101 protein-coding genes, 1 tRNA gene and 2 pseudogenes (2 of these 104 running past the window's edge) are annotated in these 111,338 nt (G+C 65.2%); 45 read left to right on the forward strand and 59 right to left on the reverse strand.

Annotated elements, in window-relative coordinates; translation table 11 throughout:
- The 13 genes and pseudogenes from ACKI1H_RS07075 to ubiE form a co-directional block, all read right to left on the reverse strand.
- Window positions 1–269, reverse strand: partial view of a methyl-accepting chemotaxis protein gene (locus ACKI1H_RS07075; protein ID WP_425049180.1) — the start only. Its footprint begins 604 nt before the window's first position; 269 of the gene's 873 nt are visible here — the first part of the coding sequence; the start codon lies at window positions 267–269; the stop codon falls past the left edge of the window.
- A pseudogene (locus ACKI1H_RS07080) lies at window positions 255–1,610 on the reverse strand (methyl-accepting chemotaxis protein); the annotation flags it as partial. The gene ACKI1H_RS07075 and the pseudogene ACKI1H_RS07080, both read right to left, overlap by 15 nt.
- A 99-nt stretch (window positions 1,611–1,709) precedes the next feature.
- Window positions 1,710–2,582, reverse strand: coding sequence for a methyl-accepting chemotaxis protein (locus tag ACKI1H_RS07085; protein WP_419146531.1), 873 nt, complete (start codon window positions 2,580–2,582; stop codon window positions 1,710–1,712).
- Window positions 2,583–3,662 (reverse strand): annotated as a pseudogene (locus ACKI1H_RS07090) (methyl-accepting chemotaxis protein); the annotation flags it as partial.
- 145 nt (window positions 3,663–3,807) lie between these two features.
- A complete protein-coding gene (locus ACKI1H_RS07095; RefSeq protein WP_440467998.1) occupies window positions 3,808–4,515 on the reverse strand; it encodes a 16S rRNA (uracil(1498)-N(3))-methyltransferase in 708 nt (235 codons plus the stop codon).
- Window positions 4,512–5,306 carry a twin-arginine translocase subunit TatC gene (gene tatC / locus ACKI1H_RS07100; RefSeq protein ID WP_440467999.1) on the reverse strand — a complete coding sequence of 265 codons (795 nt, stop codon included), beginning with the start codon at window positions 5,304–5,306 and terminating at the stop codon, window positions 4,512–4,514. The genes ACKI1H_RS07095 and tatC overlap by 4 nt, the downstream gene beginning before the upstream one ends.
- Window positions 5,303–5,824 (reverse strand): Sec-independent protein translocase protein TatB, encoded by a 522-nt coding sequence (gene tatB, locus ACKI1H_RS07105; protein WP_440468000.1) that lies wholly within the window; start codon window positions 5,822–5,824, stop codon window positions 5,303–5,305. Before tatB ends, tatC begins: the two co-directional genes overlap by 4 nt.
- Window positions 5,825–5,827: 3 nt before the next feature.
- Complete coding sequence (locus ACKI1H_RS07110; RefSeq protein ID WP_024766217.1) at window positions 5,828–6,076, reverse strand: twin-arginine translocase TatA/TatE family subunit; 249 nt, start codon at window positions 6,074–6,076, stop codon at window positions 5,828–5,830.
- Window positions 6,077–6,103: 27 nt separating this feature from the next.
- A complete protein-coding gene (locus ACKI1H_RS07115; protein ID WP_065086256.1) occupies window positions 6,104–6,442 on the reverse strand; it encodes a phosphoribosyl-ATP diphosphatase in 339 nt (112 codons plus the stop codon).
- Window positions 6,432–6,845 carry a phosphoribosyl-AMP cyclohydrolase gene (gene hisI / locus ACKI1H_RS07120; protein WP_045212898.1) on the reverse strand — a complete coding sequence of 138 codons (414 nt, stop codon included), beginning with the start codon at window positions 6,843–6,845 and terminating at the stop codon, window positions 6,432–6,434. The genes ACKI1H_RS07115 and hisI overlap by 11 nt, the downstream gene beginning before the upstream one ends.
- A gap of 83 nt (window positions 6,846–6,928) precedes the next feature.
- Entirely contained in the window at window positions 6,929–8,536 is a 1,608-nt protein-coding gene (gene ubiB, locus ACKI1H_RS07125; protein WP_440468001.1) for a ubiquinone biosynthesis regulatory protein kinase UbiB, read from the reverse strand.
- Complete coding sequence (locus ACKI1H_RS07130; RefSeq protein ID WP_440468833.1) at window positions 8,533–9,159, reverse strand: ubiquinone biosynthesis accessory factor UbiJ; 627 nt, start codon at window positions 9,157–9,159, stop codon at window positions 8,533–8,535. Before ACKI1H_RS07130 ends, ubiB begins: the two co-directional genes overlap by 4 nt.
- Entirely contained in the window at window positions 9,156–9,938 is a 783-nt protein-coding gene (ubiE, locus tag ACKI1H_RS07135) for a bifunctional demethylmenaquinone methyltransferase/2-methoxy-6-polyprenyl-1,4-benzoquinol methylase UbiE (RefSeq protein WP_045212891.1), read from the reverse strand. The genes ACKI1H_RS07130 and ubiE overlap by 4 nt, the downstream gene beginning before the upstream one ends.
- Before the next feature lie 141 nt (window positions 9,939–10,079).
- On the opposite strand from ubiE, the gene ACKI1H_RS07140 reads away from it, so the two are divergent.
- The 3 genes from ACKI1H_RS07140 (at window position 10,080) to ACKI1H_RS07150 (ending at window position 11,877) form a co-directional block, all read left to right on the forward strand.
- A complete protein-coding gene (locus ACKI1H_RS07140) occupies window positions 10,080–10,355 on the forward strand; it encodes a polyhydroxyalkanoic acid system family protein (protein ID WP_138213081.1) in 276 nt (91 codons plus the stop codon).
- A 168-nt stretch (window positions 10,356–10,523) separates the two neighbouring features.
- Window positions 10,524–10,934, forward strand: a complete 411-nt coding sequence (locus ACKI1H_RS07145) for a phasin family protein (protein ID WP_054907855.1) — start codon at window positions 10,524–10,526, stop codon at window positions 10,932–10,934.
- Between the two features lie 10 nt (window positions 10,935–10,944).
- Complete coding sequence (locus ACKI1H_RS07150; RefSeq protein WP_138525374.1) at window positions 10,945–11,877, forward strand: phasin family protein; 933 nt, start codon at window positions 10,945–10,947, stop codon at window positions 11,875–11,877.
- A 79-nt stretch (window positions 11,878–11,956) separates the two neighbouring features.
- On the opposite strand, the gene ACKI1H_RS07155 is transcribed toward ACKI1H_RS07150, so the two are convergent.
- From ACKI1H_RS07155 to ACKI1H_RS07200, 10 genes are all read right to left on the reverse strand, one after another.
- Entirely contained in the window at window positions 11,957–12,571 is a 615-nt protein-coding gene (locus ACKI1H_RS07155; RefSeq protein WP_440468002.1) for a TetR/AcrR family transcriptional regulator, read from the reverse strand.
- 274 nt (window positions 12,572–12,845) lie between these two features.
- The gene (gene phaC / locus ACKI1H_RS07160; RefSeq protein WP_138525372.1) at window positions 12,846–14,528 is read right to left on the reverse strand and encodes a class II poly(R)-hydroxyalkanoic acid synthase; all 1,683 of its coding nucleotides are present in this window, start codon (window positions 14,526–14,528) and stop codon (window positions 12,846–12,848) included.
- 333 nt (window positions 14,529–14,861) lie between these two features.
- Window positions 14,862–15,866 (reverse strand): poly(3-hydroxyalkanoate) depolymerase, encoded by a 1,005-nt coding sequence (gene phaZ / locus ACKI1H_RS07165; protein ID WP_246084911.1) that lies wholly within the window; start codon window positions 15,864–15,866, stop codon window positions 14,862–14,864.
- The gene (gene phaC, locus ACKI1H_RS07170) at window positions 15,863–17,542 is read right to left on the reverse strand and encodes a class II poly(R)-hydroxyalkanoic acid synthase (RefSeq protein ID WP_138525371.1); all 1,680 of its coding nucleotides are present in this window, start codon (window positions 17,540–17,542) and stop codon (window positions 15,863–15,865) included. The genes phaZ and phaC (ACKI1H_RS07170) overlap by 4 nt, the downstream gene beginning before the upstream one ends.
- A gap of 526 nt (window positions 17,543–18,068) precedes the next feature.
- Window positions 18,069–18,440, reverse strand: a complete 372-nt coding sequence (locus ACKI1H_RS07175) for a gamma-butyrobetaine hydroxylase-like domain-containing protein (RefSeq protein ID WP_054907859.1) — start codon at window positions 18,438–18,440, stop codon at window positions 18,069–18,071.
- A gap of 93 nt (window positions 18,441–18,533) precedes the next feature.
- Window positions 18,534–19,874 (reverse strand): ATP-dependent protease ATPase subunit HslU, encoded by a 1,341-nt coding sequence (hslU, locus tag ACKI1H_RS07180; RefSeq protein ID WP_236172702.1) that lies wholly within the window; start codon window positions 19,872–19,874, stop codon window positions 18,534–18,536.
- Window positions 19,875–19,902: 28 nt separating this feature from the next.
- The gene (gene hslV / locus ACKI1H_RS07185; RefSeq protein WP_017520170.1) at window positions 19,903–20,439 is read right to left on the reverse strand and encodes an ATP-dependent protease subunit HslV; all 537 of its coding nucleotides are present in this window, start codon (window positions 20,437–20,439) and stop codon (window positions 19,903–19,905) included.
- A gap of 144 nt (window positions 20,440–20,583) precedes the next feature.
- The gene (locus ACKI1H_RS07190) at window positions 20,584–21,396 is read right to left on the reverse strand and encodes an SPOR domain-containing protein (RefSeq protein WP_138525369.1); all 813 of its coding nucleotides are present in this window, start codon (window positions 21,394–21,396) and stop codon (window positions 20,584–20,586) included.
- A gap of 6 nt (window positions 21,397–21,402) precedes the next feature.
- Window positions 21,403–23,166 (reverse strand): arginine--tRNA ligase, encoded by a 1,764-nt coding sequence (gene argS, locus ACKI1H_RS07195; RefSeq protein ID WP_440468003.1) that lies wholly within the window; start codon window positions 23,164–23,166, stop codon window positions 21,403–21,405.
- Window positions 23,167–23,371: 205 nt separating this feature from the next.
- A complete protein-coding gene (locus ACKI1H_RS07200) occupies window positions 23,372–25,633 on the reverse strand; it encodes a primosomal protein N' (protein ID WP_440468004.1) in 2,262 nt (753 codons plus the stop codon).
- A 175-nt stretch (window positions 25,634–25,808) separates the two neighbouring features.
- Between ACKI1H_RS07200 and rpmE the strand changes: the two genes are divergently transcribed.
- The 6 genes from rpmE to ACKI1H_RS07230 all read left to right on the forward strand — a co-directional run bounded on the left by rpmE (window position 25,809) and on the right by ACKI1H_RS07230 (window position 31,424).
- Window positions 25,809–26,024 carry a 50S ribosomal protein L31 gene (rpmE, locus tag ACKI1H_RS07205; RefSeq protein WP_024766509.1) on the forward strand — a complete coding sequence of 72 codons (216 nt, stop codon included), beginning with the start codon at window positions 25,809–25,811 and terminating at the stop codon, window positions 26,022–26,024.
- Window positions 26,025–26,049: 25 nt separating this feature from the next.
- Window positions 26,050–26,853 carry a thermonuclease family protein gene (locus tag ACKI1H_RS07210; RefSeq protein WP_440468005.1) on the forward strand — a complete coding sequence of 268 codons (804 nt, stop codon included), beginning with the start codon at window positions 26,050–26,052 and terminating at the stop codon, window positions 26,851–26,853.
- A gap of 2 nt (window positions 26,854–26,855) precedes the next feature.
- On the forward strand, window positions 26,856–28,301 hold the full coding sequence (locus tag ACKI1H_RS07215; RefSeq protein ID WP_138525404.1) for a M48 family metalloprotease: 1,446 nt from the start codon (window positions 26,856–26,858) through the stop codon (window positions 28,299–28,301).
- Window positions 28,302–28,404: 103 nt separating this feature from the next.
- Entirely contained in the window at window positions 28,405–29,673 is a 1,269-nt protein-coding gene (locus ACKI1H_RS07220; protein WP_138525365.1) for a malic enzyme-like NAD(P)-binding protein, read from the forward strand.
- A 180-nt stretch (window positions 29,674–29,853) separates the two neighbouring features.
- Window positions 29,854–30,627, forward strand: coding sequence for a phosphatase PAP2 family protein (locus ACKI1H_RS07225; protein ID WP_440468006.1), 774 nt, complete (start codon window positions 29,854–29,856; stop codon window positions 30,625–30,627).
- Window positions 30,628–30,689: 62 nt separating this feature from the next.
- Window positions 30,690–31,424, forward strand: coding sequence for a substrate-binding periplasmic protein (locus ACKI1H_RS07230; protein WP_440468007.1), 735 nt, complete (start codon window positions 30,690–30,692; stop codon window positions 31,422–31,424).
- A gap of 26 nt (window positions 31,425–31,450) precedes the next feature.
- Here the strand turns inward: ACKI1H_RS07230 and yccS are convergent, their stop codons facing one another.
- Together yccS and dbpA are read right to left on the reverse strand one after the other, a co-directional pair.
- Window positions 31,451–33,646 carry a YccS family putative transporter gene (gene yccS / locus ACKI1H_RS07235; RefSeq protein ID WP_440468008.1) on the reverse strand — a complete coding sequence of 732 codons (2,196 nt, stop codon included), beginning with the start codon at window positions 33,644–33,646 and terminating at the stop codon, window positions 31,451–31,453.
- Between the two features lie 151 nt (window positions 33,647–33,797).
- A complete protein-coding gene (gene dbpA / locus ACKI1H_RS07240; protein WP_138525362.1) occupies window positions 33,798–35,174 on the reverse strand; it encodes an ATP-dependent RNA helicase DbpA in 1,377 nt (458 codons plus the stop codon).
- A 324-nt stretch (window positions 35,175–35,498) separates the two neighbouring features.
- On the opposite strand from dbpA, the gene ACKI1H_RS07245 reads away from it, so the two are divergent.
- Both ACKI1H_RS07245 and rloA3 read left to right on the forward strand, forming a co-directional pair.
- Window positions 35,499–35,708 (forward strand): cold-shock protein, encoded by a 210-nt coding sequence (locus ACKI1H_RS07245; protein ID WP_133860530.1) that lies wholly within the window; start codon window positions 35,499–35,501, stop codon window positions 35,706–35,708.
- A 109-nt stretch (window positions 35,709–35,817) separates the two neighbouring features.
- Complete coding sequence (gene rloA3 / locus ACKI1H_RS07250) at window positions 35,818–36,330, forward strand: retropepsin-like aspartic peptidase RloA3 (RefSeq protein ID WP_440468009.1); 513 nt, start codon at window positions 35,818–35,820, stop codon at window positions 36,328–36,330.
- On the opposite strand, the gene mdtD is transcribed toward rloA3, so the two are convergent.
- Complete coding sequence (gene mdtD, locus ACKI1H_RS07255) at window positions 36,331–37,767, reverse strand: multidrug transporter subunit MdtD (protein ID WP_138525360.1); 1,437 nt, start codon at window positions 37,765–37,767, stop codon at window positions 36,331–36,333.
- Between the two features lie 287 nt (window positions 37,768–38,054).
- Between mdtD and ACKI1H_RS07260 the strand changes: the two genes are divergently transcribed.
- Complete coding sequence (locus ACKI1H_RS07260) at window positions 38,055–38,597, forward strand: DUF2780 domain-containing protein (protein WP_138525359.1); 543 nt, start codon at window positions 38,055–38,057, stop codon at window positions 38,595–38,597.
- 97 nt (window positions 38,598–38,694) lie between these two features.
- Window positions 38,695–39,258, forward strand: a complete 564-nt coding sequence (locus tag ACKI1H_RS07265) for a DUF2780 domain-containing protein (RefSeq protein WP_138525358.1) — start codon at window positions 38,695–38,697, stop codon at window positions 39,256–39,258.
- Between the two features lie 6 nt (window positions 39,259–39,264).
- Here ACKI1H_RS07265 and ACKI1H_RS07270 read toward each other — a convergent pair whose 3' ends face one another.
- The gene (locus ACKI1H_RS07270) at window positions 39,265–40,149 is read right to left on the reverse strand and encodes an acyltransferase (protein ID WP_440468010.1); all 885 of its coding nucleotides are present in this window, start codon (window positions 40,147–40,149) and stop codon (window positions 39,265–39,267) included.
- 134 nt (window positions 40,150–40,283) lie between these two features.
- On the opposite strand from ACKI1H_RS07270, the gene rloA2 reads away from it, so the two are divergent.
- The 5 genes from rloA2 to ACKI1H_RS07295 all read left to right on the forward strand — a co-directional run bounded on the left by rloA2 (window position 40,284) and on the right by ACKI1H_RS07295 (window position 44,854).
- Entirely contained in the window at window positions 40,284–40,805 is a 522-nt protein-coding gene (gene rloA2, locus ACKI1H_RS07275; RefSeq protein WP_017520188.1) for a retropepsin-like aspartic peptidase RloA2, read from the forward strand.
- A gap of 65 nt (window positions 40,806–40,870) precedes the next feature.
- Complete coding sequence (gene creB / locus ACKI1H_RS07280) at window positions 40,871–41,560, forward strand: two-component system response regulator CreB (protein ID WP_138525356.1); 690 nt, start codon at window positions 40,871–40,873, stop codon at window positions 41,558–41,560.
- On the forward strand, window positions 41,560–42,978 hold the full coding sequence (gene creC, locus ACKI1H_RS07285) for a two-component system sensor histidine kinase CreC (RefSeq protein ID WP_440468011.1): 1,419 nt from the start codon (window positions 41,560–41,562) through the stop codon (window positions 42,976–42,978). The genes creB and creC overlap by 1 nt, the downstream gene beginning before the upstream one ends.
- A gap of 122 nt (window positions 42,979–43,100) precedes the next feature.
- Window positions 43,101–44,543, forward strand: coding sequence for a cell envelope integrity protein CreD (creD, locus tag ACKI1H_RS07290; RefSeq protein WP_440468012.1), 1,443 nt, complete (start codon window positions 43,101–43,103; stop codon window positions 44,541–44,543).
- Between the two features lie 11 nt (window positions 44,544–44,554).
- Window positions 44,555–44,854, forward strand: a complete 300-nt coding sequence (locus ACKI1H_RS07295; RefSeq protein ID WP_138525353.1) for a hypothetical protein — start codon at window positions 44,555–44,557, stop codon at window positions 44,852–44,854.
- A 302-nt stretch (window positions 44,855–45,156) separates the two neighbouring features.
- Here ACKI1H_RS07295 and ACKI1H_RS07300 read toward each other — a convergent pair whose 3' ends face one another.
- On the reverse strand, window positions 45,157–45,780 hold the full coding sequence (locus ACKI1H_RS07300; protein WP_440468834.1) for a glutathione S-transferase family protein: 624 nt from the start codon (window positions 45,778–45,780) through the stop codon (window positions 45,157–45,159).
- Window positions 45,781–45,811: 31 nt separating this feature from the next.
- Window positions 45,812–46,777, reverse strand: a complete 966-nt coding sequence (locus ACKI1H_RS07305) for a Vgb family protein (RefSeq protein ID WP_138525351.1) — start codon at window positions 46,775–46,777, stop codon at window positions 45,812–45,814.
- An 80-nt stretch (window positions 46,778–46,857) separates the two neighbouring features.
- Here ACKI1H_RS07305 and ACKI1H_RS07310 point away from each other — a divergent pair, with 80 nt between their 5' ends.
- Entirely contained in the window at window positions 46,858–47,715 is an 858-nt protein-coding gene (locus ACKI1H_RS07310) for a protein phosphatase 2C domain-containing protein (protein ID WP_440468013.1), read from the forward strand.
- A 123-nt stretch (window positions 47,716–47,838) separates the two neighbouring features.
- Here the strand turns inward: ACKI1H_RS07310 and ACKI1H_RS07315 are convergent, their stop codons facing one another.
- From ACKI1H_RS07315 to ACKI1H_RS07325, 3 genes are all read right to left on the reverse strand, one after another.
- Window positions 47,839–50,247, reverse strand: a complete 2,409-nt coding sequence (locus ACKI1H_RS07315) for a TonB-dependent siderophore receptor (protein WP_440468014.1) — start codon at window positions 50,245–50,247, stop codon at window positions 47,839–47,841.
- 202 nt (window positions 50,248–50,449) lie between these two features.
- A complete protein-coding gene (locus ACKI1H_RS07320; protein WP_440468015.1) occupies window positions 50,450–51,412 on the reverse strand; it encodes a FecR domain-containing protein in 963 nt (320 codons plus the stop codon).
- Complete coding sequence (locus ACKI1H_RS07325; RefSeq protein WP_440468835.1) at window positions 51,409–51,912, reverse strand: RNA polymerase sigma factor; 504 nt, start codon at window positions 51,910–51,912, stop codon at window positions 51,409–51,411. Before ACKI1H_RS07325 ends, ACKI1H_RS07320 begins: the two co-directional genes overlap by 4 nt.
- A 178-nt stretch (window positions 51,913–52,090) precedes the next feature.
- On the opposite strand from ACKI1H_RS07325, the gene ACKI1H_RS07330 reads away from it, so the two are divergent.
- Window positions 52,091–52,843, forward strand: coding sequence for a glutathione S-transferase family protein (locus ACKI1H_RS07330; protein ID WP_440468016.1), 753 nt, complete (start codon window positions 52,091–52,093; stop codon window positions 52,841–52,843).
- Here ACKI1H_RS07330 and ACKI1H_RS07335 read toward each other — a convergent pair whose 3' ends face one another.
- A complete protein-coding gene (locus tag ACKI1H_RS07335; RefSeq protein ID WP_440468017.1) occupies window positions 52,844–53,719 on the reverse strand; it encodes a LysR family transcriptional regulator in 876 nt (291 codons plus the stop codon).
- Window positions 53,720–53,816: 97 nt separating this feature from the next.
- On the opposite strand from ACKI1H_RS07335, the gene pcaD reads away from it, so the two are divergent.
- Window positions 53,817–54,614, forward strand: coding sequence for a 3-oxoadipate enol-lactonase (gene pcaD / locus ACKI1H_RS07340; RefSeq protein ID WP_440468018.1), 798 nt, complete (start codon window positions 53,817–53,819; stop codon window positions 54,612–54,614).
- A gap of 60 nt (window positions 54,615–54,674) precedes the next feature.
- Here pcaD and ACKI1H_RS07345 read toward each other — a convergent pair whose 3' ends face one another.
- Both ACKI1H_RS07345 and ACKI1H_RS07350 read right to left on the reverse strand, forming a co-directional pair.
- Window positions 54,675–56,204, reverse strand: coding sequence for an NCS1 family nucleobase:cation symporter-1 (locus ACKI1H_RS07345; protein ID WP_440468019.1), 1,530 nt, complete (start codon window positions 56,202–56,204; stop codon window positions 54,675–54,677).
- Between the two features lie 409 nt (window positions 56,205–56,613).
- On the reverse strand, window positions 56,614–58,791 hold the full coding sequence (locus tag ACKI1H_RS07350) for a malate synthase G (protein WP_138525342.1): 2,178 nt from the start codon (window positions 58,789–58,791) through the stop codon (window positions 56,614–56,616).
- 294 nt (window positions 58,792–59,085) lie between these two features.
- On the opposite strand from ACKI1H_RS07350, the gene ACKI1H_RS07355 reads away from it, so the two are divergent.
- Window positions 59,086–59,535 carry an N-acetyltransferase family protein gene (locus tag ACKI1H_RS07355; protein ID WP_440468020.1) on the forward strand — a complete coding sequence of 150 codons (450 nt, stop codon included), beginning with the start codon at window positions 59,086–59,088 and terminating at the stop codon, window positions 59,533–59,535.
- 19 nt (window positions 59,536–59,554) lie between these two features.
- On the forward strand, window positions 59,555–60,073 hold the full coding sequence (locus ACKI1H_RS07360; protein ID WP_045212798.1) for a glycine cleavage system protein R: 519 nt from the start codon (window positions 59,555–59,557) through the stop codon (window positions 60,071–60,073).
- A 647-nt stretch (window positions 60,074–60,720) separates the two neighbouring features.
- Here the strand turns inward: ACKI1H_RS07360 and rarD are convergent.
- The 7 genes from rarD to ACKI1H_RS07395 all read right to left on the reverse strand — a co-directional run bounded on the left by rarD (window position 60,721) and on the right by ACKI1H_RS07395 (window position 66,236).
- A complete protein-coding gene (gene rarD, locus ACKI1H_RS07365; RefSeq protein WP_138525340.1) occupies window positions 60,721–61,608 on the reverse strand; it encodes an EamA family transporter RarD in 888 nt (295 codons plus the stop codon).
- Between the two features lie 131 nt (window positions 61,609–61,739).
- Entirely contained in the window at window positions 61,740–62,735 is a 996-nt protein-coding gene (locus ACKI1H_RS07370) for a lysozyme inhibitor LprI family protein (protein WP_440468021.1), read from the reverse strand.
- 57 nt (window positions 62,736–62,792) lie between these two features.
- Window positions 62,793–63,767, reverse strand: coding sequence for a serine/threonine protein kinase (locus ACKI1H_RS07375; RefSeq protein WP_440468022.1), 975 nt, complete (start codon window positions 63,765–63,767; stop codon window positions 62,793–62,795).
- Window positions 63,768–63,835: 68 nt separating this feature from the next.
- Window positions 63,836–64,204 (reverse strand): hypothetical protein, encoded by a 369-nt coding sequence (locus tag ACKI1H_RS07380; protein WP_440468023.1) that lies wholly within the window; start codon window positions 64,202–64,204, stop codon window positions 63,836–63,838.
- Window positions 64,205–64,321: 117 nt separating this feature from the next.
- A complete protein-coding gene (locus ACKI1H_RS07385; RefSeq protein WP_138525336.1) occupies window positions 64,322–65,086 on the reverse strand; it encodes a TOBE domain-containing protein in 765 nt (254 codons plus the stop codon).
- 93 nt (window positions 65,087–65,179) lie between these two features.
- Window positions 65,180–65,902: a ComF family protein gene (locus ACKI1H_RS07390; protein ID WP_440468024.1), complete on the reverse strand. Its 723-nt coding sequence runs from the start codon at window positions 65,900–65,902 to the stop codon at window positions 65,180–65,182.
- 40 nt (window positions 65,903–65,942) lie between these two features.
- The gene (locus ACKI1H_RS07395) at window positions 65,943–66,236 is read right to left on the reverse strand and encodes a hypothetical protein (protein WP_440468025.1); all 294 of its coding nucleotides are present in this window, start codon (window positions 66,234–66,236) and stop codon (window positions 65,943–65,945) included.
- A gap of 241 nt (window positions 66,237–66,477) precedes the next feature.
- Here ACKI1H_RS07395 and bioB point away from each other — a divergent pair, with 241 nt between their 5' ends.
- The 10 genes from bioB (at window position 66,478) to ACKI1H_RS07445 (ending at window position 78,964) form a co-directional block, all read left to right on the forward strand.
- Window positions 66,478–67,536 (forward strand): biotin synthase BioB, encoded by a 1,059-nt coding sequence (gene bioB / locus ACKI1H_RS07400; protein ID WP_440468026.1) that lies wholly within the window; start codon window positions 66,478–66,480, stop codon window positions 67,534–67,536.
- 152 nt (window positions 67,537–67,688) lie between these two features.
- Complete coding sequence (gene bioF, locus ACKI1H_RS07405; RefSeq protein ID WP_440468027.1) at window positions 67,689–68,894, forward strand: 8-amino-7-oxononanoate synthase; 1,206 nt, start codon at window positions 67,689–67,691, stop codon at window positions 68,892–68,894.
- Window positions 68,887–69,612 carry an alpha/beta fold hydrolase gene (locus ACKI1H_RS07410; protein ID WP_440468028.1) on the forward strand — a complete coding sequence of 242 codons (726 nt, stop codon included), beginning with the start codon at window positions 68,887–68,889 and terminating at the stop codon, window positions 69,610–69,612. The genes bioF and ACKI1H_RS07410 overlap by 8 nt, the downstream gene beginning before the upstream one ends.
- Window positions 69,605–70,402: a malonyl-ACP O-methyltransferase BioC gene (gene bioC / locus ACKI1H_RS07415; protein ID WP_440468029.1), complete on the forward strand. Its 798-nt coding sequence runs from the start codon at window positions 69,605–69,607 to the stop codon at window positions 70,400–70,402. Before ACKI1H_RS07410 ends, bioC begins: the two co-directional genes overlap by 8 nt.
- Window positions 70,403–70,507: 105 nt before the next feature.
- Window positions 70,508–71,191 (forward strand): dethiobiotin synthase, encoded by a 684-nt coding sequence (gene bioD, locus ACKI1H_RS07420; protein ID WP_440468030.1) that lies wholly within the window; start codon window positions 70,508–70,510, stop codon window positions 71,189–71,191.
- 74 nt (window positions 71,192–71,265) lie between these two features.
- Window positions 71,266–71,496: a hypothetical protein gene (locus ACKI1H_RS07425; protein ID WP_081519677.1), complete on the forward strand. Its 231-nt coding sequence runs from the start codon at window positions 71,266–71,268 to the stop codon at window positions 71,494–71,496.
- 308 nt (window positions 71,497–71,804) lie between these two features.
- A complete protein-coding gene (locus ACKI1H_RS07430; protein WP_138525329.1) occupies window positions 71,805–73,610 on the forward strand; it encodes a phenylacyl-CoA dehydrogenase in 1,806 nt (601 codons plus the stop codon).
- 171 nt (window positions 73,611–73,781) lie between these two features.
- Entirely contained in the window at window positions 73,782–75,062 is a 1,281-nt protein-coding gene (locus ACKI1H_RS07435; protein WP_440468031.1) for a diguanylate cyclase, read from the forward strand.
- A gap of 119 nt (window positions 75,063–75,181) precedes the next feature.
- The gene (locus ACKI1H_RS07440) at window positions 75,182–76,978 is read left to right on the forward strand and encodes an acyl-CoA dehydrogenase C-terminal domain-containing protein (RefSeq protein WP_138525327.1); all 1,797 of its coding nucleotides are present in this window, start codon (window positions 75,182–75,184) and stop codon (window positions 76,976–76,978) included.
- Between the two features lie 207 nt (window positions 76,979–77,185).
- Entirely contained in the window at window positions 77,186–78,964 is a 1,779-nt protein-coding gene (locus tag ACKI1H_RS07445) for an acyl-CoA dehydrogenase C-terminal domain-containing protein (RefSeq protein ID WP_138525326.1), read from the forward strand.
- 539 nt (window positions 78,965–79,503) lie between these two features.
- Here ACKI1H_RS07445 and ACKI1H_RS07450 read toward each other — a convergent pair.
- A complete protein-coding gene (locus ACKI1H_RS07450; protein WP_138525325.1) occupies window positions 79,504–80,382 on the reverse strand; it encodes a LysR family transcriptional regulator in 879 nt (292 codons plus the stop codon).
- A gap of 100 nt (window positions 80,383–80,482) precedes the next feature.
- On the opposite strand from ACKI1H_RS07450, the gene ACKI1H_RS07455 reads away from it, so the two are divergent.
- Both ACKI1H_RS07455 and ACKI1H_RS07460 read left to right on the forward strand, forming a co-directional pair.
- Complete coding sequence (locus ACKI1H_RS07455; protein ID WP_138525324.1) at window positions 80,483–81,190, forward strand: MOSC domain-containing protein; 708 nt, start codon at window positions 80,483–80,485, stop codon at window positions 81,188–81,190.
- Window positions 81,191–81,396: 206 nt separating this feature from the next.
- Window positions 81,397–83,370, forward strand: a complete 1,974-nt coding sequence (locus ACKI1H_RS07460) for a PhoX family protein (RefSeq protein WP_440468032.1) — start codon at window positions 81,397–81,399, stop codon at window positions 83,368–83,370.
- 162 nt (window positions 83,371–83,532) lie between these two features.
- Here ACKI1H_RS07460 and fnr read toward each other — a convergent pair whose 3' ends face one another.
- Window positions 83,533–84,234, reverse strand: coding sequence for a fumarate/nitrate reduction transcriptional regulator Fnr (gene fnr / locus ACKI1H_RS07465; RefSeq protein WP_138525573.1), 702 nt, complete (start codon window positions 84,232–84,234; stop codon window positions 83,533–83,535).
- 299 nt (window positions 84,235–84,533) lie between these two features.
- On the opposite strand from fnr, the gene ACKI1H_RS07470 reads away from it, so the two are divergent.
- The 5 genes from ACKI1H_RS07470 (at window position 84,534) to ACKI1H_RS07490 (ending at window position 89,092) form a co-directional block, all read left to right on the forward strand.
- Window positions 84,534–85,292, forward strand: coding sequence for a COG4705 family protein (locus ACKI1H_RS07470; protein ID WP_138525574.1), 759 nt, complete (start codon window positions 84,534–84,536; stop codon window positions 85,290–85,292).
- A 106-nt stretch (window positions 85,293–85,398) separates the two neighbouring features.
- Entirely contained in the window at window positions 85,399–86,688 is a 1,290-nt protein-coding gene (locus ACKI1H_RS07475; RefSeq protein ID WP_440468033.1) for an NAD(P)/FAD-dependent oxidoreductase, read from the forward strand.
- A 13-nt stretch (window positions 86,689–86,701) separates the two neighbouring features.
- Window positions 86,702–87,253: a helix-turn-helix domain-containing protein gene (locus tag ACKI1H_RS07480; RefSeq protein WP_017516587.1), complete on the forward strand. Its 552-nt coding sequence runs from the start codon at window positions 86,702–86,704 to the stop codon at window positions 87,251–87,253.
- Between the two features lie 77 nt (window positions 87,254–87,330).
- Window positions 87,331–88,680 (forward strand): glutamine synthetase family protein, encoded by a 1,350-nt coding sequence (locus ACKI1H_RS07485; protein ID WP_440468034.1) that lies wholly within the window; start codon window positions 87,331–87,333, stop codon window positions 88,678–88,680.
- A 253-nt stretch (window positions 88,681–88,933) separates the two neighbouring features.
- Complete coding sequence (locus ACKI1H_RS07490) at window positions 88,934–89,092, forward strand: YqaE/Pmp3 family membrane protein (protein WP_017516589.1); 159 nt, start codon at window positions 88,934–88,936, stop codon at window positions 89,090–89,092.
- A 9-nt stretch (window positions 89,093–89,101) separates the two neighbouring features.
- Here ACKI1H_RS07490 and ACKI1H_RS07495 read toward each other — a convergent pair whose 3' ends face one another.
- The 5 genes from ACKI1H_RS07495 to ACKI1H_RS07515 all read right to left on the reverse strand — a co-directional run bounded on the left by ACKI1H_RS07495 (window position 89,102) and on the right by ACKI1H_RS07515 (window position 94,749).
- The gene (locus ACKI1H_RS07495) at window positions 89,102–89,572 is read right to left on the reverse strand and encodes a hypothetical protein (RefSeq protein WP_138525577.1); all 471 of its coding nucleotides are present in this window, start codon (window positions 89,570–89,572) and stop codon (window positions 89,102–89,104) included.
- 123 nt (window positions 89,573–89,695) lie between these two features.
- Window positions 89,696–91,264 carry a methyl-accepting chemotaxis protein gene (locus tag ACKI1H_RS07500; RefSeq protein WP_440468035.1) on the reverse strand — a complete coding sequence of 523 codons (1,569 nt, stop codon included), beginning with the start codon at window positions 91,262–91,264 and terminating at the stop codon, window positions 89,696–89,698.
- Window positions 91,261–93,441, reverse strand: a complete 2,181-nt coding sequence (locus ACKI1H_RS07505; RefSeq protein WP_138525579.1) for a putative bifunctional diguanylate cyclase/phosphodiesterase — start codon at window positions 93,439–93,441, stop codon at window positions 91,261–91,263. Before ACKI1H_RS07505 ends, ACKI1H_RS07500 begins: the two co-directional genes overlap by 4 nt.
- A gap of 165 nt (window positions 93,442–93,606) precedes the next feature.
- Window positions 93,607–93,930, reverse strand: a complete 324-nt coding sequence (locus ACKI1H_RS07510; protein WP_138525580.1) for a hypothetical protein — start codon at window positions 93,928–93,930, stop codon at window positions 93,607–93,609.
- A gap of 333 nt (window positions 93,931–94,263) precedes the next feature.
- A complete protein-coding gene (locus tag ACKI1H_RS07515; RefSeq protein ID WP_440468036.1) occupies window positions 94,264–94,749 on the reverse strand; it encodes a BRO-N domain-containing protein in 486 nt (161 codons plus the stop codon).
- A 433-nt stretch (window positions 94,750–95,182) separates the two neighbouring features.
- Between ACKI1H_RS07515 and ACKI1H_RS07520 the strand changes: the two genes are divergently transcribed.
- A complete protein-coding gene (locus ACKI1H_RS07520) occupies window positions 95,183–95,389 on the forward strand; it encodes a type II toxin-antitoxin system HicA family toxin (protein ID WP_138525581.1) in 207 nt (68 codons plus the stop codon).
- A gap of 29 nt (window positions 95,390–95,418) precedes the next feature.
- Entirely contained in the window at window positions 95,419–95,823 is a 405-nt protein-coding gene (locus ACKI1H_RS07525; RefSeq protein ID WP_138525582.1) for a type II toxin-antitoxin system HicB family antitoxin, read from the forward strand.
- A 56-nt stretch (window positions 95,824–95,879) separates the two neighbouring features.
- Here the strand turns inward: ACKI1H_RS07525 and ACKI1H_RS07530 are convergent.
- From ACKI1H_RS07530 to rpsU, 5 genes are all read right to left on the reverse strand, one after another.
- A tRNA-Ile gene (locus ACKI1H_RS07530) sits at window positions 95,880–95,956 on the reverse strand.
- A 16-nt stretch (window positions 95,957–95,972) separates the two neighbouring features.
- Window positions 95,973–99,707: a bifunctional diguanylate cyclase/phosphodiesterase gene (locus ACKI1H_RS07535; RefSeq protein ID WP_280056179.1), complete on the reverse strand. Its 3,735-nt coding sequence runs from the start codon at window positions 99,705–99,707 to the stop codon at window positions 95,973–95,975.
- Between the two features lie 105 nt (window positions 99,708–99,812).
- Complete coding sequence (gene rpoD, locus ACKI1H_RS07540; RefSeq protein ID WP_138525584.1) at window positions 99,813–101,666, reverse strand: RNA polymerase sigma factor RpoD; 1,854 nt, start codon at window positions 101,664–101,666, stop codon at window positions 99,813–99,815.
- 78 nt (window positions 101,667–101,744) lie between these two features.
- A complete protein-coding gene (dnaG, locus tag ACKI1H_RS07545; RefSeq protein ID WP_440468037.1) occupies window positions 101,745–103,778 on the reverse strand; it encodes a DNA primase in 2,034 nt (677 codons plus the stop codon).
- A 200-nt stretch (window positions 103,779–103,978) separates the two neighbouring features.
- On the reverse strand, window positions 103,979–104,194 hold the full coding sequence (rpsU, locus tag ACKI1H_RS07550) for a 30S ribosomal protein S21 (protein ID WP_003085057.1): 216 nt from the start codon (window positions 104,192–104,194) through the stop codon (window positions 103,979–103,981).
- 200 nt (window positions 104,195–104,394) lie between these two features.
- Between rpsU and tsaD the strand changes: the two genes are divergently transcribed.
- A complete protein-coding gene (tsaD, locus tag ACKI1H_RS07555; RefSeq protein WP_440468038.1) occupies window positions 104,395–105,420 on the forward strand; it encodes a tRNA (adenosine(37)-N6)-threonylcarbamoyltransferase complex transferase subunit TsaD in 1,026 nt (341 codons plus the stop codon).
- Between the two features lie 94 nt (window positions 105,421–105,514).
- Here the strand turns inward: tsaD and plsY are convergent, their stop codons facing one another.
- Window positions 105,515–106,084 (reverse strand): glycerol-3-phosphate 1-O-acyltransferase PlsY, encoded by a 570-nt coding sequence (plsY, locus tag ACKI1H_RS07560; protein ID WP_138525587.1) that lies wholly within the window; start codon window positions 106,082–106,084, stop codon window positions 105,515–105,517.
- An 80-nt stretch (window positions 106,085–106,164) separates the two neighbouring features.
- Here plsY and folB point away from each other — a divergent pair, with 80 nt between their 5' ends.
- Both folB and folK read left to right on the forward strand, forming a co-directional pair.
- On the forward strand, window positions 106,165–106,518 hold the full coding sequence (gene folB, locus ACKI1H_RS07565) for a dihydroneopterin aldolase (protein WP_138525588.1): 354 nt from the start codon (window positions 106,165–106,167) through the stop codon (window positions 106,516–106,518).
- Entirely contained in the window at window positions 106,509–107,045 is a 537-nt protein-coding gene (folK, locus tag ACKI1H_RS07570; protein WP_138525589.1) for a 2-amino-4-hydroxy-6-hydroxymethyldihydropteridine diphosphokinase, read from the forward strand. The genes folB and folK overlap by 10 nt, the downstream gene beginning before the upstream one ends.
- 51 nt (window positions 107,046–107,096) lie before the next feature.
- Here the strand turns inward: folK and ACKI1H_RS07575 are convergent, their stop codons facing one another.
- From ACKI1H_RS07575 to ACKI1H_RS07590, 4 genes are all read right to left on the reverse strand, one after another.
- Window positions 107,097–108,326, reverse strand: a complete 1,230-nt coding sequence (locus ACKI1H_RS07575; protein WP_440468039.1) for a multifunctional CCA addition/repair protein — start codon at window positions 108,324–108,326, stop codon at window positions 107,097–107,099.
- Between the two features lie 128 nt (window positions 108,327–108,454).
- Window positions 108,455–108,964 (reverse strand): DUF4136 domain-containing protein, encoded by a 510-nt coding sequence (locus ACKI1H_RS07580; RefSeq protein WP_440468836.1) that lies wholly within the window; start codon window positions 108,962–108,964, stop codon window positions 108,455–108,457.
- A gap of 58 nt (window positions 108,965–109,022) precedes the next feature.
- Entirely contained in the window at window positions 109,023–110,576 is a 1,554-nt protein-coding gene (locus ACKI1H_RS07585; protein ID WP_440468040.1) for a SpoVR family protein, read from the reverse strand.
- Window positions 110,573–111,338, reverse strand: partial view of a YeaH/YhbH family protein gene (locus ACKI1H_RS07590; protein WP_045212721.1) — the 3' portion only. Its footprint extends 506 nt past the window's final position; only the last 766 of its 1,272 coding nucleotides appear in the window; the start codon falls outside the window, past its right edge; it ends in the stop codon at window positions 110,573–110,575. The genes ACKI1H_RS07585 and ACKI1H_RS07590 overlap by 4 nt, the downstream gene beginning before the upstream one ends.

Here is a 111,338-nt window from a genome sequence, read left to right on the forward strand (position 1 = left end):
TGCACCACCTGGTCGCCCTGGCGGGCCTGCTGGTCGGCCTGCTGGGCAGCGGCGGACGCCTGCTCGGCGTTGCGCGCGACCTCCTGCACGGTAGCGGCCATTTCATGGATGGCGCTGGCGACCTGCTCGGTTTCCACGCGCTGGCTGTTCACCCCGGCGCGGGTCTGCTCGGTGACGGCGGAGAGTTCGTCGGCAGCGGTGGCCAGCTGGCTGACGCTGCCGCCGATGTGGCCGAGCAGCTGCGACAGGCTCTCGCGCATGCGCAGCATCACCCGCTGCAACTGGCCCAGCTCGTCGCTGCGCTGCACGTTGAGGTCGCGCGACAGGCCCTGGGAGAGGTCACCCTGGGCGATGCGCTCGGCCAGCTCCAGGGCCTCATGCAGCGGGCGGACGATCTGCCGGTTGATGGCCCAGCCGGAGAGGAAGCCAAAGGCCAGGGCGAGCACGGCAATGAGAATCTGCCGGGTCTTGGCGGCAGCCGTTTCCGCCTCATTGCGCTTCAGGGTGTCGTCGTACAGACGGTCGCTGGCCGACAGCAGTGCTTCGCTGGCGCCGTTCAGACCCTGGCGCGCCTGGACGGTGGCGTTCACGCCACCACGGAAGTGCTCGATGCCGCTGCGGTAGTTCTGCAGGTCCTTGAGCGCAGCGCCCAGGCCGTCGGCGGCGATGGCCGGCAACTGGCTCTGCAAGGCGGTGCCGGTGTCGCGCAACTGGTCGAAGGCAGCGAAGGCGGCCTGCTCGGCGCTGGCGGATTGTTCGAAGACATAGCCGCGTACCTGGTAGCGCACCAGCAGCAATTGCTGATGCAGCTGGCCAACGGCCTGGGCGCTGTGCAGCAGCTGGGGATCGCCGGGTTGTTCGGCGAGCAGGTCGAAGAGTTGCTTGTCCAGTGCCTCGAAGGCCTGCAGGGCGCTCTGCGCGCTGCCGACCAGAGTGCTGCGGGCCTGAGTGCGTTGGTCCACCGCGCGGGTGAGGGCGCTGAAAGCTTCGCGGTATTGACTGACTGCCTGGTGCGCGGCTTCCAGCTGGTGGGCATCGATGTCGCTTCCCTTCAGGCGTTGTTCGATCAGCTCCAGCATCTTCGTGCTGTGCTGTTCGACGCGCTCGGCCTGGCTGCGATCACCGCCCAGCTCGAATTGCAGGCGCGCGAGATTGGCCTGCTGGCTGAGGTCGTTGAGTTCGGTGATGGTCGCCATCTGCTCGCCGCGTCCGGCCTGGTTGTCCAGGCTGTGCAGGCCGCTGAGCAGCACCAGCAGGGTGAGGAAGAGGAGGATGCCGAAGCCCACCACCAGCTTCAGGCTGACGTTCAGGCGTCCCAGCTGTACTACTAGCCAATCGTACATGTCGAATACTCCAGGCAGGCGTCGCCACGGGATCGACGGCCCGTGGCTGGCAAGAACAAGTGTGCAGAGGCGAGGTGGAATTGTCGGGACGCATCTTCGTGCGTCAGAGGCTATCGGCGGGCGATTGAGAAACTGTAGGCGGGAATTCGTCTCGGCATGTCCGACGCGTTGGCGCCCCGGGCGAGCTTTCGTAGGATGGCGTGGAGCGCAGCGATACCCATCGCAGACCACGCCAATGGGATGATGGGTATCGCAAGCTCCACCCATCCTACGGTCAGGTCCTGCGCAAGGGTCTGGCAGGCGCAGCTGTATCGACTGTCCATGAAAAGGCCCGCATTGCGCGGGCCTTTTTCGTTGCGGGACGAATCAGACGCGGAAGCGGCTGACCAGCACCTGCAATTCGTTGCCCAGTCGCGCCAGCTCGACGCTGGAGGCGGCGGTTTCCTCGCTGGCGGCAGCAGTCTGCTCGGAGATGTCGCGCACGTTCATCACGCTGCGGTTGATCTCCTCGGCCACGGCGCTCTGTTGTTCGGAAGCGGCGGCGATCTGCTGGTTCATCGACTGGATGGTCGACACGGTGCGAGTAATGGCACCCAGGCGCTCGCCGGCGCGGCGGGTCAGGTCGACGGTGCTGACGGTCAGGTCGCGGCTGGTTTCCATCATCTGCACGGCCTGCTGGGTGCCGCTCTGCAGGCCGGCGATCAGCTCCTCGATCTCTTCGGTGGAGGACTGGGTGCGCTGCGCCAAGCCGCGTACTTCGTCGGCCACCACGGCGAAACCACGGCCGGCGTCACCCGCGCGGGCGGCTTCGATGGCGGCGTTGAGGGCCAGCAGATTGGTCTGCTCGGCGACCGCCTTGATCACATCCAGCACGCTGCCGATCTTCTCGCTTTCACGCTTGAGCTTGAGCACCGATTCGTTGGTGCGGCCGACTTCGCCGGCCAGACGGTCCATCTGGGTCACGGCTTCGTTCACCGCGCCTTCGCCATCGCGAGCCTGACGGTCGGCAGCGGAGGCGGCCTCGGAGGCCTCTTCGGCGTTGCGCGCGACTTCCTGCACGGTGGCCGCCATCTCGTTCATGGCGGTGGCGACCTGGTCGGTCTCGGTCTTCTGGTTGTTCACCCCGGCGCTGGTCTGCTCGGTCACCGCGGACAGCTCCTCGGCGGCACTGGCGATTTGGGTCACGCCGTCGTGGATGCGGCCGATCAGCTCGCGCAGGGACAGGTTCATGCGCTGCATGCTCTTCTGCAGCTGGCCCAGCTCGTCGTGGCGGTTAGTGGGGATGTCACGGCTGAGGTCGCCGTCGGCGATGCGCTCGGCATGGCCCAGCACTTCGCGCAGCGGGTTGACGATCTGCCCGGTGATGATCCAGGCGGCGATGCTGCCCATTACCAGGGCGATCAGGGCGGCGAGGCCCAACAGGGTCTTGGCCTGGGCGACGCCGGCGTCGCGCTTGGCGGTCTGGGTGGTGGTCAGCTCGTTGCTGAGTTTTTCGATCTGCTGGCCGCTGTCGCGCATGCGGTCGCGGGCAGCCTGGCTGTCGTTGACCTCGTTGCGGTAGTTGGTCAGCGCGTTGCGGTAGGTTTCCAGCGCATCGAGGGTGGCGCGGAATTCGCCATTCAGCTCGGCCGGCGAGGTGCTCATGTCGCTCTTCACGCCGTCGATCAGCTGCTGCAAGGCGGCGAAGGCGGGTTGCTCCAGGTTCTGCGCGTCGGTGCTGGTGTAGGCCATGACCTGCAGGCGCGCCTGCATGACGGAGCGGCCAATGCCGGCGAGGTCTTGCAGGTGCTGCAGGCTCTCGGCGCTGCCACCGGTGACCAGCTTCTGCTCGGCCTTCTGCAGCCCCTCGCTGACTGCGCCAGCAGACTTGATCAGGACCTGCTTGGCGGCGTCTCGCTCTTCGAAGGACTTCAGCAGCTGAGCATACAGCTTGCGGTACTCGACGCTCAGTTCATGCTGCTGATCGATGACGCGGCGGTCCTCCGCTTCGGTGAACCGTTCGTTCAGTGCGCGGTGACGCTGGTCCAGCTTGTCCAGGGTGTCGAGTACCAGCTTGGCGTCTTCCGGTGCGCGTGTGGACTGGAATTTCAGGCGGGCGATGCGCAGGTCCTTGGCAATGGCGACCAGCTCGGAAATCTCGCCGAGCTTGTCGCCCCGGCTGATCACGTTGCCCAGGTTGATCCAGCCGGTGAGGGCGATCAGCAGGGTGAGCAGCAGCACCAGGCCGAAGCCCGAGGCGAGTTTGAGTTTGACAGTCAGGTTGTTGAACCAACGAAACATGAAGGCGGCGCTCCAGCGATGAACAGGGCCGGTACGCATGGCTGAGCAGGAAATGCGCAGAGTGGGGACGACCGGTACCGCTGATATCGGCTTCGCTGCGTGGAACTGAAGTGTTCTGCGGTAATTTTCTGACTGGTGGTTCACGCTGGAGGCCGCGTGGTTACTGGCCTCTAGCCATTTCCAGTTAGAACAGTCGTGCCAAAAGTGCGGTCACGGCAGTCTCGACGCGCAGGATGCGCTCGCCCAGCTGAACAGGGTTCAGGCCGGCCTCGCGCAGCTTGTCGACCTCGTAGGGAATCCAGCCGCCTTCAGGGCCGATGGCCAGGGTCACCGGCTCGCTCAGCGCGCGCGGGCACTCGGGCCAGGGGCCGGGATGGCCGATCAGGCCGAGGCTGCCGGCGGCCAGCGCGGGCAGGCGGTCTTCGACGAAGGGCTTGAAGCGCTTCTCGATGATCACTTCGGGCAGCACGGTATCGCGGGCCTGTTCCAGGCCCAGGATCAGTTGCTCGCGCACAGCCTCGGGTTCGAGGAAGGGCGTCTGCCAGAAGCTCTTTTCCACCCGGTAGCTGTTGAGCAGCACCAGACGCGGCACGCCCATGGCGGCGACGGTCTGCAGCACGCGGCGGAGCATCTTCGGACGGGGCAGGGCTAGCAGCAGGGTCAGCGGCAGTTTCGCCGGCGGGGCCTGGTCGAAGCTGACCTGCAACTCGGCCTCGTTGGCTTCCAGGCGCAGCAGGCGGCCTTCGCCCATCTGTCCGCCAAGGCGACCGACGCGCAGGCGGTCGCCACTTTCGGCGCGGTGGACTTCCTGCAGGTGGGTCAGGCGGCGGTCGCGCAGGATCACGCGATCCGCCGCCACGAAGTCGGCGTCGTCGAGCAGCAGCAGGTTCACGGGCGGGTGGCCGGTGGCTGGTCGCCCTTGGACTCTTCTTCCTCTTCCGGGCCGCGCTTGCGGATCAGGTGGCTGAACAGCACGCCTGCTTCGAACAGGAGCCACATCGGCACGGCGAGCAGGGTCTGCGACAGCGGGTCCGGCGGGGTAAGGATCATGCCGACGACGAAGCAGCCGATGATCACGTAGGGGCGGATCTTCTTCAGGTAGGCCACGTTGACCACCCCGATCCACACCAGCAGCACGGTGGCGACGGGAATCTCGAAGGCCACGCCGAAGGCGAACAGCAGGGTGAGGAAGTCCAGGTAACTGTTGATGTCGGTCATCGGTGTCACCCCTTCCGGGGCCTGGCCGAGGAAGAAGTGGAACATCAACGGGAATACCAGGAAGTAGGCGAAGGCCATACCCGCGTAGAACAGCACGATGCTGGAAGCCAGCAGCGGCAGGGCGACGCGCTTCTCGTGCTTGTACAGGCCCGGTGCGATGAAGCCCCAGACCTGGGCGAGGATCACCGGCATGGCAAAGAGCACGGCGACGATCATGGTCAGCTTCAGCGGCGCGAGGAAGGCCGACGCCGGGTCGATGGCGATCATCGTCGCGCCTTCGGGCAGGAAGCGGCGCAGCGGCTCGGAAGCCAGTGCGTAGATCTTCTGCGAGAAGTACAGCAGGCCGATGAAGATCACGAAGATCGCGACCACGCAGCGCAGCAGGCGCGTGCGCAGCTCGGTCAGGTGCGAGACCAGGGGCATTTCCTGGTCGTGTTCGGGCTGGTCGGGTTTTTCGGCGCTCATGGGGTACGCGGCGTCTCGGGCGAAGCGGGCGGCTGGCTCGGCTGCTCGAACAGGTCCGGTTGAGGGGCCTGGGGCGCAGCAGTGGGTTCGGCCGGTGCGGCGGGGGCCGCTTGCGGGGTGGCAGGCGCAAGGCCGGCGCCCGGCAGGCTGTTCAGACGGCTATTGGGCGCGATGCTCGGCGCCGCGGGCGGCTCGGCGGGTGCGCTCTGGCCATCGGGCTGTGCGGGCTGCTGCGGATTGAAGGTTTCACGAGCCTGGTCTTGCAGGTCGGTCAGCGGTGCCATCAGCTTCTTGGCTTCCTGTTCCATCTGCAGGATGTGCTCGTTGTGCAGCTGGCGGCGGATTTCATCCGCGCCCAGCTCGCGCTCCACTTCCGTCTTGATGGCGTTGAAGCTGCGCTTGAGCCGGCCGATCCACAGGCCTGCCGTGCGCGCGGCACCCGGCAGGCGGTCGGGGCCGAGCACCAGCAGGGCGACGAGGCCCACCAGCAGCAGTTCGCTGAAGCTGATACCGAACATGAATCAGTCCTTGCGCGCCGGCTCTTCGACCTTGTGCGCCTGGGCGTCGATGGTGTGCGGCTGGTTCAGCGGCGGGGTGCCGGCAGCGGCGTTCGGGTCCTTCTTCTCGTCTTCCTCGGTGTTCATCGCCTTCTTGAAGCCCTTGATGGCTTCACCGACGTCCGAACCGAGGTTCTTCAGGCGCTTGGTGCCGAAGACCAGGACTACGACGATCAGGATGACGACCCAGTGTTTCCAGTCAAAGATGCCCATCTTGTTTTCCTCGCAAAGTTGTCGGGTTCAGGCAGACGGTTGGCGCGCGGCTTTCTCGTCGTGCCCGGAAAGGCCGAAGCGGCGGTCCAGCTCGTCCAGTACCGCCTGTGGGTGCTGGCCGAGGGCGGCGAGCATCACCAGGGAGTGGAACCAGAGGTCGGCCGTTTCGTAGATCAGGTCCGTGCAGTCACCGCTGGTGGCGGCGTCCTTGGCGGCGAGAATGGTTTCCACCGACTCCTCGCCAACCTTCTCCAGGATCTTGTTCAGGCCCTTGTGATACAGGCTGGCCACGTAGGAGCTGTCCGGTGCGGCATTCTTGCGCGCTTCGAGGACTTCCGCCAGACGGGCGAGGGTATCAGTGCTCATGGGGTTTTCCTGTACCTACGTGGGAGTAGATGGCATCCGGGTCCTTGAGGACCGGGTCGACGGTCTGCCAGGCGCCGTTCTCGAATACCCGGTAGAAGCAGCTCTCACGGCCAGTGTGGCAGGCGATGCCGCCCAGTTGCTCGACCATCAGGATTACCACGTCGGCGTCGCAGTCCAGGCGCAGCTCGTGCAGCTTCTGCACATGGCCGGAGTCCTCGCCCTTGCGCCAGAGCTTGCCACGCGAGCGCGACCAGTAGATGGCGCGGTTCTCGGCGGCGGTGAGGGTCAGGGCCTCGCGGTTCATCCAGGCCATCATCAGCACGCGGCCGGTGCGATGGTCCTGGGCGATCGCTGGCACCAGTCCATCGGCATTCCACTTGATTTCGTCCAGCCAGTCTTTCATCTCGGGTTCCGTACAGCGAGCACGCGTGGTGCCCAGAGCCACTTTGTATAGCGGTTAAGTGTGCCAGCCACCGGAGCGACTGGCTATCGGCGCAGAATCAGATACAGACCACCGGCCAGCATCGCCCAGGCCGGCCAGGCGGCGAGGGAATGAGTGGCCAGCCCCGTCTCGGCGGCGCCAGCGACCAGCACCGCGCCAATCAGCCGCGCCGGCCAGGCGTTGGCCATTCCGGGTTGAGTGACGGTCAGGCGTGCCTCGGGTTGCGGCTCGCGGGACAGGCGCTCCAGGGTGTCGCGGGTCATCTGCGCCAGGTGCGGCAGCTGTTCGATGTGTTGCTGGGCGTTGCGCAGCAGGGTGCCGGGGCTGACGCGTTCACGCATCCAACGTTCCAGGAAGGGCTGCGCGGTGGCCCACAGGTCCAGTTCCGGGTAGAGCTGGCGGCCCAGGCCTTCGATGTTCAGCAGGGTCTTCTGCAGCAGCACCAGTTGCGGCTGCACTTCCATGTTGAAGCGTCGCGCGGTCTGGAACAGGCGCAGCAGCACCTGGCCGAAGGAGATGTCCTTGAGCGGCTTCTCGAAGATCGGCTCGCACACGGTGCGGATCGCCGCCTCGAAATCGTTGACCTTGGTTTGGGCCGGTACCCAGCCCGAGTCGATGTGCAGCTGGGCGACCTTGCGGTAGTCACGCTTGAAGAAGGCGATCAGGTTGCGCGCCAGGTAGTCCTGGTCCTCGTCGGTGAGGCTGCCGACGATGCCGCAATCCACCGCGATGTACTGCGGGCTCCAGGGCGTGCGGGTGCTGACGAAGATGTTGCCGGGGTGCATGTCGGCGTGGAAGAAGCTGTCGCGGAACACCTGGGTGAAGAAGATCTCGACGCCACGCTCGGCCAGCGCCTTGAAGTCGGTGCGCTGGTCGCGCAGGGTGTCCAGGTCGGTCACCGGGATGCCGTAGATGCGCTCCATCACCAGTACCTTGGGGCGGCACCAGTCCCAGTAGACCTGGGGCACGTAGAGCAGCGGCGAGTCTTCGAAGTTGCGCCGCAGCTGCGAGGAGTTGGCCGCTTCACGGAGCAGGTCGAGCTCGTCGTAAATGGTTTTCTCGTAATCGCTGACCACTTCGGCCGGGTGCAGGCGGCGGGCGTCCGCGGAGATGCGCTCGGCGGTACGGGCGAGAATGTGCAGCCAGGCGATGTCAGAGCGGATCACCGGCTCCAGGTTCGGGCGGATGACCTTCACCACCACCTCTTCGCCGCTCTTGAGCTGCGCGGTGTGGACCTGTGCCACCGAGGCGGAGGCCAACGGCTCGCGCTCGAAGCGCGAGAACACCTGCTCGATCTTCGCGCCGAGCTGCTGCTCGATGAGCGCCACGGCCTGTTCCGGCGGGAAGGGCGGCACCTTGTCCTGCAGGAAGGCCAGCTCCAGGGCGATGTCGTCGGGCAGCAGGTCGCGGCGGGTGGAGAGTATCTGGCCGAACTTGATGAAGATCGGCCCGAGGTCTTCCAGCGCCAGGCGGATACGTGCACCTCGGCTGAGGTCCAGCGGCTTGCGCGGCAGCCAGCGCCAGGGCAGCAGCCCGCCGAGCAGTCGCAACCACCAGGGCAGGAAGGGCAGTTCGAGGACCATGTCGTCCAGGCGGTAGCGGATGGCTACGCGCTGGATGCGCAGCAGGCGGCGGAAGGCGAGCAGCTTCATGCGTCAGGCTTGATCTTCTGGGTCAGGCGGTTGATCCGCGCGTCGAGGCGGTCGAGGGACATCTTCAACTGGTCCAGCTCGGCGAAGCGGGCTTCGGCTTCATGCTGGCCGACCAGGGTGCGGCTTTCCTCGGCGAGATAATCGGCGAGGCTCAGGCGCAGGCTTTCCAGGCTGTCGCCGGCCCAGGCCATGCCGCCGCGCAGGCGCGCGCCGAGCAGGTGCGCAGGCACCGGGCCGAGCCAGCGGGAGACTTCGTACTCCCAGTCCAGCTCCAGGCTCTGGAGGATGTCGGCCAGCTCCAGCAGCATCGCGCTGTCGCCGCCCATGGTCACTTCAGGGCTGTGCAGGACACGGGTCTTGTCCTTGGCCAGCGCCAGTTGCAGCAGGCTGCCGGCTGGCGCGACGAGGGTACAGTCGGCCGCCGCCTCGTGGTGCGCGGCCAGGTGCAGGCCGTCGGCGTCGGGCAGGATGAACAGCCGCAGCGCGGGCGCCTGGCAGTCCATTTCCAGCACCTTGCCGGCGAGTCGGCCGAGACGCCGCAGCGCCACGCCGTCGAGCCGCAGCACGCGGTTGACGGTGGCTTCGGCGCTGGCCAGCGTGGCCTGCAGGAGCAGGGCCATCAGGGCTTGATGCCGCGGTGCAGGGCGACCACGCCACCGGTCATGTTGTGGTAGGTGACGCGGTCGAAGCCGGCCTCCACCATCATCGACTTCAGCGTTTCCTGGTCGGGGTGCATGCGGATCGACTCGGCGAGGTAGCGGTAGCTCTCGGAGTCGTTGGTCACCAGCTTGCCCATCAGCGGCAGCAGGGTGAAGGAGTAGGCGTCGTAGGCCTTGGACAGCAGGCTGCTGGTGGGCTTGGAGAATTCCAGCACGAGCAGGCGGCCGCCGGGCTTGAGCACCCGCAGCATGGAGCGGATGGCTTCATCCTTGTGGGTGACGTTGCGCAGACCGAAAGCGATGGTCACCGCGTCGAAGTAGTTGTCGGGGAACGGCAGCTTCTCGGCGTCGGCCTGGACGAAGTTGACGTTGCCGGCGACGCCGCTGTCGAGCAGCTTGTCGCGGCCGACCTTGAGCATCGAGGCGTTGATGTCGGCCAGTACCACTTCGCCGGTCGGGCCGACCAGGCGGGAGAACTGGCGGGTCAGGTCGCCGGTGCCGCCGGCGATGTCCAGTACCCGATTGCCGGCGCGCACGCCGGACAGTTCGATGGTGAAGCGCTTCCACAGACGGTGGATGCCGCCGGACATCAAGTCGTTCATCAGGTCGTACTTGGCGGCGACCGAGTGGAATACCTCGGCGACCTTCTCGGCCTTCTCGCTCTCGCGCACGGTCTTGTAGCCGAAGTGCGTGGTGGGATCGGCGCCGTCCTGGCCGGCTTGGGGCTTGCGCGGTTCGCTCATGGCATTTCTACCCTGGAAGTCAGTGGCGGGCATTCTAACAGGAAGCACGGAAAACGCCGCCCCGCTGAGCGTGGCCGCGGGGTGCGGCGATACGGCGCGGCGCGTATGATCGGCAGGGTCAGTCAATCGCGGAGTTCCAGCATGTCCCGTATCCACGTCGAACGTTCCCACTCCCTCGGCCTCGAGGCCGCCCGCGCCAAGGCAGAGAAGCTCGCCGACAAGCTCACCCGCGAGCACGGTGTGAGCAGCGAGTGGCAGGGCGATACCCTGTTGTTCAAGCGCAGCGGCGTAGACGGGCGCATCGAAGTGGGCGCGGACAAGGTCGCGGTGGACGTCAAGCTGGGCCTGATGCTCTCGGCCATGGGTGGCCTGCTCAAGGGCGAGATCGAGCGCGCGCTGGACAAAGCGCTGGCCTGATTCCTCCCGGCCCCGTTCCTGGCGGGGCCATGCCGTTCTCGGGCGGCGCCGGCTTTCCTACAAAGCCTGGTATGTGTTTTCTAATTTTCCCCGATACCTTGGCTCACAGTCCCGCCTGATGCGGGCAGCTTTCGACATCATCGAATCTGAATCCTGTGAGGTGCCACCATGGCCAAGGCTGTCAGCAAGAAGAAAGTCGTAGAACTCGAGTCGTCCCTCTACTCCGATGCCAAGCACTACGCGCGGCAGATCTGGCTCGCGGGCCTGGGCACCTACGCCAAGGTCGGTCAGGAAGGCAGCGAGTACTTCAAGGAACTGGTCAAGTCCGGCGAGTCCGTCGAGAAGAAAGGCCGTGACCTGGTGAGCACCCAGATCGACGCCGCCAATGACAGCGTCAAGGGCCGTCTGCACAGCGTCAAGGCCAAGCTGAACTTCGACAGGATCGAAGAGGCGTTCGACGCGCGCGTTGCTTCCGCCCTCAATCGCATCGGGATTCCCTCCAGGCGTGATGTGGAGGCGCTCTCTGCTAAGCTGGATGAGCTGAGCGCAGTGCTCGAGCGTGTCGCGAGAACCCAATAAGGAGAGCAGGATGGCTGGCAAAAAAACTACCGATAAAAAAGAGTCCAGTTGGATCGGCGAGATCGAGAAATACTCGCGGCAGATCTGGCTGGCTGGCTTGGGGGCCTACTCGAAGGTCAGCAAGGACGGCAGCAAGGTGTTCGAGACCCTGGTCAAGGACGGCGAGAAGGCTGAGAAACTGGCCAAGACCGAAGTCGAGGGTGCGGTGAAAACCTCCACCCGTTCCGCGAAGGCGCGCGTCGATGCCGTCAAGGGCGCCGCGATCGGCAAGTGGGGCGAGCTGGAAGAGGCCTTCGACAAGCGCCTGAACAGCGCGATCTCGCGCCTGGGCGTTCCGAGCAGCCGTGAAGTGAAAGACCTGCACAGCAAGGTCGACAGCCTCACCAAGCAGATCGAGAAGCTCACCGGCGTCAGTGTCGCCAAACCGGCCGCCAAGGCCGCCGCTAAACCCGCAGCGAAAGCCGCCGCCAAACCGGCTGCGAAACCTGCTGTGAAGACTGCGGCTTCCAAGCCGGCTGCCAAGGCTGCTGCGAAGCCGGCCGCCAAGCCCGCCGCTAAAGCCGCCGCCAAACCGACCGCCAAGGCTGCGGCGAAACCCGCTGCCAAGCCTGCTGCGAAGCCGGTTGCCAAGGCTGCGGCCAAGCCTGCCGCGAAACCGGCTGCCAAGCCCGCTGCTGCGAAAGCCGCTGCGAAGCCTGCCGCCAAGCCCGCTGCAAAACCGGCTGCTGCCGCCAAGCCTGCTGCTGCGAAACCTGCAGCCAAGCCGGCCGCGGCGAAGAAGCCTGCCGTGAAGAAGCCCGCTGCACCCAAGGCTGCCGCCAAGCCGGCCGCTGCGAAACCGGCAGCCGCTCCGGCCGCCACCCCGGCACCGTCGGCTCCCGCCGCCGCGCCGGCCGTGACGCCGTCCGCCGCTGCTCCTGCAACGCCGCCGTCCCAGGCCTGATCGGTCTGCTGCAACACCCACGCCCGGCCTCGCGCCGGGCGTTTTCATTTTCTCAAGGGAAAAGCATGCGCGGAGCGGATCAGGGCGTGAGGTAGCGCCTGGCGAGGCGTTCGGCGACCAGCTGCGAGTCCGGGCGCAGGTGCGGCGCCACCAGCATCATCACTTGGAACACTACCTGGCGGACGTCGCCCTCGTGGCCGAGGATGCGCTGGTAGTCGAGGGAGAACAGCAGCGTCAGGGTGATCTGCTCCACCAGTTGGCCGAGGGCTTCGGTGTCGCTGACCAGCTCGTCCTGCGCCTTGAGCTGCGCCAGCAGGGTGGCCAGTGTGCGCTTGAGCTGGTTGAGCCAGACGCGCACCCCGCGGGCCAGCTTGGGCAACTTGCCAGCGAGGTTGGAGAGGTCCTGGAAGAGGAAGCGGTAGTGCGCCAGTCGCTCGACGATCAGGTGCAGGAACAGCCAGTAGTCCTCGGCGCCCAGTCGCACGTCTTCCGGCGGGTCGAGCAGCGGCGCCAGTTCGTCCTGGAAGCGCTCGAACAGCGCCAGCACCAGCGGTTCCTTGCCGTGGAAGTGGTAGTAGAGATTGCCGGGGCTGATACCCAGTTCGGTGGCGATCTCCAGGGTTGAAACGTTGGGCTCGCCCTGTTCGTTGAACAGCTGCAGGGCGCATTCGAGAATCCGGTCGCGCGTTTTCATCCGTGTTCTTGTTCCAGCCGCAGTGGGCCGACGATAGCCGCGGGGAAGGGTGGATGCCAATGGCCTCGCGGCAAACTTCTGCATGGAGCGCTCTTTGCGCTCCGCTCCAACGGACACCGGGAGAACTTTTCGTAGGATGGCGTGGAGCGCAGCGATACCCATCAGTTCGACGCGCCGATGGCATGGGTATCGCTGCGCTCCACCCATCCTATCAACAGCGTTTGCGGCGCCAGCTGTGGAGGTGGGCGGGCAAATTCGTATCGGGTTGTCGCGCTCAACGTACGTGCACGTAGGTTCCCGGCGCCGCTTCCTTGGCCGGGTATTCGGCGTTGCCCAGCTCGAAATTCACCGCGCGGCGTTCGCCCGAGCGTTCCTGGATCCACGCCAGCCACAGCGGCCACCAGCTGCCTTCCTGGCGCTTGGTGTCGTAGTACCAGGCACGCGGATCGGAACTGATCTTGCCGTTCTCGAAGTAGCAGGCCTTGGGGTTGCCCGGTGGGTTGAGGATGCTCTGGATGTGCCCGCTGTTGGACAGCACGAAGCGCGTCTCGCCGCCCAGCAGTTGGGCCGAACGGTACACCGCGTCCCACGGAGTGATGTGGTCGGTGATGCCGGCAACGTGGAAGTTGTCGACCGCGACCTTCTTCAGGTCGATGGCGGTGCCGTTGACCTCCATGGCGCCAGGGCGGGCCAGCGGGTTGTGCTTGAAGAAGTCGAGGAAGTCGCCGTGCAGCGCGGCGGGCAGCCGCGTGTTGTCGTTGTTCCAGTAGAGGATGTCGAAGGCCGGCGGCTGCTTGCCCAGCAGGTAGTTGTTGACCCAGTAGTTCCAGATCAGGTCGTTGGGCCGCATCCAGGCAAATACCTTGGCCATGTCGCGGCCGTCCAGGACGCCGTGCTGGTAGGAGCGGCGCTTGCTGGTCTCCAGGGTCTGTTCGTCGGCAAACAGCGCGGCCGGGGTTTCCACCTGGCTGTCCAGCAGGCTCACCAGGTAGGTGGCGCTGGCGACCTTGCGCAGTTGTCGGCGCGCCTGCAGGTGGCCCTGGAGCGCGGCGATGGTCAGGCCGCCGGAGCAGGCTCCCATCAGGTTGACGCTGCGACTGCCGCTGATGGAGCGGCACACGTCGATGGCCTCGTCCAGCGCGGTGACATAGGTCGACAGGCCCCATTCGCGGTGGCGCGCGTCGGGGTTGCGCCAGCTGACCATGAACAGCTGCAGATTGTTCTTCAGGGCGTACTGGACGAAGCTCTTCTCGGTCGTCAGGTCGAAGATGTAGTACTTGTTGATCTGCGGCGGCACGATCAGCAGCGGCTTGGCGTGCAGGTGCTCGCCCATGGGCTTGTACTGGATCAGCTCCAGCACTTCGTTGCGGAACACCACCGCGCCGGGCGTGGTGGCCAGGTTCTGGCCGATCTCGAAGGCGCTGCGGTTGACCTGGCTGGGCATGCCGCCGTTGTGCATCAGGTCGTCGAGCAGGTGCTGCGCGCCCTTGAGCAGACTCTGTCCGCCGGTGTTGAACAGCTCTTTCACCGCCAGCGGGTTGAGCAGGGTGTTCGATGGCGAGGCGGCGTCGGAGAGGATCGACAGCAGAAAACGCGCGCGAGCGCGGTCGTCGCTGTTCAGGTCGCTCTCGTCGACCCAGGCCAGCAGCTGCTTCTGCCAGGCCAGGTAAGCCTGCACGGTGCGCCGGTAGAAGGGGTTCAGGCGCCAGGACGGGTCCTGGAAGCGCGCGTCCTGCGGGTTGGGCTGCAGCGGCGAGTCGCCGATCAGCACCTTGCCCACCTGTTTGCCGAAGGCCGCCAGATGCTTCGCCGAATGGACCGGCTGGCGCACGCCCTGCAGCGCCAGCATACGCAGGGTGGACAGCATGTCCTTGCCGCGCAGACCGACCATTGCACTCTGCGCATTCATGTACTCGGTGGGGACGGGGACGCTACCAGGCTCAGCTTTCTCTCGCATGAACAGCACTCCGTAAAGGGTCCGACCTGCTAATGGCAAAGCAAGGGCTGTACCGGAGTCGCAAGGACCCCGTTCCAGACGCCTGCCGCCGGTTCGAGGGGTGTGCACGGGTATCGACGCGAGAGGGCAACTGCCCGAAAACAGGGCAGCGGATCAGCAGCCGGGTTGCCCTGCGGTCACCTTCGGAGGTGGCCGCAGCACTGGTCCCGAATCAGGCGCTACGTGTCGATACCCGTGAACACGCCTGTTTGTTGTTCGGCTCTTTAAAAAAAGTGCCTGCAGAGCGATCGGTCAAGGCAGGATGCCCACCGACTGTGACGAAGCTGTGATGCTTCAGCTGGCTTTGGGCGCGAAAGGACGCGGGTGAATGATCGCGCGCTGCCGTTCTTCCTGGAGGAATTTCATGATGATCGGTGCGACGGTTTCCGCGCGGGTCACCAGGAACAGGTGGCCGTCGTCGATCACATGCAGCTCGGAGTTCGGGATGCGCCAGGCGATCATGCGCATGTTGATCAGCGGGATGATCGGGTCGTCGTCGCCGGCCAGGATCAGCGTGGGCTGACGGATCTTGTGCAGCCAGTGGATGCTGGTCCAGCCAAGGCCGGCGAACAGCTGCCAGTAGTAGCCCATCTTGCCGGACGAACGAACCTTGCTGGCAAAGGCCATGGCCAGCTTCGGGTCGCGGCGGAAGGCTCCGCCATAGATGTCCGGGGCGATGTGCACGCCATAGGATGGTTGGATGTAGCGGCGCGGGCTAGCCATGCGCCAGAGCACTGCCGGCTTGCCCGGCACCATCACCGCCCCAGCGGCGGTGGCGGCCAGGATCAGCTTCTTGCAGCGCTCGGGGTAGTCATGGGCGAACTGTTGCGCCAGGGCGCCGCCCCAGGACACGCCGATGGCCGTCACCTGGCCGTAGTCCAGGTAGTCGAGCATCCGCGCGGCCAGCTTGGCCAGGCCAGGGAAGCGGTAGGGCGTGCTGGGCGTGGATGAGCCACCGACGCCGGGGACGTCGAAGGCGATCACTTCCAGGTCCGGGTCCAGCGCGGCGACGAAGGGGAAGACCAGTTCCAGGTTGGCGCCGATGCCGTTGAAGATCAGCAGCGGCGTCATGTGCGGCTTGCCCGGACGCACGGCGGTGCGGATGGTCTGCCCGTCGAGCTCGATGGTGCGGAACTCGAAAGGCTGCGCCGCCGGCGCCTTGCTCGGCAGGATCTCCTCGTCGCTGCGTTTGCTGCGCGCACGCCGGCTCGTCGGCGCGGCCACTTCCACGACCGTCGACGATTCTGGGATGTTGGCGTCGTCCACGGCGCCGGCTTGCGGGAGGAGTTCTGTTTTCATCGTTCGTGTACGTAGGTTCCGGGAGAGGCTTCGCCGGCTGGGTAGGCTTTGTTGCCCAGGACAGCGGGTGCCTTTTTCAGCTTGCCTGCGCGTTCGGCCAGCCATTGTTGCCAGTGCAGCCACCAGGAGTCGGCGTGCTTGCTGGAGTTTTCCTGCCAGGTCTTGGAGTCGACGGAGAGATCCGGACCGGTCATGAAGCGCGCCTTGGGGTTGCCCGGCGGGTTGAGGATGCTCTGGATATGTCCGCTGTTGGAGAGGATGAATTCACACTTGCCGCCCAGCAGACGAGCGGAGCGGTAGCAGGCTTCCCAGGGAGTGATGTGGTCGGACAGGCCGGCCACGCAATAGAAATCGCAGGTGACCTGCTTGAGGTCGATTGGCGTGCCGGAGACTTCCAGCGCGCCCGGACGGGTCAGCGGGTTGGTCTTGAACATCTCCACCAGTTCGCCGTGCAGCGCAGCCGGCAGGCGCGTGGTGTCGTTGTTCCAGAACAGGATGTCGAAGGCCGGCGGCTCGTTGCCCAGCAGGTAGTTGTTGACCCAGTAGTTCCAGATCAGATCGTTCGGCCGCATCCAGGCGAACACTTTGGCCATGTCCTTGCCTTCGAGCACGCCGGACTGGTACGAGCGGCGCTTGGCGGCCTCGAGGGTCTTCTCGTCGGCGAACAGGGCGACCTGGGTGTCCAGTTCGAAGTCGAGCACGCTGACCATCTGCGTGAAAGCATTCACCTTGTTCTCGCCCAGAGCGGCGTAGTGGCCGAGCAGGGTGACGGTGGTGATGCCGCCCGAGCAGGCGCCGAGCATGTTCAGGTCCTTGCTGCCGGTGATCTTCAGGACCACGTCGATGGCTTCTTTCAGCGCCTCGATGTAGGTGGTCAGGCCCCACTCGCGCTGTGCCTTGGTCGGGTTGCGCCAGCTGACGATGAAGGTCTGGATCTGGTTGCGCAGGCTGAAGCGCGCCAGGCTCTTCTCCGGCGACAGGTCGAAGACGTAGAACTTGTTGATCTGCGGCGGCACCACCAGCAGCGGGCGTTCGTGCACGCTTTCGGTGATCGGCTTGTACTGGATCAGCTCCAGCACATCGTTGCGGAACACCACCGCGCCTTCGGTCAGGGCCAGGTTCTTGCCGACTTCGAAGGCATCCATGTTGACCTGGCTGGGCATGCCGCCGTTGTTCACCAGGTCCTTGGCCAGATGGGTGAGACCGTCGAGCAGGCTCTTGCCGCCGGTCTCGAAGAAGCGTTTGACCGCTGCCGGGTTGGACAGCGTGTTGGTCGGCGCCATGGCTTCGGTCATCAGGTTGATGACGAACTGGCCGCGGCTGATGTCCTGGGGCGACAGGTCGCTCTCGCCCATCCAGGTGTGCAGCTCCTTGCGCCAGGCCAGGTAGGTCTGCAGGTAGCGGCGATAAAGTGGGTTCTGGCTCCAGGCCGGGTCGTTGAAGCGGCGGTCGTCGTCGGCCGGCCTCAGTTCGGATTTGCCGAGCAGCACGTTCTTCAGCTCGAGGCCGAAGTGGGTCACATGCTTGGCACTGTGGAAGGGCTGCTTGATCGCTTGCAGCAGCACCATCCGGGCAGAGGTAAGCAGGTCCTTGCCGCGAATCCCGATCACCGGGTTCAGGGCGAGGGTATTTTCCGCGGCTTGCTGGGGTAGATCGCTGTTGTTCTTCTGGGTCATCGGCGACGCTCCATTGTCCTGAGACGCATACTGGCGGGGCTCACCTGAGTGACGTAAGGCCAAGTACTTCTCGGGGTTGCGGAACGTGGAGAGAGCTCCACGCGATTCATCACTTGGCGGCATCACTGAAAAGTCAGGTGGCCACGCGTCATGCACTGAATCTTCCGTGCACTGCACTGCCTTGGTTACCCGAGTTTCCTTCGCCGCGCAAGCTGGTGCAGCGTGGGCCAACTCCTAGGAGTATGTCGGGAAAAGTTAGAAAACGCGCCCTAGAGCGGGGGCATCTCGCCAATCCCCTGACGGCGGCCACGCGAGCAGCAGTCTGCAGGACGAATGTTGCAAATGGCGTGCCTCGGAGCGAATGCCCGACGAAGGTTGGTGCGGAGAGGGGATGGGACCGAGTGACAGGCCACTACGTAGGATGGCGCGGAGCGAAGCGATACCCATCGATTTGGGCGCTGATTGTGTTGATGGGTATCGCAAGCTCCACCCATCCTGCGTCCAGCCATGTGCGTTAGCCGAAGCCTTACAGCATCAGCTTGACCACGGACTCCGACGGGTCGCGCGACTTGCCGGCCTTCTCCAGCTGCGCCAGGTAGTCGGCCCACATCTCGTCGTGGCGCACGCACAGCTCGTAAAGGTAGTCCCAGGTGAACAGTCCGCTGTCGTGGCCGTCGTCGAAAGTCAGCTTGAGCGCGTACTGACCGGCCGGCTCCAGGTTGCTCAGGCCGACATTCAGCTTGCCCACCTGCAGCACCGGATTGCCGTGGCCCTGGACTTCCGCCGATGGCGAATGCACGCGCAGGAACTCGGCGGGCAGGTCGTAGGACTGATCGCCGTAGGTCAGCGACAGCTTCTTCGAGGCCTTGTGCAGCTTGATGGCGGTTGGGATGCGCATGGACGGCTCCTGAGCTTGCGTGCGGCCATTGTAGCGCCGTGCAAAAAAGAACGGGGCGCCCTGAGGCGCCCCGTCGCTGTGGCGTCGATCCGCTTACAGGATGTAGCGCGACAGGTCCTCGTCCTGGGCCAGTTCGCCCAGGTGGCCGTTGACGTAGGCCGCGTCGATGACGATGGCCTTGCCGCTATGCTCGCTGGCCAGGTCAGCGGCGTCGAAGGACACCTCTTCGAGCAGACGCTCGAGCAAGGTGTGCAGGCGACGGGCACCGATGTTCTCGGTCTTCTCGTTGACCTGGAAGGCGATCTCCGCGAGGCGCTTGATGCCGTCGGCGGCGAACTCGATGTCCAGGCCCTCGGTCTTCAGCAGCGCGGTGTACTGCTCGGTCAGCGACGCGTGCGGCTCGCTGAGGATGCGCTCGAAATCGCTCGGGCTCAGGGCTTTGAGCTCGACGCGGATCGGCAGGCGACCCTGCAGCTCCGGCACCAGGTCGCTGGGCTTGGACAGGTGGAACGCGCCCGAGGCGATGAACAGGATGTGGTCGGTCTTCACCATGCCCAGCTTGGTGTTCACCGTGCAGCCCTCGATCAGCGGCAGCAGGTCACGCTGCACGCCCTCGCGGGAGACGTCGGCGCCGCCCACGTTGCCGCGCTTGGCGATCTTGTCGATTTCGTCGATGAAGACGATGCCGTTCTGCTCCACGGCTTCCAGGGCGCGGGCCTTGAGGTCTTCTTCGTTGACCAGGCGTTGCGCCTCCTCGTCGCGGATCAGCTTCATGGCCTCGGCGACCTTCAGCTTGCGGCTCTTGCGCTTGCCCTTGCCCATGTTGGAGAACAGGTTCTGCAACTGGTTGGTCATCTCTTCCATGCCGGGCGGGGCCATGATCTCCACGCCCGAAGGAATGTCGGCGACCTCGATGTCGATTTCCTTGTCGTCCAGCTGGCCTTCGCGCAGGCGCTTGCGGAACAGCTGGCGGGTGTTGGAATCCTCGCGCGCCGGCTCATCGCCGAAGCCGGTGGTGCGCGCCGGCGGCAGCAGGGCGTCGAGGATGCGCTCTTCGGCGGCGTCTTCGGCGCGGTACTTCACCTTCTGCACTTCCTGCTCGCGGAGCATCTTGATCGCAGCATCGGCGAGGTCGCGGATGATCGACTCGACGTCACGGCCGACGTAGCCGACTTCGGTGAACTTGGTGGCTTCCACCTTGATGAACGGCGCGTTGGCCAGCTTGGCCAGGCGACGGGCGATCTCGGTCTTGCCGACGCCGGTCGGGCCGATCATCAGGATGTTCTTCGGCGTCACCTCGGCGCGCAGTTCAGCCGGCAGCTGCATGCGCCGCCAGCGGTTGCGCAGGGCGATGGCGACGGCGCGCTTGGCGTCGTCCTGGCCGATGATGTGGCGGTTGAGTTCGTGGACGATCTCGCGGGGAGTCATGGACATTGGACGGGCTACTCCGGAACGACAGCGCTTAAACGGCGCTGTCGAGCTCCTCAAGGGTCAGGTTCTGGTTGGTGAACACGCAGATGGAGCCGGCGATGTTCAGCGCGGTCTCGGCGATCTCGCGGGCGCTCATGTCGTCGCTGCCTTTCTGCAGCAGGGCCAGGGCCGCTGCCTGGGCGAAGCCGCCGCCCGAGCCCATGGCGATCAGGCCGTGCTCGGGTTCGACCACGTCACCGTTGCCGGTGATGATCAGGGAGGCGTCCTTGTTGGCCACGGCCAGCATGGCTTCCAGGCGGCTCAGGGAGCGGTCGGTACGCCAGTCCTTGGCCAGCTCGACAGCGGCGCGTACCAGGTGGCCCTGGTGTTTCTCCAGCTGCTGCTCGAAGCGTTCGAAGAGGGTGAAGGCATCGGCGGTGGCGCCGGCGAAACCGGCCAGTACTTCACCGTGGTACAGGCGACGGACTTTCTTCGCGTTGCCTTTCATCACGGTGTTGCCCAGGGAAACCTGGCCGTCGCCGCCCATGACGACTTTGCCGTTACGGCGGACAGATACGATGGTGGTCAAGGGTCTTACTCCACACTAGCGGGGCGATGTGCCCGAATGCAGAGTCAGATGGGGACTAGGAAGGCGGGGTTCAAGTCCTGCGCCGGACGAGTAGCGCGCATTTCGCGCGCCGCCCGTCGGCGCAAGCCCTGGCGTAGCTGGGGTTCAGCGGGTCTGGCGCTGCTGTAACAGCAGGTTGCTGAAACCGTTGCCGGCGAGCTGTTTCTGCGCGGCGGAGGCCTTGGCGCGGTCGCCGTAGGGGCCGACCATGACGCGGTACCAGGTTTCGTCGCGGACGGTGCCGGACTCCACGCGGGCGTTCTGGCCCATCATGATGATCTGCGCGCGCAGGTGGTCGGCGTCGGTCTGTTTGCGGAACGAGCCGGCCTGCAGGTAGTACTGGGTCGCAGCCACGGCCGGTGGCGGTGTCGGCTTGGCCGGTGCGGTGTCGCTGGCCGGAGCCTGCGGCAGCGCCTGCTTCTGCGCGCTGGCGACCTGGGTCGCAGGCGGCGTGGCGGGCGTCGCCGGCTTGACCACCGCGGGCGGCGGTGGATTCTGCCCGCTCAGCGCTGCCAGGGCGCGCTGGGTGTCGATTTTCTCGGCTTCTTCCTTGGTCGCGACCACGGTCGCCGGCTGCTGCGGCTTGGCCGGCGGTGGCACGGCTTCCGGCGGCACGGCGACTTCCGAGCCCGGCAGCAGAGTGTAGAAGTCGTACTTGGGCTTCACCCCGGTCGGCGCGGCCGGTTGTTGCGGCTGCACGGTGCCGGAGGGCTTGTTGGAGCCGACCACGGTCTTGGGCGCGTCCGGCTTCTCGCGTTTGACGTCGTTGCGACCCGGCTCCAGCTTCATCAGGAACATGATGAAGCCGCCGATGGCCAGGCCGGCGACCAGCCAGACCCAGCCGGGGACCGATGTCTTCTTGGCCGGGGCCTGGTAGCGGCTGGCGCCGCGTTTGGGAGCGGGTTTCTTCTTCGCCATGGGTGCTTACATGCGCTCCAGGGTTTCCAGGCCCAGCAGCTCCAGGCCCTGCTTGAGGGTACGGCCGGTCAGCGCGGCGAGGCGCAGGCGGCTTTCCTGTTGCGCCGGGTCTTCGGCGGTGAGGATCGGGCAGTGCTCGTAGAAGCTGGAGAACAGGCCGGCCAGCTCGTACAGATAGGCGCAGAGGATGTGCGGGACTCCCTTCACGGCGACGTTGTTGAGCACATCGGCGAACTGCGCCAGCTGCGCGGCCAGGGCGATTTCCTGGGGCTGCTGCAGGACGATCTTGCCGCCAACCTCGTCGTAACCCTTGCCCAGCTTGCGGAATACGCCGGCCACACGGGTGTAGGCATAGAGCAGGTAGGGGGCAGTGTTGCCCTCGAAGCTCAGCATCAGCTCGAAGTTGAAGCTGTAGTCACTGGTGCGGTGCTTGGACAGGTCGGCGTACTTGACCGAGTCGATGCCCACCACGTGGCCAATGCGGCGCAGTTCTTCCTCGTCGAAGGGCGTTTCGCCCTTCTCGATGCGCTTCTCGTTGAGGCCCTTGACCAGGGTGTAGGCGCGTTCCTCGGCTTCGATCAGCAGGTCGATCAGCTTCACGGTGCCGCCGTCACGGGTCTTGAACGGCTTGCCGTCGGCACCGTTCATGGTGCCGAAGCCCATGTGCTCCAGGTCCATGCTGGCCGGGACGAAGCCGGCGCGGCGGGCCACTTCGAACACCTGCTGGAAGTGCAGGGCCTGGCGCTGGTCGACGAAGTACAGCACGCGGTCGGCGTGCAGCACCTTGTGGCGGTAGCGCATGGCGGCCAGGTCGGTGGTGGCGTAGAGATAGCCGCCGCCGGCCTTCTGCACGATCACCGGCAGCGGCTCGCCTTCGGCGTTCTTGAATTCGTCGAGGAACACGCACAGGGCGCCGTCGCTCTCGACCAGCAGGCCCTTGGTGGTCAGGTCGGCCACCACCTGCGCGAGGTCGTCGTTGTAGGCGCTCTCGCCCTTCACGTCGGCCATGGTCAGCTTCACGCCCAGCAGGTCATAGACCTTCTGGCAGTGCGACAGGGAGATGTCGTTGAAGCGGGTCCACAGGGCGATGCACTTGGGGTCGTTGGCCTGCAGCTTGACCACCAGCTCGCGGGCGCGGTCGGCGAACTCGGGGGATTCGTCGAAGCGCTTCTTGGCGGCGCGGTAGAAGACTTCCAGGTCGTGCAGCTCGGCCTGGGCGTCGACCGGTTGTTCTTCCAGGTAGGCCAGCAGCATGCCGAACTGGGTGCCCCAGTCGCCCACGTGGTTCTGGCGAATCACCGTGTCGCCGAGGAATTCCAGGACGCGGCTGACGCCGTCGCCGATGATGGTCGAGCGCAGGTGGCCGACGTGCATCTCTTTCGCCAGGTTCGGCGAGGACAGGTCCACCACCACGCGCTGCGCGGGGCCGGCCTTGCGCACGCCGATGTGCGCGTCAGCCAGGGCCTTGTCGAGGCTGGCGGCGAGCCAGGTCTGGTCCTGGAAGAAGTTCAGGAAGCCGGGACCGGCGATCTCGACCTTGGCCACTTCCGGGCTCTGCGGCAGCGCCGCGACCAGCTTGGTCGCCAGGTCGCGCGGCTTCATCCCGGCCGGCTTGGCCAGCATCATGGCGATGTTGCTGGCGAAGTCGCCGTGGGTTCGGTCCTTGGTGTTCTCCACCTGGATGTCGGGCGTCAGGCCGGCCGGCAGGGTGCCGTCTTCGGTGAGGCTGACAAGGGCTTGCTGGATCAGGTGGCGAATCGTGTCTTTCATGGTTTTCTCCGTGCTCGCGTGCATCCGGCGCGCGCGACCGGTTATCGGGCTCAGAACCGCGCATTATCCGTGGCCGGGCATGGCTTGCCAACCGCGGAGCGCTCCAAGTTCAGTCTCGCCGCTGTGCCATCCGTCGCGGCTGATGGAAGTCAATGTAGGACGGTTCCGGCTCGGCAGCCGGGTTCCAAGGCGTAAAAGAGCGCTGTCAGAACAGATCGATGGGGTCCACGTCCAGTGACCAGCGTACCTGGCGCCCACTGGGCATGCCTTCGAGGGCCTGCAGCCAGGGTGTGAGCAGGCGGTGCAGCGGTGCGCGGGCGGTGCTCATCAGCAGCAGCTGCGCGCGGTAACGGCCGGCGCGGCGCTCCATGGGAGCCGGTACCGGGCCGAGGAGTTCCACTTCATGGCCCAGCGTGGCCTGCAGGCTTTCGGCTTCGGTGCAGGCTTCGTCGAGGAAGCCCTCGGCCTGCCCTGGCTTGTGCGCCTCGGCGCGCAGCAGGGCGAGGTGCGAGAAGGGCGGAAGGCCGGCGGAGCGGCGCTCGGTGAGGGCCTGGTCGGCGAAGGCGAAGTAGCCCTGTTCGGTGAGCTGCACCAGCAACGGGTGGTCGGCCAGGTGGGTCTGGATCAGCACGCGGCCCGGTTCCTCGGCGCGCCCGGCGCGGCCGGCGACCTGGACGATCTGCTGGGCCATGCGTTCGCTGGCGCGGAAGTCGGCGGAGAACAGCCCGCCGTCGGCATCGAGGATCGCCACCAGGGTGACCCGCGGGAAGTGGTGTCCCTTGGCGAGCATCTGGGTGCCGACGAGGATGCACGGCTCGCCTTTATTGATGGTGGCGAACAGGTCGCGCATGGCGTGCTTGCGCGAGGTGCTGTCGCGGTCGATGCGCAGCACCGGGTAATCCGGGAAGAGGATGCGCAGGCGCTCCTCGGCGCGCTCGGTACCGGCGCCGACCGGGCGCAGGTCCACCGTGCCGCATTTCGGGCAGTTGCGCGGTGGTCGCTCGCGGTGGTCGCAGTGGTGGCAGCGCAGCTCGCCGCTGCCCTGGTGCACCGTCATCCGCGCGTCGCAGCGCGGGCATTGGCTGATCCAGCCGCAGTCGTGGCACAACAGGGTCGGCGCGAAGCCGCGGCGGTTCAGGTAGACCAGCACCTGCTGGCCGGCGGCCAGGGTTTCCTTGATCGAGCGCTGCAGCGGCATGGAAATACCCGAATCCAGCGGCAGGCTCTTCACGTCCAGGCGGTGGAACTTCGGCTGGTGCGCGCCGCCGGCTCGCTGGGTCAGGCGCAGCAGGCCGTAGCGGCCGCTCTGGGCGTTGTGCAGGCTTTCCAGCGCGGGGGTGGCGGAGCCCAGCAGGATCGGCACGTTTTCCAGGCGCGCGCGCACCATGGCCAGGTCGCGGGCGTGGTAGCGCAGGCCTTCCTGCTGTTTATAGGAAGCGTCGTGCTCCTCGTCGATGATGATCAACCCCGGATTCTTCAGTGGGGTGAACAGCGCCGAGCGGGTGCCGATGACGATGTCCGCCTCGCCATCGCGAGCGGCCAGCCAGGCGTCGAGGCGCTCGCGGTCGGTCAGCGCGGAGTGCAGCAGGGCGATGCGCGCATTGAAGCGGCGCTCGAAGCGGCTCAGGGTCTGCGGGCCCAGGTTGATCTCGGGGATCAGTACCAGCGCCTGCTTGCCGGCTTCCAGCGTCTCGCGGATCAGTTGCAGGTAGACCTCGGTCTTGCCGCTGCCGGTGACGCCAGCGAGGAGGAAACTGTGGAAGCTGCCGAAGCCGGCGCGCACGGCCTCGAAAGCGGCGCGTTGTTCGGCGTTCAGCGGCAGTTCCGCCTGCGCCAGCCACGGGCCATGGTGCGGCGGCACACGGTGTTCGCGCACCTCCAGGGTGACCAGCCCCTTCTCCTGCAGCAGGTCGAGGCTGTCCTTGTTGATCTGCAGCTGGCTCAGCAGGTCGTGGGCGACGCCGTGGGGATGCTGCTTGAGGATCTTCAGGGTCTCGCGCTGGCGTGGCGCGCGCGCCAGACGTGGGTCTTCCTCGCGGGCGCCAGGTTCGGCGTGCCAGAAGCGCTGCTGGCGCGCCTCGGCCGGGTCGCCCTGGCGCAGCAGGTTGGGCAGTGCCCAGGAAAAGGTGTCGCCCAGGCTGTGCTGGTAGTACTGCGCCGTCCAGCGGCACAGCTCCAGCAGGTGCGCCGGCATCGGCGGCTCGCGGTCGAGCACCGCCAGGGCAGGGCGCAGCTTGTCCGCCGGCACGTCGGAGGCTTCCACTTTGTCCACCAGCACGCCGACCATCTCGCGGCGGCCGAACGGCACGCGCAGGCGCACGCCGGGCTGCAGGCGTGCCACGTCGACCCCGCGCGGTGGCAGGTAATCGAACAGGCGGCGCAGCGGCGAGGGCAAGGCGAGACGCAGGATGGAGGGTGTGGGCACGCGACGGATTCCGGGGCGGCTGGGAGCGCTGGATGGTAGCATGGGCGATGCGACGGTCGGTCATGCCTGATCTTGCGTTGAAAGCGATCTCTGGTATGATCCACGCCCTTAATTTGCGTGCGGTGCCCGGTAAAAGATCCCGCCCGCGGTCCTTGATGGCCGTGGCTCGGCTTCTGCCAGAGACTGGGTGGCGGCACACCACCGAGAGGAAGAGACCATGAAACCGGAAATCCATCCCGCGTACGAAGACATCGAAGCTACCTGCAGCTGTGGCAACGTGATCAAGACCCGTTCCACCCTGTGCAAGGGCATTCACCTGGACGTCTGCTCCGAGTGCCACCCCTTCTACACCGGTAAGCAGAAAGTTCTGGACACCGGCGGCCGTATCGACCGCTTCAACCAGCGCTTCGCCATGTTCGGCGGCAAGAAGTAAGATCGATTTCCGGGAAAGGCCTACGATGGTTTTTCACGGTAATTCGAAAAAGGCGTCCCTCGTGGGCGCCTTTTTTATGGCCGTCCTTTTTTCCCTGGACGCCAGCGCCGCTGCCTGCCCGAAGCCTGCGATGCCTGAAACGGTGCGCGTGGCGCGGGTGGTGGATGGCGACACGCTCAGGCTGGTCGACGGCCGCAGCGTCCGCCTGATCGGCGTCAACGCCCCGGAACTGGCCCATCATGGCCGCTCCGAAGAACCCTTCGCCGTTGCCGCCCAGCGCCGCCTGCAGGAGCTGGTGGCGGCCAATGATGGCGAGGTCGGGCTGGTTGCCGGCCGGCAGGGCAAGGACAAATACGGCCGCACCCTAGCTCACGCCTACGACGCCCGCGGCAACAATCTCGAATCCCGCCTGCTCGCCGAAGGCCTGGGCTACCTTGTAGCTATTGCACCGAACAACGACCTCACCGCCTGCCAGCAGGCCGCCGAGCGGCAAGCCCGCAGCGCGGGGCTCGGTCTGTGGAAGCGCGCGCCGGTGCAGACGGCGGAACAACTTCACGAAAGCGGGTTCGCGGTGGTACGCGGGCGGGTCGAGCAGGTACAACGCAATCGCGGCGGCCTGTGGATCGATCTCGATGGCTCGCTGGTACTGCGGATCGAGGCGAAACTCGTGAAGCGCTTCGACAATGCAACCCTGCGCGATCTCAAGGGTCGACAGGTGGAGGCGCGCGGCTGGGTCATCGACCGCGCCGAGCGTGGTGGCGTGAAACCCGGACAGGCGCGCTGGATGCTGCCTGTGACCGACCCGGCGATGATGGAGGTATTGCCATGAGCATGCGCTCGTTCGGAATCCTGACCCTGCTGGCGCTGCTGAGCGTCCTCGGCGGCTGCGCCACCAATCCGGCCACCGGCAAGTCCGACTTCGTGATGATGAGCGAGCAGGGCGAGCTGGAGATGGGCCAGAAGTACAGCCAGGAGATCGGCAAGCAGTACCCGCGCTATGAGGATGCGAAACTGCAGGCCTACGTCCAGCAGGTCGGCGAGCGGGTCGCCCGCGCTGGTGACCGTCCGCAGCTGCAGTACCACTTCACCGTCATCGACACTCCCGACATCAACGCCTTCGCCCTGCCCGGCGGCTACATCTATATCCACCGCGGGCTGATGGCGTACCTGGGCTCGGAGGCGGAACTGGCGGCCGTGCTCGGCCACGAAGTCGGCCACGTCACCGCCCGGCACAGTGTCAAGCAGCAGAGCCAGTCCAGCGCCTGGGGCATTCTCGGGCAGGCAGTGGCCATCGGCACCGGCGTGGGCGCCGCGGCCGACCTGACCAACGTGCTCGGCACCGCCTTCGTCCGTGGCTATGGTCGCGACATGGAGCTGGAGGCCGATGGCCTCGGCGCCAAGTACCTGGCCCGCGCCGGCTACGACCCCACCGCCATGATCCAGGTCGTACGGGTGCTGAAGAACCAGGAAGACTTCGCCCGCGACGAGGCCGCGCGCAAGGGGCAGGCGGCCCAGCCGGTGGGTTACCACGGATTGTTCGACACCCACCCTGACAACGACCAGCGCCTGAAACAGGTGATCGGTCCGGCCCAGGCCCTGGCTGTCAGCGGCCAACGCGAAGTCGGCGCCGAGCGCTACCTCAAGGCCATCGACGGCATGCCCTTCGGCGACTCCGCCGCCAGCGGCGTACGCCGTGGCCAGACGTTCTATCACTCGGAGCTGGACTTCACCCTGACCTACCCGGCGGGCTGGGGCATCCTCAACCAGCCGACCGCGTTGGTGGGCTACACCGCCGACCAGCAAGCCTACATCGGCATGAAGCTGGTGCCCCGGGAAGGCCAGCTGACCCCGGCCGAGTACCTGCGAAAGGGCGCTGGTGGGCGGTTATCGAACGAAGAAAGCTTCCAGCAGAGCGGCCTCGACGTCGCCACCGGCGTGGTGCCCGGCAATCCGGCGCGGCGCGCGGCGGTGATCTACCAGAAGGACCATGCCTACCTGTTCATCGGTGTGGTCAAAGGTCGCGCCTCGCTGGAGAGCGAGGACGACCACTTCATGCAGGTCATTCGCAGCTTCCGGCCGATGCGCGCCGACGAGCAGAAACTCGCTCAACCACGCCGGATCGCCGTCGTTCAGGTCAAATCCGGGCAGACTGTCGAGCAGTTCGCGAAGGCAGAATCCGGTCCGGAATCTGACTCGATAAATCGTATACGTTTATTGAATGACTTGTATCCAACTGGTCAGCCAAAAGCGGGCGACTGGCTGAAAGTCGTACGCTAGAGGTCTTGACAGCAGGGGCTTGGGCTACCTTGGCAGGTGCAGGGTTTGTGCGTATGCTCGGGCCCCCGTCTGTCCAACAAGCAACAAAAGCGGAAGTGCCCAAATGTCTGATCTCAAGACCGCTGCCCTCGAATATCACGCCCAACCCCGCCCCGGTAAACTGAGCGTCGAGCTGACCAAGCCGACCGCCACCGCTCGCGACCTGTCGCTGGCCTACAGCCCGGGTGTCGCCGAGCCGGTGCGCGAAATCGCGCGTGATCCGGAACTGGCCTTCAAGTACACCGGCAAGGGCAACCTGGTCGCGGTCATTTCCGACGGCACTGCCATTCTCGGCCTGGGCAACCTCGGCCCGCTGGCCTCCAAGCCGGTCATGGAAGGCAAGGGCGTGCTGTTCAAGCGTTTCGCCGGTGTCGACGTGTTCGACATCGAAGTCGACGCCGAGAGCCCGCAGGCCTTCATCGATACCGTCAAGCGCATCTCCATCACCTTCGGCGGCATCAACCTGGAAGACATCAAGGCACCCGAGTGCTTCGAGATCGAGCGCGCGCTGATCGAGCAGTGCGACATCCCGGTATTCCACGATGACCAGCACGGCACCGCGATCGTAACCGCCGCCGGCATGCTCAACGCACTGGAAATCGCCGGCAAGAAGCTGGAGACCGCGAAGATCGTCTGCCTGGGCGCCGGCGCTGCCGCCATCTCCTGCATGAAGCTGCTGGTGAGCATGGGTGGCAAGGTCGAGAACATCTACATGATCGACCGCCAGGGCGTGATCCACGCCGGCCGCAACGACCTGAACCAGTACAAGGCCGTGTTCGCCACCGAGACCGACAAGCGCACCCTGGCTGACGCCCTGGAAGGCGCCGACGTATTCGTCGGCCTGTCCGGCGCCAACCTGCTGAGCCCGGAAGACCTCAAGCGCATGGCGCCGAATCCGATCGTCTTCGCCTGCTCCAACCCGGACCCGGAAATCAAGCCGGAACTGGCCCACGCCACCCGCGATGACGTGATCATGGCCACCGGCCGTTCGGACTACCCGAACCAGGTGAACAACGTACTGGGCTTCCCCTTCATCTTCCGCGGTGCCCTGGACGTACGCGCCACCCGCATCAATGAAGAAATGAAGATCGCCGCCGCGCTGGCCCTGCGTGACCTGGCCAAGCTGCCGGTACCCCAGGACGTGTGCGACGCCTACGGCGTGAGCGGCATCGAGTTCGGCCGCGAGTACATCATTCCGAAGCCGATGGACAAGCGCCTGATCACCGTCGTTTCCGATGCCGTGGCCAAGGCCGCCATCGAGACCGGCGTGGCGACCCTGCCGTATCCGAAGCACTACCCGCTGCAGTCGGTGGAAGACGTCTTCAAAGGCTGATTCCGTCTGATTTGAAAAACCCCGCCTTGGCGGGGTTTTTCTTTTTCCACTGAAGGAAATGAAGAGTTACCGATTAATGACTGAAGGCAGGGGCCTTCGGAATCGACCCGACTATGCTTCCCCGCTCATGCATTGACGCGTCTGCTGCTCTGGAGCGGGCCGGGCGCATGGGGGAACATCATGAATCGGACTTTGCTGGCAGTCGCCACCCTGGCGGCCAGTGTCGCGCTCATCGGCTGCGCCGGAGCACCGCAAATGAGCTGGCAGCGGGTGGGGGATTCGGCGCAGCGCGCCGCCACCAGTGCCGACGTCTGGGGCCCGGTGGCTGGCGCGGCAGTGATCGCCGCGGGTAACTGGGACCACAAGTGGCAGAAGTCGGCGAGTAACCACGATTGGTTCTTCGGCGGCGACGCCAACCAGGCGGCCGACCGCATGCTCAACCTGGCCACCGGCCTGAGCGTCGTCACGGCTCTGGTGGCCTCGCCCAAGGATGTGAGCACCGAGGAGAAGTGGAGCTGGCGCGGTCGCAACCTGTCGCTGCTGCTGGTAGACCGCTATGCCGTCACCGGCTTCGTCGAGGAAGCCAAGGAGTGGTCCGGGCGTGAACGACCTGACGGGATTCCCGATGACTCCTTCCCTTCCAAGCACACTGCCGTGACCGCAGTACACAACAGTTTCACCCGCCGCAACCTGGACTACATCGACATGGACCCGACCTGGCGCTACACCGCCAAGGCCGGGCTCTATACCCTCGACGGGCTGACCGCACTGTCGCGGGTGGAAGGGGACAAGCACTATCCAACCGACGTGCTGGTCGGCATGGCGGTGGGTAATTTCTTCGCCAACTTCACCTACAACCTGTTCCTCGAGGGGCCGGAAAGCGAGCGCTACAACGTGGCGGTGGTCCCGGAAACCGGCGGCGGCATGAGTCTGCGCGCGGCAATGTTGTTCTGAGGTTGGCGCGCCGGGGCGAGCAGCGTCTAGTCTTGAAAGCTTCTCCCTGGACGACACGCCCGATGCCGCTGCGCCTGCTGCTGATTCTGCTGTTCCTGTGCGTTTCCAGCGTGGCGCGGGCCGGGGAGGTGCTGCGCATCGCGGCGGATCGCTGGCCGCCCTACGCAGACCGCCAGCTGCCCGGCAACGGTGTGGCGGTGCACCTCGTGCAGGCGGCGCTCAAACGTGCCGGTTATGCCAGCGAGTACATCGAAGTGCCCTGGCCGCGAGTGCTGCATGGCGTGACGAACGGCGAGTACGACCTGGTGGCGGATGCCTGGTATTCCCCCGAGCGGGAGTCCTTCGGTGTGTATTCCCAACCCTACCTGGTCAACCGCGTGCGCCTGATCAAGCGCAAGGGTTCGCCCATCACCTTCGGCAAGCTGGCTGATCTCTATCCGTACCGCATCGCCATGGTGCGCGGCTACGCCTATTCCGAGGCCTTCGATCGCGACCCTAAACTGCAGCGGGTGCCGGTGTTCAGTTTCGTCAACGCGGCGCTGATGCTGCAGGCCGGCCGTGTGGACCTGACGCTGGAGGACGAGATCACCGCGCGGGTGCACTTCAACGGTGACCTCGCCGAGCTCAAGGGGCAGCTGGAGTTCCTGCCGATGCCCCTGGCGGAGAATGGTCTGCATATCCTGGTAGGCCGGCACAATCCGCACCATGCCGAGATAGTCGAGGCGTTCAACAAGGCGATCCGTGAAATGCGCGAGGACGGCAGCTACGACCAACTGATGCGCGAGCACGGTCTCTGACGGGGCTTTGGGCTCCTACAAAAGCGTCAGGCGGCTTCGGTCTGCTCCGCGCCGATGTCCCTCTTCAGCAGGTGTGCTGCCAGGGTTCGCAGCGGTGTGAGCTGTCGGCAAATGAGTGCCAGCTGGGTCTGCACCAGCCGGTGGGCGTCATCCTGTTCGTCGGGCAGTTCTTCCAGGCGCTTGGCCAGCGCGTCTTCCTCGTCGCTGTAGATAGCCACCGGGCGTCGCTCGTTGAGGCGCGCGGCGATGTCGTCGAGACTGCTGGTCAGGCGCTCGGCGGCCTCGGCGATGAGGTCGTCGTTGACGTCCGGCGGCAGCTGGTTGCGGTGCGCGCCGAGGGCGGAGAGGTAGCTGAGCAGGGTGTGCGACAGCACCAGGAAGCGGAAGCCGATCTCCGCGTCCTTCCGGAAGTGGCCGGGCTCCAGCAGCATGTTCGACAGGGTGGTGGAGAGCGTTGCGTCGGCGTTGTGAGCGTTGCGCCGGGCGGTGCGGTAGGCGAGGTCGTCGCGCTTGCCGTTGGCGTACTGCTGCATGATTTCCCGCAGGTAGCGGCTGTTGCACGCCAGGGTGCCACCGACCAGGCGGTGCAGGCTGCGCCCGTGCCAGTCGGGCAGTACCAGGAATACGGCGATGCCGGCGATGAGCGCGCCGAGCAGGGTATCGAACAGGCGTGGCAGGATCAGCCCGTAGCCGTCGCCTACCTGGTTGAAGCAGAACAGCACCAGCAGGGTGATTGCCGCTGTCGCCAGCGTGTAGCGGGTGCTTCGCGTGGCGAAGAAGGCGACTCCGGCGACCACTGCCAGCAGCGATTGGATCAGCGGGTTGGGGAACAGGTCGATCAGCGCCCAGCCCGCTACGAGGCCGACCAGCGTGCCGAGAATCCGCTGCACCATGCGGATACGCGTGGCGCCATAGTTGGGCTGGCAGACGAACACCGTGGTGAGCATGATCCAGTAGCCCTGGGTCGGGTGGATCAGGTGCAGCATGCCGTAGCCGGCGGCCAGTGCCAGCGACAGGCGCAGGGCGTGGCGAAACAGCAGCGAGGTCGGCGAGACCTGCAGGCGGATGCGCTCCAGCGCGTCCTTGAACGAGCGCGGCGAACGGTCCAGCAGCGTGCTGTCCTGCTCGTCGTCCAGTGCGTCGGGGTTACTCGCGCCACTGAGCTTGCGGTCCAGGGTGGTGAGGTTGGCCGCCAGTGCGCCGAGGGAGCGCAGCAGTCCGCGCCAGGCCGGGTTGCCCTGCTGGCGCAGGTGTTCCAGTGAGGCATTGAGGTCGGCCAGGGCCAGTTCGCTGTCGTTGTAATCGAACGGCTGGCGCAGCTGGATCGCTTTCGCCAGTGCCTTGCACGCCTTGCCCTGCTGGTTGAGCAGGCGTTGGCAACGGAACAGCACGTCGCTGTGGAAGAAGGCCTCGGCCAGCTGGTTGTATGGGTAGTGCGAGGAGCTGGCGCGCTCGTGGACGTCCTGGGCGATGAAGTAGAGCTTCAGGTAGCGGCTGATCTTCGGGCTCGGCCTGCCGTGGGACAGGCGCGCGAGGATGGTTTCCTTGGCCTGGTTGAGCGCCACCACGACCCGCCCGTTCTGCCGCGCCAGCGCCAGGCGCTGGGCCTCGACGTCGAGATGGCGCAGCGGCTCCAGCAGGGTCGACTTGATCTTCAGGTACTCGCCCAGTTCGAGGAACAGCTTCGCCAGGCTCTGCTGCACCGGCTGGTTGGCGAACAGCGCGTTCCAAAGCACCGAGAGCAGCCCGTACCAGCCTGCGCCGGCCACCAGCAGCAGCGGCTCGCGCCAGAAGTCGCTGGGCGTGCCGCCGCGCTGGTCAACGCCGATCATGGTGTAGATCGACAGGATCAGCGTGGCCGAGGCAATGGCCGCATAACGCTCGCCCAGGGCGCCGAGCAGGGTCATGGCGAAGGTCGAGAGCGCGAGCCCGGCGACGAACAGGAGCGGGTAGGGGAACAGCAGCTCCACCGCCAGCGCGGCGATGCTGAAGCAGGCCAGGGTCACCAGCAGGGCCTGCAGGCGGCCGAGCCAGTGGTCGTCGGTTTCCGCCAGTGCGCTGGCGATGACGCCGAGGAACAGCGGGATCACCAGCTCGGGCCGACCCTGCAGCCAGCACGCGAGCATGACCCCGCTGAGGGCGACGAACACCCGCAGGCTGTAGGCGAACTTGTCCAGCGCCCAGAGGCGCCGCAGAGACTGGAGCAGTGGGGAGGAGAGCATGCGCGTGCGGGACTTCCGGATGTCTGTTGCTCAGACTAGCGGATCGCTCCGGGCGCGGCTATCGCGAGCGCGACAGGTTGGGTGTCGCGTCTGCAGGAGCGGGCCGTACGCGCGGCTGCCGGCGTGGCGCACTCCTGCAGGGCGAACGATGTCAGAGGATGCGTGCCTTGAACGAGCGGCCCTTGATCTTGCCTTCGTTGAAGTGCTTCAGCGCTTGCTTGGCCACGTCGCGTTCGACGGCGACAAAGGCCTGGAAGTCGAAGATGGCGATCTTGCCGACCTGGGTGCCCTTGAGCCCGGCGTCACCGGTCAGCGCGCCAAGGATATCGCCGGGGCGCAGTTTGTCCTTGCGCCCGCCGGCGATGGCCAGGCTGGTCATCGGCGGCAGCAGTGGAGCGTCGTTGGCCTTGAGGAAGTCGATGCGCTCCCAGTTCAGTGGCGCGCCCTGCAGGTCTTCGATGGCCTGGGCGCGGCTGGCTTCTGCCGGGGTCACCAGCGAGAGTGCGAGGCCCTTCTCGCCGGCGCGGCCGCTGCGGCCGATGCGGTGCACATGGACCTGTGCGTCGCGTGACAGCTCGACATTGATCACGGCTTCCAGCGCAGCGATGTCCAGCCCGCGCGCGGCCACGTCGGTGGCCACCAGCACGCTGCAGCTGCGGTTGGCGAACATGGTCAGTACCTGATCGCGCTCGCGCTGCTCCAGGTCGCCATGCAGGGCCAGGGCGGAAATCTTGCGGGCATTGAGTTGCTCCACCACTTCCATGCACTGCTGGCGGGTATGACAGAAGGCGACGCAGGATTGCGGGCGGAAATGCTGAAGCAGACGTACGACGGCATCGAGGCGTTGCTTGGGGTCGATCTCGTAGAAGTGCTGTTCGATCTGACTGTCGTCGTGCAGCGCTTCCACTTCCACGCGCTCGGGGTTCTTCAGGAACTTCGCCGCCAGTTGGTCGATGCCCTCGGGGTAGGTGGCGGAGAACAGCAGGGTCTGCCGGCGCGCCGGGGCCTGGCCGATGATGTCGGCGATGCTGTCGTAGAAGCCCATGTCGAGCATGCGGTCGGCTTCGTCGAGCACTAGGGTATTGAGGCCGTCGAGCTTCAGGGTGCCGCGGCGCAGGTGTTCCTGGATCCGCCCCGGCGTGCCGACCACCACGTGGGCGCCGTGCTCCAGCGAGCCGATCTGCGGGCCGAATGGCACGCCGCCGCAGAGGGTCAGCACCTTGATGTTGTCGGCGGCACGGGCCAGGCGGCGGATTTCCTTGGCCACCTGGTCAGCCAGCTCGCGGGTCGGGCACAGCACCAGCGCCTGGCAGCCGAAGTAGCGCGGATTCAGCGGGCTGAGCAGGCCAATGCCGAAGGCGGCAGTCTTGCCGCTACCGGTCTTGGCCTGGGCGATCAGGTCGCGGCCCTTGAGGATCGCCGGCAGGGCGGCGGCCTGGATCGGCGTCATCTCGCGATAGCCGAGAGAGTCGAGGTTGGCCAGCAGGTCGGCCGACAGCGCGAGGCTGGAAAATGCGGAGGTGGTCACGAAGGGAGCCCGGGTGAATCCATATGGCCGCGCAGTGTAGCAGGAGAGCACCCTCAGGAGGGCTGAGAAGCTGATATGGCAAGGGTTTGAGGCCACTCGTCCGAATTTCCAGAAGCCGCGATAAACGGTTTTTCCAAGAGATTCGCTTTCCTCAGATTTTTGTCGTAGAGTTTCCGGACTGTGTTTGCATGGGTCGCCGTCGATCGTGACCTGATGCGGTCGGTTATTCCACCCCGTCCTGCTCGACTCCTTGTAACGCCTTGCAACTCAGTTCCTGGCCGCTCACGTGGCTAATTTTTAAAGATTTGTTCCAAGGAGAACACCATGTCGAATCGTCAGAACGGCACCGTCAAGTGGTTCAACGAGACCAAAGGCTACGGCTTCATCACTCCGGAAAGCGGCCCGGACGTATTCGTTCACTTCCGCGCCATTGAAGGTACCGGCTTCAAGACCCTGGCCGAAGGCCAGAAGGTCAGCTTCGAAGTCGTGCAAGGCCAGAAAGGCATGCAGGCTGAGCGCGTTCAGGTGGTCTAAGACCCCTGGCGTCAGCCAAAAGAACCCCGGGTGGAAACATCCGGGGTTTTTTGTTGCCTATGATCTTGTTGCCCATCGTGTCGCCATCGATTTTCCGGAGCTGTCATCCATGCCATCGCCCGCTTTCCGCCTGCTGCTCGCCGGCCTGCTCATCTCGGGCAGCGCCCTGGCCGCCGACGCCCCCGTGCAGCCCACTACCTGGGGCTGGGTGGAAACGCTGACGCTGATGCCCGAGCAGGCGCCGCTCAAGGCCAAGCTGGACACTGGCGCGCAGACCTCGGTGATGGATGCGCGCAACATCGTCCGGATCAAGAAGAATGACGAGCGCTGGGTGCAGTACGACGTGATGCTTACCGACTCGGCCACCGGCAAGGAAGAGCGTCTGCCCTTCGAGCGGCGCGTCGAGCGCGTGCTCAAGTTCAAGACCGCCAGCGGTGCCGAGCGTGCTCCAGTGGTGCTGATGGATGTTTGCTTGGGCGGCAAGGTCTACCGCGAGCAGTTCACCCTGCGCGACCGCCAGACCCTGGACTATCCGGTACTGCTGGGGCGTCGAACCCTTGAGCACCTGGGCGCGGTGGATGCCTCGAAGACCCAGACCGTCGCGCCCACCTGCAAGCCTTGATCAGTGCTCGGTGACATCGGTCTCCGGATCGACCCGGCGCGGTGTGGTCCGACCATCGTCGGCGTTGAGCTGGAAGAAGATCGCCGCCGCCAGCATGGACAACAGCCCGACGCTGAAATAGGTAGCGTGGAAGGCTGACAGCACATCCCCCTGCGCGCTTTCGACATCCCCGCTGAACCCGCCCAGTAGTGCCGCGGCACAGGCGATGCCCATGCCGATGGACAGCTGCATGACAACCGAGAGCAGGCTGTTGCCGGCGCTGGCATTGTCGTCGCGCAGATCGATCAGGCTCAGGGTGTTCATCGCGGTGAACTGCAGCGAGTTGATCCCGCCCAGTATCGCCAGTTGCACCAGCAGCAGTGCGTAGGGAGTTTCCTGGTTGACCAGCCCGAGGCTGGCGATCATCGCGCCCAGCAGCAGGGTATTGCCCACCAGCAGCCGGCGGTAGCCGAACCAGTCCAGCAGCGGCCTTGCCAGCGACTTGATCACCATCGCTGCCAGCGCCATGGGAATCATGGTCATGCCGGCCTTCGACGGGCTGAACCCCAGGCCGAGTTGCAGCAGCAGCGGTGTGAGGAAGGGCAGGGAGCCGCTGCCCAGGCGTGCGAACAGGTTGCCCAGAACCCCGACCGCGAAGGTGCGCGTCTGGAACAGCGAGGGCGGGAACAGCGGCGCCTCGATCTTCAGCGCGCGCAGCCAATAGGCCGCCAGCAGCACCAGCCCGCCCACCAGTAGCAGGACCACGCGCACGTGGGGCATCTGCAGTTCGCCCAGACCTTCCAGGGCGATGGTGATCAGCACCATGGAGCCGCCGAACAGCAGGAAGCCGATGGTATCGAAGCGTGTCGCGCGCACGCCATGCAGGTCCGGCATCAGGCGCAGGGCGACGATGAATCCCACCAGTCCTACCGGCAGGTTGATCAGGAAGATCCAGTGCCAACTGGCGTACTCCACCAGCCAGCCGCCCAGCGTGGGCCCGGCCAGCGGACCGAGCAGGCCGGGGATGGTGACGAAGCTGAGGATGCGCACCAGGTCCGTGCGCGGGTACACACGCAGGATCACCAGGCGTCCCACCGGCATCATCAGCGCGCCGCCGATACCTTGCACCACGCGGGCGCCGATCAGGGTGCCGAGGCTTGGCGACAGCGCGCAGAGCAGCGAGCCGAAGCTGAACAGGAAAATTGCGAAGAGGAACACCCGACGCGTGCCGAAGCGGTCGGAAATCCAGCCGGAGGAAGGGATCAGCAGCGCCACGGTGAGCAGGTAGGCGATCACCACGCCCTGCATGCGCAGCGGGTCTTCTTCCAGCGAGCGGGCCATGCTCGGCAGCGCAGTGTTGAGGATGGTGCCGTCCAGGGCCTGCATGAAAAAGGCGATGGCCACCAGCCAGGGCAGCAGGCGAGCCACGCGGGGCGTGAGGATGAAGGGTTCGCTCATGGTTGGTCCGTCAGGCGGGGATGGCTCTAGCTTAGGGAATCTTTGGCGGTCGTGGGGGAAAACGCCAAGGTTGTGACAGGACGATTCTCCCGTGGAGTCTTGCCCGATGATTGTACGAATGGCTTTCCGGCGCCGGGCGGCAAGAGAGTTCCCTGTCGCTGCCTGGCGAGGTAGATCATTGGCAACCCTGTGACCGGACCGTGCTTTTCCCCCGTATCGCCGCCCATGGCGGAACAATGGCCTTGGCTTCCGGTCGATATGGCGTCCGGAACCCCCAGGAGACAGCGATGTCCGTCAAACCCCGTGTCACCCTCGCACTGGCCGCCCTGCTGGCGGCTTCCTCCGCGTTCGCCTTCAATTTGGGCGATGCCGCCAAGGCGGTGTCCGGCGCGACCGGCGCCGACCCCTCGCGCGTTGCTTCCACGCCGCAGACCAGCGGCCTGCTCGGCGCCCTGACCGGCCAGCTCGGCGTCAGTGACGAACAGGCACTCGGCGGTACCGGCGCCCTGCTGGGCCTGGCGAAGAACAAACTGAGCACCGCCGATTATTCGCAGTTGGCGAAGACCGTTCCCGGCCTCGACAAGCTCACCGGCAGCAACGCCCTGGGTGGCCTCGGTGGCCAGCTCGGCGATCTGGGCGGCGGCGCTTCCAGCGGCCTGCTGGGCAACGTCAGCAGCATGGGCGACGTGAGCAAGGCATTCGGCGCACTGGGCATGGACCAGGACATGACCGGCAAATTCTCCAGCGTGCTGCTGGATTACCTCGGCAAGCAGGGGGCCAACAGCAACCTGCTCGGCACCCTGGGCAGCCTCTGGGGCACCGGCGCCTGATATCCGCCAGGCGGCGTGGAACCGCCGCGCTGCCCCCCGGTCCTATCGACGATCCGGCCCCGCCCTGGGGCCGGAATTCCGTATTCCGGAGCCGTCGATGCCCACCCGTTCCGTCGTCTTCCTGGCTGCCGCCTGGCTGGCCGCTTCTCCCGTGTTCGCGGCCACTTTCACCGAAGCCAGCGAACCCGTCACCGAGACGCAAAATGTGCCTCCGGCCGCCAGCGCGCTGCTGGGCAACCTCACGAAGCAGTTGGGTGTCAGCGAGCAGCAGGCTATCGGTGGTACCGGAGCGCTGTTGGGGCTGGCGATGAACAGCCTGAAGGAAACGGATACGGCGCAGCTGCAGAATTCGCTGCCGAATCTCGACCAGCTCGCCGGCAACAGCTCGCTGGGCGATCTGGGCGGCGCACTGGGTGGCTTCGGTGGCCTGGGCAGCGCTGCGGCGCTGCTGGGCGGGATCAACAACCTGCAGGACGTCGATCAGATCTTCGGTGTGCTGGGCATGGACCAGTCGATGATTGGCCGCTTCGCCGGAGTGATCCTCGACTACTTCACCGAGCAGGGCCTGAGCAGCCAGCTGCTGGGAACGCTCGGCGGACTCTGGGGGACGCCAACGGCTCCGCTGACGCCGGCTGCGCCGGTGGCCGGGCGGGGCGCGTAAGCCGCTTCAGAACTCCTGGCGCAGCTGTTCGATGCGCGCATCCTTCTGCTCCCACAGCTGTGACACCCAGTGCTGCACGTACTGGCGGAATTCCGGATCGTTCTCGTAATCACCCTGCCACAGCGCGGGGTCGATCTCGCGCGCCTGGATGTCGACGATGACGCGCGGCACGCGGCCGCACAGCAGATCCCAGAAGCCCGGTCGCGGACCTTTCGGGTAGACCAGGGTGACGTCCAGCAGCGTATCGAGCTGTTCGCCCAGCGCCGCCAGCACGAAGGCCACGCCGCCGGCCTTGGGACGCAGCAGGTTCTGGTAGGGCGACTGCTGCTGGGCCTGCTTGGCCGGGGTGAAACGCGTGCCTTCCAGATAGTTCACCACGGTCACCGGCATACGCTTGAACTTCTCGCAGGCGGCCTTGGTGATGTCCAGGTCCTTGCCCTTGAGCTCCGGGTGCTTCTCCAGGAAGGCCTTGCTGTAGCGCTTCATGAAGGGGTAGTCGAGCGCCCAGAAGGCCAGGCCGAGGAAGGGCACCCAGATCAGCTCCTTCTTCAGGAAGAACTTGAAGTAGGGGGTCTTGCGGTTGAAGGCCTGCACAAGTGCTGGAATGTCGACCCAGGACTGGTGGTTGCTGACTACCAGGTAGGAGGTGTCGCCGCGCAACTGGGCGTCGCCGCGGATGTCCCAGACGGTCGGGGTCATCAGGGCGAAGATGGCCTTGTCGATCTCCGCCCAGGTCTCGGCGATCCACATTACCCCGCGCGAGCAGGCGTCCTTCGCGGCCTGGCCGGGGACGACCAGCTTGAGCAACGCGATCAGCATCATCGGCCCGATCAGGATCAGGGTGTTGAGCAACAGCAGTAAGCTGGCGATGGCGCCTTTGACGGCCGGCATGGGGTCCATTCCTTGTGCGACGGTGGCGCGGCCATGATACGCAGACAATTGTTCCGGCCCAAGCGGCGCAGGTATGGCGAACCAATGGCCGGCGTGCTAGTCCTATGCGACGTATTCCACCCCGGAGATTTCGCGTGAAACGCGCCCTCGCTCTGCTTACGCTCATCGCACTGCCCGGCCTCGCACTGGCCGCCGAGACCAAGCTCTACGGCCGCTACGAATGGGTCAGCCTGCCCGAACTCGACCAGACCCTGCAGGCCAAGATGGACACCGGCGCCTACACCTCCTCGCTGTCGGCCAAGGACATCCAGATCTTCCAGCGCGACGGCGAGGACTGGGTACGCTTCAAGCTGGCGACCAAGGACGGCGGCGACTCGGTGTACGAGCACAAGTTGGCGCGCATCTCGAAGATCAAGAACCGCTCCGATGGAGCCGGCGAGGATGAAGAGGAAGAATCCAGCCCCGGCCTCAGCCAGCGTCCGGTGATCGAGCTGCCGGTGTGCCTGGGCGGTGACCAGCGCACCATCGAGGTCAACCTCACCGACCGCAGTCACTTCAACTATCCGTTCCTGATGGGCGCCAAGGGCCTGCGCAAATTCCATGTGGCGGTGGATGCGGGCGAGCGCTTCGTGGCCGGCAAGCCGGACTGTTCCTGATCCTCGATTGACGCGGCGCGGGGCTTGGTGGACCCTTTCGGGACTTTCCCGGGAATCGGAATCCCATGCCCCACATCCTCATCGTCGAAGATGAAGCCGCCATCGCCGACACGCTGCTCTATGCCCTGCAGGCCGAAGGTTTCGAGACCACCTGGCTGAACCTCGCCGGCCCTGCCCTCGAACGCTTGCAGCGCGACGTCTTCGACCTGGTCATCCTCGACGTCGGCCTGCCCGACATCAGCGGTTTCGAAGCCTGCAAGCAACTGCGGCGTTTCTCCGAGGTGCCGGTGATCTTCCTCACCGCGCGCAACGCCGAGATCGATCGCGTGGTGGGCCTGGAGATCGGCGCCGACGACTACGTGGTCAAACCCTTCAGCCCGCGCGAAGTCGCCGCGCGGGTGAAAGCCATCCTCAAACGTACCGCACCGCGTGAAGCGCCTGCCATGGCACCCGCTGGCCATGGCCCGTTCGAGGTGGACGAGGAGCGCTTCCAGATTCGCTACCACGGCCACTCGCTGGCCCTGACCCGCCACGAATTCCGCCTGCTGCAAACGCTGCTGGCGCGCCCCGAGCGCGTCTTCAGCCGCGAGCAGTTGCTCGATGCCCTGGGCATCGCCGCCGACGCGGGCTACGAGCGCAACGTCGACAGCCACATCAAGAGCCTGCGCGCCAAGCTGCGCCAGGTCGCCCCCGCCGCCGAACCGATCCAGACCCATCGCGGCCTGGGCTACAGCTACGCGCCGGACAAGAGCTGATGCGCCTGTCACTGCGGATATTCCTGGTGTACTTCTTCTTCGTCGGGCTGACCGGCTGGTTCGTCCTGCGCACGGTGATGGACGAAATCCGTCCCGGCGTGCGGCAGTCCAGCGAAGAGACACTGGTGGATACCGCCAACCTGCTGGCCGAGATTCTCCAGGCCGACGTGAAGAGTGGCACCCTCGATCAGAGTCGGCTGCCCGACATGCTCCGAGCCTATGGTGCGCGCAGCCCGCAGGCGGACATCTGGGGCGTGAACAAGACGGCGGTGAACCACCGTATCTACGTCACCGATGCACGCGGTGTCGTCCTGCTCGACTCCCTCGGAAAGGCCGTGGGCCAGGACTATTCGCGCTGGAATGACGTCTATCGGACGCTGAACGGCGAATACGGGGCGCGCTCCAGTCGCGAATCGGCGGACGATCCGGAGTCCTCGGTGATGTACGTCGCCGCGCCGATCCGCGATGGTGAGAAGATCATCGGCGTGGTCTCGGTCTCCAAGCCCAACCGCACACTGCAGCCCTATATCGATCGCTCGCAGCGCCGGCTGGCGTGGCTCGGCGCCGGGCTGATCGCGCTCGGCCTGCTGGTGGGCGCGGGGCTGTCCTGGTGGCTGAGCCGCTCGCTGGACCGCCTGACCCGCTACGCCCAGGCGGTCAGCGAAGGCCGCCGTGCCGAACTGCCGCGCTACCGGGGGGGCGAGATGGCGCAACTGGCCGGTGCGGTGGAGCACATGCGCGTGCAACTGGAGGGCAAGGACTACGTCGAGCGCTACGTGCATACCCTGACCCACGAACTGAAGAGCCCGCTGGCGGCGATTCGCGGAGCGGCGGAACTGCTTGAGGGCGAGATGCCTGCCGAGCAGCGTGCGCGCTTCGTCGGCAACATCGCCGGGGAGAGCGAGCGCCTGCAGCAGCTGATCGAGCGCCTGCTGAACCTCGCTCAGGTGGAGCAGCGACAGGGGCTGGAAGAGCACGTACCGGTGAGCTTGCAGGAGCTGGCGAATGAGCTGATCGGTGAACGTCTGGCTCGCGCGCAGAGCGTGCAGCTGGAGAACGCGATCCCCCAGCAGGCAACCGTGGTGGGCGAGCGTTTCCTGCTGCGCCAGGCGCTGGGCAACCTGCTGGACAATGCGCTGGATTTCACACCGGCGGGGGGCGTGATTCGCTTCGACGCGCAGCCTGACGGCGAAGGCTGGCGCGTGGAGTTGTTCAACCAGGGCGAAGCCATTCCGGCGTTCGCCCTGCCGCGCCTGACCGAGCGTTTCTATTCCCTGCCGCGCCCGCTGAGCGGGCGCAAGAGCACCGGTCTCGGCCTCAATTTTGTCGCTGAGGTAGCGGCGCTGCATGGTGGCGAGCTTCGCGTGGAGAACGTCGAGGGCGGGGTGCGCGCGAGCCTGTCGCTGCCGCAGCCGTAAGGTTTTTCCTACAGGTTGTTCCACCTCCACAGAATCCCCACACAGTCTCCACATTCCCACCTGAGCGTCCTCACGCGCAGGCCCCAGGCTTGCTCCGTCGTCCAACTACGGAGAAGCCCTCGATGAACCGCCATCTCGGCATCAAGCTCGGCGCCATCGCGCTGTTGATCGTCCTCTTGCTGATACCCCTGCTGATGATCGACGGCCTCGTCGACGAGCGTCAGAGCTACCGCGACGAGGTCCTGCAGGATATTGCCCGCAGCGCCAGCTACAGCCAGCAGCTCACCGGCCCGCTGGTGGTCGTGCCCTACACCCGCACTATCCGCGGCTGGCGCCTGGACAAGGCGAGCCAGCAGCGCGTGCTGCAGGAGCGCGAGGTGCGTGGCCGACTGTACTTCCTCCCGGAAGTCTTCAGCCTCGACGGGCAGATGCGCACCGAGCTGCGCCATCGCGGCATCTACGAGGCGCGCCTGTTCCATGCCGACAGCCAGGTCAGCGGCAGCTTCGTGCTGCCGGCCAACTACGGCATCAGTGGTGATCTGGCCAGCTATCGCTTCGATGACCCGGTGCTGGCCGTGGGCATCAGCGATGTACGCGGCATCGAGAACGCGCCGAAGCTGAAAGTCGGTGACGAACTGCGCGACTTCCAGCCGGGCACCCAGAGCCAGTTCCTCGGCAATGGCGTGCATGCGGTCCTGCCGATCAAGACCAGCGACCGCGAGCAGCGTTTCGATTACTCCTTCGAGTTGGCGCTGCTGGGCAGCAGCCGACTGGACATCACCCCGGTAGGGCGCGATAGCCAGGTCAATCTGGTCTCGGACTGGCCGCATCCCAGCTTCGGCGGCGAGTTCCTGCCCACCGAACGCAGCATCAGCGAGAAGGGTTTCAGCGCCCGCTGGCGCACCAGCTTCTTCGCCACCAACCTGGAGGACCAACTGCGTGCCTGCACCGCGCCGGCCCAGGCGGATGTTGCTCGCGCGGTTGGTGCGGATGATCCGGATACCTCCCGCGCCAGCTCCGCCGAGTGCAGCGAGTTCGGTCAGCACCGTTTCGGTGTGGCGCTGGTGGACCCGGTGGACCAGTACCTGAAAACCGACCGCGCAGTGAAGTATGCCCTGCTGTTCATCGTCCTCACCTTTGCCGGCTTCTTCCTTTTCGAAGTGCTCAAGCGCCTGTCGGTGCACCCGATCCAGTACGCGCTGGTGGGCATGGCGCTGGCGTTGTTCTACCTGCTGCTGCTGTCGCTTTCGGAGCATGTCGGCTTCGAGCTGGCCTACCTGCTGTCCGCTGGCGCCTGTGTCGGTCTGATCGGCTTCTACCTCTGTCACGTGCTGCATAGCCTGTGGCGTGGCGCCGGATTCAGCCTGGGGCTCGCCGGGCTCTACGGGATGCTCTACGCGCTGCTCAGCGCCGAGGACTACGCGTTGTTGATGGGTTCGCTGCTGCTGTTCGGTGTGCTCGGCGGTGTGATGGTGCTGACCCGTCACCTGGACTGGTATGGCATCGGCAAGCCCCGTGGCGATGATCTCGACTTTTCCCTGGAAGACGTGCGCGTGCAGCGCTGAGGAGAATGGAGATGCCCAACCTGATGCGTTTTTCCCTGTGCCTGTTCGCCGGCCTGCTGGTCAGTGGGCTGTGCCTGCCCGTGCTGATGCTGCTCGGCCGCTTCGACTGGATCGCCCTGCTGGTGGCCACCGGCAAGCCGCTGGCGCACCTGGCGTTGTTGCTGCCGGGCGACCTGTGGACTCAACTCACTGGCGTCGAGGATGCGGCGAACAACCCTCACGTGCGCTCCTTCCTGGAGATGTGCATGGGCGTGGCACAACTCGGCCTGCTGCTGGCGCTGCCGATCTACCGGCTGGGGAGGAAGTCATGATTGGATTGCGCGAAGAGCGCGAAGCAGGACGGCGGCTGGCGCGGCGGATCGCCGGGTTGTTCGAGCAGGGGATGGGGCGGAGGGCGGTACGCGACGAGAGATTTCAGCGGCGGGTGGAGCGGCGTGGACGCCCCGTGGTGAAGTCATGGCGCGCGGGCTTTGCCCTCACCCCAACCCTCTCCCGAGGGGAGAGGGGGCTGGGCGGTTCAGGCTGGCGGGTCTGGAGCACGCCAGCCTGCTCTCTGAGCTGCGCACCCTGGCCCTCGTAGGATGGGTGGAGCGCAGCGATACCCATCAACCTGTCAGGCCGGCACAGTCGCCTGCATCGACGGTCGCTCGCTGACCTCGGCGAACCACTTCGCCAGCTGTGGGTAGTCGCTGCGCCAGTCCCAGTGCGGCTGGCGGAAGTCCAGGTAGCCCAGCGCGCAGGCCACGCCAATGGCCGCGATGTCGAAACGCTCGGCCAGCTCGATGCAGGCCGGGCCGTCGAAGTAGGCAAGGGTGCGGACGATCTTCAGCTGTTGGTTGTCCAGCCACTTATCCCAGTGCTTTTCCGGCGGGCGCATGGCGGTTTCGTAGCGGATCAGCACCGCCGCATCGAGCACCGCGTCGGCCAGCGAAGCGAGGGTGAGACGACGCCAGCGCGCCGAGCCTTCGCGAGGAATCAGTGGTTCGCCGGCGTGCTGCTGGTCGAGGTATTCGAGGATCACCCGGCTGTCGTGCAGGGTCTGCCCGTCGGTCAGTCGCAGGGCGGGAATCTTGCCGGCGGGGTTGTCCTGCAACACGCCGGCGTCCGGCGCGATGGGCGTGTGGACAGCGGCGTACAGCTCCACGGAATCGACCTGGCCGGTCTCGTGCAGCAGGACCATGACCTTGCGCACGAAGGGCGAAGCGGCGGCGTGGAACAGGACGGGGCGGGTGGTCATCGACAGCAACTCCTGGGTATCGGTCATGGGCTCAATCGTGGATCTGCACCAGGCGATCGGTGCCGGATTCGGCGCCCCATACTTCGCCGGGGCGGCCGAGCAGTTGGCGCACATTGGCGTGTTCGTGGTCGCTCGGGTAGGTGGTGAAGCGTTCGCTCTGCGGGTCGAAACGCAACAGCGCGTTGGCGGAAAAATCGCTCAGCCACACCTGGTCCATGGCATCGACATAGACTGCATAGGGCTGGGGATGATCACCCGGCAGCTTCCAGGTTTTCCACTGGTTGTCGCTGGGGTCGAAGCGCGCCAGGCTGCCGGCATTCCACTGGCTGACCCAGAGCCGTCCCACCGAGTCGGCCCAGAGGCGGCGCGGCCCGCCATCCTTGTCGGGCGAATCGAAGGGGGTGGCGCTGCCCTGGATGCCGTCGATCTGACCGATGTAGTTGCCCGCCAGCGACGCGTACCAGAGGCCGCCATCCGGAGCCACGGCGATGCCGTACGGGCCCTTGCCGCGGGGCGCCGGCCAGACTTTCAGCTCCCGGCTGCTCGGATCGAGGCGACCGTAGAAACCGTTCTGCCCGGTGAACCACAGCACGCCGTCGTCATCGAATACCGCAGTGTTGAGGTTGGCGTTGGCGGCTTCCTTGGGTAGCGGAATGACCTCCACCCCAAGACGTTGTGCGTCCACGTGGACAATGGCGTTCAGGCCGCTGTCGGTGATCCAGGCGTCGCCGTTGCCGTCGGCGATAACGCCGTGCGGGGTGGAGCCCTTGCCGAGGCTGATCTGCTCGCTCTGCCCGGTCTGCGGATCGAGCCGGCCGAGCACGCCGAGCTTCTGCGCGGTGTACCAGACCTTGCCGTCCTCGGTGGGGGCTACGTCATGCGGGGCGGAGCCCTTGGGCAGGTCGTAGTACTTCACCTCGGTGGCTTGTGCGCCGGTGGCCAGCAGCAGGCCGGTGAGGAGCAGGCAGCTCAGGGGGAGGGGCAGGACGCGAAGCATGGGGCTCTCCTTGGCAGAGTCCGGACTCAGGTGAGACTGTACGCCGGTCAGTGTGGCCGACAAAACGAAGGAGAACGGTTGTGACGACGATTTCCGTATGGGGGGCGGCCTGCCGCCAAGGCTCGCCGGTGAACGACGACGCCATCGGCTATACCACCACTTCGGCTTGGGTGCTGGATGGGGCGACCAGTCTTGGACAGGGGCTGGTGGGCGGCGAGAGCGATGCCCGCTGGCTGGCCCAGAGTGCCAATGCGCACCTGCAACAGCTGTTGGAAGAGCAGCCTTTTCAACCGACCGAGGAGTTGCTGGCGCAATTGCAGGCGGGCATCGCTGCGGATTTCCAGCGCGACTCTGGCATGGCCGTGAGCCTGGACCTCAACTTGCCCACCGCCTGTCTGAGTCTGCTGCGGGTCCTGGGTGACGGTTCGTTGGAGCTGCTCAACCTCTGCGACACCTGCATCCACTTGGCCTGGGAGGACGGCCAGGTCGAGAGCTTCGGCGATACGCCGCTGGAAGAGATCGATCGCCAGTCAGTGCAGCGCCTGCTGGCGCTGCGCGAGGCGAACCCGGAATGGAGCCACGCGCAACTGTGGCAGGCCAGCCGCGAATGGGTGCGGCGCAACCGCACGCTGGCCAATACGCCGGAAGGCTACTGGTGCCTCGACCCGAGCGAGCGCTGGATTCCGCACGTGCAGCGCCGAGTGCTCGACCCCGTGGGACTGAAGGCGTTCATGCTGGTGACCGATGGTTTCGACCGGCTGCTGGATTTTCGCCGCTACGACCTGGACGCGCTGTTCGCGGCGTTGCCCGAGCGTGGTGTTGAGGCACTGATCGATGAACTGCGCGCGCTGGAAAGCGCCGATGGCCAGGCGTTGGACTATCCGCGCCTGAAGATCCATGACGATGCGAGCGTGGTGTGGGGGGCGGTGTGTCGTTGAATCGCGGCGCCCCCGGCAGATCGTAGGGCGAATAACCCGGGACAGGTTATTCACCGGCCTATGCTCGGCGGATAACGCTGCTGCGTTATCCGTCCTACGAGTGTCAGAGGCTTTGCGGATGCGTCAGAACTTGTAGTTGACGCTGGCGACCACGTTGCGACGGTCGCCGTAGTAGCAGTAGAAGCCGTCGCAGGTGGAGATGTATTCCTTGTCGAATACGTTGTTGGCGTTCAGCGCGACGTTCAGCCCGTTGAGGCTGTTGTCCAGACGGCCGAGGTCGTAGTGCACCGCGGCGTCGTAGACGGTGTAGGAACCGGTGTCGCCGTCCGATTTGTCGCGCACGTAGCCCATGCTGCCGATGGCGATGTTGTGGGTCTCGCCGACGTAGCGGGTGCCGAAGCCCAGGCCGAAGCCGTCGAGCAGGCCGTCATGCCAGGTGTAGTCGGCCCACAGCGAGGCCTGGTTTTCCGGGGTGAGCGGCAGCGGACGGTTCTTGTCCAGCGGGTTGGCGACCTTGGTCATCTTGCTGTTGGCGTAGGTGTAGGCGGCGGTCACCTTGAGGTTCTCGGTGACGTTGCCCACGGCCTCCAGTTCGAAACCGCGAACCTGCGCTTCGCCCACCGGACGGCTGATGAAGTCGCTGCCGGTGAGGACGATGTTCTTGCGGGTCAGGTCGTAGACGGCGGCGCTGAGCATCAGGTCGGTGCCCACCGGCTGGTACTTCACGCCCAGCTCGTACTGCTTGCCGGTGCTCGGCTCGAAGGCCGCGCCAGCGGCGCCGCCGGCTTCGGTCTGGAACGACTCGGCATAGGAAACGTAGGGCGCCACGCCGTTTTCGAACACGTAGCTGAGCGTCGCGTTGCCGCTGAACTGGCTGTCACGACGGGTATCGGTGGCGCCATTGGCGTTATAGAACTTCGAGCCGGTGTGGGCCCAGTCCTGGCGGCCGCCCAGGGTCAGGCGCCAGTTGTCGAGGGCGATCTGGTCCTGGGCGTACAGGCCGGTATCGCGCATCTTCTGGTTGTAGTCGTTGTACGCGGTGTAGACGACGTTGCTGAAGTCCTGGCCATAGATCGGCTTGGTGATGTTGCTGGTCGGCGCGGTGCCATACAGCCACTTGTAATTGGTGTTGGCGCGCTGGTGATCCAGGCCCAGCAGCAGGGTGTGCTTGAGCGGGCCGGTGGAGAAGTCCGCCTGCAGATTGTTGTCGATGGCGAACTGGCTGATGTCTTCATCGACTACGTTGGCGCCACGGGACAGGGTGCCGTCGTCGCTCACCGAGGTCGCGCTGCCGCCAGCTGTGATGCCCTGGAAGGACAGGTCGCTCTTGGTGTAGCGCAGGTTCTGGCGGAACTGCCAGACGTCGTTGATGCGGTGCTCGAAGGCGTAACCCAGGGCGTAGTAGGTCTTGTCGTAGAACTCCCAGTCCGGGTCGCCCAGGTTCTCGTGGTACTTCACCTCGCCCGCTGGGGTGGACAGCTTGGTGCCCTGCAGCGGCAGGAACTGGCTGGTGATGCCGGTATCGTCGCGGTTGAACTGGGAGAGGAAGGTCAGCTTGGTGTCTTCGTCGAAGTTCCAGGTCAGGCTCGGGGCGATGTTGTAGCGCTTGTTGTCGACGTGATCGACCTGGGTGTTGCTGTCGCGTACTACACCGCTGATGCGGTAGAGCAGGTTGCCGGCGTCGTCGACCTTGCCGGTGCTGTCGAAGGAAATCTGCTTGTGCTCGTAGCTGCCCACCTGCAACTGCACTTCATGGCTGCTTTCAGCTTCCGGACGGCGGCTGGTCATGTCCAGCAGGCCGCCGGGTGGTGTCTGGCCGTACAGCGAGGAGGCCGGGCCGCGCAGCAGCGCGACGCGTTCCAGGTCCCAGGTTTCCAGCTTGGGCATCACGTAGGAGCCCTTGGGCAGCGGCAGGCCGTCGAGGAACTGGGTCGGCTCAAAGCCACGCACCTTCAACCACTCCGCGCGGGTGTCGTTGCCGTAACTGCTGGCAATCACGCCGGGCATGTAGCGCACCGCGTCGTCCAGGCTCTGCACGTTGCGGTCCTGCATCTGCTCGCGGGTGGCGATGGAGACCGAGCGCGGGGTTTCCAGCAGCGGGGTGTCGGTCTTGGTGCCGGCACGGGTACGGGTGGCGAGGTAGCCGACGGTCGGGCCGTCCGGGTCTTCCTGGGTGCCGCTGATGGTGGTAGCGGACATCGACAGGGTGTCGCTCGGCACCGGGCGCAGGCTGTAGCTGCCCGATTCGTTTTCCACCAGCTCCAGCCCGCTGCCCTGCAGCGCCTGACGCAGTGCGCCGGCGGCGTCGTAACGGCCCTGCACGGCGTGTGCGCTACGGCCCTGGGCCAGCGCCGGATCGAGGCTCAGGCTCAGGCCGCCCTCGGCGGCGATGCGGTTGAGGGTGCTGGCCAACGGGCCGGCAGGCACCTGGTAGTCACGCACGGCGTCGGCGGCGATGGCCGAAGAGGTGGCCAGCAGGATAGCGGTGGCCAGCAGGCAAGGGCGGAGCGACAGTTCGAACGGGCGGCGCATTGACAACGACTCCTGAATGAAAACGTTTCTCGATGCCTCCTTGCCGGACGAGATTCAAAAAGTGATAGGGCTGGGTGAAAAAAATTTCCGGATGGCTTTTCGTAGGACCGAGGGGGGGCGCCTAGCCCTTGCTCGCGAACCCCTGGCGCCAGCGCAGCCGGGGAAGCCGTTCGCGAGCAAGCTCGCTCCTGCACAGAAGTGTTCAGCCGCGCGGCACTACGCGGGACCACCACTGGCCGTGCTTCTCGATACGCACCGGCAGCGTTGGTTCCAGCGAGCTGAGCGCCAGGTCGATATTCTTCAGCGGGAAGCTGCCGGTGATGCGCAGGTCGGCCAGCGCCGGGTCCACTGCCAGGTAGCCCGGGCTGTAGCGCGCCAGTTGATCGATCAGCTCGCCCAGGCGCACGTTGTCCACCACCAGCATGCCGTGGGTCCAGGCATCGGCGGTGGCGCTATTGGCCTCCACTGCGCCGAAGCCGTCGGCGCGCACTCGTATCTGCTGGCCCTGGTTGATGACGCGCTCGTCCGGCAGTTGCTCGGGGCGTGCGGCCACGGCGGATTGCAGGACGCTGAGCAAGGTGCTGTCGCCGTCATCGCGCTCCACCAAAAAGCGCGTACCGAGGGCGCGCAGGCGGCCTTCGTCGGTTTCGACGATGAACGGGCGGCTGTCGCCGTGGGCGGTCTCCACGAGAATTTCGCCGCTGAGCAGGACGATGCGCCGCTGCTCGGCGTCGAAACGCACATCGACGGCGGTGCGGCTGTTCAGCACCAGTCGGGTGTTGTCCGGCAGGCGCAGTTCGCGCTGCTCGCCGGTGGCGGTCACCAGGTCGGAGAAGGCATAGCGTATGGGCGTGTAGCGGTTGCCGACACCCAGCGCCAGCGCGCCGACCAGCAGCAACGACAAGCCGGTGCCGGCCAGGCGACGAACCTTGCGCCGGGACTCGCCCGGCGAGCGCAGCAAGGCGTTGCGCGCGGCCTTGGGTGCGGCGCCAGCAAGGCTGCGGTCGAGCATGCCCAACTGGCTCCAGGCGCGGGCGTGTTCGCTGTGGGCCGAATGCCAGCGAGCGAAGGCAGCTTCATCGTCGGGGCGCGATTCGCCGGAGCCCAGGCGCAGCTGCCAGCTGATCGCCTCGTCGAGTATCTGCAGGGAAACCGGTCCCTTCACGTCGGCTCGCCGTACAGCGCGATGTAGCACTGTCGCAGGCCCTGGGCGATGTACTGGCGCACGCGCGGCACAGAGACGCCCAGTTGCTCGGCGATCTCGGCGTGGCCCAGGCCGTCCAGGCGGTTGAGCAGGAACGCGCTGCGCGCGCGGGTGGACAGCTTGCCCAGCAGGCGGTCGATTTCGCGCAGGTCGGCGAGGATCAGGCAGTGATCCTCGGCGGAGGGCTGCACGGCCTCGGGCAGGCATTTCAGTTCTTCGAGGTAGGCTTGTTCCAGCGCCACGCGGCGCCAGTGATCCACCAGCAGGCCCTTGGCAACGGTGACCAGGAAGGCGCGGGGTTCGCGCAGGGAGGGCAGCTCGCGACGGCCGAGCACGCGGACGAAGGTGTCCTGGCTCAGGTCTTCGGCGCGCTGCGGACAGCCCAGGCTGCGATTCAGCCAGGACGTCAGCCAGTCGCGGTGATCGCGATACAAGGCGCCTACGAGTTCGCCGCTACCCATCTGGATGGCCGACAAGCTACTCCCCCAATGATCTCGAATGGGATCAAGTTAAAAAACGATAACCATTCGCAAATGATCGCAAAGTGCAGTCACGCGCGCAATTGGCACCCGTCGGCTTTTGTCCGCCGTTCGTGGCGCGATCTACAATCGGGCGCCCATTCCTATAAGAAGAACCGTCATGTCCGAACCGCTGCTGCTGATTGGCTCCTACCTGTCCCCCTACGTGCGCAAGGCGCTGGTGCTGCTGGAAATGAAGGGGGTGGACTACCGTATCGATTCCATCGTGCCGTTCTTCGGCAACGAGGATTTCGAGAAGCTGAGCCCGCTGCGCCAGGTACCGGTGCTGGTGGACGGCGAGCTGGTGCTCAACGACTCCTCGGTGATCTGCCAGTACCTGGAAGAGCGTTATCCACAGCCCGCGCTCTACCCGGCGGACATCGCCGAACGCGCCCGTGCCCGCTGGATCGAGGAATTTGCCGACAGCCGCATGGGCCAGGTGGTGATCTGGCAGCTGTTCGACCAACTGGTGATCGGCCGGGGCGTGTGGGGACGCGAGCCCGATGCGGGGGTATTGGAGAAGACCTACCAGCACGACCTGCCGGCGGTCTTCGATTACCTGGAGGCGCAGTTGCCGGCGAGCGGCTGGCTGTTGGGCGAGTTGTCCATCGCCGACATCAGCGTCGCCTGTTTCATGCGCAACGCGCAGTTCGCCCGCTACGAGCTGGACGCCCAGCGCTGGCCGAAGCTGGCGGCGATGCTCGCGGCGGCCTTCGCTCTGCCAGCATTCCAGACGCTCAACCAGTTCGAGCGCGCTATCGCCCGCACGCCCATCGCCCAGCAGCGCGAGGCGCTGATTGCCGCCGGCGCGCCGGTCAGCGAGGTCTGCCACATGCGCGAGCAACCGGTGCGCGGGCCAATGAGCCGTAGTTGATCAGGTCTCCCGCAGGAAGCCCCAGAGCCGTTGCGCCACCGGGCCGTGGGCACGGTCGCGCCGGCGCGCGGCGACCAGCTCTTCGCGGCGACCGGGCAGGTCCGGCCCGCTGAGATCGCACAGGCGTCCTTCGGCCAGTTCCTCGGTAATCAGATGGCGCGGCAGGTGACCCCAAGCCAGGCCGTGCAGCACCAGCTCTTTCTTCATCGCCTGGTCCGGCACCGTGCATTGCGGTGCGCCGTCGAGGGTGAAGTAGTCCGCCGGTGGGGAGTGCCGGGCGCTGTCACGCATCACGCACTGGGTGAGCACGCGCAACTGTTCGGGACGGATGTCCGTGGTGTTCGCCAGCAGCGTCGGCGCGATCACCGGGATGAAATCCACTTCGCCCAGGTGCAGCCACTCCAGGCGCGGGTCGGCCTTGTCCACGCGGTGCAGGATCAGATCCGCCTCACCATCGAGCAGCCGCTCCAGCGGACCGCTGACGCTTTCGAAGTACAGCTGCAGGCGCGTGTGAGGCTGCGTGGCGAAGAAGCGCGCCAGCTTTTCCAGCAGGGCAGCTCGTGGGCAGAAGTCGCCGAGCACCACGCGCAGTTCGCTCTCCTCACCGGCCGCCAGGTGCGCGGCGTGGTCCCGCAGGCTGCCCAGTTCGCGAAGCAGGTCCCTGGCGCGGCGGTGGAAGGATTCGCCGGCGCCGGTCAGGGCGACGCGGTAGCCGCTGCGGTCCAGCAGCTCGAAGCCGAGCTGCCGCTCCAGGCGGGCGACAGCGGCGAAAACTGCCGGGTGCGAGCGGTGCAGTTGCTGGGCGGCGGCCTGGAAGCCGCCGGCTTCAACCACGGTGTCGAAGCACTGCAGGTCGTGCAGGGTGAAGTCGTGCATGTCAGGTTTCCTGACAAAGTTGTTCAGTGCTTTGTAATTTCTTCGGAATACGACCGCAACTACCTTCGTCTCCACATTCACTTGAGGAGACGCTCCCATGAGCCCGCTTCATTACCTGGTCACCCGGGATAACGCGCGCATCGCCTATCGCCTGGACGGGGCCGCCGAGCGCCCGCTGCTGGTGCTGTCCAACTCCATCGGCACCGACCTGCATATGTGGGACGGACAGATCGCTGCGCTGAGCGAGCACTTCCGCGTGCTGCGCTACGACGCCCGGGGGCACGGAGCATCCAGCGTTCCCCCCGGCCCCTATTCGCTGGCGCGGCTGGGGCAGGACGTGGTCGAACTGCTTGACTCGCTCGGCGTGCAGCGTGCGCATTTCCTGGGGCTTTCACTCGGCGGGTTCGTCGGCCAGTGGCTGGCGCTGAATGCTCCGCAACGCATCGAGCGACTGGTTCTGGCAAACACCTCCGCCTGGCTCGGGCCGCAGGAGCAGTGGGATGCGCGCATCGCCGAGGTACTGGCGGCGGAGGATATGTGGGGCACCGCGGCAACCTTCCTCGCCAACTGGTTTCCGGCGCCCTGGCTGGAGACGTCGAGACCGGAGGTAGAGCTTTTCCGCGCCACGTTGCTGGCGACCAATCGGCATGGATTGGCCGGCTCCTTCGCCGCCGTGCAGGAAGCCGATCTGCGCAGCGCATTACACGATGTCCGCCTGCCTACGCTGGTGGTCGCCGGGCAGTTCGACACCGTGACTGCCGCCAGCCACAGCGAACTGATTGCCCAAGCGATCCCTGGTGCGCGCCTGTTCACGCTGCCGGCGGTGCACCTGTCGAACGTCGAGTTTCCCCGTGAGTTCGAAGGCGCCGTGCTGGACTTCCTGCTAGCGCCCTGAATGAACAAGGCCGCCCGAGGGCGGCCTTGTCGTTTATCCACAGAGTCGGTCATCACAAGATCAATGATGCGCCGCATCCACCGCGATGGATTCGCCGGACACATCCGCATAGGCACGCTTGCGATCGGCCAGGGCGTAGTGGATCAATGCGCCGAGGCCGGCGCCGAAGAACCAGGAGAACTGCGACAGTGCTTCAAAGGCCGGCACCAGCGCCAGCACGATGGCGATAAGCGCGGCGGGGACGAAGGCTGCTACTGCGCGCAGGTTGACCCCGCCACTGAAGTGATAGGCCGCCTCGCGGCTTTCACTGTAGAGCTCCGGCACGTCTACCCGGCCACGGCGCACCAGGTAATAGTCGGTGACCATGATTCCGTACAGCGGGCCGAGCAGGGCGCCCAGGCCGCCGAGGAAATACACGATCACTGCCGGGCTGTTGTACAGGTGCCAGGGCAGGATCAGCACGGCAATGGTGGCGCTGAGCAGGCCGGCGCGCCGGAAGTTCAGCAGGTTTGGCGCAAGGTTGGTGAGCACGTAGGCCGGGGCGACGAAGTTGGCCATGATATTCACCGCCACGGTGACGATCAGGAAGGCCAGGCAGGCCAGCACCAGGCCGAAGGTGTTGGGGATCGCGGCGACGATTTCCGTGGGGTTCTGCACCAGCTTGCCGTCGATGCTGAACTGCGCGCCTGCCAGCACCACGGCGATCAGCGCGAAGCCCAGCATGTTCACTGGCAGGCCCCAGAAATTGCCCACGCTGATGGTGCGGCGGTCCGGGCAATTGCGGGTGAAGTCGCAGAAGTTGAGGATCATGGTGCCGTACAGCGAGACCCACAGCGCAGCGGCGCCCAGCACCTTGAGCCACATCGCAGAGCCGGTTGGCGCATGGCCGCTGGACCAGGCAATCGACAGGCCGGCGCGCCAGTACATCCAGCCGGCGAGGCTGGCAAAGGCCACCAGGATGATCGGGCCGGCGAAGGATTCGTAGCGGCGCACCATCTCCATGCCGTAGGCGAAGATCACCAACTGCACGCACCAGATGCCGAGGAAGGTGATCCAGCCGAGGGTCGACAGGCCGAGGATCGAGTCCTGGTCATAGGCTGCAAGGCTCGGTGCGATAGCGGTGAGCAACACGCGCAGTACCACCGAGGCGAGGTAGGTCTGGATGCCGAACCAGGCGATGGCGATCACCGCGCGGATCAGCGCCGGCACCTGCGCGCCGTGGATGCCGAAGCTGATGCGGCACATCACCGGGTAGGGCAGGCCGGTCTTCTGGCCCATATAGCCGGAGAGGTTCATCAGGCCGTAGATCACCAGCGCGCCGAGGGCGAAGGCGGCGAGGATCTGCGCACCGCTCATGCCGAGGGCGAAGAGGCCGATGGCGAACGAATAGTTGGCGATGTTGTGTACATCGTTGGTCCACAGCGCGAACAGGCTGTAGCGCCCCCAGCTGCGCCCTGCGGCCCTGGTTGGCGCCAGGTCGGCGCTGTACAGGCGCGGGCTCAGGGTCGGCGCGGCCACCTTGGCGGATGCCGTGCTGTCGACAGATTGGACGGGGGTAACGCCGGACAGGTGCGTGGGACTACTGGTCATGGGCTACTCGGCTTTTGTATGCACGGCTTTTTGTGGTTTGTGTGCAAAAGCCAGTTCCGTGCCAGTGCAGCCGCTCGCGCGCTGTCGGCCATTCCTCCGGCGCGCGCGAAGGTCGCTTGAGCCCTTTATTGGTGCGGCCTGCGCGCATGTCCAAGTGGTCAGGAAATTTATTTCCCATAACAATCATTGACTTGTGAGTCAGGTTGGACGATATCGCCGATAGTGCGTGGTGGGGATTTTGTACACAAAAATTGTGCACATGCGTTACGTCCCGCACTGCTGCTCCCTTGTCGGGGCGGCTCAGGACGTGAGTGCTGTTCGCGTCGGGCGGGCTAGCAGGCCGACTCCAACCGGCAGCCATAAAAAAACCGCCCCGGAGGGCGGTTTCTTCAACACATCGCGAACGTCCTTACAGACCGTTCTTGGCCTTGAACTCGCGACGGCGGCGGTGCAGGACCGGCTCGGTGTAGCCGTTGGGCTGTTTGGTGCCTTCGATGACCAGTTCCAGCGCGGCCTGGAAGGCCACGTTGTCGTCGAAGTTCGGCGCCATCGCGCGGTACTGGGCATCACCGGCGTTCTGGCGATCCACCACCGAAGCCATGCGCTTGAGGCTTTCCAGCACTTGCTCCTCGGTCACTACGCCGTGGCGCAGCCAGTTGGCCAGCAGCTGGCTGGAGATGCGCAGGGTGGCGCGGTCTTCCATCAGGCCAACGTCGTTGATGTCCGGCACCTTGGAGCAGCCGACGCCCTGGTCAATCCAGCGGACCACGTAGCCGAGGATGCCCTGGGCGTTGTTGTCCAGCTCGTTCTTGATCTCTTCCGCGCTCCAGTTGGTGTTGGGGGCGAGCGGAAGGGTCAGGATGTCGTCCACCGAAGCCGGTGCGCGCTTGGCCAGTTCGGCCTGACGGGCGAACACGTCGACCTTGTGGTAGTGCAGTGCGTGCAGGGTGGCAGCGGTCGGCGACGGAACCCAGGCGGTGTTGGCGCCGGCCAGTGGGTGAGCGATCTTCTGCTCGAGCATGGCGGCCATCAGGTCGGGCATGGCCCACATGCCTTTGCCGATCTGGGCTTTGCCCTGCAGGCCGGTGGCCAGGCCGACGTCGACGTTGTTGTTCTCGTAGGAGCCGATCCACTTCTCGGTCTTCATGGCGCCCTTGCGCACCATGGCGCCGGCTTCCATGGAGGTGTGGATTTCGTCACCGGTGCGGTCGAGGAAGCCGGTGTTGATGAATACCACGCGCTCGGCGGCGGCCTTGATGCAGGCCTTCAGGTTGACGGTGGTGCGGCGCTCTTCATCCATGATGCCGACTTTCAGCGTGTTGCGCGGCAGGCCCAGCAGGTCTTCGACGCGGCTGAAGATCTCGGCGGCGAAGGCGACTTCTTCCGGACCGTGCATCTTCGGCTTCACGATGTACACGCTGCCGGTGCGGCTGTTCTTGCGGGTAGCGCTGCCGTTCAGGTTGTGAATGGCGATCAGGCTGGTGAACAGGCCGTCCTGGATGCCTTCGGGCACTTCGTTGCCCTGGGCGTCGAGGATCGCCGGGTTGGTCATCAGGTGGCCAACGTTACGCACGAACAGCAGGGAGCGCCCATGCAGGCTCAGCTCGGAACCATCGGCCTTGGTGTAAACGCGGTCCGGGTTCATGGTGCGGGTGAAGGTGCTGCCGCCCTTGGAAACCTGCTCGGCGAGGTCGCCTTTCATCAGGCCCAGCCAGTTGCGGTAGACCACGACCTTGTCGTCGGCGTCGACGGCGGCCACGGAGTCTTCGCAGTCCATGATGGTGGTCAGCGCGGACTCCATCAGGACGTCTTTCACGCCAGCAGCGTCGGTCTGGCCGATCGGGCTGGTCGGGTCGATCTGGATTTCGAAGTGCAGGCCGTTGTGCTTGAGCAGCACGGCTTTCGGCTTGGCGGCTTCGCCCTGGAAGGCCAGGAACTGAGCGGCATTCTTCAGGCCGGTCTCGCTGCCATTCTTCAGGGTGACGGCCAGTGCGCCGTTCTTCACCACATAGGCGGTAGCGTCGACATGGGAGCCGGATTCCAGCGCAGCGGCTTCGTCGAGGAAGGCGCGGGCGAAGGCGATGACCTTGTCACCGCGGACCTTGTTGTAGCCCTTGCCCTTCTCGGCACCGTTCTCTTCGCTGATCGCGTCGGTGCCGTACAGTGCGTCGTACAGCGAGCCCCAGCGGGCGTTGGCGGCGTTCAGGGCGAAGCGCGCGTTCATCACCGGCACCACCAGCTGCGGGCCGGCCATGCGGGCGATTTCTTCGTCGACGTTCTGGGTGCTGGCCTGGAAGTCGGCCGGCTCGGGCAGCAGGTAACCGATTTCCTGCAGGAAGGCCTTGTAGGCGGCTGCGTCATGCGGCTTGCCGGCGCGGGCCTGGTGCCAGCCGTCGACTTTCGCCTGGATGTCATCGCGCTTGGCGAGCAGGGCCTTGTTCTTGGGGGCCAGGTCGTTGATTACGGTTTCTACGCCCGCCCAGAACTTGCCGGCTTCGATGCCGGTGCCGGGAATGGCTTCGTTGTTCACGAAGTCGAAAAGGACTTTGGCGACCTGCAGGCCACCGACTTGAACGCGTTCAGTCATTGCTTGCCTCACTCTGCTCAGGACCAGCTCTGGACACAGGCAAAACGCCTTGTAGTCCGAGCCGCGGAATACTACATGATGCCGTGGGAAAAATCAGTGGGCTAGCGTCGCGGTTAGACCAAAGTACGCATATCAGTCACGTAGCAGGTCTTATGTTCGCAAATATCCTTTGGATTGTTCCAGATAAATCTTAAAACTGTACACGCATTACCCGAATGGGTACCTGTGGCAGCCCGTCGCATCCGGCTAACCTCGCCGTGCCTATACTGCATCTTCCCTCCTGGAGAATCCCGCATGTCCGTGACGCTTGCCACCCCCACCGATCTGGATGACCTGGTTCCGCTGTTTTCCGGCTACCTCGATTTCTACGAGGTGCCTGCGCCGCACGCGAAGATTCGTGAATTCCTCGGGGCACGTATCGGCAGCGGGCAGTCCACGGTGTTCATCGCGCGCAGTATCGATGGGCTGGCGGTCGGCTTCGTGCAGCTGTATCCGTTCTTCGCTTCCCTGGCGCTGCAGGTGTCCTGGCTGGTCAGCGACCTCTACGTTTTGCCTGCTGCGCGTCGCGATGGCTACGGTGAAGCGCTGATGAACGCCGCCCGCACCCACGGCGAGAGCACCGGTGCCTGCGGCCTGATGCTGGAGACGGCGAAGACCAACCATGCTGGTCAGTCGCTGTATGAGCGTCTGGGCTACAAGCGGGACGACAAGTTCTACACCTATTGGCTGGACCTCACGTCCTAGCCCTTCGCGGAGACTGCTCATGGACCACCTCGTATTGACCGTCATCGCCCAGGACCAGCCCGGTCTGGTGGAGCGCGTGGCCAAATGCATCGCCGCCCACGGCGGCAACTGGCTGGAAAGCCGCATGTCGCGCATGGCCGGGCAGTTCGCCGGGATCCTTCGCGTGGCCGTGCCCGCCGAGGGTTATGACGAGCTGGTGGAAGGCCTTCAGGAACTGAGCGAGCACGGCATTCGCGTGCTGCTGGCGGAGAGCGGTATCGAGCCGGCCTGCAACTGGAAGCCGATCCATCTCGATCTGGTGGGCAACGACCGCCCCGGCATCGTCCGTGACATCACCCAGCTGCTGGCCGAGCATGGTGTGAACCTGGAAAGCCTGACGACCGAGGTGCTGCCAGCGCCGATGAGCAGTGAGCCGCTGTTCCACGCCGAGGCGCTGCTGGCCGTGCCGCTGACCCTGCCGTTGGAAACCCTGCAGCAGAAGCTGGAAGAACTGGCGGATGACCTGATGGTGGAGCTGAATTTCCACAGCGGGGAATGATTGTTCTGCATTGATTGCAAAGCTTGTGGAAAAACCTGTGGGCTCTCTGTTGATGAATTGACAGAGGGCCCATTCTGTCTGGGCCTCCTGCTGATCCATTTATCCACTTGCGGTGTCGTTGCTGTGCACAGATTGCGGGGATCGCACCGTGGGCAATCTGTTGATAAGTTGCTAGGACCTACTAGCCACGTGGTCTCCACTAATCTGGTCGTTTTTTGCACAAGGCGTGCACGGCAAGCTGAGTGCTCTGGACTCTCCAGTCGCTGTGCACAAAACCACTGGAAGAGTCTGTGGAGAAGCCGTTCATGGAACGCTGAGGGCCGCGCTGTTTCTGGTCTTCACAGTGTTGTCCACTTTCTGAACGGACGCCGGTTGTCCATCCACACGAAGCGGGGATCAGCCTGTGGAAAAGCCGGGGAAATGGCTTGGCCGCCCAGAAACCACGAGACGTGCGTAGTTTTGATCAACTAGTGATCGGATTGCCGTGGGCAACCAGGGAGTGCTGCACAGAGAAGCGTGCGGCGGAGCGGCTTGTGGAAGAAATGGCCGTTATCCCCGCATTCGCGGGATAGAGCTGTGGACAATCTGCGGGTGGCTGCCTGCAAGCCGCAGCTGGCGCGGCTTGCAGGCAGTGGATCAATTAATGATCAGTCGCCGCGGGAGAGGCGGTACCAGATGTCCACGCTATAGACGACCAGGCCCGCCCAGATGCAGCAGAGGGAGATCAGGCGAGTGGTGTCCAGGTGCTCGCCAAACAGCAGGATTGCCTGCAGCAGCACCAGGGTCGGTGCCAGGTACTGCAGGAAGCCCAACGTCGCGTAAGGCAGGTGGCGCGCGGCAGCGTTGAAGCACACCAGCGGCACCAGGGTGATCGGGCCGGCGGCGGCGAGCCAGATGGCGTCCTTGGTGGTCCAGAAATCTGCGTGCACGCTCGGGCCGTCGGCGAACAGCACGAGGTAGCCGATCGCCAGTGGCAGCAGGATCCAGGTCTCCACCACCAGGCCCGGCAGCGCAGCCACCGGCGCCTGTTTGCGGATCAGCCCGTAGAAGCCGAAGGTCAGCGCCAGTGCCAGCGATACCCAGGGCAGGCTGCCCAGTTGCCAGAGCTGCTGGGCCACGCCCAGCGCAGCGAGGCCGACCGCTACCCACTGCAGCGGGCGCAGGCGTTCGCGCAGGATCACCAGGCCCAGCAATACGTTGATCAGCGGGTTGATGTAGTAGCCCAGGCTGGCCTCGATCATGTGGCCGTTATTCACCGCCCAGACGTAGACCAGCCAGTTGCTGGCAATCAACAGGCCGCTGGCGGTGAGGACGGCGATGCGCTTGGGATTCTCGCGCAGCTCGCGCCACCAGCCGGGGTGCTTCCACACCAGTAACAGCAGGGCGCCGAACACCGCCGACCAGAGGGCCCGGTGGGTGATGATTTCCAGCGCGGGGATGCGTTCGAGCAGCTTGAAGTAGATCGGGAAGAGTCCCCAGATGACATAGGCAGTCAAGCCCAGAGCGTAGCCCCGGCGGGGATTGGCGGTGGCCATGGAACATCCTTGGTTAGGCAGCTAATGAGTGGCTGCACAATTCTAGGGCGCGCAACGGGGCTTGTCTGTGCTGCTTCGCTGGACGTCCCGGTAGCGTCGGCGAATGGGCGTAACGATGTCGTTACAGCGCGCTACGGGTCGCCGTAAATCTCCTTGAACGGCACCTTGCGCGAGGAGGTGGTTTTCCATTGGCCATTGACCAGTTCCTCAGTGCTCAGCAGGACCATATCCGGATCGCCACTGCCCCCAGCAGCATCCTCTATCTCACGTTTTACTTCGACTGGCTGATTGGCTTCCACCCTGTATTCGCTCTTCTCGTGGTAGCAGCAGCCGCTCTTGGAAAAGGTGATCAGCCGTTTGCGCTTGCCGTCGATATCGAAGAAGCCCAGGTTTTCCAGTGTCAGCGCGCTCAGCTCAGGACTGTAGATAAAGCGTTGCCGTCCCGCATCGAAGAGAAAAACGTCGTAGCTTGGCCCGCCATAGGAGCCTCGGTTGCCGTTCTGTACTGCAAAGTCCGGCTGGCCATCGAAATTGAAGTCACCTGCATTGATCACGCCCTGATAATCGTAAAGCCGGGCTGAGTTCACCAGTGGTTCGCCGTTCTCCTGCCGCGTCAGGAAAACATTGGGTAGATAGATTGCCTGTGCCACCTCGTTGCTGCCGGCGCGCTCGATGCCGAGGAAGGCCGGACCCTCGCAGGTCTGCTCCGGACAGGGTTGCATGTCGAGTAGGAAGTCATAGCCCGGCGCGGTGTTACTGATCCTTAGCGCCTGCTTCCAATCGTGGCCCTGGGCATCGACGCCGGTTCCAGGCCCCAGCTCCTCCAGACGCTCGCGGTAGGCGTCGCTCAAGCAGTCGGTCAAGGTCTCGGTGGCTTCACAGCGTCGCCGGGTGTTTTGCAGCCAGCTGCGCTGGGCTTTCTTGAGTTGTACCGGGTCGAGTTCGGGGCTGCCCAGATGAGCACGGTAAGTCAGACTCAATTGATCATCGAGTGCTGAGAGGTCATCGTTTGCACAGATGGCTTGTTCCATCGGAGTGCTGGCTTTCTGGCAGTCAAAGCTGGCAGCCAGTGCCGACGGCAGAGTGACCGACAGGCATGCGATGAAGGGCAGGCGCAGTATTTTCATGGTGTGTCTTCCGTGAAGAGGAACTGTGCCGAGCACTCCTGCGTCGGCACGGAGAAATCAGAACAGCCGCAGCGGCTCCTCATCCAGTGCCGCCAACTGCTCGCGCAGTACCAGCACCTGCTCGCCCCAGTAACGCTCGGTGCCGAACCAGGGGAAGCTCGGGGGGAACGCCGGGTCGTCCCAGCGGCGTGCCAGCCACGCGCTGTAATGCATCAGGCGCAAGGCGCGCAGGCCTTCGATCAGCGGCAGCTCGCGCGGGTCGAAGTCGTGGAATTCCTGGTAGCCGTCGACCAGTTCCGAGAGCTGCCCGAGGCGTTCCTGGCGCTCGCCGGCAAGCATCATCCACAAGTCCTGCACCGCCGGGCCCATGCGGCAGTCGTCGAGGTCGACGACGTGGAAGGTCTCGTCGCGGCACAGCAGGTTGCCGGGGTGGCAATCGCCATGCATGCGGATGGGCGTGTATTTCACCCGGGCATACAGGTCATCGACTTTCTTCAGCAGGTCGCGGGCGACGGATGAGTAAGCCGGCAGCAGGCTCTTCGGGACGAAGTTGCCTTCCAGCAGGGTGGCCAGGGACTCGTGCCCGAAGTTCGCCGGGGTCAGCGCCTCGCGGTGTTCGAAGGACCGATTGGCGCCCACGGCGTGCAGGCGACCGAGCAACTGCCCGAGGCGATAGAGCTGGTCGAAGTTGCCCGGCTCCGGCGCGCGGCCGCCGCGGCGGGGAAACAGGGTGAAGCGGAAGCCGGCATGCTCGAAGAGGGTCTGGCCCTCATGCACCAGCGGCGCCACCACTGGGACTTCGCACTCGGCGAGCTCGGCGGAGAAGGCGTGCTCCTCGAGGATCGCCTCGGTAGTCCAGCGGCCCGGGCGGTAGAACTTGGCGATCAGTGGCTCGCTGTCCTCGATGCCCACCTGGTAGACGCGGTTCTCATAGCTGTTGAGCGCCAGTACGCGGGCGTCGCTGAGGAAACCGATGCTTTCCACCGCATCCAGCACCAGGTCGGGGGTGAGGTCGGAAAAGGGATGGGACATGGCGACGTTCCGGCAATGGTAAAGCTGCCTAGTTTACCCAGTCCGCCCCCTTTGGGTGCGCAGTCGCCTCAGCGGTCGGTGCAGTGTTTCCCCAGGTAGTCGATGAAGTCCGTGGCCAGCGCCCGGCGTTCGCCCTTCACCAGGGTCAGTTTCTGCATCGCGCGGGCGTTGCATCTCAGTAGCTGGGTCTGTTCCGTGCTGTGCAAGGGCGTCAGCAACAGGTCGTAGGGCGTGCCTTGGCGGACCTGCTCGGTGAGTTCGCTCTCATCGCCTCCGATCAGCAGGACCTTGTTGCGGGTCTCGATCTGGTATTGGTCCACCAGTGGTTCCAGCGTCGACATCAGCTCATTGCTGGCTCCCACGCGCAGGACATCGGGGCCGGCATGGCTGGTGAAGGGCAGGAGCAGCAGGGCGAGCAGCAGCAGTGGGCGGCGCATGGTGGGAGCTCCGGTTGACCAAGGCCCCGCCCGGTGTGGGCGGAGCTCAGGCCGTTATTGGAGCGCGGTGCGACGCCCTGGGGCTTGATATGAGGCAGGGAAACTCATGTGGCGAGGCTAGAGGGGCGTGCCGAGGATCACCTGCGCCGGGGAGAATTGCGCGCGGACCGCCGAACCCGGTTGCAGGCCAAGGATATCGATGCGTTCCGGGTCGGTCAGGGCGCAGAGCATCTGGCCGCTGGGCAGTTGAATGCGGACTTCGCTGGGGCCGTCGTCGGCTTCGCGGATGTCGTCGACGTGGCCTTCCAGCGCGTTGAGCCCTTCCGGGCAAGGGATGTGTGGCAGGTCGACGTAGAGCCAGCCGGCCTTCATCAGCGCCACCACCGGCACGCCGTCAGCCAGTTCCAGCTTCTCGGTGCTCTCGCGGGTCACCCGCGCCTGGATGCGCGCGCCGCCGGGCAACTCGATGCTCACCAGGTCGTTGAGGCCGGACGGCTCCACCGCGCAGACGCGCCCATGCAGCTGATTTCGCGCGCTGGTGCGCATCATCAGGCGGCCGATCAGCTCCAGGTCGGCCTGGTGCTCGACGTGCTCGACTATATGTTCGCGCAGGGCTTCCAGGCGCTGGTACAGCGCCAGCAGGCGTTCGCCCTCGGTGGTCAGGCGCGCACCGCCGCCGCCCTTGCCGCCGACGCTGCGTTCCACCAGCGGCCGGTCGGAGAGGTTGTTCAGTTCATCGATGGCATCCCAGGCCGTCTTGTAGCTCATCCCGGCGGCCTTGGCGGCGTGGGTGATCGAGCCGAGCTGGGCGATCTGCGCCAGCAGGGCGATGCGCTGCGGGCGGCGGGTAACGTGTTGGGTCAACAGGCTGAGGGTGGTCATGGTTTCGCAGGTACTTATTGGTATGCGACGAGGCTCCGTTGCTGGCGGGCAAAACGCAAGGGGCAGATGTCGGGAATGTGGCCGAACGGTCGTCTATTCCGGGGCCGGCGTGCGTGCCAGGCAGTAGACGTCGACTCTCCGTGCACCGGCGCGGCGCAGCAGGCGGGCGATGCGTTCGGCAGTGGCGCCGGTAGTCAGCACGTCGTCCACCAGCGCCAGATGCAGGCCCTCGACCTGCGCATCAGCAGCCAGGGCGAAGGCGCTGCGCAGGTTGCGCTTGCGCGTGGCGGCGTCCAGGCCTTGCTGGGCCGGAGTGTCCTGCGTGCGGCGGACGAGGCGGTTATCCACAGGCATTCCCAACGGCGTGGCCAGCCACTGCGCCAGCAGTTGCGCCTGGTTGAAGCCGCGCTGCTGTTCGCGTCGGCGCGACAGCGGTACGGGGATAAGCCGGTCCGGGCGCAGCAACCCTTCCTCGTAGGCATGCAGCAGATGGCGTTCCAGCAACTGGCCGAGCAGCCGCCCGAGCGGCGCATCGGCCTGGTGCTTGAAGCGGGTGACCAGCGCATCGACGGGAAAGCCGTAGCGCAGGGGGGCCTCGACGCGGTGGAAGGCTGGCGCGCGGCGCAGGCATTGGCCGCAGGTCAGCCCGGAAACAGGCAGGGGGAGGGCGCAGATCGCGCAATGCCCGGCGAGCCAGGGCAGGTCATCGTCGCAGCCGGCGCAGAGAGGCAGGGCGGCCTGTTCCGCTGCTCCTCCACAGAGGAGGCATTGCACACGAGGCCGCCACCAGGCGGGACGCCATTGAAGTAACCGCATTCAGCCCCTCCAGGGGCGGGGCTGTTCAGCGGGGATCGGCTCAGTGGATCAGCCAGCTCAACACCACCAGTCCCAGCACCGTCCAGATCAGCCCGCCGAAGATCGAGCGCCGCAGGAAGGCGCGGATGCCACTGTAGAGAAACAGCAGGCCAATGAAGAGCAGGACGAAGCTGAAGATCGAGACGTCGATTCCCACAGCCCGCGCCAGACCGTGGAAGAAGTCGTCCATGGCGCGCCACAGGCCGCCAAGTACACCCGACAGCAGATCGACGATGAAGCGGATGACCTTGCCGACCATCTGGCCAAGGCCGTCGAAGAATCCTTCTGTTCCCATCTGGGGTATGACTCCTGAGTGTTCTGCCTGATTGGAGCGGCGATTGGATGGATCGGTTCAGCCTCAACTGCAACCGGATCGCTGCAATTGATCAATAAATGATCACTTGTCGACCTGTGTCGTGAGAGTGGTTGACAGCGTCACAGCTCCACATATGATGCCTTGAGCCTGATTTCCCCGGTGGCGCGCCGCCGGGGCACCTTAGACAAGAGGCGCCCCCAAGCGTCGAAGGACTTTGCCGATGAGTGCCACCGCAGCCCAAGTAACCCGCCACGACTGGAGCCTTGCCGAAGTCCGCGCCCTGTTCGAACAGCCCTTCAACGACCTGCTGTTCCAGGCGCAGACCCTGCACCGCGCACACTTCGATCCGAACCGCGTGCAGGTTTCCACCCTGCTGTCGATCAAGACCGGCGCCTGCCCGGAAGACTGCAAGTATTGCCCGCAGTCCGGCCACTACAACACCGGCCTGGACAAGGAAAAGCTGATGGAAGTGCAGAAGGTGCTGCAGGCCGCTGCCGAAGCCAAGGCTATCGGCTCGACGCGCTTCTGCATGGGCGCCGCCTGGAAGCATCCTTCGGCGAAGGACATGCCCTACGTGCTGGAAATGGTGAAGGGCGTGAAGAAGCTCGGCCTGGAAACCTGCATGACCCTGGGCAAGCTGACCCAGGAGCAGACCCAGTCGCTGGCCGAAGCGGGCCTCGACTACTACAACCACAACCTCGATACCTCGCCGGAGTTCTACGGCAACATCATCACCACCCGCACCTATAGCGAGCGTCTGCAGACCCTGGCGTACGTGCGCGAAGCGGGGATGAAGATCTGCTCCGGTGGCATCCTCGGCATGGGCGAGTCGGTGGACGACCGCGCCGGCCTGCTGATCCAGCTGGCCAACCTGCCCGAGCACCCGGAATCGGTACCGATCAACATGCTGGTGAAGGTGAAGGGCACCCCGTTGGCCGAGGAAAAGGACGTCGATCCGTTCGACTTCATCCGCACCCTGGCCGTCGCCCGCATCATGATGCCGAAATCCCACGTACGCCTGTCCGCCGGCCGCGAGCAGATGAACGAGCAGATGCAGGCCCTGGCCTTCATGGCTGGCGCCAACTCGATCTTCTACGGCGAGAAGCTGCTGACCACCACCAACCCGCAGGCCGAGAAGGACATGCAGCTGTTCGCGCGTCTGGGCATCAAGCCCGAGGAGCGCGAGGAGCACGCCGACGAGGTGCACCAGGCCGCTATCGAGCAGGCGCTGGTGGAACAACGTGACTCCCAGCTGTTCTATAACGCGGCTTCGGCCTGATAGAGCCGCTCTTCTTCATGTAGGAGCGAGGGGGACACCTGGTTCTTGCTCGCGAACAGTCTTTCCGAATACTTCGGTGCTGGGCGATTCGCGAGCAAGCTCGCTCCTACAGGTCCTCGTCTTGCAGGACCACCGCCGACACGGGGTTGCGTATGCCTTTCGATCTCGCCGCCCGTCTGGCCCAGCGCCAGGCGGACGACCTCTACCGCCGCCGTCCGCTGCTGGAATCGCCGCAGGGACCGGACGTGGTCATCGATGGCCAGCCGATGCTGGCCTTCTGTTCCAACGATTACCTGGGCCTGGCCAATCACCCCGAGGTGATCGCGGCGATGCGCGCCGGTGCCGAACGCTGGGGCGTTGGCGGTGGCGCCTCGCACCTGGTCAACGGCCATTGCGGTCCGCACCATGAGCTGGAGCTGGCGCTCGCCGAGTTCACCGGTCGCCCGCGCGCGCTGCTGTTCTCCACCGGCTACATGGCCAACCTCGGCACCGTCACTGCGCTCGTCGGCAAAGGCGACAGCGTGCTGGAGGACCGCCTCAACCACGCTTCACTGCTGGATGCCGGCTTGCTTTCCAGTGCGCGCTTTTCGCGCTATCTGCACAACGACGCCGCCAGCCTCGCTTCTCGTCTGGAGAAAACCGAGGGCAACACGCTGGTGGTCACCGACGGCGTGTTCAGCATGGACGGCGATCTGGCCGACCTGCCCGCACTCTGCGCCAAGGCCAGGGACAAGGGCGCCTGGGTGATGGTCGACGACGCCCACGGTTTCGGCCCGCTGGGTGCGACCGGTGGCGGCATCGTCGAGCACTTTGGCTTGGGGATCGAGGACGTGCCTGTACTGGTCGGCACCCTCGGCAAGGCCTTCGGCACTGCTGGGGCTTTCGTTGCCGGCAGCGAGGAGCTGATCGAGACGCTGATCCAGTTCGCCCGTCCGTACATCTACACCACCAGCCAGCCGCCCGCCGTGGCCTGCGCCACGTTGAAGAGCCTGGAATTGCTGCGCGCCGAGAGCTGGCGCCGTGATCACCTGAATGCGCTAATCGCGCGCTTCCGCGCCGGTGCCCAAGCCATCGGCCTGGAGCTGATGGACAGCCCGACGCCGATCCAGCCGATCCTCGTCGGTGGCAGCGCCCGGGCCATGGCGTTGTCCGCGGAGCTGCGCCAGCGAGGCATTCTGGTCGGCGCGATCCGTCCGCCCACGGTGCCGGCAGGCACGGCTCGCCTGCGCGTGACGCTGTCCGCCTCGCATAGCGAAGCGCAGGTCGACCGCCTGCTGGTGGCGCTCGCTGAAAGTTGGCAGCGCGTGTCGTCTAGCCTTCTGGCAGAGATCGATGCCGAGGAGGGCGATGATGCGTGACCAACTGATCCTGCTGCCGGGCTGGGGCCTGGGCAGCGCTCCCCTGGAACCGCTGCGCGACGCGCTGCTGGAGCAGGCGCCGCATTTGAACGTGCAGATCGAGCCGCTGCCGGCGGATGCCGACCCGAACGCCTGGCTCGACGAGCTGGACGACAACGTCGCGCATGACGCCTGGATTGCCGGCTGGTCGCTGGGCGGCATGCTCGGCGCCGAACTGGCGGCTCGCCGCGCAGAGTCCTGCCGCGGGCTGGTCACCATCGCCAGCAATCTCTGCTTCCGCCGCCGCGAGGACTGGCCGGATGCCATGGCCAATGAAGTCTTCGAGGACTTCTTCGAGGCCTTCCTGCTGGAACCGCACCTGGTGCGCAAGCGCTTCACGATGCTGGTCAGCCAGGGCGCCCGCGACGCGCGTACCCTCGCACGCCAGCTACAGGTGGCGTTGCCGCAATTGAATGCCGAAGGCTTGACCGCCGGCCTGCAACTGCTGGGGCAGCTCGATACCCGCGCCGCCCTCGGTCGCTATCCCGGCCCGCAGCTGCACCTGTTCGCCGCCAACGATGCGCTGGTCCCGGCAAGCGCCGCCGATGCCTTGCTCGACTGGCTGCCGGACGTTGAAGTGAGCCTGTTGCCCGGTGCCAGCCACGGCCTGCCGCTGGAGCAGCCGGACGAGGTGGCGAGCGCCATCCTGAAGTTTATCCACGAGGGCGACGATGCCTGATTGCAGTACCCGCGCGCTGCCCGACAAACGCCAGGTAGCCGCCTCCTTCTCACGTGCCGCGTCGACCTACGACGCAGTGGCCGAACTGCAGCGCGCCGTCGGTGGCCGCCTGCTGGAGCTGCTGCCGGCGCAGACCGCGCCGCAGCGCTGGGTGGACCTGGGCAGTGGCACCGGTTATTTCACCCGCGCCCTGGCGGCGCGTTATCCACAGGCTCATGGCCTGTCCGTCGATATCGCCGAGGGCATGCTGCGCCACGCCCGCGAGCAGGGTGGTGCGCTGCATTTCATCGGTGGCGATGCCGAACGGTTGCCATTGCGCGATGGAATGAGCGACCTGCTGTTCTCCAGCCTGGCGGTGCAATGGTGCGCGGATTTGCCAGCGGTGCTGGATGAGGCGCGCCGTGTGCTGCGTCCGGGTGGTGTCGCCGCCTTCAGCAGCCTGTGCGTCGGCACGCTGGGTGAGTTGCGGCAGAGCTGGGAAGCGGTGGACGGTTTCGTCCATGTGAACCGCTTTCGTGCCTTCGAGCAGTACCAGCAGCATTGCCAAGGCAGCGGCCTGGAAGTGCTGGAGCTGCGCACCGAGGACCGTGTCCTGCACTTCCCCGACCTGCGCAGCCTGACCCATGAACTCAAGGCGCTCGGTGCGCACAACCTCAACCCCGGCCGGCCCGACGGTCTCACCGGGCGTGAGCGGGTGCGTGCGCTGATCGCCGCCTACGAGCGCTTCCGCCAGCCCGAGGGGCTGCCGGCGACCTACCGGGTGGTCTACGCCGTACTGCGCAAAACCTGAAACCTGTGGGAGCGAGCTTACTCGCGAACCTGCACAGCACTGGAGCTGCCGGTGAGTTCCGTTCGCGAGCAAGCTCGCTCCTACAAATAGCTCCAGAGGAAAGTCATGTCCCACGCCTACTTCGTCACCGGCACCGATACCGAAATCGGCAAGACCACCATTGCCTCCGGCCTGCTACATGCAGCGCGGCTGGTCGGGTTGTCCACGGCGGCCGCCAAACCGGTGGCTTCGGGCTGCGAGCGCAGCCCCGAGGGACTGCGCAATTCCGACGCGCTGGCGCTGCTGGGCGAATGCAGCGTGCCGCTGGCCTATGAGCAGGTAAACCCCTTCGCCTTCGAGCCGGCCATCGCCCCGCACCTCGCTGCCCGCGAGCAGGGCGTGAAGCTGACGGTGGAAGCGCTCAAGGGACCGGTGCGTTCGGTGCTGGACCTGGGCGCCGATTTCACCCTGGTGGAAGGCGCCGGTGGCTGGCGCGTGCCGCTGGGAGGGGAGGAGAACCTGTCCGACCTGGCCATCGCCCTGGAGCTTCCGGTAATTCTTGTCGTCGGCGTGCGACTGGGCTGCATCAACCACGCCGTGCTCAGCGCCGAGGCAATCCAGCGCGACGGCCTGGTGCTGGCCGGTTGGGTGGCAAACATCGTCGACCCGGCGACCTCCCGTCTGGAAGAAAACCTCGCGACCCTCGCCGAGCGCCTGCCCGCACCCTGCCTGGGACGCGTGCCGCGCCTGGCCCGCGCGACCCCGGCGACGGTGGCGGCGCACCTGGACCTGGGTATCCTGGATTTGTAACCGCCCCTTGGCCTGGCGGAAAGCGTCTGCTTGAATACTGGCCACTTGCTGCTTTTTGCTGTGGAGGCGTGTCGATGGAAATCTCCGGTAATGCTTTCTCTGCGGGCCTTTATGGCGTGCAGAACGGCCAGCGCCGCGTCGATCGCGCCAGCACTGACATCGCCACTGCCGGTAGCGCGCCCAGCGAAGTGCTGAACGACCGCCTGGTCGACCTGCGCCGCGGCGAACATGAGGTCAAGGCCAACGCCAAGGTCATCCAGGCCGCCGACGAAACGCTCGGTACCCTCATCGATATCCGCGCCTGACGGCCACTTTTCCCTTACCCGAAATGCTCTGGCGGCCGGCTGTCCTCGTGACACGCCGGCCGCTCTGCCATGGGCTTTAATTAGTCTCAGGACGTCCTTGCGAAACCACCTTGCGGAGCGCTCGGCGAGCGTGACCAGGCGGTCGGTTTGCATGCTTGACAAGGGTATGGCGTAAACGTATGTTTCAAACGCCTGTTTGACTGTCCGGATGCGTGCGCGCACCGACTGGGCGGCCGGGAATGCTCCCGCACTGCGACCGCAGCAACCGGTCGCCCATTAACCAGAACCCTTCGTAGAGGTTTACCGCTATGCCTGATTACAAGGCCCCCTTGCGTGATATCCGTTTCGTTCGCGACGAGCTGCTGGGCTACGAAGCGCACTACCAGAACCTGCCGGGCGCCGAAGACGCTACCCCGGACATGGTCAATGCCATCCTCGAAGAGGGTGCGAAGTTCTGCGAACAGGTAATCGCTCCGCTGAACCGCACTGGCGACCTGGAAGGCTGCAAATGGAGCCCGGAAGGCGTCAAGACGCCGACCGGCTTCAAAGAGGCCTACCAGCAGTTCGTCGAAGGCGGCTGGCCGAGCCTGGCCCATGACGTCGAGCACGGCGGTCAGGGTCTGCCCGAATCCCTCGGTCTGGCCATCAGCGAGATGGTCGGCCAGGCCAACTGGTCCTGGGGCATGTACCCGGGCCTGTCCCACGGCGCCATGAATACCCTGCACGCCCACGGTACCCCGGAGCAGCAGCACGCCTACCTGACCAAGCTGGTTTCCGGCGAGTGGACCGGCACCATGTGCCTGACCGAGCCGCATTGCGGCACCGACCTGGGCATGCTGCGCACCAAGGCCGAGCCGCAGGCTGACGGCACCTACAAGATCACCGGCACCAAGATCTTCATCTCCGCTGGCGAACACGACATGGCCGACAACATCGTCCACATCGTGCTGGCCCGCCTGCCCGACGCCCCGCAAGGCACCAAGGGCATCTCGCTGTTCATCGTGCCGAAGTTCCTGCCCAACGCCGAAGGCAACGTGGGCGAGCGCAACGCCGTTTCCTGTGGCTCCATCGAGCACAAGATGGGCATCCACGGCAACGCTACCTGCGTGATGAACTTCGACGCCGCCACCGGCTTCCTGATCGGCCCGCCGAACAAGGGCCTGAACTGCATGTTCACCTTCATGAACACCGCTCGCCTGGGTACCGCGCTGCAAGGCCTGGCCCACGCCGAAATCGGTTTCCAGGGTGGCATCGCCTACGCTCGCGAGCGTCTGCAGATGCGTTCGCTGACCGGCCCGAAAGCTCCGGAAAAAGCCGCTGACCCGATCATCGTGCACCCGGACGTACGCCGCATGCTGCTGACTGCCAAGGCTTTCGCCGAAGGCAACCGCGCCATGCTGTACTTCGCTGCCAAGCAGGTCGATATCGTTCAGCGCAGCCAGGACGAAGAAGAGAAGAAAGCCGCTGACTCGATGCTGGCCTTCCTCACTCCGATCGCCAAGGCGTTCATGACCGAAGTGGGCTTCGAAGCCGCCAACCACGGCGTGCAGATCTATGGCGGCCACGGCTTCATCGCCGAGCACGGCATGGAGCAGAACGTCCGCGACAGCCGCATCTCCATGCTGTACGAAGGCACCACCGGCGTTCAGGCGCTGGACCTGCTGGGTCGCAAGATCCTCATGACCCAGGGCGAAGCGCTCAAGGGCTTCACCAAGATCGTGCACAAGTTCTGCCAGGCCAACGAAGCCAACGAAGCGGTCAAGGAGTTCGTTGCACCGCTGGCGGCGCTGAACAAGGAATGGGGCGACCTGACCATGAAGGTCGGCATGGCTGCCATGAAGGACCGCGAGGAAGTCGGCGCCGCTTCGGTCGACTACCTGATGTTCTCCGGTTACGCCTGCCTGGCCTACTTCTGGGCCGACATGGCTCGCCTGGCTGCCGAGAAACTGGCTGCCGGTACCAGCGAAGAGGCCTTCTACCAGGCCAAGCTGAAGACCGCGCGCTTCTACTTCCAGCGCATCCTGCCGCGCACCCGCGCGCACGTTGGCTCCATGCTGTCCGGCGCCAACAACCTGATGGACCTGGCCGAGGAAGATTTCGCCCTCGGTTACTGATCAGCGCGTTAGGCGGACGGCTTGCCGTCCGTCTGCTGAACAGGAAGAAGCCCGCCGCAAGGCGGGCTTTTTCGTATCGGCGATCACACAAATGCCTGCAGAAAATGCCATCATTACGCCACTTACCGGCCGCCTGACCGTGAGCCCGGTATCCACCCTGCGGAACCCCTTGTGCGACCCACGGCCCCCTATCGGCTCAGCCACTTCCTCACGCCTCTGCTGCTGATCCCGGCCGGCATCGCCGCCGGCTCCCTGGCCGAACTGTCCGACTTCTTCACTTCGCTGTTCAACGTCCTGCCGACTCTGTTGCTGTTGCTCGGTGGCGCGCTTTGCCTGGTCTACAACCGTCTGCGCCAGCTGTTCATGCTGACCTGCGTGTACATTGCGTACTTCCTGCTCGATACCCAGGTCGACTACTTCCAGGCCCACCGCGTGGTGATGCCCGAGGCTGCGCTGGTCTTCCACCTGTGCTGCGTGCTCCTGCCGCTGCTCTATGGGATGTACGGCATCTGGCAGGAGCGCATGCACCTGCTGCAGGACCTGCTGGCCCGCAGCGCCGCGCTGATTGCCGTGGCCGGTGTGGCGACGGCCCTGGCCAAGCGTTTCCCGCAGGGCCTGGCGGAGCTGCTCAGCGATACCTACTGGCCGGCCCTGCACGGCCAGTGGATGAACCTGGCGCAGCTGTCCTACTTCGGTTTCCTCATGGCCTTCATCGCCCTGGTCGCCGCCTACGTGCGCCAGCCGCGGCCGCTGCACGCCGCACAATTGGTGGGCCTGCTCGGGCTGCTGTGGATGCTGCCCAAGGTGTTCATCCTGCCCCATGCGCTGACCGTGATGACCAGCCTGGTGATGCTTACCCTGGCCGGTGCGGTCGCGCACGAGGCCTACCAGATGGCCTTCCGCGACGAACTCACCGGCCTGCCCGGCCGCCGCGCGCTGAACGAGCGTTTCCAGCGCCTCGGCCAGCAGTACGTGCTGGCGATGATCGACGTGGACCACTTCAAGAAATTCAACGACAGCCATGGCCACGATGTCGGCGACCAGGTGCTGCGCATGGTCGCCAGCCAACTGCGTCGCACCGGTGGCGGTGGCAAGGCGTACCGTTATGGCGGTGAAGAATTCACCCTGGTGTTCGCCGGCAAGACGGTGGAGCAGTGCCTGCCTTATCTGGACGGCGTGCGTCAGGCCATCGAGGGCTATGCGATGCATCTGCGCGACCGTGGCAACCGTCCCAGAAACGACCGCCAGGGCCGCAGCAAGCGCAGCGGCAAGGACGCGCAGACCGTCTCGGTAACCATCAGCATCGGCGTCGCCGAGCGCGATGGTGAGCGTCGCAGCCCGGAGGAGGTCATCAAGGGCGCTGACGAGGCGCTGTACTCGGCCAAGAGCGGCGGGCGCAACCGCGTGGCCGTGCATGGGCAATCCCGTCGCGGAGCGGTGCGCACTGCCTGACCCGGCCGGGTTATGACCCCGCATTCAGCGCGTGCAGCGTGATTGTCCGGGCGGTCATGGGCCGTTAGGTTCGAGGTTTCCGCGCCGTGCTGGCGCCCCGAACCGAACGGAGATTCGCGATGCCCGAGTACAAGGCCCCCCTGCGCGACGTGCGCTTCCTCACCGACGAAGTCTTCGACTTCACCGGCCGCTACGAAGCCCTCGGCGCCACCGACGCCACCCCGGACATGTTCGCCGCCATCCTCGAGGAAGGCGCGAAGTTCTGCGAGCAGGTCATCGCCCCGCTGAACCGCTCCGGCGACGAGGAAGGCTGCCACTTCGACAACGGTGTGGTGACCACGCCCAAGGGCTTCAAGGAAGCCTTTGCACAGTACGTCGAGGCCGGCTGGAACGGCGTTTCCAGCGACCCGGAATATGGCGGTCAGGGCCTGCCACCCTCCCTCGGCCTGCTGGTCAGCGAGATGATCGGCGCGTCCAACTGCTCCTGGGGCATGTACCCCGGCCTGACCAAGGGCGCCATGGCTGCCATCCACGCCCATGGAACCGCCGAGCAGAAGACCACCTACCTGCCGCGCATGACCAGCGCGATCTGGACCGGCACCATGTGCCTCACCGAGCCGCACTGCGGCACCGACCTGGGCATCATCAAGACCCGAGCCGTGCCCAACGCCGACGGCAGCTACGCGATCACCGGCACCAAGATCTTCATCTCCGCCGGTGAGCACGACCTCTCCGAGAACATCATCCACCTGGTCCTGGCCAAGCTGCCTGACGCACCGGCCGGCACCAAGGGCATCTCGCTGTTCATCGTGCCCAAGTTCAACCTGGACGCGAACGGCGACGCCGGCGAGCGCAACGCCGTGGCCTGTGGCTCCATCGAGCACAAGATGGGCATCAAGGCCTCGGCCACCTGCGTGATGAACTTCGACGGCGCCAAGGGCTTCCTGATCGGCGAGGCCAACAAGGGCCTGGCCTGCATGTTCACCATGATGAACCACGCGCGCCTGGGCACCGGCATGCAGGGTCTCTGCCTTGGCGAGACCAGCTACCAGGGCGCGGTGCGCTACGCCCAGGACCGTCTGCAGATGCGCTCGCTGACCGGCCCGAAGGCGCCGGAGAAGCCCGCCGACCCGATCATCGTCCACCCGGACGTGCGCCGCATGCTGCTGACCATGAAGGCGTTCAACGAAGGCAACCGCGCGCTGGCCTACTTCACCGCGCAACTGCTGGACATCGAGCACCTGTCCCAGGACGCCGAGGAGCGCGAGCGCGCGGCCAACCTGTTGGCCTTCCTCACGCCGATCTGCAAGGCCTTCATGACCGAGACCGGCCTGGAAGTCACCAACCACGGCATGCAGGTGTTCGGCGGCCACGGCTTCATCCGCGAGTGGGGCATGGAGCAGCTGGTGCGCGACTGTCGCATCGCGCCGATCTACGAGGGCACCAATGGTATCCAGGCGCTGGACCTGCTGGGCCGCAAGGTCCTCGGCAGCCAGGGCAAGCTGCTGATGGGCTTCACCAAGCTGGTGCACCAGCTCTGCCAGCAACACGCCGAACACCCGCGGTTGAAAGCCCAGGTGGCCCAGCTGGCGGCGCTGAACAAGCAGTGGGGCGAGCTGACCCAGAAGGTCGGCATGGCCGCCATGAAGAACCCGGACGAAGTCGGCGCCGCCTCGGTGGACTACCTGATGTTCTCCGGCTACGTCACCCTCGGTTACTTCTGGCTGCGCATGGCGCTCGTCGCCGGGCAGAAGCTGGAGGAGGGCGCCGGAGAGAAGGCCTTCTACGAAACCAAGCTGGCCACCGCCGAGTTCTACTTCAGTCGCCTGCTGCCCCGCGCGTCGGGCCATGTGGCAGCGGCTGAGGCGGGTTCCGAGGTGCTGATGCGCCTGTCGGCCGAGCAGTTCGCCCTGTAAACCCCGCGCCAGACAAGGAGGCCCGCCCTGCGCGGGCCTCCTGCCCATCGCTACAAAATGTGACCAATCTGTAGTTGTATGGTCACAACATGACGCTTAAAGTCTGAAAAGTTGTTGGAGTAAACTCCGGCGGCGTACCTTCGTGTACCTCCTATTCTGATACCGCTGGCTGCCTGATCAGCCGTCGTTTTCGTTCGAGGATCCATCATGGCTGACTACAAAGCTCCCCTGCGCGACATGCAATTCGTCCTCAATGAAGTCTTCGAGGTCGCCAATCTCTGGGCCGAACTGCCCGCCCTGGCCGAAACCGTCGATGCCGAGACGGCGTCCGCGATTCTCGAAGAGGCCGGCAAGGTTACCGGCGGCGTGATCGCCCCGCTGAACCGCAGCGGCGACGAAGAAGGCTGCAGCTGGAGCGCCGAGGGCGTGAAGACCCCGGCTGGCTTCCCCGAGGCCTACCGCACCTACGCCGAAGGCGGCTGGGTGGGTGTCGGCGGCGCGCCGGAGTTCGGCGGCATGGGCATGCCCAAGGTGATCGGTGCCCAGGTCGAGGAAATGGTCAACTCGGCCAACCTGTCCTTCGGCCTGTACCCGATGCTGACTGCCGGCGCCTGCCTGTCGCTGCTCAACCACGCCAGCGAAGAACTGAAAGCCAAGTACCTGCCGAACATGTACGCCGGCACCTGGGCCGGTTCCATGTGCCTGACTGAGCCGCACGCCGGCACCGACCTGGGCATCATCCGCACCAAGGCCGAGCCGCAGGCTGACGGCAGCTACAAGATTTCCGGCACCAAGATTTTCATCACCGGCGGCGAGCATGACCTGACCGAGAACATCATCCACCTGGTGCTGGCCAAGCTCCCCGACGCGCCGGCCGGCTCCAAGGGCATCTCGCTGTTCCTGGTGCCGAAGGTGATGGTCAACGCCGACGGCTCCCTGGCCGAGCGCAACGCCGTGTCCTGTGGCTCCATCGAGCACAAGATGGGCATCAAGGGCTCCGCCACCTGCGTGATGAACTTCGACGGCGCCACCGGCTGGATCGTCGATGCGCCGAACAAGGGCCTGGCCGCCATGTTCACCATGATGAACTACGAGCGCCTGGGCGTGGGCATCCAGGGCCTGGCCACCGGCGAGCGTTCCTACCAGAGCGCCGTGGAATACGCCCGCGAGCGTATCCAGAGCCGCGCGCCGACCGGCCCGGTCGCCAAGGACAAGGCTGCCGACCCGATCATCGTTCACCCGGACGTGCGCCGCATGCTGCTCACCATGAAGGCCCTGAACGAAGGCGGCCGTGCCTTCTCCAGCTACGTCGCCATGCAGCTGGACACCGCCAAGTACAGCGAAGAGCCGACCACCCGCAAGCGCGCCGAGGAACTGGTCGCCCTGCTGACCCCGGTGGCCAAGGCCTTCCTCACCGACATGGGCCTGGAAACCACTATTCACGGCCAGCAGATCTTCGGCGGCCACGGCTTCATCCGCGAGTGGGGCCAGGAGCAGCTGGTGCGCGATTGCCGCATCACCCAGATCTACGAAGGCACCAACGGCATCCAGGCGCTGGATCTGATGGGCCGCAAGATCGTCGGCAGCGGCGGCGCCTACGCCAAGCTGTTCACCGACGAGATCCGCGCCTTCACCGCTTCTGCCTCCGCCGAGCTGGCCGAGTTCACCGGCCCGCTGAACGCCGCCGTGCAGAATCTGGACGAGCTGACCGCCTGGGTCCTGGACCGTGCCAAGGGCAACCCGAACGAGATCGGCGCCGCCTCGGTCGAGTACCTGCACGCCTTCGGCTACACCGCCTACGCCTACATGTGGGCCCTGATGGCTCGCGCTTCGCTGGGCAAGGAAGGCCAGGACGAGTTCTACGCCAGCAAGCTGGGCACCGCGCGCTTCTACTTCGCCCGCCTGCTGCCGCGCATCCACTCCCTGAGCGCCTCGGTGAAGGCTGGCAGCGAGTCGCTGTACCTGCTGGATGCCACGCAGTTCTGAGCCTCCGCGTCTGAAAAGCCCCGCTCCGGCGGGGCTTTTTTATGGGGATATTTCTTTTTCCAAGGGTGCTATTTCGAATCTTTGTAAGCCATGGCTTACAAACAGCGGTGGTGATCGGCGTCTATCTGACAAAGGCCTACAGCGGTAACCTTTCTCTCAGTCAGGACATTGCGCAGGAAGCGCCAACGACAATACGGAAACAAGGGAATCCACCAAGGACGGTGGCTAGCACGGACGTCAGGATATCGGTCTGCAAAACCCCGCTTCGCAAGAGGCGGGGTTTTTTCTTTGCCTGGGATTCCTGCACCTCAAACCCGAGCCTGCGTGGACTGCTCACCCGTAGGACGATTAACGCGCCAGCGTTATCCGCCATCGTCCGGGCCGGCGCATGACCTGTTCCAGGTTATGCGCCCTACGCGGCGGGCATCCGCATGGGTATCGCTGCGCTCCACCCATCCTACAAACGGTGGCGGGGCAGACATGGAGCGCGAACGTAGGATGGTGTGGAGCGTAGCGATACCCATCACCCCTGGTGGTCGTCAGACTGCTCCGTCGAGCAACGATCGCAGTAGCTCCACCGTCGGCTGTTGCCGCTGCGCATCGCGATAGACCAACCCCACGCTCAAGGGAATCCGTGGTTCGCTCAAGGGTTTCCAGAGCAGGTCCTTGTGAGCGTGTATTTGTCGGGTACGGCCAGGCAGCACGGTCGCGAAACGACTTTGCGGCAGGCTGTCGAGGATGCCGCTCATGTGGTTCAGCTCCGCCTGCACCCTTGGCCGCCGGCCGATGGCTGCCAGCTGTTCCTGCCAGATCTGCCGGACGCGGAATTCTTCGCCGAGCAGCAGCATCGGCAATTCCGCCGCCTGGGCCAGCGACACCTTCTTGAAATCCTTCAGCGGATGATCCGCCGGGATCACCAGTTGCAGCTCGTCCGGATACAGCTCCACGCCGTGCAGTGCCGGCTGGCGCGGCGGCAGGAAGCCGATGCCGATATCCAGCTGGCCGATCAGCAGGCGGCGCTCGATCTCCACCCCGGAGAGCTCGTAGATGCGCACCTGCACGTGTGGCTGCGCTGCATGCAGACGTTCCACCAGGTGCGGCACCAGGCTCGCGTTGACCGTCTGCAGCACACCGATAGTCAGGCTGCGTGCGGTCTGGCCGCGAAATCCCCGCAGTGCCTCGCGGGCGCGCTCCAGGCCTTCCAGGAGCGGCACCGCGTGGTTGTACAGCGTATGTGCGGCGGCGGTGGGCAGCAGGCGTTTGCCGCTGCGCTGGAACAGCGCCACGTCGAGGTTCTGCTCCAGCTGACGGATCTGCTGCGACAGCGCCGGCTGGGAAATCGCCAGGCGTTCGGCGGCGCGCCCGACGTGGCCTTCCTCATACAGCGCAACGAAATAGCGGAGTTGGCGGAAATCCATAAGGTCTGCTTATCAACGAAACTGGAAAATCGAAATGGAGTGTTGCCTATCCAGGCCTCTACTCTAGCGCTTGTCCGCTGTCTCAGATGGGTAGACAAAGGTGGAAAGCATCGTCATCCAGGGCGTTTTCATAGGCAAAGTCGAAGAAAGCTGGGGAGGTTTGCTCAGCGACATCGGCAAGCTGGAAACGCATCAGGAAGTCTGGCTCGGCGCCGAAGGGCTACCGGGTGACGCACGGGCTGACCTTCGTCGCGATGGTGGCCTGGATCGCGCGCTGCACCACTACCCGGCCGAGCACTATCGCCACTGGCGCAAGCAGCACCCGCAGACGCGCTGGCGACAGCCGGCCTTCGGCGAGAACCTGTCGACCTTCGGCCTCAATGAGCAGGAGGTCTGCATCGGCGACCTGTTTCGCTGGGGTGAAGCGCTGATCGAAGTGAGCCAGCCGCGCTCGCCCAGCTACCGCCTGGCCAAGCGCTGGAACCTGCCCGAACTGCCTTTCGAGGTACAGGAGCAGGGGCGCTGTGGCTGGTTCTACCGGGTGCGCCGTTCCGGCATGGTCGCCCCCGACGCACCGCTGGAGCTGGTGCAGCGGCATTACCCGCAGCTCACCGTGGCGAGCCTGCTGGACTGGTACTTCGGCCAACCGCTGGAACGTACCGGACTGCGCCTGATGATGGCCTGCGACGCGCTCTCCCTGCGCTGGCGCAAGACCGCCGCGCAACGCCTCACCAGTGGCGTGCTGGAAGACTGGACGGCCCGCCTGGCGGGCCCCGAATGTTCGGAGCAGGGCGGCCTGCAGAGCTGAGCCGCACTGTTTCGCAAATGCCCTCGCGCCCGCCCCCGGACGTCGTCTTGGTCCTGCGGGGCGGCTTTTATTGCCGCCGCCGAGCCTGTCACAGGGCTCGGCGGCGTTGTCATGCCGACGTAACACCGCATTCCTAACCTTCCGCCGATAGCTTCTACTGACAACCCGAGCCGTCAGAAAGACGGCCGTGCGGAAGGAACCTTCTGATGAGCGAGCGTTTCCAGGATTTCCACGACCGACTGGCGGCCTTCGACGACCAGCCGATCAACCCCTCCGGCAACGTGCCGATGAGCGAGCTCATCGATGCCTCGCGCCGCCGCCTGCTGAAGAACAGCCTGGTGCTGGGCGCCGTCGGCTTCCTTGGCGGCAGCCTGTTCCCCGGCCGCTCGCTGTTCGCCGCCGACGCCCCGGTGCCCACCGGGTTGCTGGGCTTCAAGGGCGTGCCGGTGCAGCAGGACCCGAAGTTCGACCGGGTGATCGTCGCCGAAGGCTACAGCGCACGGCCGTTCTTCTCCTGGGGCGACGCCGTGGTGAGCGGCTCACCGGCCTGGAAAGGCGACGCCAGCGAGGACTGGAAAGCCCAGGAGCTGCAGGCCGGCGACAACCATGACGGCATGCACTACTTCCCCTTCCCCGATGCGCCGGACAGCCACGGCCTGCTGGTGATCAACCACGAGTACATCAACCCGACGCTGCACCCCAAGGGCCAGACCTTCGAGGCCCGCCCCGATGGTTCGCGCGGCCGCCCGGAAGGCGAAGTGCGCAAGGAGATCGCCGCCCACGGGCTGAGCGTGATCGAGGTGAAGAAGGACGCCGGCGGCCACTGGCAGCGTGTCGAAGGCTCGAGCTACAACCGCCGCATCACCGGCAGCTCGCCGCTGGACCTGTCCGGTCCCCTGGCCGGCCACGACCTGCTGCGCACCGCCAGCGACCCCGAGGCCAGACAGGTGCTCGGCACCCTGAACAACTGCTCCATGGGCGTTACGCCCTGGGGCACTTACCTGGCCTGCGAAGAGAACTGGCACCAGTACTTCGTCAACCGCGACAAGGGCGACTACGCCCAGCGCGTTTCGCACAAGCGCTACGGCCTGTCCAACGGCCAGTTCAGCAACTATTACGCCTGGGAAGCGGTGGATGAGCGCTTCGACGCCACGCCCAAGGCGGACCAGCCCCACGGCGGCCACGTCAACGAGCCGAACCGGTTTGGCTGGGTGGTGGAGATCGACCCATTCGATCCGGCATCCACGCCGAAGAAGCGCACCGCCGTCGGCCGTTTCTGCCGCGAGTGCTCGACCCTCTCGCTGGGCGCCGACAACCGCATGGCCTTCTACTACGGCGATGACACCAAGGGCGAGTACATCTACAAGTTTGTCCCGGCGGGCCAGTACCAGCCGAACAACCGCGCGGCGAATATTGATCTGCTGGACGAAGGCATCCTCTACGTCGCCCGCTTCAACGCCGACGGCAGCGGACAGTGGCTGCCGCTGGTGCACGGGCAGAACGGCCTGACCGCCGAGAACGGTTTCGCCAGCCAGGCCGAAGTGCTGGTCAACGCCCGCGCTGCTGCCGACAAGCTCGGCGCCACACCCATGGACCGCCCCGAATGGGTCGCCGTACAGCAGACCACCCGCGAGGTCTATGTCAGCCTCACCAACAACGACGCGCGCGGCAAGAAGCAGCCGGTGGACGCCGCCAACCCGCGCCAGGAGAACCTCCACGGGCAGATCCTGCGCTGGAACGAAACCGGCGGCGATCCGACCGCCACCACCTTCCAGTGGGAAATCTTCCTGCTGGCCGGCGAGCACAAGGGCGCCAACGCGCCGGAGAACCTGATCGGCACCATCAACGGCGACATCTTCTCCTCGCCGGACGGCCTGTACTTCGACACCGCCGGTCGCCTGTGGATCGAGACCGACTACGACGACGCCGAAGCGCCAATGCAGGCCATGGGCTGCAACCAGCTGCTCTGCGCCGACCCGCACAGCCGCGAGGTGCGGCGCTTCCTGGTCGGCCCGCGCGGCTGCGAGCTGACCGGCATCACCCAGACGCCGGATGGCAAGACGCTGTGGGTGAATATCCAGCACCCGGGCATCAGCTTCCCAGCCAGCGACGGCAAGAGCATCCCGCGTTCGACGACGTTGGTGATCACCAAGGACGATGGGGGCGTGATCGGGACTTGATGGGCCGAGTGGCGAGGGTGAGGGGCTTTAGAGAAACTCGCCGCTTGGGCGGTTCGCGAGCAAGCTCGCTCCTACAAGAGCAGGAGCTGGCACGGAACCACCAGGGGGGAATGCGGACCCTGATAGGAGCGAGCTTGCTCGCGAACAAGGTCCGCTGGAACCTTAAAGCTCGACCTCACCCCCGGCCAGCGCGCACAGCTCGGTGAAATCGACGATCTCCGTCTCCCGACCATCCACCCGGATCAGGCCGTGCTTCTGCAGGCGAGTGAAGCTGCGCGAGACCGTCTCCACCGCCAGCCCCAGGTAATCGCCGATTTCGTTGCGCGACATGCTCAGGCGGAAGCGCGTGGCGGAAAAGCCGCGCTCGCGGAAGTGCGCGGAAATGTTCAGCAGGAAGGCAGCAATGCGCGAGTCCGAATTCAGCCGCGAGAGCAGCAGCTTCATCTGCTGATCCTCGCGGATCTTGCGGCTCATCATCAGCATGATCTGGTGCGACAACCCCGGAATCTGGATCGACAGTTCCTCCAGCTGGTTGAACGGAATCTCGCTGCACAGGGTGCTTTCCAGCGCCTGTGCCGATACCGGGTAGCTGCCTTCACCCATGCCGGAGAAGCCGAAGATCTCCGTGGCGAAGTAGAAGCCGGTGATCTTCTCCAGGCCCTGTTCGTTGGTGGTGAAGGTCTTGATCGAACCGGAGCGCACCAGGAACACGCTATGGAACGGGTCGCCCTGGCGGAACACGAAGTCCCCCTTGTGCAGCAGATGCCCCGGCTTGATGATCGCCTCCAGCTCCTGGACCTTGTCGTCGCTCAGGGTTGGCGGCGCCAGCCGGCAGTTCTTGCAGTACGGTTGCGGTTTGATCATCTGATTCATCCATATCCCCATGCGCCGGCTAATCGCGCGCAATTCAGCGTTCCTCGGGCGCATTGCCCCCTGGTAGAACCATAGCAACTGACAGCCATCTGTCATCCGTCGGATCGTCAGTCGGGAAGCTGGCCAATGGATTTTTCATACCCGCTTGACCCTTTCTTCACCGCGCCGACCTCAGTCTCCACGCCCATGCACCTGGGGCTATTGGGGGAGACCACAGGAACTCCGGGGTGCTGCGACGCGACCGGTCGGGAGGACGCGCGTCGATCCCGCTCATTTTCCGGAGATACGTCGTGAATAAACTGCCACAGATCACCCTGGCCTTCTGGGTGATGAAGATCTGCGCCACCACCCTGGGGGAAACCGCCGGCGACCTGCTGTCGATGACCCTCAACGTCGGCTATGCCATCAGCTCGCTGATCCTCATCAGCCTGTTCGTCGTCACCCTCATCGGCCAGCTCGCCAGCAAGCGCTACGTGCCCTGGCTGTACTGGCTGGTGATTCTTTCCACCAGCACCGCCGGCACCACCATGTCCGACTTCATGGACCGTACCCTGGGGCTCGGCTACGCCACCGGCTCGGCGATCCTGATCAGTATCCTGGTGGCGATCTTCGCGCTGTGGCGTTTCAGCGGCACCTCGCTGTCGGTGGACAACATCCGCAGCTTCAAGGGCGAGATGTTCTACTGGATCGCCATCCTTTTCTCCAACACCCTGGGCACTGCGCTGGGCGACTTCCTCGCCGACGACTCCGGCCTGGGCTTCGCTGGCGGCGCACTGCTGATCGGCAGCCTGATCGCCGTGGTGGTGGCGCTGCACTATTTCACCAAGCTGTCCTCGGTGCTGCTGTTCTGGGTGGCCTTCGTGCTGACCCGTCCGTTCGGCGCGACCCTGGGCGACGTGCTGACCAAGTCCCACGAGAAGGGCGGGCTGGACTTCGGCACCATCGGCTCCTCGGCCATCCTTGCCGGCATCCTGGTCGCGCTGGTGGTGGTGGTCAGCGTAAGGCTGAAGCGCGAGGAGCAGAGCAGCGCCGCGGTGCTGTCATCCTGACGGTTTGACATGCAGCCCGTCCCGTGAAAACGCGACGGGCTAGCCTTGTGAAATTTGTTCTGTTATTTTTCATGAAAAATAATCAGAACAATTTCACGAGGTCGCGATGTTCCTGCGTTCGCCCGAACCGGTCGGCACCTACTACGCCGGCGCCAACCCCGAGCTGATCCAGCCGCGCGATGCGCTGCGCGAACCGCTGGAATGCGAAGTCCTGGTCATCGGCGCCGGCTTCAGCGGCCTGCACACGGCGCTGCAACTGGTCGAAGGTGGCCGCCAGGTCTGCATGATCGAGGCCAGCCGCATCGCCTGGGCTGCCTCCGGACGCAATGGCGGGCAGGCGCTTCCGGGCTGGTCCAGCGACCTGGGCCCGATCGAGGACGACCTCGGCCACGAAGGCGCGTTGCGCCTGTGGCAGGGCATGCTCTGGGCTGCCCACGAACTGCGCGACCTGCCGCAACGCCATGGCTTCGACTGCGATTACCGCATCGGCCACCTGTGGACCGCCGTGCTGCAACGCCGGGTCGGTTCGCTCTACGACTGGCAGGCGGAAGCCAATCGCCGCTGGGGCTATGAAGGCCTGCAGTTCATCCCCCGTGAAGACCTTCCGCAGTGGATCGCCAGCGACCGCTACCAGGCTGGCCTGTACGACCCGAACTCCGCGCACCTGAATCCGCTCAAGCTCGCTTACGGCCTCGCCGATGCCATCGAGCGCGCCGGCGGGCGCATCTTCGAGCAGACCCGCGCACTGAGCTTCCGCGAGAGCGGGAACGGCTATGAAGTGACCACCGAGCATGGCAGCGTGCGCTGCGCCTCCCTGGTGCTGGCCTGCAACGCCTACATCGACGGCCTGGACCGCGACGTCTCCGAACGCATCCTGCCGGTGGGCACCTACCAGGTCGCCACCGCGCCGCTGGGCGAGGAACTGGCCCGCTCGCTGCTGCCGAAGAACTGCTGCGTGACCGACAACCAGTTCGTCCTCGACTACTTCCGCCTGACCCCCGATCATCGCCTGCTGTTCGGTGGCGGCTGCACCTACCTGGGTGGCATGCCCTCGGACATACGCGCCGCCACGCGGCCCTATGTCGAACGGGTATTCCCGCAACTCAAGGGCGTGGAACTGGAATACGCCTGGGGTGGGCACATCGACTGCAGCATGCGGCGCACCCCGGACATCGGCCGACGCGGCGATCTCTACTGGCTGCAGGGCTATTCCGGCCACGGCGTGTTGCCGAGCCTGGCTGCCGCCCGCGCCGTGAGCGAAGCCATGTTCGGCCGTAGCGACGAGCTTGACCTCTATCAACGCATCCGCAATCCCGGGTTCCCCGGCGGCCAGCGCTTCGCCGCGCCACTGGAAGCCGTCGGCAAGGCCTGGTATCGATTGCGGGACTTTGTCTAATTCGGAACCTGCCATGACCCAGACGGTTGCCAACGACCACCTTGCCACGCTGATCCGCGACCTGCGCAAGCACAAGAACCTCACCCTGGGCGAGCTGGCCGAGCAGATCGGCCGCTCGGTGGGCTTCCTTTCCCAGGTCGAGCGTGGCCTGTCGCAACCCACGGTCGCCGACCTCACCGCCATCAGCGAAGCCCTGGGTGTGCCGACCACTTACTTCTACGCCGGCGACACCCGCCGCGAGCGCGACTGGGTGACCCGGCCGAACGACCGTCGCACCCTGTATTACGCCGGTGGTGTCACCGACATCCTCGCCTCGCCGAACATGTCCGGCGGCTTCTCCGTGCTCGACAGCATCCTTGCCCCCGGCGCCACCAGCGGCGAAGGCCACCTGGACGACAGCTCGGAGCAGGGCGGCTTCGTCCTCGAAGGCGAGCTGACCATCTGGTACGAGGACGACACCGTCACCCTCTACCCCAACGACAGTTTCCAGCTGCCGCCGCACAGCCAGTTCCGCTACGGCAACCTCACCGACAAACCAACACGGGTGCTGTGGATCTTCACGTGAATTTCCCAAGCCAGCCCGCGAGGGTTGGTTTGGGAAAGCGATCCGGCCGCACCCCGCACAAAGGCCCAAGAGAAATCATGAACCGCCCGATGCATCCCGACCTGCTCAGCGAAGTCCGCGCCTTCCGCCAGCAATACCCGGACATCCGCTACGTCGACCTGATCTGCCTGGACATTCCCGGCCACTTCTACGGCAAGCGCTACCCCGTGGACATGCTGGAAAAGGTCGCCGCCGGCAGCCCGCTGAAACTGCCGCAGAACTGCGTGCTGCTGGGCGTACAGGGTGGTCTGCACCCCATCGGCGACTACTGCTTCAACGACGGTGACCCGGACGCGCCGCGCCGCTTGATCCCCGGTTCGCTCAAACCGGTGCGCTGGGAGAACCAGCCGCTGGGGCAGATGCTGATCAGCTCCGACGGTACCGAGGCGCCCATCGAATTCGAGCCGCGCGAAGTGCTCGCCCGCGTCATGCAGCGCCTGGAGTCCAAGGGCATCCGCCCGGTAGTGGCCTTCGAACTGGAGTTCTACCTGTTCGACAAGAAGCTCGACGGTGGCCTGCCGCAGTACCCGCGCGATCCGCTGTGCGACGACGAGGACGACCAGCCGAACATGCACATCGAGCGCCTGTCGCGCTTCTCCGACGTGCTCCACGAGATCGTCGAAGCCTCCCGCGAGCAGGGCGTGGATGCCAACGTCATCACCGCCGAGATCGGCCCGGGCCAGTTCGAGATCAACTTCGCCCACTGCGACGACGGCCTGCACGCCGCTGACCAGGCCGCGCTGTTTACCCGCGCCACCCGTGGCGTAGCGCTCAAGCACGGCCATCGCGCCAGCTTCATGAGCAAGCCTTACCTGCACGCACCGGGCAGCGGCATGCATGTGCATGTCAGCCTATATGACCGCGACGGCAACAACCTGCTCGACCGCGACAACCAGCAGGCCCTGCGCCACGCCGTGGCCGGCTGTCTGGAACTGCTGCCGCACTGCATGCCGATCTTCGCCGCCAACCACAACGCCTACCGCCGCTACGGCTCTCGTGTGAACGCGGCGAGCAAGGCCAGTTGGGGCTTCGAGGACCGCGATGCGTGCATCCGCATCCCCGAGTCCGATGGCAGGAACCTGCGCATCGAACACCGCCTGGCCGGCGCGGACGCCAACCCCTACCTGGTGCTGGCGGCGATCCTCACCGGCATGGAACACGGCCTGGAAGCTTGCCAGGAACCGATCCCGCCGCTCAACGAAGACCGCTCCAGCGGCATCGACTTCCCCCGCGACATGCTGGGCGCCGTCGCCGAGATGGAAGACCACCCGGTAGTGAAGGAAGGCCTGGGCAGCGAGTTCGTCTTCGTCTACTGCGAGAACAAGCGCCACGACCACCTGGACTTCATGAACGAAGTCAGCGCGCGGGAGTACCGCTGGTTCCTGTAACGCCCGATGTTCCCTGTAGGAGCGAGCTTGCTCGCGAACACCCCTCGCTGCAGGGCTGGTTCGCGAGCAAGCTCGCTCCTACGAAAAACCAGCCGCGATGCTGGGCATGATCCTGCAGGAGCGGGCCATGCCCGCGATCGCGTTCATGGGACGCTCCTACAGGCGAGCGTCGTAGCCAGCCAGATTCTCTGAACCCGCTCCGCCCGCCAGCGGTCAACTCCCTGCACGAGGCAATCTCACAAGGAGCCACCGCATGGACTTCATCCGCATCCTCATCGCCATTCTTCTGCCACCCCTGGGCGTGTTCCTCCAGGTCGGTTTCGGCGGAGCGTTCTGGCTCAACATCCTGCTGACGCTGCTCGGCTACATCCCCGGCATCGTCCACGCCGTGTACATCATCGCCAAACGCTGAGTCTCCGGCTCAGGCCGTCTCGGTCAGGGCGATGCGTTCGCCGTCGCCGAACTCGTCATGTACGGCGAGGGTGAGCGCAACAGGCCAGCTCCAGCCACCGGCCTTCCACCAGCATTCGGCGAACCACGCCTTGAGCGTGTTGGCGATCAAGGCAACGCCATCGAAGTCCTCTCCGAAGTACGCGGCATCAAATTCCGGGGTGTTTTCCAGGGCTAGCTGCAGGTCGAGTGCCTTGCCGGCGAACAGACCGGAGTCGGCCGCATCGACCTTGTTGTTTTCTCCGCTGAGATACAGCCACGCTTCCGGCATATCCAGACCGTCTTCACCCAGGAACAGCTGAACCTCACCGGTCAGTGACTCATCGGGCAAGCTGCGCTGCAGGAGTGTGCGCAGCTTGTCGATGGTGGCCGGTGCCGCGCGTTGCAGGAAACGCCGGTAGCGAGTGCGGAACTGGTCGGGGCTCAGGCCGTAGGGAATCATGCTGCGAACTCGTTGCGGCGGCGTGCCGGCAGAGTGGCCGGCGCCGGGTGATGGAAGGGTGCCATTCTTCCGCAAGCACTTCACTGCGCCAAGTGGGCCGGTTGAGCGGGTCCATCTTCAGTGCTAACCGGCCCGGCTGCCCTCCCAGAAATGCTCCGCCAGCATCCGTAGCTCCGCTGACAGTTCCGCCATGCGCGCGGCGCTGCGCTGGCAGGTGTCGACCTTCGCTGCGTTGCTGTCGGCCGAGCCGCGAATGGCGTGCAGGCTGCGCTGCACGTCTTCGCTGGCGACGCCCTGTTCCTCGATGGCCTCGGCGATCTCCAGACTCATGCGTTGGATCGCCGAGACCTGTTCGCTGATCTTCTCCAGCGTGCCCGCCGCCTGGCCGGCCTGCTCCAGGCTGGCCACCGCCTGGTCACAGCAGTGCCAGAGCGCCCGTACCGAATCCTCGGCGCCCTGCTGAAGGTTGCCCACCAGCGACTGGATGTCCCGCGCGGAATGCTCCGTGCGCGAGGCCAGTGCGCGGACCTCGTCGGCGACCACCGCAAAACCGCGCCCGCTTTCCCCTGCGCGCGCCGCCTCGATGGCGGCGTTCAGCGCCAGCAGGTTGGTCTGCCCGGCCACATCACGGATCACGTCGAGCATCCGCGAGATCGCCTCGCTGTGTTCCTTCTGCTGCTCCACCGCCGTGCTTGCCGCGCGCACGCCGGCTTCCAGCGCGGCGAGCTGTCCGCGCGTGCCATGCACGTCCTGATGTCCGGACTGGGTGATGCGTTCGCTGCATTGCGCCGCCACTGCACTGTGCTGCGCATGGCGGGCGACCTCCTGGACGCTCTGCGCCAGTTGCTGCATGGCGCTGGAAACCTGCTCGGTCTCGCGCTGCTGCAACTGCGAAGCGGCGCTGCCGCCGGCCATGGCGTCGGCCAGCGCGGCGGAATGTTCGGCCAGTTGCCGCGAGGCGTCCGCCATGCGCCCGACCACCGCCGCCGTCTCCGCCTCCAGCATGCGGAAGGCGAAATCCAGTTCACCGAACTCGTCAGCGCGGCCCGAGTAAAGCTGCTGGCTGAGCGGGTTGTCGGCGACCTTCCGCGCCTTTGCGAGCAAAGCACCTAGCGGTTGCAGCCGTAGTACCAACCAAGTCGCGGAAACACCCAGCGCGAGCAGGAACGCCAACGCCGCCAGTTTGGGTAGCAGCAGCGCCAACAGGGCGCCTCCGGCCTGCGCCAGCAGCAGGCCGAGCAACAGCTGCGCCACCAGCGGAAGACGAAGGCGGCGCAACTTCGCTCCCCCGCGCATCCTGGCGTACAGGCGCTCCGCCGCGTCGACCTGTTCGGCGCCAGGACGTGTGCGCACCGACTGGTACTCGACCACCTTGCCGCCATGGCGGATTGGCGTAACGAAGGCGCTGACCCAGTAGTGGTCACCGTTCTTGCAGCGGTTCTTCACCAGGCCCATCCAACTGCGGCCGGCCTGCAGCGTCTGCCAGAGGTGGGCAAAGGCGGCGGGCGGCATGTCCGGGTGGCGCACGCGGTTATGGTTGAAACCCACCAGCTCTTCGGCCTCGAAGCCGCTGATCTTCAGGAAGTCCGGGTTCACATGGGTGACCGCGCCCTTGAGGTCGGTGGTGGAGAAAATGTTGGCGTTGAGCGGTACATCCACCGGGTGCCCGGTGATTGGCAGGTTCTGCTTCATCGCTGGTGCTCCAGACGAGTCTGGAAGAGCTGCTCCGGCGCCAATGGCTTGCTGAACAGGAAGCCCTGCGCATGTCGGCAACCTTCCTGACGCAGGAAGTCGAGGTGCTCCTGACGTTCCACGCCCTCGGCCACCACTTCCAGGCCCAGGCTGTGGCCCAGGCCAATGATCGCGCGGCAGATGGCGCTGAGCTCCGGGTCGTCCGGCACGCGGGTGATGAAGCTGCGGTCGACCTTGAGGATGTGCAGCGGGTAGCGCTTGAGGTAGCCCAACGAGGAGTAGCCGGTGCCGAAGTCATCCAGGGCCAGGCGCACGCCTTCGGCGGCCAGCTCGCGCAGACAGGCGAGGGTTTCCGCACCGTCCTGCATCAGCAGGCTCTCGGTGATCTCCAGCACCAGGCTGCGCGGCGACAGGCCGCTCTCGGCGAGGATTCGCTGCACCCGCGCGGCGAAACCCGGCTGTTGCAGCTGCCGGCTCGACAGGTTGACCGAGCAGTACAGGTTGCGATGGCCCTGACGCTGCCACTGCGCCGTCTGCCGACAGGCCTGGCGCAGCACCCAGTCGCCGACGTGGACGATCTCGCCGGACTCTTCCAACGCGGGGATGAAGTCCAGCGGCGAAACCGACTCGCCGTTGTGCTTCCAGCGCAGCAGCACTTCCACCGCCTCCCAGTGCGGCGAGTCGCGGTCCAGGCGGACGATGGGCTGGTAGTGCAGGCTGAATTCCTCGCGGCGCAGCGCCTGGGCCAGCGCGCTTTCCAGCTCCAGCCGGCGTTGCGCCTCGGCCTGCAGCTCCAGGCTGAAGCGCGCGTACTGCGCCTTGCCGGCCTCCTTGGCGCGGTACAGCGCGAGGTCGGCGGCCTGCAGGGTGTCGATGGCCTGGCCGTCGGTCATCAGCCCGGTGATGCCGATGCTGGCGCTGACCACCAGTGTGCGGCCATCCACGTGCAGCGGCTGGCGCAGGCAATCGAGCATGCGCTGCGCGACCTGCTCGGCGTCGGCCAGGCTGGCCAGGTCATCCAGCAGTACCACGAACTCGTCGCCGCCGAAGCGCGCCAGGTGATCGCCCGGTCGCAGGCAGCGCAGCAGGCGCTGGGAGACCTCCACCAGCACGCGGTCGCCCACGGCATGGCCGAGGCTGTCGTTGATCAGCTTGAAGCGGTCCAGGTCGATGAACAGCAGACCGGATTCGCGCGCGCCGGGGCGGCGCTGGCGCATCAGCGCCTGCTGCAGCAGTTCGTCCAGGCGCAGGCGATTGCCCAGGCCGGTGAGCGGGTCGTGCCGCGCCGCGTGGCTGAGCTGGTGTTCGCTGGCCTTGTGCTGGCTGATGTCGGTCTGCGAGCCGGCCATGCGCCCGTCGGTGACCACGCCACGGGCCAGCACCCAGAGGTAGTTACCATCGCGCTGGCGGATGCGGTACTCGTGGCTGAGCAGCGCGCTGCTGCCACGCAGGTGCGCGTCGATGGCCTTGCGCAGGCCGGGCAGGTCGTCCGGGTGCACGCGGGCGAACCAGCTGGTGCTGCCTTCGCCGAGGTTGTCGCGGGTCAGGCCGAGCATGCGCGCCCAGCGCTCGGAGACGTAGAGGCGGTCGTTGCCCAGGTCCCAGTCCCAGATACCGTCGTTGGCGCCGCGCAGTGCGCGGGCGTAGCGCGCCTCGCTGTCCTCCAGCGCCTGGCGCTGGGCGGCGCCGTAAGTGTCGATGGCCAGCGACATATCGAAGAACACGCGTTTGAGCAGGCTGGCGTAGGTCTTGGCTTCCGGGGCGTCGCCCATCAGGTCGGCGAGCATCTGGTCCAGGTACAGGCGATAGGCGCCCAGGTACCACTTCAGCTCGACGCCCACCTGCTGGTGCACCAGCCCGATGCGCAGGCGATCGCGCACGTAGTCGGCGTCCTGCGGGGCGTCCCAGAGTTGGCGGTAGTACTCGAACTGGCTGCATTTCAGCCGCGCCAGCGTCGCCGGCTCGGCGAGGATCGCCCCCAATGGAGGGTAGTGACGCAGGTGGTCGTAGAGCTGCTCGATGAAGCGCTGGTGGCAGCCCTCCAGTTCGGCGGCACGGCCGTGGAGGTGGCAGCCATCCTCCTTGCGCCACTCCAGGTAACTCAGGCGCTGTTCGACTTCCGTCGTCGACAGGCCGATGCGCTCGAGCACGCTCTCGAGCTTCGGTCCCAGGCCCATGTTCGGCTCCTTGCGGGTCTGCTGTTTTTGTCGGGCATGAAAAAAGCGCCGGCTCGTCGTCCAGTCGAAATCGACGGCGACCAACTCGGCGCTTTGTCTTGCAGGCCCACAAGTCCTGCCCGGCAAAGCCAGCTTCCGCAACGGCGGAACGCGGGTGGGAGTCTTTTACACCAGCGAGCGCGGCCCCGACAACTCCTGCAGCGCGCCGCTCAGGCGCTGGCGCAACTCGCCCAGCTCGCGGGAGCGGAAGGCGTGACGGGTTCTCTCCAGTACCCCGATGGCATCGGCCAATAGCGCCTGCAAGCGCGCCGAATCGCTCAAAGGCGCGTCCTTGAACCATCGGCACAGCGGCGCCTGCTCGCAGTTGCGCGGTCCTTCCATCACCGCGCAGGGCAGTTCGTAGGCCGCCAGCAACGCACGAACCTGGCGCGCCAGCGCCGGGTCCTGGGAAGTGACCAGCAACTGGACTGGATACCGGTGGAGAGTCATGAGGGGTTCACTCATATCAGGGAGATGCCAATTTAATGGCTAGTGGCAATCTGATATTGACGTCTGTCATGTTGGCGGAGCGCTTGTGCCAGATGGTCGACGGCGAGTGTGAAGTGGCTCGCATTGCGGTGCCGGAAAACTGCCAGAAACCTGCGGCAAATGTAGGGCGCATAACCTGGAACAGGTTATCCGCCAGACCTGGGGCGGCGGATAACGCTGATGCGTTATGCGCCCTACGTGATGGGCATCAGCAACTCTCACCCTTCCGTGGCGGCGTGAAGCGATGGGTATCGCTTCGCTCCACGCCATCCTACGAGGGGCACCTGCGGCGCTTCAGTGCAGCGAACGCACCTGATCTTCCATCATCCGCACCGCATCGCTCCAGCGCACCCAGAGCTTGCCCTGCCAGTCCATCACGCTCATCAGATGGCCTTCCACCTGCTCCATCCGCCGCTGCGGCAGGTGCGGATTGTGCTGCTGCGCATCCCTCAGCGCCGGCAGCACCTCGTTGCTCAGCCACTGCCGCAGGCTGCGGTTTTCCGGGTGGTAGAAATGCACCATCAGCAACGCGTACAGGCCGCTTTCACTGACCAGGTAGAGCTTTTCGTCACAGCCCGCCAACTGCTCATGGCGAAGCTGGTCCGGGTCGAGCTTGCTGGTGACCCGCTCACCCAGGTGGCTGTTGGTCAGCTTGGCCAGATCGCGCAGGACGAACCACGCCTGCCGCTCGATCAGCAGCCCGCGCAGACGACGGTTGTAGCGTTGGAACACAGTGGGAATCAGGCCTTCGTCGGCCGACATCGAATCGGAAAACTTCATGCTGTCTCTCCATGTACATCCAGAAGCCGCCGCCCGAACAACCGAAGAGGGAGGCGGACCGTGCAAGGGTGGAATGCCGGAAACGAGTACGAACCGGTAGGGCAATAGCCCACCTCACACGGTCCGCCATAGACCGAGAGACAGTGAATGCTAGTCGGCAATCGCTCTCTGCAGATGGCTTACGTGTCGTACTCGTTTTCAGGATTCCACTCCCGGCCACGGCGAACCGTGGCAGACGGAACGCTACGCAGAGCCCTTGTAGGACAGCAACGCCATTGCGGCGTAGGGCGATTCGGGAATTACCGCTGGTCTGCGGCGAACCTGCCTCCAGCAAGGGCAAATGCAGCGCCTGTCGGCTTACCTCCTCGTCACATTGACGGACTTCGATGGTGGTGTGTACGGTACACACTGCTGCACCGTCGGGAGAGCGTCGATGCGCAGCAAAGAAATCATTGATCTGTTGACCGAGGATGGCTGGTTCGAGATCGGCTGTAACGGCAGCCATCACCAGTTCAAACACCCGGCCAAGTCCGGCAAGGTGACGGTCCCACATCCGAAAGCCAGCCTGCCAAAGGGAACTGTGAGCAACATCCTCAAGCAGGCCGGCCTCAAGCCTGGGCAATCCAGTGCGAGCCACTGAACCCAATACGTGACAGCAGGTGCCCACCCATGAAATTTCCCGTCGTGCTCCACAAGGACCCCGACAGCGACTACGGCGTCACCCTGCCGGATGTGCCCGGCTGTTTTTCTGCCGGCTGTACCGTCGATGAAGCCCTGGATAACGCGAAAGAAGCCCTTGCCTTGCATTTCGAGGGGCTGGTCGCGGACGGCGAAGGGTTGCCACAACCGCAAGCCATTGACCAGCACCTGAACAACCCGGACTACGCCGGCGGAGTCTGGGCGGTGATCGAGTTCGACGTCACGCCGTATCTGGGCAAGGCCGTGCGCTTCAACGCCACGCTGCCCGAACACCTGCTGCAACGCATCGACGACCGAGTCAGCAAGGACCAACGCTACAGCTCCCGCTCCGGCTTCCTCGCCACGGCGGCGCTGCGGGAACTGGCGCAGTCCTAATCGCCTCATGGCAGAAACGAAAAAGCCGCGCATCCGCGCGGCTTTTGCTGAAAGGGTGGTGGGCCCACACGGACTTGAACCGTGGACCAAAGGATTATGAGTCCTCTGCTCTAACCAACTGAGCTATAGGCCCCCAGAAGGCGGGCGGATTATACCGGTGCGTTCTGGCTTGCGCCAACCGGATGCAGCGGGACCAGGAAGCGGTTGGCAAAGGCGTCGGCCGGTAGCGGGGCGCTCAGGGCGTAGCCCTGGATCTGGTCGCAGCCTTCGGCTTCGAGGAAGCGTTCCTGGGCTTCGTGTTCCACGCCTTCGGCAATCACCGTGAGGTTCATGCTGCGGCCCAGGGCGATGATGGCCCGGGCGATGGCGGCGTCGTGAGGGTCGTCCGGCAGGCCGTGGACGAAGGACTGGTCGATCTTCAGCGTGTCCAGTGGTAGCTGCTTGAGGTAGCTGAGCGAGGAGTAGCCGGTGCCGAAGTCGTCGATGGCCAGTTGCACGCCGAGGTGCTTGAGGCTGTGCAGGATCGACAGGGCTTCCTCGGTCTGGTGCATGAGGAAGCTTTCGGTGATCTCCAGCTGCAGGCGCGAGGGCTGGAGGTTGTAGTGGGCGAGCAGTTCGCGGATGCGCTCGACCAGGCTGGTCTGGCGCAACTGCGCACCGGCGAGGTTGACCGACAGCGGACCGAAGGCGGCGTGGCTGTCTTGCCAGCGACTCATCTGCCGGCAGGCTTCGCGCAGTACCCAATCGCCCAACGGCAGGATCAGGCCGTTTTCCTCGGCCAGGGGGATGAAGCGATCCGGAGAGATCGCGCCGAATTGCGGATGCTTCCAGCGGATCAGCGCCTCTGCTCCTACAAGCTGGCCGCTGGCGAGGGACAGCTTGGGCTGGTAGTAGAGCTGCAGTTGGTCGCTCTCCAGGGCACGGCGCAGTTCGTGCTCCAGGGCCATGCGCTCGGTGGCCTGGAAGGTCAGCTCGCGGGTGTAGAACTCGACGCGGTTGCGGCCCTGGGCCTTGGCCCGGTACATGGCGGCGTCGGCGTTCTTCACCAGGGTGGCGACGTCGCCGCCATCGCTGGGATAGAGGCAGATGCCGATGCTGGCGCTGACGAAGAACTCCTGTTCGCCGGCGATGAACGGTTTGTCGAAGCAGAGCAGGAGCTTGTTCGCCACGTGTTCGGCGTCCAGCGCGTGGTGCAGGCCGGGCAACAGGATGATGAATTCGTCGCCGCCCTGGCGGGCCACGGTATCGACGTCGCGCAATTGCTCGCGCAGGCGGGTGGCGATGGATTTCAGCAGCAGGTCGCCGACCGGGTGGCCGAGGCTGTCGTTGATATGCTTGAAGCGGTCGAGGTCGAGGAACAGCACGGCACCCTGGTGGTTCTCTTCCTGGGCTTCCTTGAGCGAGGCGTTCAGGCGGCTTTCGAACAGCAGGCGGTTGGGCAGGCCGGTGAGCGGGTCGTGGTGGGCCTGGTAGTCGAGCCGCGCCTGGGCGTACTTGAGGGTGGAGATATCGGCGAACACGCCCACATAGTGCGAGAGCTCGCCGTCGGCGTTGCGCACGGCGCTGACGGTCAGCCACTCCGGGTAGAGCTCCTGGTTCTTGCGGCGGTTCCAGATCTCGCCTTGCCAGTGGCCCTCGGCATTGAGCTGGTGCCAGAGGGCGACGTAGAAGCTGCTGTCGTGCTGGCCGGAGGCGAGCAGGCGCGGCGAGCTGCCGAGGGCTTCCTGTTCGCTGTAGCCGGTGATCTCGCTGAAGGCGCGGTTGACCGCGACTATTCGTTGACGGGCATCGGTGATCATCACGCCTTCGGCGGTGCTTTCGAACACGGTGGCGGCGAGGCGGAGTTTTTCCTGCATCTGCTGTTGCTCGGTGATGTCCCGGGCGATGGTCAGCATGCAGTCGTCGTTACCGATGGTGATACGGTGGGCGGACAGCTCGCACAGGCGAAGGCTGCCATCGCGGGTGCGAATTTGAGCAGTGAAGTCCGGTGCGCTGGCGCTGTTGTCGAGGATGCCCAGCAGCTTGCTGCGGTCGGCCGGGTTGGCCCACAGGCGCAGGTCGAGGGTGGAGCGCTCGGCAGCTTCCTCGCGGCTGAAGCCGGTGATGCGGGTGAAGCCCTGGTTCACTTCCACCAGCCGGCCATCGCTGATGCGGGAGATCAGCATGCCGTCGGGGGAGGCGTGGAAGGCCTTGGCGAACTTCTCTTCGGAGACGCGCAGTTGCTCCTGGGTCTCCTTGACCTGGGTGATGTTGCGCACCACCACCACCAGCGCGGGGGTGTCGTCGAGGACGACGTGCTGGGCCGAGAGCAACCCGGTGAAGCGGCCGCCGTCGCGGCGGTTGAGTGGGATCTCGACGTTGTTCAGCGGTTCGCCCTGCAGGCGCTGCAGCATCATGGGCCCCATGCCGGGGGCGCCCCAGATGCCCAGTTCGGTGGAGGTCTTGCCCAGGGCTTCGCTGGCGGGTATGCCGATCTGCCGCTCGAAGGTGCTGTTCACTGCCAGCAGTTTGCCGTCGATGCGTCGTGCCAGGACGATGATGTCCGGGCAATGATGGAACACCGAGGCGAATTTCTGTTCGGACAGGCGCAGCGCCTGCTCGGTGTGCTTGGCTTCGGTGATGTCGATCATCAGGCCGCGCAGGATCAGGTCATCGCCGTGGTGGATCAGCGTGACGATATCGCGGATCCAGACGATTCGCCCGTCGGCGGCCAGCATGCGGTAGTCGAAGCTGTGGTTTCGCCCGGCCAGGCTCTCCGTCTTGCAGAAGTGGATGGCGTGCTCGGCGTCGTCCGGGTACAGCGTGCGTTGCCAGAAGCCGGGCTCCAGCCAGTCGCTGAGCGGATAGCCGAGTAGTCGCTGGGCGTGGGGAGATACGTAGGTGAAGCGGTTTTCCGCCAGGCGCATTTCCCAGGCGATGGCGGTGAGGCTTTCCACCAGGCCGCGATAATGCTGCTCGCTGTCGCGCAGGGCCTGTTCGAGTTTTTCGCGGCGCTGCATTTCGCCACGCAGGCGGCGGTTCATGGTGAACAGCACCAGCAGGGTAAGGGCGCTGAGGAGAGCGATCGGTACGACGACGCGGAACACCTCGGGCCAGACGCTGCGGCGGTCTACCAGACCGCCAACCCAGGGTGCCTGCAAACCGTCGATCTGTTCGACGGTCAGGTCCGCCAGCACCTTGTCCAGGATGCCGACGAAGATCGCCTGACTTTTCGGCACGCCCATCGCCAGTTGATATCGGTAGGGCGTCTCGCCGCTGATCTGCAGGCCCTCCAGCTTCAGTTGACGCAGGTTCCAGACGCTGGAAGCGAGGTCGCCGACGAAGGCGTCTACCTGGCCGACGGCCAGTGCCTGCAAGCCGGCGGCGACGCTGGGCAGCGGCTGCAGGTTGAGGTCGGGATGCTTGGCGACCAGCAGTTCATGCGGGGCGTAGTGGGCGACCACACCGACCTTCAGGCCGTAGAGCTCCTTCACACTGGAGGGGGCGGGACCGCTCTTGCGCGCCAGGATGATGATCGGGAAGTCGAGGTAGGGACGGGAGAAGGTCAGGTAATCGAGCCGCTCCGGGGTGGCCATGATGCCGGGGAGCAGGTCGATGCGGTTATCGCGGGCCTGTCGCAGGACTTCGCTCCAGCTTGCTGGCTCCACCGGTTGCAGCTTGATCTTGAGCTGGTCACTGATGACCTTGACGTAGCTGGCGGCCAGCCCCTGGTACTGGCCGTCGTTGTCGCGAAACTCGAAGGGGGGCCAGGAGGCGTCCACGCCCAGGCGCAGCGTAGGGTGCGCCTGCAGCCACTGCTGCTCCTCGGGCGAGAGGCTCAGGGCGAATGCCTGTCCCGCCCAGAATGCGAGGCACCACAGTAGAACTGCCTGCAGACGCGGCATGAAGGGCCTCATTCCAGGGAGGGGACTATGCCGAAGTGTAGACGTGGCACTTTGCCCGATGGAAGGCCCAAAGAAAAACCCCCGGTTTTGGCCGGGGGTTCTTCGTCACTCGTCGAGGAAGGAGCGCAGGTGCTCGCTTCGCGACGGGTGGCGCAGCTTGCGCAGCGCCTTGGCTTCGATCTGACGGATACGTTCGCGGGTTACATCGAACTGCTTACCCACTTCCTCGAGGGTGTGGTCGGTATTCATGTCGATGCCGAAGCGCATGCGCAGGACCTTGGCTTCGCGAGCGGTGAGGCCGGCGAGGACTTCGCGGGTGGCTTCCTTGAGGCTCTCGCTGGTCGCCACTTCGATCGGCGACTGCATGGTGGAGTCCTCGATGAAGTCGCCCAGGTGCGAGTCTTCGTCGTCACCGATCGGCGTTTCCATGGAGATCGGTTCCTTGGCGATCTTCAGGACCTTGCGGATCTTGTCTTCCGGCATGTCCATGCGTTCGCCCAGCTCTTCCGGGGTCGGTTCACGGCCCATCTCCTGCAACATCTGGCGGGAGATACGGTTGAGCTTGTTGATCGTCTCGATCATGTGCACCGGAATACGGATGGTGCGGGCCTGGTCGGCGATCGAGCGGGTGATCGCCTGGCGAATCCACCAGGTGGCGTAGGTCGAGAACTTGTAGCCGCGACGGTATTCGAACTTGTCCACCGCCTTCATCAGGCCGATGTTGCCTTCCTGGATCAGGTCGAGGAACTGCAGGCCGCGGTTGGTGTACTTCTTGGCGATGGAGATCACCAGACGCAGGTTCGCCTCGACCATCTCCTTCTTCGCACGACGGGCTTTCGCCTCGCCGATGGACATGGAGCGGTTGACGTCCTTGATCTCGGCAACGGTCAGCTGCGAGCTGGCTTCCAGGTCGACCAGCTTCTGCTGGTTGCGCAGGATGTCGTCACGCAGGCGCTCGATGGCCTCGGCGTACTTGGGCTTGCCCTTGAGGATGGCATCGACCCAGGCGGTGTCGGTTTCGTGGCCGGGGAACTGGCGCAGGAAGTCGGCACGCGGCATGCGGGCATCACGCACGCACAGCTGCATGATGGCGCGTTCCTGGCGACGCACGCTGTCCAGCGCATCGCGGACCTTGGCGACCAGCACGTCGAACTGCTTGGGCACGAGCTTGATCGGCATGAACAGCTCGGCCAGAGCAACCAGCTCTTCGGTGGCCTGCTTGCTGCCACGGCCATGCTTCTTCAGAGCCTTCTTGGCTTTTTCCAGCTGCTCGGAAACGGCGCCGAATCGACGAGCGGCTTCTTCCGGATCCGGACCGCCATCGCCTTCTTCTTCTTCGCTATCGCCGTCGGACTCTTCGTCCTCTTCGTCCTTGTCCTTGTCCTTGGCTTCGGCGTCATCTTTCAGACCAACCGGCTCGACTTCCTCGGCCGGCAGGGTGCCGTCATCCGGGTCGATGTAGCCACTGAGGACGTCCGACAGGCGGCCGCCTTCGGCGACGATGCGGTTGTACTCTTCGAGAATGCCGTCCACCGCGCCAGGGAACTGGGCGATGGCACTCATGACCTCGCGGATGCCTTCCTCGATGCGTTTGGCGATTTCGATCTCGCCTTCGCGGGTCAGCAGTTCCACGGTACCCATTTCGCGCATGTACATGCGCACCGGGTCGGTCGTGCGGCCAACGTCGCTCTCTACCGCAGCAAGGGCGGCAGCAGCTTCTTCGGCGGCAGCTTCATCGGTATCGGTTTCCGCCAGCAACAGGGCATCCGCATCCGGGGCTGTCTCGAATACGTTGATCCCCATGTCGTTGATCATGCGGATGATGTCTTCTACCTGTTCCGGATCAGAGATATCCTCCGGCAGGTGGTCGTTGACCTCCGCGTAAGTCAGGTAACCCTGCTCACGACCACGGGTGATCAACTCTTTGAGACGAGATTGCTGTTGCGCTTTTCCGGACATAACACCCTATCCACTGAAGGTCTTGGCGGGCTGAAATAAGCCGAGGATTATACCAGATTCGAGGCTTCAGGCGCCAGTTCAGCTCTGGCTGCCTGTTGAAGAGGGGGTGCTGTAGTGCTCCCGCAGTAACGCTTTCTCTTCGTCGGTCAGTTCACTGGGATTCTTTCGCAGCACACTGTGCAGGCGGGCTTCGCGGCTGCTGAGCAGTTGGTTGTGTGCAAGTGTAGTAATGGTGTCGACGAACTGCTTTTCAAGATTGCCGTCATCAATCAGCCATTCTTTCCCCGCCAGCACCTGCAGCAGGCGCCCTTGGGGTGTTCCGTGCCAGCGCGCGATGAGGTGCATCGAGCTCTGTTTCGGATTCTTCTGCAACGCTTCGACCAGGGCCGCGAGCAGTTGCGAATAGGTCTGTCCCTCGTTGGAGAAGTGGCTCGCATCCTCGACGCTCTGCGCCAGTTGAGGATGGTGCAGCAGGGTGCGCAGCGCGGTCAGGGTCGGTGATTCGACGCTGATCTCGGTGCGTGGCTGGCGCGGCGTGAAGTCGCCTTTCTTGCCTTTGCCGTCCAATTTGCGATCGCCCTTCCAGGGCTTCTTGCCCTGCTTGGCACCGCCGTTGCCGGCGGAAAATTCCTGCGGCGCCTCGAAGTAGTTCGAAGCATCCTGGTAATGGCTGTCGCCATGCTCTGCGAATTGGCCGGCGAACTGCCCCATGTCGTAGTCGGCGTACTCGTGGGCGTGGTCCGAGCCGAGCGCCTGCGCCGGAGCGGGGTTATGGCTCGGTTTACCCTGGCCGGCGAAGCCGGAGCGCGGCGCGCTGATCTGGCTGAGCGCCTCGGCGGACAGGCCGGTAATCTCGCCCAGGCGCTGGCGCATCAGCAGGCGCAGGGTGTTGCCGGGGATTTTCTCCAGCAACGGCCCGGCCAGGGTCGCCAGGTGCGCCTTGCCTTCCAGCGTGCTGGGGTCGGCTTCCAGGGTCAGTTGCTGGAAGAAATAGTCTGCCAGCGGCTGGGCCTGGTGAGCGAGGCGGGCGCGGAACGCGTCCGGGCCTTCGGCGCGTACCAGGCTGTCCGGGTCTTCGCCCTCGGGCAGGAACAGGAAGCGCACCTTGCGTCCGTCCTGCAGGTTGCTCAGCGCCGACTCCAGTGCGCGCCAGGCGGCATTGCGGCCGGCCTGGTCGCCGTCGAAGCAGAAGAGGATGTTCGGCACGATGCGGAACAGCCGCTTGATGTGTTCTTCGCTGGTGGCCGTACCCAGGGTCGCGACCGCATTGCGGATACCCTGTTGCGCCAGTGCAATGACGTCCATGTAGCCTTCGACCACCATGATCTCGTCGAGATCCCGGTTGTTCTTTCGGGCTTCGTACAGGCCGTAGAGCTCCTGCCCTTTATGGAAAACCGGGGTTTCCGGCGAGTTCAGGTATTTCGGCTTGTCGTCGCCCAGTACCCGGCCGCCAAAGGCGATCACCCGGCCGCGGCTGTCGCGGATGGGGAAGATCACCCGGTCGCGGAAGCGGTCGTAGCGCTTGCCGCTGTCGGGGTTTTCCACCAGCAGGCCGGCATCGAGCATGGCCTTGAGCTGCAGGTTGTCGCCGCCCAGGTTCTTCAGCAGGTTATCCCAGCCCGGCGGAGCAAAGCCCAGTCCGAAGTCGCGGGCGATCTCGCCGGTCAGGCCGCGGCCCTTGAGGTATTCCACCGCAGCCTTGCGCGCCGGGTGGCCCTTCAGCGCCTGGCGGTAGAACTCGGCAGCACCGGCCAGCAGCGGGTAGAGCGGCGAGTCGACCGGTTGGCGGGGCTTGTTGCCGCGCCGGCCTTCCTCGCGGGGCACGTCCATGCCGGCGCGCTTGGCCAGGTCCTCGACCGCCTGGACGAAATCCAGCTGGTCGTGGTCCATGATGAAGCCGAGCGCGTTGCCGCCGGCGCCGCAGCCGAAGCAGTAATAGAACTGCTTGTCGGGGCTGACGGTGAAGGAGGGTGTCTTCTCCTTGTGGAACGGGCAGCAGGCGCTGTAGTTCTTGCCGGTCTTCTTCAGCTGGATGCGCGAACTCACCACATCGAGAATATCGGTGCGGTTGAGCAGGTCATCGATGAAGGGTTGTGGAATCAGGCCGGCCATAGACTCATCGGGACGCAGGGTGGACCCAAGCATAGCGCGGCGCGTTGGGCGTGCGTGCGAGGCTTGAGACTAAGCATGGGGCTTGAAAAGCAAAAACTCCGAAGTCCGCGAATGCGAATCGGAGTGGGGTGCCTGGTTTCAGGCACTCGCCCGGCGAGTGGGCCGGGCGATGCGGAAAGCGTGCGACGAAGCGCTGTAACTCAGTACAGGCGCTCGCGGCGGCGCTGTTCGCGCTGCACTTTCTTGGCGTGACGCTTAACAGCGGCAGCGGCCTTGCGCTTACGCTCGGCGGTCGGCTTTTCGTAGAATTCGCGGCTACGGACTTCGGCCAGTACGCCTGCTTTTTCGCAGGAGCGCTTGAAACGACGCAGAGCTACGTCGAAGGGTTCGTTCTCTTTAACTTTGACGGCGGGCATCCAGGTCGTACCTTCAATGATTACCGGAGGATTTATCGCGCTCCTGACGGTTGTTCGGAGTCGGCGGTTTTCAAGGGTTGCGGATATTAAACGTTCGGACGGAGGAATGCAAAGCCTCCGATCGAAAAGCACTGGTCCGAAGCCCAGCCGCCGATTATGATGCGCGGCTTCAATTTTGCCCAGAGAAAAGGCTCAAACCCATGCTAGTGCTGGGGTTGGAAACCTCCTGCGACGAGACCGGCGTCGCCCTGTACGACAGCGAGAAAGGCCTGCTGGCCGACGCGCTGTTCAGCCAGATCGACCTGCACCGCGTATACGGTGGCGTGGTTCCCGAGCTGGCCTCCCGTGATCACGTCAAACGCATGCTGCCGCTGATTCGCCAGGTGCTGGACGATTCCGGCCGCACCGCCGAAGACATCGACGCCATCGCCTATACCGCCGGTCCCGGCCTGGTGGGGGCGCTGCTGGTCGGTGCGTCCTGCGCGCAGGCCATGGCGTTCGCCTGGGGTATACCGGCCGTCGGCGTGCACCATATGGAAGGCCACCTGCTGGCGCCGATGCTCGAAGAGCAGCCGCCGCAGTTCCCGTTCGTCGCCTTGTTGGTGTCCGGCGGCCACACCCAGCTGGTTCGCGTGGATGGCATCGGCCGTTACCAGGTGCTCGGCGAGTCGGTGGACGACGCTGCCGGCGAGGCCTTCGACAAGACCGCCAAGCTACTCGGCCTGGCGTACCCCGGTGGCCCGGAAATCGCACGCCTGGCCGAGCTCGGTACCGCTGGTCGCTTCGTCTTCCCGCGTCCGATGACCGACCGTCCGGGCCTGGATTTCAGCTTCAGTGGCCTCAAGACCTTCGCCCTGAATACCTGGCAACGCTGCGTGGCCGAAGGCGACGACAGCGAGCAGACCCGCTGCGATATCGCCCTGGCATTCCAGACGGCAGTGGTTGAGACCCTGACCATCAAGTGCAAGCGCGCACTCAAGCAGACTCACCTGAAGAGTCTGGTGATCGCCGGTGGCGTCAGCGCCAACCAGGCCCTGCGCCAGCATCTGGAAAAGATGCTCGGTGAGATGAAGGGCCAGGTGTTCTACGCTCGCCCGCGCTTCTGCACCGATAACGGCGCGATGATCGCCTATGCTGGCTGCCAGCGGCTGGTGGCCGGGCAGCAGGACGGCCCGTCGATCGGCGTCCAAGCGCGTTGGCCAATGGAGTCGCTGCCGGCGATCTGAATAATGAAGCTGCAAACGACGCGGCCCATGCTCTGAGCGGCATGGGCCGCTTTTTCTCTTGCAGCGCGGTTCGCGGGTCTGGAAGCTCGCGGCTCTAGAAGTGACGTTCGCGTCCGGCGATCAGGTCGCGCAGGTTGTTGCGGTGACGCCAGACGATCAGGCCGGTAAGCACGGTCATTGGCAGCAGCGCCGAAGGTTCCTGCCAGGCCAGCAGCGGCAGTGTCAGTGGCGTGGCCACCAGGGAAGCGAGCGAGCTGGTGCGCGACAGCTTGAAGGTCACCAGCCAGGCCACGGCTGCGAGCAGGGCCGCCGGCGGGTACAGCGCCAGCAGCATGCCGGCAGCGGTGGCGACGCCCTTGCCGCCACGGAAGTTGAAATACAGCGGGTAGAGGTGACCGATCACCGCTGCGAGCCCGACCCAGGCCTGCTCCACGTCGGACAGGCCGATCATCCGGGCGATGAGTACCGGCAGCAGCCCCTTGGCGAGATCGCCCAGCAGGGTGAGGATGGCGATCTTCTTGCCGGCCAGGCGCAGCATGTTGGTGGCGCCGGGGTTGCCCGAGCCACTGGCGCGCGGGTCTGCGGTGCCGAACAGGCGACTGAGGAGTACCGCGAAGGACAGTGATCCGAGCAGGTAGGCGAGGATCGCCAAGAACCAGAACATGGTTTCCACCGGAGACGAGGTCGTTTCCGATTCTAACGGGGCGCCGGCCGCTTGTCGTGTCGCCTTGGAGCATGCAGTCAGTGGACAGAGTTTTCATCGAGGGGCTGGAAGTGGACACCGTGATCGGCGTCTATGACTGGGAACGGGGTATCCGGCAGTGCTTGCGCCTGGACCTGACGCTGGGCTGGGACAACCGCCCGGCGGCGGCCGACGACGACATCGCCAAGGCCCTGGACTATGCCGTGCTCTCCGAGCGAGTCATGGCTTTTGCTCGTGACGCGCACTTTCAACTGGTGGAAACCTTCGCCGAACGCTTGGCCGCGTTGCTGATGGCGGAGTTCGGCATCCAGTGGCTGCGCCTGAAAGTCACCAAGCCCGGCGCCGTAGCGGCCGCCATCGGCGTGGGTGTGGAGATCGAACGCGGATGCCGCTGACGACGGTCTACCTCGGGCTGGGCAGCAACTTCGACCGTGAGCGGCACCTGCTCGCCGGGTTGGAGGCGCTGGACGGCTTCCTTGAGGACATCCACTGCTCGCCGGTGTTCGAGAGCGAGCCGGTGGGCATTCGCAGTGGCCCGTTCTACAACTTCGTGATCGTCGCGCGCACCGATCTGCCATTGTCGGAGCTGAGCCTGCGCCTGAAGCACATCGAGGCGGACAACGGCCGCTATGCGCCGGAGCGCAAGGGCCTGCCGCTGGATATCGACGTGCTGCTGTATGGTGATCTGCACGGCGAGTTCGATGGACTGACGCTGCCGCGCGCCGAGGTGCTGAAGAACGCCTTCGTGCTCTGGCCGCTGGCGTTGCTGGCGCCCGAGGTGAAACACCCCGGCGTGAAACGCACCTTTGCCGACCTGTGGGTCGAGGCGCACATCGGTCAGAAACTCTGGCCGGTGGCGTTCCAGTGGCGTGGTGTGGATCTGACCCCGGCGGCGCTGATCGAGGCGCATCCGGCGGCCTAAGGGCTTTTCTGTAGGAGCGAGCAAGCTCGCTCCTACAGGGTTCCCGCAGATTCAGCTGGCGTAGTTTTCCTTGTAAGCCTTCAGGGCATTCAGCCGCTCACGCTTGAGCGCTTCGCCCAGTTCGGCGCCCTTGTACCCCTTCTCCACCAGCGGCTGCACCGCGACCGCGCGGGCGGCCTGCGCTGCGCCGCGCAGGTACTCGGCCTGCGGGTATTCGCGGTCTTCCAGTCCATGGCGGCCTCGGGCGTCCATCTCGCTGGCGGCGAGAAACTCCTCGAAGCGCTGCGGCCGGCGGTAGATGTCGAAGGACTGCAGTAGCTCCAGGAGGGTGTTCGGTCGCAGCTCCAACGCGCGGTGGCAGTGGGTGTGGTACTCGCCCACCAACCGCGCCAGCTCCTGGCAGTCCCGAGGGACCTTGAAGCGTGCGTTGATCGTGTCGATCAGCGGCAGGCCCAGGTGTTCGTGGGCGTGGTGCTTGGGCCACTCTTCCTCGCGGGTCTCGCCCTTGCCGACGTCATGCACCAGGCAGGCCCAGCGCACGCTCAGTGGCTGATCGTACTTGGCGCATTCGCGCAGCACCGCCAGCACGTGCTCACCAGTGTCCACTTCCGGGTGGTGCTGCGGTGGCTGCGGCACGCCGAACAGCGCATCGACTTCCGGCATCAGCACGGTCAGGGCGCCACAGTCGCGCAGCACCTGGATGAATACGTCCGGGCGAGATTCCATCAGGGCGCGGGAGATTTCCTTCCAGCTGCGTTCGGCGGTCAGTGCCTCCAGCTCGCCGGATTCCGACAGCTCGCGCATCAGCGCCAGGGTTTCCGGGGCCACGGAGAAGCCCATTGGGGCGTAGCGCGCGGCGAAGCGGGCGACGCGCAGTACGCGCAGCGGGTCTTCGGCGAAGGCCGGGGAGACGTGGCGCAGCAGGCGGGCCTGAAGGTCCTTCTGGCCGTGGTAGGGGTCGACGATCTGCCCTTCGTCGTCCTCGGCCATGGCGTTGATGGTCAGATCGCGGCGGATCAGGTCTTCTTCCAGGGTGACGTCGGGGCTGGCGTAGAAGGTGAAGCCGCCGTAGCCGCGTCCGCTTTTGCGCTCGGTGCGGGCGAGGGCGTATTCCTCGCCGGTCTTGGGGTGGAGGAATACCGGGAAGTCGGCGCCCACCGGGCGGTAGCCCTGGGCGAGCATCTCGTCGGCGCTGGAGCCGACCACGACCCAGTCGGTATCGCTGACGGGGATGCCGAGCAGGCGATCGCGCACGGCGCCGCCCACCTTGTAGATCTGCATGAAGCTGTCTCCTGTTCTGGGGGATAGCTTCGGGGTTCTGGGCGTTCGCTTCAAGTTGAGGTGTTGGTGTTGGGCGGTTCGCGAGCAAGCTCGCTCCTACAGGGAGTCCGCTCCTGCGCAAGACGGGGTTACGGCGCGGCGGCGGGAATCTGTTGCACGAGAGCGCCGATGGCGTCCTGCAGCAGGGTGGCGCTGGCATGCGCGGGGCTAAGGCCGGTGCTGACGGTGCCTTCCCAGAGCGTCTGCTCCTGCGCATCGGTCAGGCGCAGGCGCAGGGTGCCGGTTTCATCACGCAGGCGGTGGATGGCGAGGTAAGGCCCGAGTGGGTCGGGCGGCGGCACGTCGACCTTGAACTCCAGCGGCGCGTCCTGGAGCGCCAGCCAGTAGTAGACGCGCAGTTGCGGCGCCGCGCTTTCGCGGTAGCCGCGCTCGATCAGGCCCTGGCGCACCTGGGCATTGATCAGCGGATAACGGCTGCGGTAGGGCAGGGCGTCGACGGCGTTTTCCGGCGGCATCAGCTGGAAATCGCGCAACCCGACCAAGCGCGCATCGGCCGGATGCGCGACCTGGGCGTGCGGGACTGGGTTGCTGCAGGTGGCGACAGCAAGGCAGAGCAGGAGAATGGCGAACAGGCGCATGGCGGTCTCCAGCGGGGTTGCCGCCATGCTTGTCACGCCTGCTGCCCCGGTCAACCGATCAAATGGGTGGGATGATCAGGTCGAGACGCGGGTAGCCTTCCTCGCTGTCGCGTTCACCCTTTGGGGGCATGTGGAAGGTGTTGACGATGTTCTCGCCCTGCAGGGTCTCCAGGTGGATGTCGAAGCCCCACAGGCGGTGCAGGTGCCTGAGTACGTCGTCGGTAGAGTCGCCCAGGGGTTTGCGGTCGTGCTGCTGGTGGCGCAGGGTCAGCGAGCGGTCGCCGCGGCGGTCTACGTCCCAGATCTGGATGTTCGGCTCGCGGTTGCCAAGGTTGTACTGCGCAGCGAGGGTTTCGCGGATCTTGCGGTAGCCGTCGTCGTCGTGGATGGCGTCGACCAGCATGTCGTCCTTCTGGTCGTCGTCGAGGATGCTGAACAGCTTGAACTCGCGGATCACCTTGGGTGAGAGGAACTGCAGGACGAAGCTTTCGTCCTTGAAGCTCTTCATGGCGAACTTCATGGTGGCCAGCCAGTCGCTCCCGGCGATGTCGGGGAACCAGCGTTTGTCTTCCTCGGTGGGGTGCTCGCAGATACGGCGAATGTCGCGGTACATGGCGAAGCCCAGCGCATAGGGGTTGATGCCGCTGTAGTAGGGGCTGTCGAAGCCGGGCTGGTAGACCACGCTGGTGTGGTACTGGAGGAACTCCATCATGAAGCCGTCACTGACCAGGCCCTCGTCATAGAGGTCGTTGATCAGGGTGTAGTGCCAGAAGGTTGCCCAGCCTTCGTTCATGACCTGGGTCTGGCGTTGCGGGTAGAAGTACTGCGCCACCTTGCGCACGATGCGCACGATTTCGCGCTGCCAGGGTTCCAGCAGCGGGGCGTTCTTTTCGATGAAGTAGAGGATGTTTTCCTGCGGCTCGCTGGGATAGCGGGCCAGGCCCTGCTCCTTGTCCTTGCTGCCGGCCTTGGGAATGGTCCGCCAAAGGTCGTTGACCTGGCGCTGGATCTGTTCCTCGCGCTCCTTCTGGCGCTGCTTCTCTTCCTCGGCGGAAATCGGGTAGGGCCGCTTGTAGCGGTCCACACCGTAGTTCATCAGGGCGTGGCAGGAGTCCAGCAGGTCTTCTACGGCGTCGATGCCGTAACGCTCCTCGCACTTGTTGATATAGGACTTGGCGAACACCAGGTAGTCGATGATCGAAGTGGCGTCGGTCCAGGTGCGGAACAGGTAGTTGCCCTTGAAGAAGCTGTTGTGCCCGTAGCAGGCGTGGGCGATCACCAGCGCTTGCATGCACTGGGTGTTCTCTTCCATCAGGTAGGCGATGCACGGGTCGGAGTTGATCACGATCTCGTAGGCCAGGCCCATCTGACCGCGCTTGTAGTTCTTTTCCGTGCTGAGGAAATGCTTTCCGTAGGACCAATGGTTGTAACCGATGGGCATGCCGACGGAGGCATAGGCATCCATCATCTGCTCGGCGGTGATCACCTCGATCTGGTTGGGGTAGGTGTCCAGCGCGTAGCGCTCGGCGAGACGGCTTATCTCGCGGTCGTATTGCTGGATCAGCTCGAAGGTCCACTCCGAGCCGGTGGCGATCGGCTGGCGCTTGCTCATGCGACGAGCCTCCTCTGGAACAGCTCGCGGAACACCGGGTAGATGTCCGAGGCGGAGACGATCTGCTGCTGGGCGAAGCTGTCTTCGAAGGTATCGCGGATCTTCTCGTACTCGAACCACAGCGCCTGGTGCTCGCGCGGGGTGATCTCGACGTAGGTGTAGTACTGGACGAACGGCATGATCTGCTTCATCAGGATGTCGCGGCAGACCGGCGAGTCGTCGTTCCAGTTGTCGCCGTCCGAGGCCTGGGCGGCGTAGATGTTCCATTCATTGGTGGGATAACGCTCGGCCATCACCTCCTGCATCAGCTTCAGGGCGCTGGAGACGATGGTCCCGCCGGTCTCGCGGGAATAGAAGAACTCTTCCTCGTCCACCTCGCGGGCACTGGTGTGGTGGCGGATGAACACGACCTCGATCTTCTCGTAGTTCCGCTTGAGGAACAGGTAGAGAAGGATGAAGAAGCGCTTGGCGATGTCCTTGGTGGCCTGGGTCATCGAGCCGGAGACGTCCATCAGGCAGAACATCACGGCCTTGGAGGTCGGGTTGGGCTGCTTTACCAGCAGGTTGTACTTGAGGTCGAAGGTGTCAAGGAACGGCACCTTGTCGATGCGCGCACGCATGCCGGCGATCTTCTGCTCCAGCTCCTGGATGTCGCCGAGGTTGTCCGGCTCCTCGCGCTTGAGGCGATCCAGCTCCGCTATTGCCGCGCGCAATTTCCCGCGGGTGGAGCCGGACAGCGCGATGCGGCGAGCGTGGGCCGAG

It is taken from the genome of Pseudomonas sp. YH-1 (assembly GCF_051990045.1).
In the GTDB taxonomy this organism is placed as follows: domain Bacteria; phylum Pseudomonadota; class Gammaproteobacteria; order Pseudomonadales; family Pseudomonadaceae; genus Pseudomonas; species Pseudomonas nicosulfuronedens.

Excerpts from the sequence above, each read along its gene's own strand:
- ACKI1H_RS07490 (WP_017516589.1), top strand. The coding sequence starts at position 88,934 with ATGGACTTCATCCGCATCCTCATCGCCATTCTTCTGCCACCCCTGGGC.
- tatC (WP_440467999.1), bottom strand. The coding sequence starts at position 5,306 with ATGAGCGCCGAAAAACCCGACCAGCCCGAACACGACCAGGAAATGCCC.
- phaZ (WP_246084911.1), bottom strand. The coding sequence starts at position 15,866 with ATGAAAACAGAACTCCTCCCGCAAGCCGGCGCCGTGGACGACGCCAAC.
- ACKI1H_RS07295 (WP_138525353.1), top strand. The coding sequence starts at position 44,555 with ATGCCCAACCTGATGCGTTTTTCCCTGTGCCTGTTCGCCGGCCTGCTG.
- fnr (WP_138525573.1), bottom strand. The coding sequence starts at position 84,234 with ATGATCAAACCGCAACCGTACTGCAAGAACTGCCGGCTGGCGCCGCCA.
- ACKI1H_RS07395 (WP_440468025.1), bottom strand. The coding sequence starts at position 66,236 with ATGGGAACAGAAGGATTCTTCGACGGCCTTGGCCAGATGGTCGGCAAG.
- rpoD (WP_138525584.1), bottom strand. The coding sequence starts at position 101,666 with ATGTCCGGAAAAGCGCAACAGCAATCTCGTCTCAAAGAGTTGATCACC.
- ACKI1H_RS07085 (WP_419146531.1), bottom strand. The coding sequence starts at position 2,582 with ATGCAGCGCATGAACCTGTCCCTGCGCGAGCTGATCGGCCGCATCCAC.
- ACKI1H_RS07355 (WP_440468020.1), top strand. The coding sequence starts at position 59,086 with ATGTCCGTGACGCTTGCCACCCCCACCGATCTGGATGACCTGGTTCCG.
- dnaG (WP_440468037.1), bottom strand. The coding sequence starts at position 103,778 with ATGGCCGGCCTGATTCCACAACCCTTCATCGATGACCTGCTCAACCGC.
- ACKI1H_RS07425 (WP_081519677.1), top strand. The coding sequence starts at position 71,266 with ATGGAAATCTCCGGTAATGCTTTCTCTGCGGGCCTTTATGGCGTGCAG.
- ACKI1H_RS07410 (WP_440468028.1), top strand. The coding sequence starts at position 68,887 with ATGCGTGACCAACTGATCCTGCTGCCGGGCTGGGGCCTGGGCAGCGCT.
- ubiE (WP_045212891.1), bottom strand. The coding sequence starts at position 9,938 with ATGAGCGAACCGCGCAAGCCCCAAGCCGGCCAGGACGGCGCCGATCCC.
- argS (WP_440468003.1), bottom strand. The coding sequence starts at position 23,166 with ATGAAAGACACGATTCGCCACCTGATCCAGCAAGCCCTTGTCAGCCTC.
- ACKI1H_RS07375 (WP_440468022.1), bottom strand. The coding sequence starts at position 63,767 with ATGTCCCATCCCTTTTCCGACCTCACCCCCGACCTGGTGCTGGATGCG.
- ACKI1H_RS07115 (WP_065086256.1), bottom strand. The coding sequence starts at position 6,442 with ATGAGCACTGATACCCTCGCCCGTCTGGCGGAAGTCCTCGAAGCGCGC.
- bioC (WP_440468029.1), top strand. The coding sequence starts at position 69,605 with ATGCCTGATTGCAGTACCCGCGCGCTGCCCGACAAACGCCAGGTAGCC.
- ACKI1H_RS07580 (WP_440468836.1), bottom strand. The coding sequence starts at position 108,964 with ATGCGCCTGTTCGCCATTCTCCTGCTCTGCCTTGCTGTCGCCACCTGC.
- ACKI1H_RS07230 (WP_440468007.1), top strand. The coding sequence starts at position 30,690 with ATGCCGCTGCGCCTGCTGCTGATTCTGCTGTTCCTGTGCGTTTCCAGC.
- ACKI1H_RS07525 (WP_138525582.1), top strand. The coding sequence starts at position 95,419 with ATGAAATTTCCCGTCGTGCTCCACAAGGACCCCGACAGCGACTACGGC.
- mdtD (WP_138525360.1), bottom strand. The coding sequence starts at position 37,767 with ATGAGCGAACCCTTCATCCTCACGCCCCGCGTGGCTCGCCTGCTGCCC.
- ACKI1H_RS07385 (WP_138525336.1), bottom strand. The coding sequence starts at position 65,086 with ATGACCACCCTCAGCCTGTTGACCCAACACGTTACCCGCCGCCCGCAG.
- ACKI1H_RS07370 (WP_440468021.1), bottom strand. The coding sequence starts at position 62,735 with ATGAAAATACTGCGCCTGCCCTTCATCGCATGCCTGTCGGTCACTCTG.
- ACKI1H_RS07210 (WP_440468005.1), top strand. The coding sequence starts at position 26,050 with ATGGTTTTTCACGGTAATTCGAAAAAGGCGTCCCTCGTGGGCGCCTTT.
- ACKI1H_RS07260 (WP_138525359.1), top strand. The coding sequence starts at position 38,055 with ATGTCCGTCAAACCCCGTGTCACCCTCGCACTGGCCGCCCTGCTGGCG.
- ACKI1H_RS07300 (WP_440468834.1), bottom strand. The coding sequence starts at position 45,780 with ATGACCACCCGCCCCGTCCTGTTCCACGCCGCCGCTTCGCCCTTCGTG.
- bioF (WP_440468027.1), top strand. The coding sequence starts at position 67,689 with ATGCCTTTCGATCTCGCCGCCCGTCTGGCCCAGCGCCAGGCGGACGAC.
- ACKI1H_RS07445 (WP_138525326.1), top strand. The coding sequence starts at position 77,186 with ATGGCTGACTACAAAGCTCCCCTGCGCGACATGCAATTCGTCCTCAAT.
- ACKI1H_RS07575 (WP_440468039.1), bottom strand. The coding sequence starts at position 108,326 with ATGCAGATCTACAAGGTGGGCGGCGCCGTGCGCGATCGCCTGCTCGGC.
- ACKI1H_RS07225 (WP_440468006.1), top strand. The coding sequence starts at position 29,854 with ATGAATCGGACTTTGCTGGCAGTCGCCACCCTGGCGGCCAGTGTCGCG.
- ACKI1H_RS07155 (WP_440468002.1), bottom strand. The coding sequence starts at position 12,571 with ATGAAAACGCGCGACCGGATTCTCGAATGCGCCCTGCAGCTGTTCAAC.
- hslU (WP_236172702.1), bottom strand. The coding sequence starts at position 19,874 with ATGTCCATGACTCCCCGCGAGATCGTCCACGAACTCAACCGCCACATC.
- ACKI1H_RS07500 (WP_440468035.1), bottom strand. The coding sequence starts at position 91,264 with ATGAAGCAGAACCTGCCAATCACCGGGCACCCGGTGGATGTACCGCTC.
- bioB (WP_440468026.1), top strand. The coding sequence starts at position 66,478 with ATGAGTGCCACCGCAGCCCAAGTAACCCGCCACGACTGGAGCCTTGCC.
- ACKI1H_RS07245 (WP_133860530.1), top strand. The coding sequence starts at position 35,499 with ATGTCGAATCGTCAGAACGGCACCGTCAAGTGGTTCAACGAGACCAAA.
- ACKI1H_RS07515 (WP_440468036.1), bottom strand. The coding sequence starts at position 94,749 with ATGAAGTTTTCCGATTCGATGTCGGCCGACGAAGGCCTGATTCCCACT.
- ubiB (WP_440468001.1), bottom strand. The coding sequence starts at position 8,536 with ATGAAGCTGCTCGCCTTCCGCCGCCTGCTGCGCATCCAGCGCGTAGCC.
- ACKI1H_RS07330 (WP_440468016.1), top strand. The coding sequence starts at position 52,091 with ATGTCCGAACCGCTGCTGCTGATTGGCTCCTACCTGTCCCCCTACGTG.
- ACKI1H_RS07315 (WP_440468014.1), bottom strand. The coding sequence starts at position 50,247 with ATGCGCCGCCCGTTCGAACTGTCGCTCCGCCCTTGCCTGCTGGCCACC.
- ACKI1H_RS07140 (WP_138213081.1), top strand. The coding sequence starts at position 10,080 with ATGTCCCGTATCCACGTCGAACGTTCCCACTCCCTCGGCCTCGAGGCC.
- creB (WP_138525356.1), top strand. The coding sequence starts at position 40,871 with ATGCCCCACATCCTCATCGTCGAAGATGAAGCCGCCATCGCCGACACG.
- rpsU (WP_003085057.1), bottom strand. The coding sequence starts at position 104,194 with ATGCCCGCCGTCAAAGTTAAAGAGAACGAACCCTTCGACGTAGCTCTG.
- ACKI1H_RS07345 (WP_440468019.1), bottom strand. The coding sequence starts at position 56,204 with ATGACCAGTAGTCCCACGCACCTGTCCGGCGTTACCCCCGTCCAATCT.
- tsaD (WP_440468038.1), top strand. The coding sequence starts at position 104,395 with ATGCTAGTGCTGGGGTTGGAAACCTCCTGCGACGAGACCGGCGTCGCC.
- ACKI1H_RS07390 (WP_440468024.1), bottom strand. The coding sequence starts at position 65,902 with ATGCGGTTACTTCAATGGCGTCCCGCCTGGTGGCGGCCTCGTGTGCAA.
- ACKI1H_RS07380 (WP_440468023.1), bottom strand. The coding sequence starts at position 64,204 with ATGCGCCGCCCACTGCTGCTGCTCGCCCTGCTGCTCCTGCCCTTCACC.
- pcaD (WP_440468018.1), top strand. The coding sequence starts at position 53,817 with ATGAGCCCGCTTCATTACCTGGTCACCCGGGATAACGCGCGCATCGCC.
- ACKI1H_RS07475 (WP_440468033.1), top strand. The coding sequence starts at position 85,399 with ATGTTCCTGCGTTCGCCCGAACCGGTCGGCACCTACTACGCCGGCGCC.
- ACKI1H_RS07585 (WP_440468040.1), bottom strand. The coding sequence starts at position 110,576 with ATGAGCAAGCGCCAGCCGATCGCCACCGGCTCGGAGTGGACCTTCGAG.
- ACKI1H_RS07265 (WP_138525358.1), top strand. The coding sequence starts at position 38,695 with ATGCCCACCCGTTCCGTCGTCTTCCTGGCTGCCGCCTGGCTGGCCGCT.
- ACKI1H_RS07430 (WP_138525329.1), top strand. The coding sequence starts at position 71,805 with ATGCCTGATTACAAGGCCCCCTTGCGTGATATCCGTTTCGTTCGCGAC.
- ACKI1H_RS07200 (WP_440468004.1), bottom strand. The coding sequence starts at position 25,633 with ATGCTACCATCCAGCGCTCCCAGCCGCCCCGGAATCCGTCGCGTGCCC.
- ACKI1H_RS07335 (WP_440468017.1), bottom strand. The coding sequence starts at position 53,719 with ATGCACGACTTCACCCTGCACGACCTGCAGTGCTTCGACACCGTGGTT.
- ACKI1H_RS07270 (WP_440468010.1), bottom strand. The coding sequence starts at position 40,149 with ATGCCGGCCGTCAAAGGCGCCATCGCCAGCTTACTGCTGTTGCTCAAC.
- ACKI1H_RS07510 (WP_138525580.1), bottom strand. The coding sequence starts at position 93,930 with ATGACTCTCCACCGGTATCCAGTCCAGTTGCTGGTCACTTCCCAGGAC.
- ACKI1H_RS07505 (WP_138525579.1), bottom strand. The coding sequence starts at position 93,441 with ATGGGCCTGGGACCGAAGCTCGAGAGCGTGCTCGAGCGCATCGGCCTG.
- ACKI1H_RS07305 (WP_138525351.1), bottom strand. The coding sequence starts at position 46,777 with ATGCTTCGCGTCCTGCCCCTCCCCCTGAGCTGCCTGCTCCTCACCGGC.
- ACKI1H_RS07520 (WP_138525581.1), top strand. The coding sequence starts at position 95,183 with ATGCGCAGCAAAGAAATCATTGATCTGTTGACCGAGGATGGCTGGTTC.
- ACKI1H_RS07350 (WP_138525342.1), bottom strand. The coding sequence starts at position 58,791 with ATGACTGAACGCGTTCAAGTCGGTGGCCTGCAGGTCGCCAAAGTCCTT.
- ACKI1H_RS07535 (WP_280056179.1), bottom strand. The coding sequence starts at position 99,707 with ATGCCGCGTCTGCAGGCAGTTCTACTGTGGTGCCTCGCATTCTGGGCG.
- rarD (WP_138525340.1), bottom strand. The coding sequence starts at position 61,608 with ATGGCCACCGCCAATCCCCGCCGGGGCTACGCTCTGGGCTTGACTGCC.
- hisI (WP_045212898.1), bottom strand. The coding sequence starts at position 6,845 with ATGAAAGACTGGCTGGACGAAATCAAGTGGAATGCCGATGGACTGGTG.
- ACKI1H_RS07485 (WP_440468034.1), top strand. The coding sequence starts at position 87,331 with ATGAACCGCCCGATGCATCCCGACCTGCTCAGCGAAGTCCGCGCCTTC.
- creD (WP_440468012.1), top strand. The coding sequence starts at position 43,101 with ATGAACCGCCATCTCGGCATCAAGCTCGGCGCCATCGCGCTGTTGATC.
- rpmE (WP_024766509.1), top strand. The coding sequence starts at position 25,809 with ATGAAACCGGAAATCCATCCCGCGTACGAAGACATCGAAGCTACCTGC.
- bioD (WP_440468030.1), top strand. The coding sequence starts at position 70,508 with ATGTCCCACGCCTACTTCGTCACCGGCACCGATACCGAAATCGGCAAG.
- ACKI1H_RS07175 (WP_054907859.1), bottom strand. The coding sequence starts at position 18,440 with ATGCGCATCCCAACCGCCATCAAGCTGCACAAGGCCTCGAAGAAGCTG.
- ACKI1H_RS07220 (WP_138525365.1), top strand. The coding sequence starts at position 28,405 with ATGTCTGATCTCAAGACCGCTGCCCTCGAATATCACGCCCAACCCCGC.
- folK (WP_138525589.1), top strand. The coding sequence starts at position 106,509 with ATGCCGCTGACGACGGTCTACCTCGGGCTGGGCAGCAACTTCGACCGT.
- tatB (WP_440468000.1), bottom strand. The coding sequence starts at position 5,824 with ATGTTCGGTATCAGCTTCAGCGAACTGCTGCTGGTGGGCCTCGTCGCC.
- ACKI1H_RS07450 (WP_138525325.1), bottom strand. The coding sequence starts at position 80,382 with ATGGATTTCCGCCAACTCCGCTATTTCGTTGCGCTGTATGAGGAAGGC.
- ACKI1H_RS07360 (WP_045212798.1), top strand. The coding sequence starts at position 59,555 with ATGGACCACCTCGTATTGACCGTCATCGCCCAGGACCAGCCCGGTCTG.
- ACKI1H_RS07440 (WP_138525327.1), top strand. The coding sequence starts at position 75,182 with ATGCCCGAGTACAAGGCCCCCCTGCGCGACGTGCGCTTCCTCACCGAC.
- ACKI1H_RS07480 (WP_017516587.1), top strand. The coding sequence starts at position 86,702 with ATGACCCAGACGGTTGCCAACGACCACCTTGCCACGCTGATCCGCGAC.
- ACKI1H_RS07190 (WP_138525369.1), bottom strand. The coding sequence starts at position 21,396 with ATGGCGAAGAAGAAACCCGCTCCCAAACGCGGCGCCAGCCGCTACCAG.
- rloA3 (WP_440468009.1), top strand. The coding sequence starts at position 35,818 with ATGCCATCGCCCGCTTTCCGCCTGCTGCTCGCCGGCCTGCTCATCTCG.
- phaC (WP_138525371.1), bottom strand. The coding sequence starts at position 17,542 with ATGACCCAGAAGAACAACAGCGATCTACCCCAGCAAGCCGCGGAAAAT.
- ACKI1H_RS07150 (WP_138525374.1), top strand. The coding sequence starts at position 10,945 with ATGGCTGGCAAAAAAACTACCGATAAAAAAGAGTCCAGTTGGATCGGC.
- ACKI1H_RS07145 (WP_054907855.1), top strand. The coding sequence starts at position 10,524 with ATGGCCAAGGCTGTCAGCAAGAAGAAAGTCGTAGAACTCGAGTCGTCC.
- creC (WP_440468011.1), top strand. The coding sequence starts at position 41,560 with ATGCGCCTGTCACTGCGGATATTCCTGGTGTACTTCTTCTTCGTCGGG.
- yccS (WP_440468008.1), bottom strand. The coding sequence starts at position 33,646 with ATGCTCTCCTCCCCACTGCTCCAGTCTCTGCGGCGCCTCTGGGCGCTG.
- ACKI1H_RS07460 (WP_440468032.1), top strand. The coding sequence starts at position 81,397 with ATGAGCGAGCGTTTCCAGGATTTCCACGACCGACTGGCGGCCTTCGAC.
- plsY (WP_138525587.1), bottom strand. The coding sequence starts at position 106,084 with ATGTTCTGGTTCTTGGCGATCCTCGCCTACCTGCTCGGATCACTGTCC.
- phaC (WP_138525372.1), bottom strand. The coding sequence starts at position 14,528 with ATGCGAGAGAAAGCTGAGCCTGGTAGCGTCCCCGTCCCCACCGAGTAC.
- ACKI1H_RS07110 (WP_024766217.1), bottom strand. The coding sequence starts at position 6,076 with ATGGGCATCTTTGACTGGAAACACTGGGTCGTCATCCTGATCGTCGTA.
- ACKI1H_RS07325 (WP_440468835.1), bottom strand. The coding sequence starts at position 51,912 with ATGGGTAGCGGCGAACTCGTAGGCGCCTTGTATCGCGATCACCGCGAC.
- ACKI1H_RS07215 (WP_138525404.1), top strand. The coding sequence starts at position 26,856 with ATGCGCTCGTTCGGAATCCTGACCCTGCTGGCGCTGCTGAGCGTCCTC.
- ACKI1H_RS07495 (WP_138525577.1), bottom strand. The coding sequence starts at position 89,572 with ATGATTCCCTACGGCCTGAGCCCCGACCAGTTCCGCACTCGCTACCGG.